This is a genomic window from Arthrobacter glacialis, from assembly GCF_002909415.1.
GTDB lineage: Bacteria > Actinomycetota > Actinomycetes > Actinomycetales > Micrococcaceae > Specibacter > Specibacter glacialis.
Map to the genome: position 1 here is coordinate 1 of NZ_PPXB01000017.1, position 109435 is coordinate 109435.

The window sequence follows — 109435 nt, forward strand, 5'->3', positions numbered from 1 at the left end:
TGTGACGTTCACACCCGAGGCTGGCTTCTCCGGTAACCCGACTGATGTGACCTACCAGGTCACTGATGTGCGTGGAAACAACACCGAGGCAGCCGTGACTGTCACTTATGTTCCGGGGGCTGTGAAGCCGGTCACCCCGGCCCCGTCACCTGGAGCTGTCAGTTCTCCGCCTCCTGCCCCGGAAGCTAGCAACGGTCCTCTTGCCTCCACAGGTGTTCAGGCATTCGGCATTGGCATTGCGGGCCTTGCGTTAGTTCTGCTTGGCGGTGCCTTGCTGGTCATCCGGCGCCGTCGAACGCAGAGCTAGAGAACTAATCGCGGGGCGACCACAAGTGCCCAGTAAGTTCTCAGATTGTCCTTGTGGTCTTTAAAACGAAGTGGCCAACTGCCCTCATGAACTGCTCCCCGGAAGTTGGACTGATTAATTCAGATCATTACTTTCGGGGAGTTCTTCATGCATCCACATAGTTCATTGACTGCCGAGCAGCGGCTAGCTGCCGTCGATCTGTTTGAGGAAGGGTTTGGGTATCGCGCGGTATCCCCAAGGCTGGGAGTCAGCATGTCGGCTATCTGCAAGTTGGAGAGTCGGTTCAAGATCTGGGGTAGAGCAGCATTGGACAAGAAACCAACCAAGCAGGTGCATTCCTTTGAGTTCAAGCTGGCGGTTGTTCGCCAATATCTCGACGGTGAGGGGACGCGGCAAGACCTTGCCCGGATGCATCAGCTCAGTTCCCTAGACCTCTTGCGAGCATGGATCCGCGCCTATCGTGACTATGGCGAGGAGGGCCTGCGCCCCAAGGCCAAGGTCCGACCCAAATCTGTGCCTGGGAGCCCATCGGTCGAAGTCNAAGCTACGCCGCGAGAACCAGCGACTGCAGGCAGAGAACGCCTATCTAAAAAAAGTACAGGCCTTGAGGAACCAACCACCGCGCTGAGAGTTAGTGCCGTGATTGCCCTCGGTTGCGTCCCGTGGAGTGGTGGAGTTTTCCTCAACACCGTGCGGGTCAGTGCTTTGATTATGCTGCAGTGAGTTCTGGGAGCAAAATTCCTTCCTCGACCGGGTCAGGTGTTGTGGTGTTCATGGTTTTGAGTTCGGTCATTGAGGCCTCGGAGAGGTAGCGGCGGTCCCCGGCTTCCCATTCGTCGTGTTGCTCGACGAGGACGGCGCCGGCGAGCCGGAGCAGGGCCGCAGGGTTGGGGAAGACCCCGACGACATCGGTTCGTCGTTTGATTTCCTTGTTGACCCGTTCCATGGGGTTGGTAGACCAGATCTGGCGCCAGTGCCTGGTCGGGAAACCGGCGAACGCGAGCACGTCTTCCCGGGCGTCGCCGAGCATTGCGGCGACTTTAGGATGGGACTTGTTCAGCATCCTGGTGACTTCATCGAACTGGGTATTCACGTGTTCGGCGTCGGGTTGGGCGAAGGCGGTGCGGATGATTGAGCCGACCATGTCCTGGGAACCCTTGGGCACGATCGAGAGCACGTTACGCATGAAATGCACCCGGCACCGCTGCCAGGAAGCGCCTTGGAAGACCGTGGCGATAGCCTTCTTCAAGCCTAGGTGGGCGTCGGAGATCGCCAGCTGCACTCCGTCGAGTCCACGGGTTTTCATGGAACGCAGGAACGCGGTCCAGAAACCTTCGTTCTCGCTGTCGCCAACATCGAAGCCAAGGACTTCCCGGCGCCCGTCCGCAGCCACCCCGAAAGCGACCACGACGGCTTGGGAGACGACCCGGTGCCCGACCCTGGCCTTGCAGTAGGTCGCATCGAGGAACACGTACGGGTAGTCCATGGCGGAGATGTCACGGTCACGGAAAGCACCGACTTCATGGTCCAGGTCCTCGCAGATCCGGGAGACTTCGGACTTGGAAATCCCGGTGTCGGCCCCGAGCGCCTTGACTAGATCGTCGACCTTGCGGGTGGAAACCCCGTGCAGATGGGCCTCCATCACCACGGCGTAGAGGGCCTGGTCAACGCGACGGCGCCGTTCGAGCAATGCAGGGAAGAACGATCCGTTCCGCAGCTTGGGGATCTTCAGGTTCAAATCCCCGGCTGTGGTCGTCAACGTCCTGGTTCGGGAGCCGTTTCGCTGGGTAGTGCGCGCCTCGGAGCGTTCGAAGGGGGCTACGTCTACTCTGCTGATCTATATCATCGGAGCAGGCAGCCAAGAAGCAGCCACCTCCCGTTCGCCCGAGGCGTCCCTTGGCAGAGCGAACTCGCTCGCCTCGATCAGCGCGCACTGGGCGGCGCTTGACCCTGAGGAGTGGATCTTCACCCGGAGTATGGCCTCACGCCTCCAAACCCACGATGATAGGTCAGAGTTCTTAGCGGGCGTCGACCTCATCCTCCATGGTCTCGCCGCCAAGTCACCTAGGTACATGGGCACCTCACATGGCCGCGAATAGGCAGTTTCAACTGGCCACCAGCAGCCTGGTGAGCTGATTCTTGTCAACGCACTATTGGCTGGCATCTTGGATGCGTGGCAGCCATCGATTCCGTTGAAGTAGCTGAGTGCGCATGCCATGGACGACGGCGGGATGGGAAGCCTTCGGGTCGATCCAACACGCACAGACCGCCATTTCGGGCGCCGTCCTGTACGCGAGTATTGCGTGCAAGTCTCCTATGGCTCCGAGGGAACGGGAGGATCACGATGCGCGGTTGGCCGTACCAGGGGCGAGGATTTCTTGGATTGCCGGGCCAACTAGTCTGATGACCGCCTCGGGGTCGGCCTCGGCTAGGAGGGGGACGCCGATGATGCGGCGGCTGGTGATGAGGCCCACGAGCATGGATGATGCGAGGCCGGCCCGCAACGCGCTTTCGGAGTCGTCGGCGATTCGCTCTCTCGCTCCATCGAGCAGCCGGGATTGGATGAAGTCCGCGAGCTGCTTGCTTGCGGTGTCGTTGACGATGGCTCCGCGCAGCATGACCATGAGGGGCTCCGACTCTTCCGGGGTTCCTTCCCAAGCCTGCAGATAAGCGCGGACCACACGCTCCCCAAGGCACACGTCAGGGCCTTCGAAGGCCGTGTCGAACAAGGCAAGAACCATCGGGGGAATGGACATGACGGCGGCGAAAAGTGCGTCCTTTGATCCGAAAAATTGCATGACTTGGGATGCGTCGACGTCGGCATCTGTGGCGATGCTTCGAATGGTTGTGGTGGTGAATCCCTCGGTGGCAAATTGTCGTCGGGCTGCTTCGAGGATGGTGTTCCGGGTGCTCCCGCTGCCTGGGGGGCGTCCGCGCCGTCGCCCAGTAGAAGTCGATTTCTGCTTAGTCATGGCATCAATCTACCTCAGAAAAAGATTTATATAAACAACTGTTGATTTATTCTTTGGTCCGCCATACGCTAGGACCGGCACAACGATTCGTGTCCCGAACTAGTGATTTGAGGAGCTCACCATGAGCGCTGACCAGAAGATGTTCGGACCGTCCCAACCGCTGCCCCCTGAGCGGACTGGGCTGCTGACTGCCTATGACCCGGGCACCCGCACTCTGGCTGCGGGATATCAGATTGCCCCACAGTTCCGCCCGTTGCCAGTGGACATCGTGTTTGAGAAGGATGTCCCGGTAACCTTGCGGGACGGGGTGAAGATCCATGTGGATGTGTTCCGGCCCGTCGGCGCCGAGAAGGTTCCGGTCATTGTTGCCTGGAGCCCATATGGCAAGGGCCAGGGCACGTCTGCCAGTGTCATGGGCGTCTTCGGGCTTGTTGGGCTCGGCAACGATGCGGTGTCGGGGTTGGAGAAGTTTGAGGCCCCGGACCCGGCCTACTGGTGCGCCCAGGGTTACGCCATCGCCAATCCGGATATTAGGGGAGTGGTGGATTCCGAGGGTGACAGCGTGCTGTGGGACCGGCAAGAGGGGCGTGACTGCTACGACTTGATTGAGTGGCTGGCAGAGCAGGACTGGTGCTCCGGCAAGGTCGGCATGAGCGGCACCTCATACCTGGCTGTGTCGCAGTGGTTCACTGCGGCGGAGCAGCCTCCCCACCTCGCGGCCATTAACCCCTGGGAAGGTGTCAGCGATGTCTACCGGGACTTGGTGTTACGCGGTGGCATGCCGGACACTGGCTTTGCTGCGATCCTGCAGAATGGGAGCTTCTGGGGAAAGAACCGGAAGGAGGACATCCTGGGGGAGGCTGAAGCCTTCCCTCTGATGACCGAGCTCTGGGAGAACAAGATACCGGACTTCGACCGGATCACCGTGCCAGCTTATGTTGTTGCCAGCTATTCAAATACCCTCCACACCGCCGGCACGTTCCGCGCCTGGCGACGGCTGGCCTCGGAGCAGAAATGGCTTCGCATCCACAACAGCCAGGAATGGCCCGACTACTATGACCCGGAAAACGTTGAGGATCTGCGCCGCTTCTTTGACCACTTTCTCAAGGGTGCAGACAACGGGTGGGAGCAGACACCGCCGGTGCGCTACTCCTTGCTTGACTTTGCCGGCGGTGACCAGGTTGCCGTCGCCGCCGACGCGTTCCCGCCGTCGGGGGTTACTTCAACTAAGTTCTACCTCGACGGCGGCTCCCGGGTGTTGACCCAGACACGGCCCGAACCGGATGCCGCGGCAATGTACGCCGTTGCTGGCAATCCGGATTTGGCATCCTTCGTGACCCGATTCGACCACGAGACCGTGATGGTGGGCTACCCGAAAGCGCATCTGTGGGTCGAGGCCCGCGGTGCTGATGACATGGACCTATTCGTTCTGGTGCAGAAACTCGATAAGTTTGGCACGCCTTTGCAGCAGTTCACCGCTCACAATCAAAGCGCGATGATTCACGACCTCACCGAACGCGGTGGCTCGATCCTGCGTTACAAGGGGTCCGACGGCCGACTCCGCGTCTCTCTGCGGAACTTGGATGCCGCCCAATCAACCTCCGACATCCCGGCGCATAGTTTCGACCGGGTTGAGAAGCTCACTCCGGAGCAGATCGTGGAGGTCGAGATTGACCTGCTTCCGATCGGGCTTGTTTTCCATCCGGGGGAGCAGCTCCGCTTTATTATCAGCGGTCGCAGCCTGCTGGGGCCGATGATGCCCGGAGCACGGGAGTATGTGCCCGCGAACAGTGGCATGCATGTCATTCACACAGGGGGAGACCATCCCTCCTATCTGCAGCTTCCCATCAAGGACAGCTGAAGCGCCCGGCTAAGCTGGTTGCATGACACCAGAGGACGATGCGCACTCCCGTTGGGAGCGCGCATCGTCCTCTCAAGACCGGGGCCATTTGCCCACACCCGATACCTGAATGAAGGCGAACATATGCCTCAGCGTTACAGCGACGAGTCCACCCGGCGCCGGGGCACACGATTCCAGCGACGGTCTGCCACCGAACTACCTCAGGCCGAGGTCTCCTCGTGCAGAACCCGATACATCGTCGACGGCCACCTTCGCCCCACACCGGAGCGCGTTGCCGTGGCCGAAGCCCTGCATTTTGCCGAAGCTGCCCCACACCGGATGGCGCTAACTCTTTTCCCCGCACCAACTCCGCAGGACATTAACGAACTTGCCGAGGCATGGGCCTTGCACCCGGTGCTTGTCGAAGACCTGCTGCACGCAGGCCAGCGTCCGAAGCTGGAACGCTACGGCGATGTCCTCTTCATGGTGGTGCGGTCTGCGCGATACGACGACGCTGCAGAGGATGTCGATTTTTCGGAGTTTCACGTTCTGGTTCGCCCCCACGCCATAGTTGTCCTTTGCCAGGACAAGCGGTGGATCGATGGGACCAGTGAGGCAACTATGTCCGGCGATCCGTCAGATCTTGCTGACCGCGACGGCCACACGCTCCTTGATGACGAATACTTGCTGAATTTGGGCCCTGAGGCGGTCGCTTACCGACTTTTGGACGCGATTGTTGACGGGTATACGCCGGTGCTGCGCGGTTTGGCCATTGACAAGGAACAAATTGAACGCCAGGTATTCAGCGGGGACGCCGCCGTTGCTGAACGCATTTACCGGCTGAGCCAGGAAGTCATCGACCTGCAGCACACAACTACCTCGATGGCAGATGTTCTCGCTGCACTTCGCCAAGGATTTGACCGCCACGAAGTTCCAGAACCACTGCAGGCCTACCTGCAAGACGTCGCGGACCACCTCACTCACGCCAGCACCCGCGTATCCGAACTTCGTGACGCCCTTTCGCAGATCCTCAGCGTGAACTCAACCCTCGTCGCCCAGCGGCAGAATGAGGACATGAAAAAGATCTCCGGCTGGGCGGCAATCCTCTTCGCACCCACCCTGATAGGGGCCATCTACGGCATGAATTTCGATGTCATGCCCGAGTTGCACTGGTCACTCGGCTACCCCTTGGCTGTGGGAGCGATGATCGCCTTGGCGGTCGGGCTGTACATTGTCTTCAAAACCAAAAAGTGGATGTAGGGGGTGTGAATCCCACCTTAATCCCCGGGTGGGGGTGTTGACAGTGTCAACACATTTCCTGTCGGACTGGTCCGGATTGGCTCGTACTGAGCCGTATTGCCGCGGTGTCCCGCCATTTCCCTTTGTTTGCAAGGGTTTAAAACACTTTCGAATCCCACCTTGGGCACGCTAAACCCCCTGTTTACAGGGGGTTTTCGTGTTTAAGTGTTGACACGGTGTTGACCCGCATGGGGTCTTGTTATGCAGAGTACTGGGTCTCCGACTCTGATTTAGCTGTTCGTCGTTGGCGGCTCCTTGCTGACTGCGTCGGGGACACTTTCCCCTTCACACAGTCATGGTGCGCTGGAGGGATAGCGACGTTAGTTGTGGCGGATTCTCTGGTCAATGGGCGGGTCCTTCTTGTGCTTGCACTTTTTTGCCGTGCCGCGGGCAGGGGAGTCCCGGAATCCAGTCCGTCGACTCACCGACGTGTGCGCGTACACTCGCCACGATCGATCAAGTTTCGATGTGTACGGGCAAACAGATTTTTTTGCTTGTGAAGTCGGCTCGATATGCGGTGGCGTCGCCAATAAGGTGGCGGCCCGATTCCCTCGACGGTTCACCAGTGAGTGCGGAATTGGGTCAATGTCTTTTGAGGAGCCATATCCGGATATTCCAAGTTTCTTTCCAGGTAGGTGGATCGGTCTAGCCGCTGGACTTCAGGTTCGGGCGCCTCATTCCTCATGGATCGCCCTGTGGCCGAACTACTCCTCGCCGCGGCCGGACCCTCGCTTAGACGCCTTAGATGGCATTCGCCGGCAAGTCGGTTTCAGGGTGTCGGTACCTGATCGTAGAATTGTCGATTGGGGATATGCGGTCGCCAACCAATGGCATTCAGCCAAGAAATCTAGGGGGAACAGATGACTCAAATCCTGGCATGGGTATCTCTGATAGTCGCTGTAACTGCCGTTGCCATTGCAGTATGGCAAGGTCGGTTGTCGAAGGAGCAACTTGATCTTGCCACGGAAACAACGGCGAAGACTGAGCAGTCGTTGGCGGAGATCAGGGATTTGGCGCGTGATAATGAAAAGTCTGTCAGCGAAATTAGGACCGCTCTTGATGAGCGGATTACCCGAATCTTGGGTCTACGTCTCGACGCTGAAAAGCAGGAGCTTGCGACCAAGGCGCGCCGGGACGATGAGGGTGCAGAAATGGCGATGTCAGCCATGAAGAGGATGGGTTCGATGTTCATGTCCGCAGTGCAAGAGTCTCAGACAAAGTCCAGAGATGGCGGGGACTCTACGCCACCCGAGTAACCAGTTGATTTTTTGGGCGAGCTGGTTGGTAGACGGTGAATGGGAGAGGGTATACAGAGTTTGCACACCCTCCCTTTCCGTTGCCTTGAGTCGTCGCACGTGTTGGGCCTGCGAAAGGCCACTTATTGGATGGGTGAAGTGGCCTGATTGTGCTGGCGGAACGTCTGGTAAGAACAATGCCCCTTGGTTGACTTAACGGATGACAATTCAAAAGACCAAGACCGTTAATCTGGCCCGTGATGCCATCAATGGAGGGGGAACCGTTGCAGCAATAAGTGGAGTCGTTCTTGCATTCGCCACTGCGGGGAGTGTCGGCGGACTAACTGTGACTCTGACGCTCAGGATTGGCGGCCTCCTCAAGGTGATCATCGGCTACCTGAAACGGATTGCCTTGGCGCTGACCAAACTCGTCGCCATCTCCAACGCCCATATTTTGGCCCTGTGAAAGTTTGGGTCACGGTATGGGATGAGCTCCGCCCGCAGATGGAGTCGACTCTGCATCATTTTTTCTGGGCGTGAAGAATGGCCGAGTGCCTCGTGCCGTTGTCGCCCGAAACATTAGACAAGCGGCGACTCTCAGGCTGGCCAACCAGCGGCCCCACGAACTCGCAGATGGTGCAGGTGATATCGCGGGCCCGACCTAGCCGCAGTGGTTGTTTACGGTCGCACGGCCAGGTCGCCGTGATCGGCTCCCCACTGCCAGCCACAAACGGCGTCATAGCTCTGGATCAGTTCACAGCGGTGCCCATCAACGAGAGGGGCCAGTTCATACTTCCGCACCCGGTGAGACCGGGAGATTGAGCAGCGGTAGTGGCCGCCTCAAATCTCCCAGAAACACGTTGAGATCACGCGGCGGTGGCCCTCTCTCTTGGGGCTGATCTGCCGCTGAGCGGTCGACATCTTCTGCGATCCTATTCCAGAGAGGTCATGGGTGACGTGTTCGGTGCAGTCATGTTGGGTGCTTCTGGCATGATGATTATATGAATAAGTCGCCTCAGGAGTACGAGTTCGATGTCGCAGTCAGCTTCGCAGGCGAGGACCGCGACTACGTCGCCGACATCGTCGAGGCCATTAGGAAAGACGGTATTCGCGTCTTCTACGACGAGGACTATGAAGTTGAGGCGTGGGGAGAAGACGGCATCGAATACTTCTCGAATGTCTACGAGAATCGCGCACGCTACGCGGTCATGTTCGTCTCAGAACACTACGCACGAAAAATGTGGACTCGGACCGAGCGACGGGCCGCGCTCGCTCGCGCCGCGACCCAGCGAAGCGCTTACGTTCTGCCGATTCGCTTGGACGATACTCAGCTGGACGGTCTTCTCCACACCACGATCTACCTCGACGCTCGACGACTCGGGATTGACAGGCTAATCCCAGCCATCAAGAAGAAGGTCGGAGAATTCGTCCCGACGCAACCAGCGAGCATTCTCGTGGACGGAAAAGTACCCCGCTCCCAAGAAGCAATCGAGGCAACGATGACCGAGCGCACGGGGATCTGGGAGCACCTGTTGTACGCTGGTCTGCTCAACGTCAACATGGGGAAACTGGAGCCGAAGTACCAAGACTTCAGTATGGGCTATGCAAGGCGCACTGGGCACTACGTTCCTCGCGACGGTCTGGTTGGACACGTCCAGCAAGCAATCGGCGCCATCCAGAGAATCGTGGACAACTTCAACTTGGTGCTTGACCCCGAGGTTCAAGAGCGAGCATTCGGCAAACCGGGCGAGCCCGGCGACGTAGACCGGATTGTCCATATGGCGGAGCGATTCATCTCGGTCTACGAAGATTTCATGGACTGGGCGGCGGAGTTGCGTGGGACGTCAGCCTCAGGTGACGGGGCGGAAGTATTCAAGATGCTCGCTCGATGGGCTGAGCAGCCGGTCGATGAGTGCCGACGCTTCGTGCGGGAGTTCGTTACCGAGATGGACATCGCCACCGAACGTCTGGCCCGAGGCGAGCGCATCAACCTCAACATGACTTTGACCTTGAAAATGGATAGTGCAATCTCCAACGAAATGAACGCAAAACTGCGGCAGGCTCTCAATGAGGAGTAGTCCATGCCATTAGCTCCGACTGGTTAACGCCGTCACGGAGTTCTAGATGTTGCGTATAGTCCTTTGGTCTCATGAGAACCACCGAACGCCAGGACATGGGAATTCAAATGCTGAGGGTCCCACAGCTCCTGGCTGCGGGACCTTCAGTAATCCGTAACAGGGAACCTGCCCCTGTCTTCTACTACAGTTTACTAGTATGAACATGCGCGAACAAATAAGTGTAGAAGCGGTTCTGTTGAGGCGGTTGAGCCCTCCGCGCCTGGCGCCCTACCTCGACGCTGCATGAAGTCTTCAGGGTGCGGTGCGGCTCTACCGGTGGAATGTGGAACTATCTGGTGCAGTGTATGAGGCGTTGCACATCTGTGAGGTGGTTCTACGGAACGCACTGGATGAGCAGTTATGTTTGTGGAACGTCGGGCAGACCGACCCGGCCACGGGGAAGCCGCACTCCAGCGATTGGCTTGTGGATCCCTCTGGTCTGTTGGAACGCATAGTTGGCCGGGGCATTCCCGACGCGAAGTACCGGGCCGGCCATTCGACTAGGGTCAGGCCCCGGCATCTTCGTGATCCGTTGCATGCGGACATACTCGCTGCTATGTCCATGGGGACTTGGCGTTTCCTCCTACTTGGGCGCAACGACCTTGGAAAGTTGCTGCTTTGGGAGGAAGCGCTTCACCTTGCCTTTCCTCACCTTCGGCCCCCTGTCCATGACCTTGAGCGGGCTGTAGACGGTGTCTATCGTCTGCGCAATCGGGTGGCCCACCTAGAACCGTTGATCAATAGCAGCATTGGCGCACAACTTGCCAACATGCGGACAGTGGTCGGCGCGATAGACCAAGACCTGCTCTCTTGGTTCGCATCCGTGGAAAAGGTTGGCGCGATTTTGAAAGAGCGCCCTAAAGCGTAAGGAGATAGTCAGGAACGAGGGATCCTACCCCACCTTAAACTCCAATTAGTGGGGTGTTGACAGTGTCAACACGTTTTCTTCTGGACTGGCCCGGACTGCGTCGTACTGGGCTGTACTGGCGAGGTGCCCCGCTACTTCCCTTTATTTAGGCGGGTTTGAGTCTGGTTCGAATCCCACCTGGGGCACGCTTAACGCCCTGTTGGCAGGGGGATTCAAGCACGAGGATGGCCTCCACCTTGGCTGATGGGCAGACTGCGCCCCAAGGTTGACAGGCGGGTCGATCCGATACAGCCTGTTGAGAACGATCCGTCACACCGGGTTGAGGCTTTGCAACAGAAGAAACCACAAGGAGATCAACCCATGAAGACCGCCATCCTCGGAACCGGCACTGTCGCGCGCACCATCGCTGCGCGGCTCGTCGAACTTGGGCACGATGTCACCATCGGCACTCGCGATGCCGAGGCCACACTGGCCCGCACCGAGGTCGACGCCATGGGCAACGCACCCTTCGCCGCTTGGTCTGCCGGGAATCCCGACGTGACCGTGGCCAGCTTCGCCAACGCCGCTTCCGGATCCGAACTCATCATCAATGCCACCAACGGCGGCGCCTCCCTGCATGTTCTGGCCCTTGTCGGTGCGGAGAATCTAAGCGGCAAGGTCATTCTCGACCTCGCCAACCCCCTCGATTTCAGCCACGGCATGCCCCCGACCCTGTTCGTCAAGGACACTGATTCCCTCGGTGAACAGATCCAGCGTGCCTTCCCCGCCGCCCGCGTCGTGAAGTCCCTCAACACCCTCAATGCGGACCTCATGGTCCACCCTGACCAACTTTCGGAGTCCAGCACGGTCTTCGTTTCCGGGAACGACGCCGATGCCAAGCACACCGTTACCGCGCTCCTAGAGGACTTCGGCCACCGGGATGTCATCGACCTCGGTGACATCACCACCGCCCGGGGTACCGAAATGCTCCTGCCCGTCTGGCTCCGCCTCTGGGGCGCACTCGGCACACCTGCCTTCAACTTCAAAATTGTCCGCTGACCCGTAACGGATCGCTGCGGCACGGAGCCGACGCATTCGACGCCCTCAATGACGGACACCAGGATGCCCGGCGGGGCGAGACTCTGGAACGGACCGGCGTCATGGCTCTCTTGCAAATCAGCGCGTGGGTTTGAGTCTTAAGGCAGGCCTGAGCGCCCCCATCGAAAAGCTCTACCCGCAGCCAGCCGCCACAACCGCATAGACCACGCCATGATGGCACCGTGGGCATGACACGACCCTGTCTGCACCGCGTGGACGTCTGCAGGCGTGACTGTGAGTGTCACAGCTCCGCAATGATGAGTTTCTTCATGTCGAGCATCCGGGCAAAGGCCCCCGGGTGCTGCATGAGCTCGCCCATATTCTGCGGCACGATTTGCCAGCTCACGCCGTAGCGGTCCACCACCCAGCCACATTGTTCGGCCTCGGGCACGCTGGATAGTGCTTCCCACAACCGGTCGATCTCGTCCTGATCTGCGCAGGAAATTTCCAGTGACAGCCCTGGTGTAAACGTGAAATCGTGATCGGTGCCGCCATCCATGCCGGAGAACCATTGCCCGGCAAGTTGGAATTCGGCGAACATGATGCCGTTTGCTTCGTCCGGGTGGGGCATGACCGTACCGGTGCCTGAATCCGGAATAAGCCCGGTATAGAGCTCGATTGCCTGCTGGGCCTGGGCGACGGGTCCGGTGAAGAGGAACTGTGGAATCACTAGCGGCCGCCGCTCTCCTGCGGGGTCGCTCAACATCAGCTGCCAGTTCACCCCGAAGCGGTCTTCGACCCAGCCATAGAGCTTGCTGAACGGATACTCGCCTAACTCCATGCGCACCTGCCCGCCTTCTGCGAAGACCTCCCAAATGCTCTGGATACGGGTGCGTGCCTCATCCTCGCCGCCGTCGAACAGGAGCGGATCCATGTTCAAAATGAACGAGATGGCAGGTGTTGGGCGGAACTCATGTCCGGCATTGATGAGGCGGATCTGGTAACCACTGACGGTCACATCCACGACGAGGGGCTGCCCTGCAAAATCGCGTTGGAAGTCCAGCAAGCCTTCTGTTGGATAGTTCATGGTTGTCTCGGCTGACGTTTGCGGAAGCACCGCAGAGTAGAACTCTCCAACCTCCACCGCGTTGCCTTGACACCATACGTTGGGCACAATCCGTTGCATGATTCCTCCTCGAAGTGACTCATTTCAGCATGTCACGGCCGTCCATGGCCTTCAATAGATTTGAAGGCGGTGATACCGCCTTCGTTAAGCGTTGACGGCTCTCGCAGCCTGCGGGGAAACGTGAGTCGAGATCTTGAGCAGGACAACCACGAGTATGCAGAGGCCCGCCAGGGTCGCGGCCGCGGCGATCACGGCCGTGCTCAGGGTTCCCGAGGTGGCAAGCGCACCGACTCCGATGGCCGTAGCTGCTTGGAAAACGTAAGCGATGAGGTAGAGCAACGAGAGCGTTGCCCCTCGGTGGCGTTCGGGTGCGACGCTGTTGATGAGGCCGAGCCCGCCGGTGAAGGCCAGGGAATAGGCGCTGCCACCCACAAGACACCAGCTCAAAAACAGGACGCTTGATCCAAACATGCTTGCGCCAACCATCAGGGCCAGGCTGATGACCGTCAGCACGGCCCCGGCCCACACTTGGGAGCGGGCCGAAACTCGCACCGCCAGCAGTGCTGTAAGGCAGATCGCCACAGACGAACTTGCCAGGAGCGAACCGATGATCGCCCGGTTGTCTGTCTGGGCGAACTGGGCGATCATGTGCGCTCCAAGGGAAAGGAAGATCGCGCCCATGGAAAAGGCAAGTGCCACCGACAGTGTGGCGATCAGGAAACTCATCCTGATTCCGTGCGGAACCTTGGGGGACTGGGGGCGCCACCGCTGCCGAACCTCGGGCCGGTCGCCCGGGGTCATGAGCAGGGCCGCCGTCGTTGCGATAGCCAGGACCAGCAGGACGATGTAGCTCAACACCAAGGGCAGCGGCGCATATTGTGCCATCAGTCCGCTGACCAAGAGGGCCATGGTGAGCCCTGTCGCTGTCGCAACTGTCGCCGTCGTACTGGCAAAGCGTGGGTTGATTCTGGGATTGTTCTCAATCAGCGACACTGTTGCTGCTCCCATGGCCAGCCCGGAACCAATGCCCTGCAGCGCCCTGCCGGCGAACAGGAAGCCGACGTTTGGTGCGACGGCGAACAGCAACGTGGAGAGCGCAATGAGCGTGACTCCGCCGATCATGACCATGCGACGTCCGTAGAGGTCAGAGAGGTTGCCGAAGAGCGGCAACACCACGATGAGGGTCAGGGGATAGGTGGCGAAAACGCTGGTCATCACCACCGGGGCCAGATCCCATTTTTCGGCGTAGGTGGGGTACAGCGTACTCGGGGCTCCGGAGGACCAAAGCACCAGAGCGAGCACGGATGCAGCGGCCAAGAATGCACCTTGCTGTCCTAGCTGTCCCCGCCTGCGCGCCGGTAGCTGATTCTCGCTGGGACCTTGGCGACTCACTGTGCAGGGCCTTTTTGGATGATGAGGCAGGTGCTTGATGCGGTGGCCAGCACACGGCCCTCGCTGTCGCGGATGTCGGCCTCTGCGAAGGATGCGCTCTTGCCGCGGCGGGTGACCCAGCCGTGGGCGGTGACGGTTCCCGTTTCAGCGGTGATGGGCCGGAGGAAGGACACCTTGATCTCCAGGCTGGTGTAGCCCACTCCTGCCGGGAGCGTGCTGTGCACGGCACAACCGCAGGCCGAATCAAGGACGGTGGCAAAGAATCCTCCGTGAATCGAGCCGATGGGGTTGTAGTGGGATTCATCCGGTTGCGCGGTCATCACCACGTGGCCCTCTGAGACCGAAATGAACTCCAGCCCGATGTGGCTGCTAATGGGTGGCGGCGACACTGTCCCGTCAACGAGTGCACGCAACTGCTCGAGTCCAGTCCGCTCAAACAGCGTCTTCTTGTCCGCTTCCGGGCTTTGGTAGTGGATGGTGCGCGAACGGTTCGTCGGCACCTCAGGCTGTGGAGTCACGGGCTATCCTTCGGTTTCTCGAAACAGGGAGTGGATGCCAAGGCGACAAGAGCCATTCACCTGGCCGGACGGGCTGGATCAACCATACCGAGGCTAAATTGGCTATGGCAACCCAGCTGTAACAATTCGGGTTGAAGAGTGGCAGGAATCCTGCCGATGAACTGATGCCGCAGCCGGGCAATCATTGCTGCTGGATTGGTTGTGCAGATTCAAGCTACGGTTGGAACATGCCTCGTAAGTCAGCAACTCTCATGAACGCACTCGACAGCCAGTGCGGTATTGCCAGATCGCTTGGCGTCCTTAGTGATTCCTGGAGCTTTCTCCTGCTCCGTGAGGCGCTCCTGGGGAAACGCACCTTTGCGCAGTTCCGGGATTCCCTGGGCATCGCCAGTGACGTGCTCAGTACGCGGCTAAACACACTCGTGGAACACGGCGTCTTGGAGAAGGTTCCCTATCAAGAGCAAGGCCAACGGACGCGTGATGCCTACGAGCTGACTGCGGCCGGCAATGAACTCAAGCTGGTGCTCGTGGCCATGCAGCAGTGGGGAGAAGCCAATGTTCCTCGCGGGCCAGGGGTGAGCATGCTTCCCGTGACGCGGGCCGGCCAAGAACTTGTGCGAGCGGTCCTGGTCGATGCCAGCGGCGTGAACGTGCGGCACGAGGATGTGGATTTTATTCGCGTCAGCGACACTGATGCGGCACAAGCACCGGCACCGTGCTGATCGCCGTTCGAACCCGGCGGCCCGGCCTTCGAGTTGGGATCGGGCAGTTCGACGGCGTCTGCGCGGCGGGTGGTGGCGGACTAATCGTGGTCGGGTCTGGACACGTCAACAGTGCCGACTTCATTCAGCACAGCCTTCAGGGCCGCGCTTGAATCGCTGCGGCGCCAAGCTGCCCGCAGATGGACGTCTGCGGTGGAGCCTTCGAGTGGAACAAACACCACATGCGGATCGGTCGCTTGGGCGGCCACGGAAGCAAGGGTCAAGTGGCACCCAACCTCGGCGCTAACCAGTGCGAGGGCCGTCTGCGTGTCCGGGGCCACCTGGACTATGTCGGCGAGGAATCCGGCGTCGTGTGCCATTCGCCGAAGCCGATCTGGCAGTACCGCCCCCTCGAAAGGGATGAGCGAGATGAAACTGTCGCCGGCGAGTTGGGCAATCGTCAGCCGGTCGGCACCGGCAAGCGGGTGGGTGTCCGGCATTGCAACGACCAACGAGTCCTGCAAGACCACTCGGCTGGCGACCTCGGCCGGGATGACATCCCACCGGCCCAGTGCGATGTCAGTTTCCCCCTGCAGCAATTTCTTCAAGGCAGGCAGGGCGAAGTTCTGGCTCGACAGCTCCAGCTGGATCCCTGGCCGGTTCGATTTCACCTGCCGGGCGAGCCGGGCAACCAGCTGATGGGTGGACACGCCCGCAAAAGCGATCCGGACCAGTCCCGCCTCACCGTTCTCGACCGAGCGGACGGCCTCTTCGGCCCGGCGGAGAGCCTCGACGACCTCTGTGGCCGGACCAATCAAGGCCTGTCCGCTGGGCGTGAGCTTCACTGAACGGGTGTTGCGATCCAGGAGGCGCGTCCCGAGCTCTGTCTCAAGTTGTTTGATGATGCGGCTCAATGGGGGCTGGGCAATGTGCAGCCGGAGGGCGGCACGGCCGAAGTGAAGCTCCTGTGCTACGGCCAAGAAGGCCTTCAACTGGCCAATGTCCATGTGTCTCCTTGTCCCGAAATTATTGATCCAACGGTATCACCGGGCTGCGTCATGTTCAGGGGACGGTAATAATCGTTGGTCATGGATAAGGATCAGGCGGTCATTTAGTTCCAGTCGTAGAAGCCCCGGCCGGTCTTGCGCCCCAGTTCCGCCGCGGCCACCTTGTCGCGGAGGATCTGGGGCGGAGCAAATCGATCGCCCAGGGTCTCCTGAAGGTATTCGGCGATATTGAGACGCACGTCGAGCCCAACAATATCCGTTGTGCGAAGCGGGCCGACCGGGTGTTTGTAGCCCAGCACCATGGCGTTGTCGATGTCTTCCGCGCTGGCCACACCCTCCTCCAGCATTCTCATCGCCTCCAGCGCAATAGCCACACCAAGGCGTGAGGAGGCGAAACCTGGCACGTCGCGCACGACGATGGCGGTCTTGCCCAGTCCGGAGACCCAGCGCCGGGCAGCGGCGACCGTTTCCTCGGAGGTCTTCTCAGCAACAACTACCTCGATGAGGGTTGACGCCGGCACAGGGTTGAAGAAATGTAGGCCAAGGAACTGTTCCGGTCTCGCCAGCGATGTGGCAAGCCCGCTGACCGACAGGGAAGAAGTGTTGGTCGCCAAATAGGCGTGCGGCGAAAGGTGTTTAGCCACGGCGGTGAGTGCTGCCGTCTTGAGCTTCTGATCCTCGGGCACGGCTTCAACGACAAGATCGCACTGTGCAAAATGGGCGTAGTCGAGGCTCACGCTAAACCTTGCGATGACCTCATGTTCCTCGCCATCCACGACGCCGCGGGCGAACGACGCCGCAACGGCCGCAGCTACACGGTCCTCAGCGCCCTGGGCGGCCTCGTCATTGCGCTCGACGACGATGACTTTCGAGCCCTTGAGGAGGAAAGCGTGGGCAATGCCGGCACCCATGCGGCCGCCGCCCAGCACGCCGACCGTTGCAGGAAAACTCAGGGATGGGCTGGGGGGTGTTGCTTCGACTGTATTCGTCACGTGTTGTTCTTCCTGTCGAGGAATTGTTGCATGCGATCAAACTTCGCGGGGGATTCGAAGAGGATGCCTTGGGCGAGCGTGTCGATGAGCGGATGGGATTCCCGCGGAGCATGGAACACGGCCTTGGTCAGGCGCACTGCGAGAGGGTCTTGCCGGGCGATGCGGTCGGCCAGCGCGTGCGCCGCGTCGAGGAGGCCGTCGGATTCAACGAGCTCAGTAATGAGCCCAGCCGCCAGACATTCGGCGCCGGTCAGGGTCCGCCCGGCCAGGAGCATTTCCTTGGCCAGGGGCTCCCCGACGAGCTCGCGAAGTCGCCACGTGGCACCTGCCGCGGCAAGAATACCGAGCCCGGCTTCGGGGTTGCCCATGCGGAGGTTCGCCGTGCCGATGCGGAAATCGGCCGCGTAGGCAAGCTCGCCGCCGCCGCCCAGGGCGAAGCCGTCGAGTGCGGCGATGACGGGCATGGGAAGTTTGGCAATCCTCTCGAACAACGAGGAATTGATCCCGGCCAACGCATCATCACGACGGCGGTCACGGAGTTGGGCGATATCGGCACCAGAGGCGAAAAATGCTTTGGTTCCAGTCTCCGGGTCCGCCGGTGTGCCCGTGAGAATCAGAATTCTGGGCGTCGCCTCCAGATCTGCGCACACGGCATGCAACTCTTGCACCATGGTGGCATCGATGGCGTTGCGCACCTCCGGCCGGTCCAGGCGAATCAGCACACGGTCCTGGCGCACGGTGATGATGAGCGTGGTGAAGTCTTGGACGCCGAGGTTACTTTGAGAGCTCATTACACGCCTTCCAGCAGGAGGGCGGTTCCCTGGCCCACGCCAACGCACATAGTTGCCAGTCCAATCTTGCGGCCGCGGGTGGCCAGCTCGCGCTCCATCCGCCCCAGCAGAGTCACGACCAGCCGGGACCCGGAGGAGCCGAGCGGGTGGCCGAGGGCGATAGCGCCGCCGTCGGCATTCACAATCTCCGCATCCAGCTTCAACTCCCGCATGACCGCCAGTGATTGTGAGGCGAAGGCCTCGTTAAGTTCGACGGCGCCCAGGTCACCGACATGCAACCCGGCGCGTTCCAAGACCTTCCGCGTTGCAGGCACCGGGCCGATCCCCATGAGCTCCGGGGCCACTCCGGCTGAGCCGCCCTCCAGAATCCGGGCCCGCGGCGTCAACCCATACTTCTTAATGGCGGCCTCGGAAGCGACGATGATTGCCGAGGCTCCGTCATTAAGCGTGGAGGCATTTCCGGCCGTCACCACGGAACCACCTTTGACCACGGGTCGTAGTCCGGCGAGGACCTCCAAGGTGGTCCCCGGCCGGGGACCCTCGTCGGTTTCCACCACGGTTACGGCTCCCTTGCGTCCTTGGACATTCACGGGAACGATCTCCTCCGCAAACCGCCCGGCAGCAATCGCCGCCAACGCGCGTTCGTGCGACCGGACGGCAAAGGCGTCGCAGTCAGCCCGCGAGGTTCCGAATACCCGTGCCACTTCCTCTGCCGTCTCGGGCATCGAGAACGCAGCCTTGCCGCCACGGCTGAGCTCGCCGTCGAGGAACGAGGGATTCGTAAAACGCCAGCCAATCGAGGTGTCGAAAACGGCACCGGGCTTGGCGAAAGCCTTGTCTGGCTTCTCCATGACCCAAGGGGCCCGGCTCATCGATTCCACCCCGCCGGCAACCACAATGTCCGCGGCCCCTGCCTTGATCATGTGGCTTGCCATGATGATGGCCGACAGGCCCGAGGCGCACAGCCGGTTGACAGTAATTCCAGGAACGCTGTCCGGATAGCCATTCAACAGCCACGCCATACGGGCAACGTTGCGGTTCTCCTCACCGGCACCATTGGCGTTGCCCAGGATCACCTCATCCACAGTGGCAGGATCAATGCCTGCACGTTCGACGGCGGCACGTACCGTGAGGGCCGCGAGGTCATCGGGGCGCACCGAAGATAGGGAACCGCCATAGCGGCCCACGGGCGTCCGCGCTCCGCCGATCAGGAAGGCCTCAGTCATGACATTTCCTTGTCTCTAGAACTTGTTGCTCGGGCCAGGGTTCGGGACGTGGGCCCATGGTTCACTTAAAGGCCGAGATTCCGGTGATGTCACGGCCCACTATAAGTGCCTGCATGGAATCGGTGCCTTCATACGTAGATACCACTTCCATGTCCGTCATGTGCCGTATGACGTGATTTTCCAGCAGCAACCCGTTGCCGCCCAGCAGATCGCGGGCTTCACTGCAGATCCACTTGCCCTTTTGGGCTGTGGCCATCTTGACCATTGAGGCCTGTGCGTTGGTGAGCTGGCCACGGTCCGCCAGTTCGGCCATCCGGGTGCACAACAACTGCATGACCGTGAGCTCGCTGAGCATGTTCGCCAGCCGTGATTGCACCAACTGGTAGGACCCGATGGGTTTGCCGAACTGGTGCCGCGTGCGGGCGTAGTCGGAGGCGATTTCGAAGGCCGCCATGCCGTGGCCCACGGCCTCCCAGGCAGCCCCGCCTCGGGTTGCCTGCAGGACCCGCGACACATCACGGAAGTCGTGGCAGCCATCGAGCCTGTTGGCCGCCGGCAATCGCATTTCATCGATAGTGATGTCCGCCTGAAGGATTGCGCGCTTGCCCACCTTGCCGGTGATGACGGTGGGGGAGTACCCGTCGGGGTACAGGCCCTTGGCATCCTTTTCGACGACGAACGCGTTGACGTTGCCGTCCTCGGTGTTCCGGGCAAACAGTACTGTGACATCTGCTGCGTGGCCGTTGCCTATCCAGCGCTTGTGACCGCTGATGACCCACTGCTCACCGTCGCGCCGCGCCTGTGTCTCCAGGGCGACAGAATCCGACCCGTGGTCAGGTTCGGTTAGGGCAAACGCCCCGGTGTTTTCTATCCTGGCCAAGGCCGGAAGCCAGCGTTGCCGCTGCTCCTCGCTGCCGAGAATATTGAGGGCACCCATGCACAGGTTGGAGTGGACTCCGAGGAAGGTGTTGAGGCTGCCGTCAGCCCGGGCCATTTCGCGGGCCACCATGCCGGCGGCCTTACGGCTCATTCCCGGGCATCCATAGCCTAGGATGGTGGTGCCGATGATGCCCAACGCTGCCAGCGGCTCCAGAAGTTCGGTGGGGAATTCGGCCTTTTCCCAGTACTCATTGATGATGGGCATGACTTGCTGTTCGGCGAAGTCGCGGACTTTGTTCCGGATCAAGACTTCGTCGGGGGTGAGGTCATCATCCAGACGGAAGTAGTCGGACATGGTTGTTTGTTGATCAGCTATAGAGGTCACTTTTGGATGGCTCCTTCTAGAGCTTGATTGAACTTTTGCGGTGGGTTGTGCTTTCTGCTCCGGGGGAGGTCCTGCGGAGCCAGGCGAGGATCGGCTCACGGTGTCCGTCATGATCTGGCGGAACCATGTCGTAGCTGACGGGTGTCTCCGAGAACGTGATGGGGTTGCGGATCCCCGGCAGCGCATCGGCGCCCTGACCTACTTCTACAACCGGATCCAGGCCGATGCGTTCGGCGAATTCAAGTCCCTGACGCACGTCGTTGATGGGTGCACAAGGGATTTGGGCTGCTGTGAGTACTGCGAACCATTCGGTGGAACTGCGGTTGCTCAGGGCCTCGAGTAACAAGGGCCTGAGGAGATGTCGGTTCAGGCTGCGCTGGGGGGCCGCTGCGAATCTGTCATCCTCGCCCAAAGCGGGCGTGCCCAGGGCCTGACACAGCCTGCGGAACTGGGGGTCGTTTCCGATGGCGATGACAATATCACCATCGCCGGTGGCCATTGGCTCATAGGGGTAGATGCTGGGGTGTTCGTTTCCGAGCCTCGTGGGTACTGTGCCGCTCAGCAGGTAGCCGGCCGTCTGGTTCACCATGCCTGACAGTGCCGATGACATCAGGTTAACCTCGATCCGTTGGCCTTTCCCGCTGCGCTGGCGTTCCTGGAGTGCGGCTAAGATTCCGATGGCAGTATGCAGGCCTGTCATCACGTCAAAGACGGCCACACCGGATCTATAGGCGGGGGTATCAGGTGAGCCCGTCACGCTCATCAGCCCGGACAAGGCTTGGACGAGGAGATCGTATCCGGGCAGCGAGGCGCCACCGGCCGTGCCGAAACCCGTGATGGAGGCATAGATTACTGCGGGATTTTTGGCGGCTACGGAATCGTAATCCAGCCCAAACGGGTTCAGCCCGTTGGGTTTGAAGTTCTCAACTACAACATCCGCCCGCTGGGCAATTGCTTGTGCAATGCCCCGATCCGCAGGATCCTTGAGATCCAAGGCGATCGATCCCTTGTTGCGGTTGACGGAGAGGTAATACGTTGACTCTCCGTTGCGTACGGGAGGCCGCCAGTCCCGGGTTTCGTCGCCGCCTGGACTTTCAATCTTCACCACGGTGGCACCCATATCGGCCAACAGCATGGTGCAGTAGGGTCCGGCCAGCACGCGTCCAAAGTCCGCCACGAGCAGCCCGGACAAGGGGCCGGTGCCGGTACGGCCGAACAGATCGGACTCGAGATGGACTCCGGGCGCGATGAAATCTGCGTCCGGCAGGGCCTTGTCGGTGGGGTGCGGATCAAGCGTCACGGTACTCCTCGGAATCTTCGTTGATGCCTTAACTTTCGCAGTTGAATTACTTTCAGTCCAATACTTATTGGGACATCCATTGATGTAAATAGAGGAATAATAAAAGTGTTTTCTTAACTCACTTTGCCGCCCAGAGCATGCTCTGGGCGGCAAGATTTGAAGGATGCCCGGGGTTGGTGTTTGCTACACCGCCGGAATGCGAATGAGCTTCTTGTTGGCGAATTCGTTGATGCCCAGATGTGCCAGTTCACGTCCAAAACCGGATCGTTTCACGCCACCAAAGGGCAGGTCGGCGGCACTGCGGCTGGTGCTGTTGATCCAAACCATTCCAGTTTCAAGCCGCTCGGCAAGTATTTTTGCGGACTCGATATTCCTCGTGAAGATGGAACTGGACAAGCCATAGGGGGAATCGTTGGCTAAGTCAATGGCTGCGTCTGTTGACTCCACACGGTAGACCACGGCTGCGGGGCCGAAGATCTCCTCCGAGTAGGCGCGCATGCCTGGAGTAACTCCTGTCAGGACCGTCGCGGGATAGTAGGCGCCGGGTCCTTCGGGCCCCTGCCCGCCAGCCACCGCGGTTGCGCCCTTGGATGTTGCATCGTGGACGATCTCTGCAATTTCATCGGCTGCGGACTTGGATGACAACGGTCCGTAGGCCGTCTTCGGGTCGGTGGGATCGCCCGGGGTGATCTCAGACATGGCCTGCGTGTAGCGGCGCAGGAACTCGTCATATATATCGCCAACAATGATGAATCGTTTGGAGGCTGTGCAGGCCTGGCCCCCGTTGTACATGCGGCCAGACACAGCGCCAGCCACGGCGATGTCCAGATCGGCATCCGGCAGAACAATGAACGGATCGGAGCCACCAAGCTCCAGCACCACCTTTTTCAGGTGGCGACCGGCAACTTCGGCAACGGCAGATCCGGCCTTCTCCGAGCCCGTCAGGGACACCCCCTGAATGCGCGGATCGGCGATCATGGTGGCGATTTGGCCGGATGTGGCGAAGGCATTGATGTAGACATCCGCCGGGAGCCCCGCCTCCCGGAAAATGGCTTCGATGGCCAAGGCAGACTGCGGACAATTGCTGGAGTGCTTCAAAATGACAGTATTGCCCAGGGCAATGTTGGGGGCGGCAAAACGAGCCACCTGATAATACGGGAAGTTCCACGGCATGATGCCAATGAGCGGGCCGATTGCTTCCGTACGGACCACTGCTGTGCCGGGACCTTTGATATCCAAGGGTTCTTCTCGGAGGAAACGTTCGGCATTGTCTGCGTAGTAGTCATAGATCGAGGCGACCAAAGCAACCTCACCCTGGGCTTCCGCCGTCGGCTTTCCAATTTCAAGAGTCAGGAGTGCAGCAAGTTCCGCGGAGCGTTCACGGTGAAGTGTTGCCACACGGCCTAGGATCGCGGCGCGGTCCGTGATACGGCGTGCCCGCCATTGTTGATACTGCGTGTAGGAGCGCTCGACGATACTCTCCACCTCCGGGTTGGTGAGGGTTGGAAATTCGGCCATGTGCTCGCCGGTCGCCGGATTGATGGTTGCGTACTTGCTCATGATTCAGGATTCCTTCTGCAGACAGGTTCTTCGGTCTCAGCACTCACGATCCCAGCTGAGCGGCCATACAGTCCAATACTAATTGGAGCTGGATTCATGATGATTTTGTACTAATGAGCGCGGCGAAGGCCCTGACGGCGTCTAGGCTGGCTAGCATATCGGAACAGGCTTGAGGCCTCCGCAACTGAACGCACGAACACTGTGGCGGAATTACTACAGAAGGTGGCGCATGGAACTCCGCAGTCTCAAAGGGTTTGTGATGGTTGCTGAGGAGCTGCATTTCGGCAGGGCTGCCGAGCGTCTCCACATGGCCCAACCCCAGCTCAGCCAACAGATCAAGGCTCTGGAAAAAGAACTCCACGTCAAGTTGTTTGAACGAAATACGAGGTCGGTCACCCTCACCGAAGCCGGTGAGGCGTTTCTGGATCCAGCGAGAACAGTGCTCATCGATGCCGAGCTTGCCATGCGGGCAGCCATCATGGGCCGGGCCGGCATTGTTGGCCGGATCAAAGTTGGCTATGCCGGTGCAAGCAGCAGGGAAGCACTGCCCATCTTGGCCCGCGCGGTCCGTGCGGAGCAGCCTGGAATTGAGCTCGTTTTGTTGGGGCAGATCTACGGTGGAGCCGCTGTGCGAAAGGTGGTCAGCGGAGAGCTCGATATTGGTTTTGCGAGGTTTCCCATCACAAATGAAGGCGTATCAACCCATATTTACGAATACGAACGCTTGGTAGTTGCTTTGCCTTCGGATCATCGGTTGGCCAATGAAGCCTCGATCGATCTCCGTGACCTGGCCGAGGATCGCTTCGTGTCGTTTCCGGGCACCCTGGGGTCCACCATCAGGGATGCGACGGTTCATTTGGCACTTCAGGCGGGGTTCGTTCCGAGAATCCTGCAAGAAGCGCCCGATTCCTACACGATCCTTGGCTTGGTTGCCGCTGGTGTGGGCGTAACAATCACGGCATCGTCGGTGCAGCACGTGAATTTTCCGGGCTTGGTTTACAAGGAGATCAGGGGCAAGGTGCCCCACCTTGCTGCTGCGTTGGTGTGGCGGCAAGGTGACAATGCGCGTGATCTGCAGGCGGTTCTGAACATTGTTCGCCGTACGATGCCGCAGCCTCTGGCTGTGCCGGACTACATCATCCACTAAGACGGAATTCTTATAACTGAAATAAGAACTAAGTATTGGACTTGACTAGTTCCCATCTGAGATCGTGGAGTTCCAGAAGGTCCAGTGGCCTACATCACGCTGATGTGATGGGGTTGTCCATGAAAGTATTCAGAACGAGGATTCAATGATGAATAAGTCAGGTTCATTCTTCCAGCCGTCCAGGCGCGCCTTTCTTGGCGCTGGTGTCCTAGCCGCCGCAATGTTGGCCACGGCCGCCTGCGGTGGTCCCGCCAAGGAATCCGGGGGCGTTGGAACAGCCGAGAAGCCTGTTGAGCTGAGAATTCTTGCCAACGACGGTTACGCCAAGCAGTGGCAAGAGCAGATGGTTCCGGAATTCAACAAGAAGTTTCCGAACATCAAAGTGACCATTGACGGTGTCCCTTACGGTGACCAGCTGGCCAAGACCATGCTTGAACTGACAGCGGCAGACCCGACCTACGACATCGTCATGGCCGACGATCCGTGGATCCCGCAGATGGCTTCAACCGGTGCACTGCTGGATCTGAAGAAAGATGCGGCCGAATGGACTGACGCCGCTTATGACTGGAACGACTTCAACTCAGCTCCTCTTGCCGCCGGAGAGTGGGAGGGCGTCCAGTACGGCGTCCCGCTGCGCTCCAACATGTTGATGATGTTCTACAACAAGGCCCTCTACAAGGATGCCGGCGTTCCGGAACCGACCCCGGAACTCACCTGGGACGACTACATGTCCCAGGCCCCAAAGCTGGTGCGGGATACCAATGGTGATGGCAAGGATGACACGTGGGCGGTAGGCACCTACTTCACCCGCGATCCGTTGACGCCAACCGTATGGCAGACCATTTTCAACGCCAATGGCGGCGAGCTCCTTGACGGGGACAACAAGCCAGCCTTCAACAATGCTGTCGGCGTGGCCGCGCTGCAGACGCACGTGGAGATGCTCAAGTACGCTCCTCCCGGAGCCTCAACGTGGCAGTTCACCGAACCATTGGAAGCATTCCGCCAGGGCAAGACCGCCACCATGTTCAACTGGGGGAGCGTCTACAAGGGCACGGCCATTGACCCGAAAACGACAACCTTGACAGCCGACCAGGTGGGCATTCAGGTCATGCCTGCCGGAACCAATAGTTCCGGTGCACACCGGGGTATCTGGAGCGGAGCCATCGCCAGCCGCGGCCAGAATACGGAAGCTGCTTGGAAGCTCGTCGAATGGCTGAGCTCCAGCGAAGGTGAAGTCTGGCAGTCAAACACCCTTGGTGTATTTCCTGCGCGAACCTCCACCCTTGACTCGACTCCGGAACAGGCTTGGCTTAGCCCGGTATTCGATGCACTGAAGATGGCCTACGCGGATGCTGAAACCGGCAAGATGTGGCGCCCCCGTTTGACCAACTCGGACGAGGTACAGCGGATTCTGGCCGATGAGACGGCCGTGGCCATGGCAAATACCAACGATGCTGCCAAGGCGCTAGACGACGCTGCGGCTGAAATTGAGAAAGCCCTGACCAAGTAATGCGCACTTCAAGTCTTCTCCCCAAAAAGCAGGAAGCCAGCGAAATCCCACCGCCTTCACGGCGAACGGTGAAAGGTGGCTATTCCCAGCCATCGCGTGCCAGATTGAAATTCAATGATCTGCTCAGCAAGTGGACCTTCCTTGGGCCAACAACCCTTCTGTTGTTGGCACTGCTGGCATACCCCATCTTCTACACGATCCAGATCAGCTTCTCCGAGCTGAATCTGGCAACGTTCGCACCCAAGGGGTGGGTCGGTTGGGAGAACTACAAGGACGCCATTACTGATCCGGGATTCCTGAATTCCCTCAAGGTCACCGGCATCTACCTGGTCCTGGCTCTTCCTTTGCAGATGGTGCTTGGCTTTGGCATCGCCTATCTGCTCAATGTGGAGTGGAAGTGGCGTGGATTGGTCCGCGCGCTGTTCCTCATTCCCATGGTGGTGGCACCGGTTGTGGCCGGTGGAGTGTGGAAAATGCTCCTCGACCCGCTCTGGGGAATCGTCAACTACATGTTGGGATTCGTAGGAATTGGCCCACTGAACTGGCTGGGCGATCCGAACCTTGCCATGATCAGCATTGTCTTGATCGACACGTGGCGCTGGACCCCCTTCATCGTCCTGATTGCCTCGGCCGCCATGCTGGCGTTGCCGCGTGATGTCTTCGAAGCTGCGGCCGTTGACGGTGCACGCTGGTGGCACACCCTGATTCACGTCAGCCTCCCGTTGCTGGCCAGCGCCATCGGTGCAGTCTTTGTGGTTCGCTGGCTCGGTGCCGTGAAGATGTTCGACATTGCGCTCGCTGCTACCAGGGGTGGGCCGGGCCAATCGACGAATGTCGTCAACCTCTACATCTATGAAGAAGCATTCCGTTCGCTCAAATTCGCCGAATCATCCGCGATGGCGGTGATCGTTCTTGTTCTCACCATGATCATGACGATGATCTTCCTCCGCACAACCAAGAAACTGGAGGACAGGTTTTGAGCGCCTCGACCCTAACAATTCGCAAAAGAAAAGTAGACGCGGGCCGGTGGTTCCGCATCATTGCCGGAGTGGCCATCTGCCTAGGCTTCCTGCTTCCGGTCCTCTGGATGATTTCCACGTCGTTCAAGTTGCCGACCGATATCTTTACAACTCCGCCGAAAATCTTCTCCACGTTCACCATGGACAACTACACCAGCTACATGCAGCAAGCCGACATTGGCCGGAGGATGATCAACACGGTCATCGTTGCTGTTGGGGCTGGTGTGCTGTCCCTGACTTTGGGGACCATGGCCGGCTACGCACTGTCACGCCTGAACATCAGGGGAGGGGCAACCATTGGCGTGCTGATTCTGGCATCGCGTGGAGTTCCGCCCATCGCCTTGGCTGTGCCGATGTTCCTCGTGGCACGAAACCTGGGCATCACGGATATGCACATCACGCTTATTCTCGCGTACTGCACGTTCCTGATTCCCTATGTCATGTGGCTGATGCGGTCCTTCTTCGCGGCCCTGCCGAAGGAGTTGGAGGAATCGGCCATGCTCGACGGCGCGTCCAGACTCACGACGTTCTTCCGGATCATTGTTCCGATCTCCATGCCCGGGATTGTCTCGACGTTGATCTTTAGCATCATCCTTGCGTGGGAAGAGCTGCTCTTTGCGCTCATCCTGACCAACCGAAATGCGGCAACGATTCCGGTAGCTATCGCCGGCATGGCGGCCGACACGGAAAATGGTGCCATGTGGGGGGCATTGACTGCCGTGGGCACGCTCACCGTGATCCCCGTGGTTATCTTTGCCCTGATGGTTCAAAAGCACCTCATCAACGGCCTGGCCGAGGGTGCAACCAAGGGCTGACCCCGCCCACCCGGAATGCTTCACCGTTTGATCACCCGGCCACATGGCCATAAGAGGAGAACTCGTATCCATGGAACGTGAAATTACCAGCCAGGTTCAGATGTGCCTGCCCAATGGTCGCCTGAATCCAGAAGCCGTTGGCTGGAGCCGGACACCCATGCATCGGGCGAACCTGCGTGGTTGGGGACGTAACAAGCGCTTTGAATACTGGTGCATTTCAACACCTAGCCACGTGGTGGCACTGAACGTTTCTGACACCGATTACAAGGTGACCAACGCCGGGTTCTTCTTGGACAAGAAGACGCTGAAGGCCATACCTCTGGCGGAAATTCAGTGGCTCAAGAACGGCACCAAGGCGCTCACGGGGATGGAGAACGAACCCATCATCGGCAAGGGTAAAGAGATCCAGATCAGCATGACTCCCTACGCTGGCGGCGTGAAGTTGCGCATGGATTCAGAGCGGTTGAAGGTCAACCTGGATGTGGTGGTTCCCCCGAATCACCAGTCCATGGGCGTGTTGGTGCCCTGGAGCGACAAGGTCTTTCAATACACGCGTAAGGACAACTGCCTGCCCGTGTCCGGGACGACAATCGCCGACGGCGTTGAATACCGGGTTGACGCCGAGGATTCCTATGCCACCTTGGATCATGGGCGGGGCCGTTGGCCCTACTCGATCGTCTGGAATTGGGCCTCCGGAAGCGGCCGGACCAACGGGCGTGAGATCGGCCTGCAATTCGGTGGCAAGTGGACCGAAGGGACGCCGTCCACCGAAAATTCGCTCCGCATCGATGGTGAAATTCAAAAAATCAGCGAAGAATTGACGTGGACCTACGACGTCAACGACTGGATGAAGCCGTGGCGCATCACCGGTAGCCGGGTGGACCTGACGTTCACACCTATCTACGACAGGTACTCGAATTTCAATAAAGTGATTGTGCTGAGCGAGGAGCACCAATGCTTTGGTTACTTCGATGGCGAGATCACCTCGGAATCAGGCGAGAAAATCAGTGTTAGCTCCGTCTTTGGGTGGGCAGAGGAAGTGAAACGCAAGTGGTAACGGGCCGGGGTATCACCTAAGCCAGCCGCGGCGCAGCGGGGGAGTTGTGCCCAACGCAAGCGGACGACGGCGGGAGGTTCCGGCGTCGTCCGCTTTGTTCCCAGAGAAACCTGACCATCACCTTGAAAGGCCCCAAGATGTCTGATCCCAGCGACCTTATTGATTTCGATTCACTACTGACCGTGGCAGAGCGCACGCTGCGTGATTCCGTGCGGTCATTTGTTGACAGCGAGATCAAGCCAAACATCGCCGGCTGGTATGAGAAGGCCGTTTTCCCGCTGGAGATCGTCCCCGAACTAGCCAAACTGGGCCTGCTCGGCATGCATCTGGACGGCTATGGATGCGCCGGCCGATCCGCAGTCGAGTATGGCCTCGCGGGTGCGGAGTTAGAAGCAGGGGATTCTGGGCTGCGGACGTTTGTCTCTGTACAAGGGTCACTTGCCATGAGTGCCATCCATAAGCACGGTTCGGAAGAGCAGAAGCATGAGTGGCTGCCGGCCATGGCCAAGGGTGAGGCCATCGGGTGCTTTGGATTGACCGAAGCCACCGCCGGTTCCGACCCAGGCAACATGACTACTTTTGCCCGACGCGACGGTGGCGATTGGGTGCTCAACGGTAGCAAACGCTGGATTGGGCTCGCTTCCGTGGCCCAAATTGCCATCATCTGGGCCCAAACTGAGGAGGGCGTGCGTGGTTTTGTTGTACCCACCGCAACGCCGGGATTTACGGCCACGCCCATAGAACCGAAACTGTCCATGCGCGCCTCCATCCAGTGCGATGTGGAGCTTAGCGATGTTCGGTTGCCAGCATCGGCAGTGTTGCCCAACGTTGTGGGGCTCAAAGGTCCTTTCGCCTGCCTGAACGAGGCCCGCTACGGGATCACTTGGGGTGCCATGGGTGCGGCTCGAGACGCTTTCGAAGCCGCCCTTGCCTACTCCGGCACTCGAATGCAGTTCGGCAAACCACTGGCCGGATATCAGCTCACGCAGCAGAAACTCGTGGACATGGCCTTGGAAATCAACAAAGGCTTCCTACTGGCCCTCCATCTGGGACGCAAGAAGGATGCCGGCACCTTGCATCCTGACCAAATTTCAGTAGGGAAGTTGAACAATTGCCGTGAGGCCATCGACATTTGCCGTGAAGCCCGGAGCATTCTCGGCGGCAACGGGATCACACTGGACTACTCACCCATGCGCCATGCGAACAACTTGGAGTCCGTGCGCACCTATGAGGGGACTGATGAGGTGCACACCCTCATTCTCGGTCGCAAACTCACCGGAATCCCGGCCTTCCGGTGAAACAACAAGGTGACGACGGGCCGGATCGTTTGGTTGAGGGGTGGGGATGGTTCAGCCGGTCCCCGCCGGGGTTGAGATGACCAACTAAGTCGGTATGGCCGCTCTACGAGACCCGCCTGGGTGACAACCACCATCACATGGTCTGCCAGCGCGTCGAACATGAGAAGTTTTGCCTGCAAGGTTACAGAGATAACGTTCTGGGGCGTTTTTGCTCCCGCAGTCAGGCGGCCCTCGCCACCGCACAAGTGGCCGGAATTCTCACTGCAGCGCACGCAAGCCACAGGAACTACACAGCAGCCCTGCACGCTGCTGCTCCAACCACCCACATGGCGCGATGACACGCGCCCGCACCCGACCAAAAGGGGTATTCATGAACAGCTTTTTGAACCAACAAGACCGAGCCCGGTCCCTCAATGACGACGAGGCAGGCGGCCAGGAATCTCCCGCGGCCCACCAGGAGGCCCTCGGCGGATCATACGTGACCACCGCCGCACCCCGCACCGGCCTCCCCGAAGGCTACGTGACCACCGCTGCACCCCGGATGAGCCCCCCTGGAGGCTACGTGACCACTAGTGCGCCCCGCACCGGCCACCCCGGCAGCTATGTGACCAGCATCCGGCGCACCCAACTAGGGTGTTGACTATGAGGTCGAACGTTAACACCTCCACCTTTATCTAGCCTGGGCAAACCTCCGAGTTGTTAACGCTGACTTTTGGCAGGTCAAAATGGCTTCTCAGCCTAAAGCGGGAGTTTGCGGTTCGAATTCCACCTTGGGCACGTTTGACCCCCTGCTAACAGGGGGTTTTCGTGTTTAAGTGCTCCCGCTGACCCAGAAGTTCCTGGATCGGAACGGTCAATCCTTCGGAAATGCCCAGCACGCTATGGAATCGTCCAAACGGCACGTCCCCACTAGGGCAGATCGCCGCTTGAGTTCTCGGCATACAGAAAAAGGCAAGAGCACCAAGACCATCCGCAACAACCACGACCTCGTCTTTTCCTCGATGGAACGAGCCGTGTTGTTGAAGAACAGGGCAGATAATATTCCTCACTCATGGCGAGTATGCGCTTCTGCTTCTCACATCAGTAGTACACCTCAGTAGACGCTCGCGGACATGGCCACAAAGGCCAGAACTCCCGGTGGCCAAGCCCCTAGACACAAGCCTTGGCTGTACTAGCGCTTGCCACCGCCGCTGCGCCGTGCGGTCCACGCCAAGTAGCCGCCCAATACCGTGACTGCGCCAGCACCGCCAGTAACCAGCGTGTTTTGCCAAGCCTTGAGCCGTCCCTGATCGGCTGCTGTAAGCTCCCCAATTCCTCGAACAAATGCTGCGATGATCACCCCTGCAACAAGACGATTTCCGATGCGTTCGGCGCGGGTAACCAGAGGCACCAATTCCTCTGAGCGCAGGTGAACCTCGACGCCGTCGTCCAGTAGATCAAGTAGCTTTCGCAGCTTTTCGGGCAGATTGGCGCCCAGGTCTGCTACATCCAAACCCATTTGGGAGAGATTGTGAAACAGAGTGCGTGGAGTGGCCCTGGCTAAGGCCAATCTTCTGGCATAGGGCTTAACCACCGTGCCGAGGTTGAAGCTCGGATTCAGCCGTGCTCCCAGTCCTTCTGTCATGAAGATCATTTTGGTCAGCATGGCTATTTCGCTGGGCAGCTGAAGATGGTGATTGCGCAGAAGAGCCAGCATTTGGGTGACCAGAGGCGAGATTTCGATTTGGCCCAACGGGCGTCCCTGATAGAGCCGCATGAAGCGCAGAATATCCTGCCGCAACCGGCCACGATCGGCGGTGGGTCGGTTGATCGAGAGTTCCAGCAGTGCCCTGGCGATGTGGTCGGGGTCGTCAACGCTGAACGCCAGCAATAGTTTCCCCAAGTGACCCTGGAGCTCGTTGTCGATTTCTCCCACCATGCCGAAATCTATCAACGCGATTCGTGAAGTTGATTCAACAAAGAGATTTCCTGGGTGGGGGTCGGCATGAAAGAAGCCGTCCTCAAAGATCATCTTGACAGCAGCTTTAGCTGCCAGATCTGCCAGGCGGGTTCGCTCGAGGTCAGGCATGGCAAGAACTTCGACGTCGTCGATCTTCAGGCCAAAGATTCTTTCGATGGTCAGCACTCGGGAGGTGGTGGTGGACCAGAAGATTCTGGGAATGTGGATGCTGGGGTCGTTAGCAAAGTTTCGCGCAAATCGTTCCGCGTTGCGCCCCTCTTGCAGGTAGTCAAGTTCGGCCCGAAGTGTGGCTGAGAACTCGGCGGCAATGGCCTCAAGGTTGTAGTCCGCCAGTGCCGTCCAGTTCCGGGCTGCCTGATGGGCCAGGTTTTGAAGGATCTCCAGGTCTTCCTGAACTTGGGCAACCACGCCAGGTCGCCTGACCTTGATAACCACGGCGGTGCCATCATGCAATGTTGCTGCATGGGCCTGACCAATTGAGGCACTGGCCAGTGGAGTAGTGCTAAATGTTTTGAAGAGTTCTTTGGTCGTTCCACCCAACTCCTGCTCGATGAGTGAGGTGATGATCTCCGCAGGAACTTCCGGCGCCCCGCTTTGAAGTTTGGACAGTGCGCCAAGGTAGTCCGGTGGGAGGATATCGGGCCTTGTGGAAAGCACCTGCCCGAGTTTGATGAAGGTTGGTCCCAGTTCCTCCAGTGCGCGCCTGAGCCGTTCGGGGTTGGAGAGATCATCAGGCAGCCACGGTCCTGAGCCCAGGTGTATCCGGCCAAGGCCCAACTTTGCCAGCAGGGAACCGAAACCATGCCGCGCCAAGATTTCCGCTACCTCGGCGTACCGCTCAAAATGGTTGCCCATGGATGCCCCCATCAGTGGTGGTCCGCCTTGACCGGCTCATCAGGGCCCTGATCCAGGCGGAAAGGCGGGTACTCATCCCGCAGCAGGAGGGCATAGCTGGCGACGCGGTAGATCCACCGGTTGATGCCCATGATGAGATCAAAGAGTGGTCGTTGGTATCGCCCTGTGAACAAGAGTCCGACGGCGGCAATGAGCACCAGAATGCCGAGCAGGGAGAACCCGACCCTATGGCCGTAGTCCGATTGCCAATCACCGCTCTGGCCCCACATGGACCACGCAGCACTGGTGAATATGGCTACGACCAGCAGGTGGGGGAGCACCAAGAGCCACCACTTGACCAGCACTAGTCCACGGGAGAGTTGACGGGGATAGTCAACCTCGAAATCGGCGGGATACTCGGTGGCGGCAAGGGTGAATGGTGGGTACTTGTCGGTGGCTAACGCCGAGTAGGCGTAGAACGTCACCCGCCAGCTCCATCTCAGGACTCCGACGTTGAAGTTGAAGAGAGCGCGGGGGTAGCGGCCGGTGAACAGGATGGCGAAGCCGGCAAAGATTGTGGTGATGACCACGGCGCACCACAGGAAAAACAAGACGATCATGTGCGGCAAAGCCAGAAGCCATTTGACTAGCCACAACCCCCGAGACAGCTGCGGGTCAAGTTGCCCGGTGAGTCTCGCCGGATATCCTTTCGCGTAGGCATGCTCGCTCGGGGACACGCCGTCGCCCGTGACCGGATTGTCAGGCACTGGCTGCCGGGATGACGGGTGCCGTCTGCCCAGGCCCACGGCACCCAAGGCGATCAAGCCAGCCCCGATGATCAAGGCTGCCACCCCGCCAGTCAACAACGCCGGTGTGATTGCTCCAAACAACTCGGAGTGGAACCCGGCCGCCATGTTGACGGTGACACCCGGGCTGGCATCGGCGTTCATGATCACCATGACCCAATCACCACTGCGCAGGTCCATGGTGACTTGCTGTGTACCGGTCCCGGATGCTTGCACTGCCCAAAAACTTTGCTCCCCGGGCAGCTCCGGTGCGGCTTGGCCGGGAACATCGCTGTAGCTCACCCGGAACGGCCGGGTTTCGACGCCGGTAATGACTGTTGTGTGCACACCGTTGAGATAGCTCTCCACTTCCGCCTTGGGGCCAATGCCAATGAATACCTGACCCCCGGGCGCAGCGGACTCGGCACTCAGCCGGATGCTGCCAAGGTCAAAGGGAATCGACTCGACGCCAAGCTGGGCCGGGGGAGAGGAGAGCGCATAGGAGGTGGTGGCGAATTCACGCGCCTCGGAAGTGAAGTAGCCCTCTGATCCCTGCTGTGAACTCACCACCGCCGAGGCCACGCCACCGATGACCCCGCCGGCACCAAACAATGCCAGCAACGTGCCAAGCACCAGGGCCACCACAAACCCAGCCGCTCCACCTTGAGTGTTGCCTGAAGGTCGCTTCGAGCCGTCAACCACTGAATTGCTCGTCATGCCATCGCACCTCTTTCGTCAACTACCACTGTGTGGCTCACGCTGCGGCATCACTAGAGGCTAAGGTCACTGCTGGCTGGGAAAGGGTAAGAGAGCCATCAATGGTGCATGTCGCCGTTGTGCAAAGGTGCCGCTGCGGGTTTCCCGTCGGTGAGGACGTACTGGGCCATCATGCCTTGATCTTCATGCCAGAGCATATGGCAGTGGTACATGTAAGGGGTCATTGGGTCGGCGTAGGCGCTGAACGGGACGGTCAGCTCGGCGCTGCTCCCCGGGGCAATGAAGATGGTGTCCTTCCACCCTCGATTCCAGGGCGCGGGGCTTTCACCATTCTCTGTGTTGACGATGAACTGAGTTCCGTGGATATGGAAATTATGGGCGCGCCTCGAGGTGTTCTCGATCATCCACGTCTCGGTTGAGCCGGCCGCGATCACCGTATCAATGCGGCCCATGTCCATGGACTTTCCGTTGATCGTCGTATTTTCGAGCATAAAATGACGGTCGACGGCGGCTGCTCGCGTAGGGTGTGCTGCGGCCGGGAGCGTTGCGGGGAGTTTGCTCGTGGAGTCACCGTTCGCTCGGGTGATGCGCAGAATTCCGTAGGTGTCCTCGGCGCCGGAGGTGACGTTGTCCCCACGGCTCATGCCAAGATCGTGTGGAACGGAGCGAAGCACCAGGTCGGCGTCTGGGGGCACCGTTATGACTACTTCGGCACGTTCGGCGGGGGAGAGCAGCAAATTGCTCAGCGGCACCGGCGCCGGAAGAAGGCCGCCATCGGTGCCCGCGAGATGAAACACGTCCCGTGTCGAGAGCTCAAGGTTGTAGCAGCGCGCTGCCGAGGCGTTGAGGATACGTAAGCGCACCAAACTGGTGGATGCCACAAAGTGCGGTTCGTAAGTGCCGTTGACGATCACCGTGTTACCTATCCGCCCGATGGGCGTAGTGGTGGGTGTCCCCGGACGTTGGCCTCCGGACTGGACCGTGACGTCCTGAATGATCAGGGGGACATCGTCCACGCCGTATTCCGCGGGCAGGCCAGGGGGTGCCTCGTCGTCGACAAGAAAGAGCCCTGCCATGCCTCGGCTGACCTGCAACTCGGTCTGCCCGTGTGGATGAGGGTGATACCAGAGGGTCGCCGCGGGTTGCTCGATCTGCCAGGCGGCTGTCCACGTTGCAGTTGGGTTGATGCTTTGATGTGCGGTGCCGTCCTGGCTGGCGGGCAGCACCATGCCATGCCAATGTGCGGTGGTCGGAACTGTGAGCTCATTGGTGACGTGGATGCGTACTTTTTCCCCGCGGGCAGCACGCAAGGTGGGGCCCAGGTGGGCGCCGTTGAACCCCATCGTCGCGAAGGAGACACCGGGTACGAGCTCGGTTGCTCCCGCCTGCGCGTTCAAGCGGAAGACCCGTTCGCCGTCGATCATCTCAGAGTCCAATAGTGGAGGGACCCGCAGGGGAGTGCCAAATGAAACCCCTGGGCTGTCCGGTTGCCGGGCCTTAATCCAATAACCAATCCCACCAGCGGCGCCGAGCGCGCCTATGCCCAGCAGGAACGTTCGTCGTTTGATCTGGATCGGCGGCGGGCCCTCTGCCGACGGCTCATGGGTATTGCTGGCGGCGGTGCTCATGCGCGGGCGCTCGCCGTTCGGCCGATGTGGGATCGGGCGTGGGCGATAGTGGGCTCCAGTTCGTCGAAGAGATGGTTGGGGTGGCGGAGCGAGTCGACGGCGCCGAGTCGCTCGAGGACTGGCAGATGTTCAGCCCTGATTCCCTTGATGAGAACCGTGACCCCGCGCCGCTCCAGGGCGTTCACGAGTTCGGTGAGGGTGTGAGCGCCGGTGGCATCGATGAGTTGGAGTTGGGAAAGGCGCAAAATAACCACCTCGATACCTTCGTGAGCGTTGATGCGCTCGAGGATTCGCTCGGCGGCTCCGAAGAACAAGGAGCCATCGATCCGGAACAGTGCAATCCGTTCGTCGCCGGTAGTAGGGGTACCGTCCAATTCCTCCCGGTGAACACCGCTGGCGGCGCTGAGGGCGCGCAGCGCGAAGAACGCGGCCACTGCGATGCCGATACCGACGGCGATGATGAGATCAAAACTCACCGTAATGATCGCCGTGATGACAAATACCATCGCGTCTGATCGGGTCGATCGCAGCACCTGTTTAATGATTGAGGGGGAGATCATCCTGGCTGCCGTGACCATGAGGACCCCTGAGAGTGCGGCCAACGGGATCACTGCGACCACGTTTGCTGCCACGTACACGACGGCGAGGAGAGCTAGCGAGTGCACGATCGCAGACGCCCGGGTTCGCCCACCGGAGCGGACATTGACGGCCGTTCGGGCAATGGCGCCAGTGGCGGGCATCCCGCCAAAGAACCCCGACGCGATCGAGGCGAGACCTTGCCCTACGAGTTCACGATCAGCGTTGTAGGGGCCCGTGTCCGTCATTGACGCAGCGACCCTGGCCGAGAGCAGCGATTCGATAGCGGCCAAGGCTGCCACTGCGAATGCAGGACCCAGCAGGGCGAGCAGACTTCCCGAGGTGATCGCCGGGAGTGCCGGCAACGGCAGCGAATGGGGCAGTTCCCCGATGGTGTCTAGCCGCCCGCCGAACAGTGAGGCGAGAAGAGTAACGGCGACGATCGCGATGAAAGATGCCGGGAGGCGGCCGCTTACACGGCTCAACAGCAGCATGATGACTGCGATAGCCGCTACGGTGGCCAAGGGGAAAAGCGCTGTTGGCCAGTCCGCGTCCAGAGCAGACTCGACAGCGGCAACCACAGCGTTGGTGCTGTGTCCGGCACCGCTCACACCGACAGCTGCGGGAACCTGTTGAAGGAAGATTATTGCCCCAATACCGACCGTGAACCCCTCAATGACCGGCCAGGGAATGTAGCTGACGGTGCGGCCCAGGCGCAGTACGCCGGCGAGCAGGACGATAATACCTGCAAGGACACTGATAACCATCACAGAAGCGACGCCGTGGCTGACCACAATGGGCGCGAGCACCACCACCATCGCTCCTGTAGGCCCCGACACCTGAACATTTGAACCGCCGAACACTGCGGCGACCAGCCCGGCCACAATTGCTGTGATGAGACCTGCTGCTGCACCTGCCCCGGAGCTCACACCGAAGGCCAGAGCCAGGGGGAGCGCCACGATACCCACTGTGACGCCAGCAACCAGGTCACCGCGCCAACTCCGACCAAGCTCGCGATAGTCCTGACGGTTTGGCAGCAACGATCGCAACGACCTCGATGGGGACGTCATCGAACGGAAGAAATCGCCGGCAACGCCAAGGCGGAACTCTGGTGACGCTGCGAATCTTGCAGCAATTCTGAAAGCAATGCCCGGGCAACCTGCAGTAAGTCAGCTACTTGAGGGAACGCCAGACGGTAGTAGACAACGCTAGCTCGCCGTTCGGACACCACCAGCCCGTAGCGGCGTAGCACCGAGAGATGTTGGGAGAGATGCGAGGCCTCAAGGCCAGTGGCACTAATCATCTCTGAGACAGGTGCCTCGCTAACGCCGGCAAGGATTTCCAAGACTCGAATTCGGTAGGGGTGGGCGAGCCCCTTGAAGAGGTTTGCCTTGATCTCGTACAGGGGTCTCTCATCATTCTCGAATGCCATAGCTCTGCTCCTGGATGTCACTGCAAGTGTATGAAATAGTGACTTTATAAAGTCATCATATCAGAATTTGTGGCGCCCAATCATTTCCCAGGGCTGTCACGGATCTGCCAGTACACATGAGTCACTGTCCGTAGGCATGTGCAAGGTCCTTCATCCCCGCTACTTCCCCTTGTTTGTGCGGGTTTGAATCTGATTCGAATCCGATTTTGGGCACGCTTGACCCCTGTTTGCAGGCGCATTCCGCCAAGAGCGTCCAAGCCCCGAATCGTTCGAGCAATCGTACATTGCTCGTGATTTCAGCCCATTTCCCGATGTGGCCGCCAACAAAACGGCGGCATTCAGTGGCTTTTGGCGACCAACGCGACTGATCGTGGGCGAGACCGCCAGCAGGACCGGCCGGCCGGATGCTGACGGTATCCATGGCGGTGCCTGGCGAATAGACGATCTACGTGGGGATCCACGCACCACCGTCGCAAACCTCGCCGTGTGGGTGATCACCACGAGCGCGGAAGCGTCCGGTGGAACACCGCTGTGCTCGGCTTCGAAGTCAAGAACGACGGCGGAGCAGTCACCATCCGTACCTCCTCGGAATCTTGCCTGCCCGCCAGCCCCGAACTCCTGGACATCGCCACCAACGTGATGTGCACGCAACGACCGGCCGGGACCTGGCGTCACGGTCGTCTCGGTTACTTCAGGTGTGGATATGACGTTGTCCTTTGGACTGGCTGAGCGGACACTCGCAGCATTTGAACCAGCCCTGCCTATGAAGATCTGACCGCCTGTTTTAGTCTGCGTTAGATTAGTCAGCGCTAGGGTGCTCGATGTCCAGACGCACGTGCTGGGCGGCGAAGCGAGTGACGAGGTGCTGCAGTGGAGTGCCGTCGGGCAGGCTGTCGAGTGCCTCGGTGACAAGCACGATCGCGCCGGGCCGTAAGGAAAGTAGTTCTGCCTCGGATGCCGTTGCGTGCCGGGCACTAACGACGGTGGAGGTTCGTACATAGTCCTCTATGCCGCAGGCACGCAGCGCCGCCGTGACCGATCCGGTGCGCCGTAGTGCTGTCGCGATGTCCGGTAGCCGCTCGACGTCGAACCAGTGCGTACCCACCGCGATGTGTAGCTCGCCCGTCGAGCGAGTGGTTTCGACGCGGATTGCCTTTCGGTGGGGGAGCCTGAGCCGACGCGCAATATCCTCCGGGGCGTCCTCGATGGTGCTGCTCAACACGCGGCTGCTCGCCGAAGCGCTGCCATCATCGCCGAGGCTTCTTGTCAGTCGAGTACGTAAGCCGATCTGGTGCAAGCGTGCAGGTTCGCTGGTCACGAAAGTGCCGCTGCCGCGCCGAGACTCGACTAGTCCGTCCTCGACCAGGGCTGCGATGGCTTGACGTGCGGTGTGTCGATTGACGCTGTACCGCTCGGCCAGCATGTTCTCAGTTGGCAGGTGATCTCCAGCTCGCAACCGGTTTTCGGCGATTTCGCCGCGCAACTCCTCGGTGATTAGGCGCCACGCTGAGTATCCGCTGTTTGATCGCGAGCCTAACTCAAATTCTGTCACGGTGCCGTCCCTCTATTCGGTTTACCCAAAGTTCATCCAGTGGTTTCCTTCCTGTTCCCCAGAAAGTCCACCTCCCTAGATTCTACGGGCATAAAATTGAAGTTGTCTAGATAAATAGATAACTTCGAGAAGGGTCAGCCATGAAGGACATTGCATTGTGACTGCGCAAGAGAGCACCGCATACGGGCTCGCACCAGATGAACGACGACGGGCCGCGCGAGTGCTCTCGGGAGCCAGGCAAGCCGATCTGGAAATGCTGTGGGCCGACTGGAAGGAACAGCCGGAGGTCACGTATCTGCGGGCGCCGGAAGCCGGACTCGTCATGGTGCAGGGACGGATTGGTGGCACCGGCGATCGCTTCAACTTGGGTGAGGCAACGGTAACGAGGGCCACCGTGTTGCTGAGCGGAATCGGGATCGAGGACGTGATTGGCACATCGTATGTGCTGGGAAGCCACCCCGAACACGCTGGGCTCGCCGCCATCTTTGATGCGCTGCTGCTTGCCCCCGAGCAACGTGCCCGGGTTCTCGCCGAAGTGATCGAGCCGCTTGAGCGCGGCCAGAAAGAGCGTGACGCTGGCGCCCAAGCCGACGCGCGCAGCACTGTCGTTGACTTCTTCACAGTTGCTAGGGAAAACGAATGAGAACACTGACAAGCCAGAACCACACACCCGGGTTCGCGAACCCCGTACACGATGCGCAACAGGTCTTCCGTGCAGTCCTGGAGGCACTCGCCCGCCCGGGTACTCGGCATTCCATCGAGGCGAACCTCAACCCTCCGGAACCGCTTGGCGCCAGCGCAGGCGCGGTCATTTTGGCATTATGTGATGAGCAAACGCCGATCTGGCTCGATCCTACGCTGCGCGCCTCTTCTGCGGTGGGCGGCTGGATCGCCTTTCACACAGGTGCGCGCATCGTTGAAAATGCCAGCGAGGCGCTGTTTGTCATCGCGTCGTCGCCCAATGCTGCACCAACCCTTGCCGACTTGATGCAGGGCACCGATGAGGAACCGCATCGGTCCGCAACTCTCATCATCGACGCTCAAGGATCCCGCAGTATCGGCAACTTGGTAGCGAGCGGCCCCGGTATCTCGGGAACCATCGGCTGGGATGGCGTGGGCCTGCCCAGCGGGTTCCTCCCGCAGTGGCGCGAGAACGGGATGCTTTTCCCTTGCGGTGTGGACATCGTCCTCGCGGCCGAAACCACGGTGCAGGGATTGCCACGCACCACAGCGCTGGTTAGCGCAGATCAGCAAAGTCACCAGCAGAGGAGCGCTTAATGTATGTTGCCGTCAAGGGAGGCGAAAAGGCGATCGCTAACGCGCATGCGTTGCTCGCCAAACGTGGGCGTGGTGAGGTCGATGCGCCACGCATCGACTACGCTCAGATGCGCGATCAAATGGGTGTGCTGGTCTCACGCGTTATGGCTGAAGGTTCGCTGTATGACCCCGACCTAGCAGCCAAGGCGCTGCTTCAGGCGCAGGGCGATGTTCTAGAGGCTGTCACGCTACTACGGTCCTACCGCACAACGCTGCCGCGGTTTGGTCTCACGGTTGCAGTGGACACCGCGGGCCTGCCGTCGGAACGGCGCGTGTCGGCGACGTTCAAAGACATCCCTGGCGGTCAGCAGCTCGGTGCAACGTTCGATTACACGCACCGCCTGCTCACCGACGAATTGGGCACCCCGGAGGTACCTAATTTGGAGATGCCTCCAAGTGCGGCGATGCCGCGAGTGACGGATCTGCTGGGCGTCGATGCTCTCATTGAGGCCGACAAACCCGCAGAGGGCTGGAATGATCCAGATCCGGGAGACCTAACCCGGGAACCCACCACCTTCCCGATGAGCCGGGCCGAGCGTCTGCAGGCCCTCAGTCGCGGAGACGAAGGCTTCCTGCTTTCGCTCGGCTACTCCACGCAGCGCGGCTTCGGCAACAACCATCCGTTCGTTGGCGAAGTCCGTGTCGGCGAGGTGGAAATCGAGTTTGACGCCCCGGAAATCGGACATGCTGTGCCGATCGGACGGATCGAAATGACCGAATGCCAGATGGTCAACCAGTTCGTCGGCAACACCGAGCAGGCGCCACAGTTCACCCGCGGTTATGGTCTGGTCTTCGGGCGAGGCGAGCGCAAGGCCATGTCGATGTCGCTCGTGGATCGCGCGTTGCGGAGCGAGGAGTTCGGTGAGCGCATCGTCTCGCCAGCGCAGGACGAAGAATTTGTGATCGCACACTCGGACAACGTACAGGCGACAGGTTTCGTTGAGCACCTCAAGCTGCCGCACTATGTCGACTTCCAAGCGGAGCTTGGGCTGATTCGCAGCCTTCGCCGCGAGTTCGAGACACGCCATGCCGCGGACGCACGCATGTCCGCCGGCAAAGACCAGAACGGAGAGAACTGATGAGTGCCCCGCGCATCGTCTACAACGAAGGTTATCTCGACGAGCAAACCAAGCGAGTCGTCCGCCGTGCGTTGCTCAAGGGCGTCGCTATTCCCGGCTTCCAGGTACCGTTCGCTTCGCGTGAGGTGCCGATGCCACGTGGCTGGGGGACCGGAGGAGTGCAAGTCACAGCATCGATAATTGGTCCATCCGACACATTGAAAGTGATTGATCAGGGTGCCGATGACACGACCAATGCGGTGTCGATCCGACACTTCTTCGAAAAGGTTGCCGGTGCCGCGAGCACTACGCTCACGGAGCAGGCGAGCATCATCCAGACCCGGCACCGGATTCCGGAGACGCCACTGCGTGAGCATCAGATCATGGTGTACCAGGTGCCGATCCCCGAGCCGCTGCGGTTCTTGGAACCGCGTGAAACGGAGACTCGGCGCTTGCACGCGCTCGAGGAGTACGGTCTGATGTACGTCAAGCTCTACGAAGACATCGCTAAGTATGGGCACATCGCCAAGACCTACGACTACCCGGTTCTCGTGAATGGACGGTACGTCATGGCGCCGTCGCCCATCCCTAGCTTTGACAACCCCAAGATGCACCAAAATGCAGCGCTGCAGCTCTTCGGCGCCGGCCGGGAGAAACGCATCTACGCGATCCCGCCGTACACCGACGTGGAGAGCCTTGGCTTTGAGGACTTCCCCTTCGAGCCTCAACGCTTTGACCGGCCCTGCGAGATCTGCGGGTCCTCCGGCGTCTACCTTGACGAGGTCTTTATCGATGACAAAGGCGGCGTGATGTTCGTCTGCTCCGACACTGACTATTGCGAACGCACTGCCACAGCAGGCGAGAGTCGCCAAACGATGGAGATAAGCGCATGAACAACGAAACCCCGTTACTGAGTGTGACTGGCGCAGGACACCGCTATGGCGACCGCTTCGGCTGCCGCGACGTAAATTTTGACCTGTGGCCCGGCGAAGTGCTGGCGGTTGTGGGAGAGTCAGGCTCCGGCAAGTCCACCCTGCTCGGCATGCTGTCACAACGGCTCACCTTGGACGAGGGATCCATCAGCTACCTTACGACTCGCGAGAGCAGCGTCGGACGCGAGGACGGCACTGAATTCGAGCTGCTCGATCTGGCGACACTGAGCGAACGGGAAGTACGCCGGCTGTGGCGCACCGAGTGGGGATTCGTGCACCAGAACGCTGCCGAGGGACTCCGGATGCATGTCAGCGCTGGTGGCAATGTCGGGGAACCTCTCATGGCGAACGGATGGCGTAACTACAGCAAGATCCGCAGCGAAGCCGAAATGTGGCTGCGCCGCGTAGAAATCCCGTCGGATCGAATTGACGATACTCCCGCGACCTTCTCGGGCGGAATGCGCCAGCGCGTACAGATCGCGCGCAACCTCGTATTCGGCCCACGCCTGGTCTTTATGGACGAGCCGACGAGCGGCCTGGACGTGTCCGTGCAGGCCCGCCTCCTGGACCTGATTCGCCAGCTCGTCGCTGAACTTGGACTTGCCGTCGTCATCGTCACCCACGATCTCGCCGTTGCACGCCTCATCTCACACCGCACCTTGGTGATGAAAGACGGCGCAGTCATCGAATCGGGCCTCACAGACCGCGTTCTCGATGATCCGCAGGCTCCCTACACCCAGCTACTCGTTTCTTCGATCCTTCAGGGCTGATTTCCATGAGCTACAACGTAAACAATGACTTGCCAGAAAATGCCGTGCTGTCCGTGCAGAACGTCGGCAAAACGTTCACCCTGCACCTACAGGAATCACAACGGTTACCTGTCCTGCACGGGCTAACCTTCGATGTACCGCGCGGGGCCTGTGTTGTGCTTGGTGGCGAATCGGGGGCAGGCAAGAGCACGGTAATGAAAATGATCTACGGCAGTTACGGCACAGACTCGGGCCGCATCCTGCTCAGGCACCAAGAAACCGTCATGGACCTTGTCACGGCGCAACCACGACAGGTGCTCGCAGCCCGGCGGGAGACCTTGGGGTACGTAAGCCAGTTCCTGCGTGCGGTTCCCCGCGTGCCCGCCCTCGACGTCGTCGCCGAACCACTGATCGAGCGTGGCATCAGTCGGGAAACGGCTCGCGAACGGGCAGGAGAGCTCCTCACACGGCTGAGTATCCCCACACGACTATGGAAGCTGCCGCCAGCGACCTTCTCTGGCGGTGAACAGCAACGCGTCAACATCGCGCGCGGATTCATCATCGAACGCCCGCTCCTGCTGCTCGACGAGCCCACAGCGTCACTCGATGCTCGAAATCGTGGCGTCGTGATCGAGCTGATCCGTGAGAGCCTCGGTCGGGGGACCGGGATGCTCGCAATCTTCCACGACGCCGATGTACGCGAGGCCGTAGCCGATATGACGGTCGACGTACAGTCGTTCACGCCGGCGCGCGAACGGGCCGCCGCATGAAACGATATGCAGTCTACGCAGTCCCCGGAATCAAAAAGGAAGAAACTGCCGAGGCGATTCGGCTACGCACCGCGGTCGATGACTGGTACAGCCGCCAGGAGTTCCAAGACCTCACAAAGGACGCTCGCCGATACGGATTCCACGCAACACTTAAAGCGCCCATCCACTTAGCCGCTGGACGAACGGAAGCACAACTGTGTGCTGCCGCAGACGCGTTCGCTGCCTGTCGCGGACCAGTGGTGATCCCCGATCTCCAACCCGCAGCGATTGGCGGGTTCCGCGCGTTGGTCCCCGGCAGAGACACTGAGGACCTGGATGTGCTCGCCGCCGATGCCCTGCGGGCGTTCGAGGACTTTCGTGCCCCGCTCACCCAAGGTGACATCCGCCGTCGTCGTCCTGAAAACATGGAGCGGCGAGAAAGGGAACTATTCGAGCGCTGGGGCTACCCCTACGTGCTCGAAAAGTACCTCTTCCACTTCACGCTCACCGACCACGTTCCCCTGGAGCGGACGGCCGAGATTGACGTCGCGATCAAGGACCATTTCGACGGCGTATCCGGCGTCGATGTGCCTCTCACCGCGATCGTGCTCAGCGTCGAGCCCGCGCCCGGCGCTGCCTTCGAGGTCCTGTCCGTTCACCCTTTCGCAGAACAAGCCGCTTTGGAGACCCCTGATGCCCCTCGTCCTTCATAATGCCCGCATCGTCCTGGAAAACGAGGTCATCCATGGATCCGTGCTCATCGAGAACGGCATGATCGCGGAGATCTCTCACGACCCGCAACTTTCCCTCGACGGTGTGCCGGGCGAGGATATGGGAGCGGATTACCTGCTGCCCGGTCTCGTTGAACTGCACACCGACCAGGTTGAGTCGCACTACCAGCCCCGGCCCAAGCGGTTCTGGGATCCGATCCAGGCAGTGATCGCGCACGACGCACAGATGGCAGCTTCGGGCATGACAACTGTGCTGGACGCGATGCGCATCGGCAGCGGCCCGGGTGAGAACCTGATCAGCGGTAACGCGCGCACACTCGTGAATGCGGTAATTAACGCGGCCGAGGCGGGTCTGTTGCGCGCGGACCACTACGTGCATCTGCGCTGCGAGGTGGCGACACCGGACGTCGTTGACGTGTTTGACGAGGTCGGCGGGCACGAACGGGTGCGGATGGTGTCGCTCATGGATCACACGCCGGGGCAGCGCCAGTATGCAGACATCGAGGCGTTCCGCACCTACATGGTTGGCAAACACAATATGACCGAGATGCAGTTCGGCGAACACGTCAGTGAGATGCGGCATCTTTCGGCGAAGTTCTCCGAGAACAATCGGCGCAGGATGGTGGGGCGCGCTCACGATCGAGGTATCACGATCGCCGCGCACGACGACGCTACCCAGGCGCACATTGATGAATCGACGGCAGCAGGCGTGCGAATCTCGGAATTTCCCACGACCATCCTGGCCGCTCACGCTGCCCGGGCGGCAGGACAACTTATCGTCATGGGTGCGCCAAATATTGTCCGCGGCGGTTCGCACTCCGGAAACGTAGCTGCCTCCGACTTGCTACGTCTGGGGCTGCTCGACATCCTCTCCAGCGATTATGTCCCGTCCAGTCCGCTCCACGCTGTTTTCCTGTTGTTCAGCCGCGGAGACATTACCTTGCCTCAGGGGGCCGCGCTGGTGAGCGGCAATCCTGCGCGTGCCGCCGGTCTTGACGATCGCGGCGTCATCGCGCCTGGCAAACGGGCCGACGTCGTTCGTGTCCAGACATACGAGGGGGTCGCGACGGCGCAGCACCCGCTCGGATCGTCCCTGCCGATCGTGCGCGGCGTGTGGTGTGAGGGAAAGAGGGTCGCGTGAGTGGCGCATTTGTGGCCATTGTAGGACCGAGCGGATCGGGGAAGGATTCGATTATTGATCACGCACGCCTTGCCATCGAAGGGCGCGAAATCGTCTTCCCGCAACGCCAGATCACCCGGCCTGTAGGTACAGGGGAAGATCACAAGCCTGTGAGCGAGAGCGAATTCGAGGTCGCCAAGGACCGCGGCGAGTTCGCGTTGACGTGGCGAGCTCACGGCCTGGCCTATGGCATTCCGGCCCACGTGTTCGACGCCGTCGGCGCGGGGAACCTGGTCGTGGCGAACCTCTCGCGCGGGGTGCTCAAGCACTTGCCTGGCCTGTTCGCGAACGTGCACGTTGTGCGCATCACGGTTTCGGAAGATGTACGCCTCGCGCGCATCATCGCACGCGGTCGAGAGGACGAAATTGCCGCAGCGTCACGCGTTGCTCGCCTCAACCCGGCGCCGGATCATCCGGCCGACCTGGAGATCGTCAACGACGGCACGCTTGAGGAAGCGAGCGGGAAACTCGTGGAGTTCCTGGTCAACGTCCAGGATACGGCGGGTAGAACCACGGAACTGCACCGACAACGTTCGTGAGCCTGAGGATTGCAACCGACTCGGCATAAACCCTCCAGAATCAATGGAAACTGGAGAGAGTTTAGTACCTTCTATTGTTCCGATTCATCGTCTAGAACAAAGGTCAAAATGGGGCCGTGGCAAGGGTTGATAGCCTTATGTCGCCAAAGTAGGCTTGATAACTGACAATGGGTCTTGAGTGCTCAACATGCTCTGACCTGCGGTGATAGTTTTCGTCACGAGGCCCATGCGGTTGCATTAAGGGCCGTTCAGCGCGGGCTACTTCGGTTGGAATTCCAGCCTTTGACTTCTAGCGGCCAGTTGATAATGAACGCTCGCGGTCAACGTTTTGTTGGCTTTGAACTTCATCAACAACGCAGGCGAAATGACGCCCAAGGAACTCTCCGCGCTGCTGGAAATCACCACCGGATCCATGACAGCAATGGTGGATAGACTCGAAGCCGCCGCCCTGGTCACCCGCAATCCCCAGCCCACGGACCGCCGGAGCCTGCTGCTTACCCTTGCATCTGCCGGGCGGCATGCCACACAGTGGGCGCAGGAAGTCTTTGAAAACGCCATTGCCAGCGTTTGCCAGCAAGAAAGCAACCGGGAGGCCGCAGCCGACGCGGCCTTCCTCGCCACCATTGCCGAAGCTCTCAACCAAGCCGCCCGGCTCCAGAAAGCAGCCTAGAACCTACAACGGTACCGGCACCGCACGCTTTTCCGGCACGAGCATCAAAACACAAGCAGGACAATAGACCTCAAGCGCAAAAAAGCAGGAGGGTCCGAGTACACCCGGGCCCTCCTGCTCTATATGTCCCTCTTAGCTTTGACGCACTCCACGACGGCTACGCACTGCCAGCAGCACGCCGCTTCCCAACAACAGGAAAGCCAACAGCCCTACCATCACGGACAACGAGGTGCCAGTATCGGCCAAGTCAATGCCATCCCCTTGGTGCCCTGGATCCGCAGGCTCCACTGGTGGACCCGACGGATTGACAGGAGCCGGTGGAATCACTGCGCCCACGGCATAAGTGATGGTCACGGTGCCCGGCAATGCCAGGTTACCGTCACCGTCTTCGGCGGTGTATTTGATGGGGGTTAGGTCCCCGCCGAAGCCGGCCTCGGGGGTGAAGGTGATGTCGCCTGCGTCGTTGACGGTCCAGGTCCCTTCGCCGGTGGCGATGACGGGGTCCTTGGTCGGGTTCCCTGTTGCCGGGTTGATCAACTGCACCGTGGCCGGGTCCATGCCCGGATCCAGTGCGGCAGGAACCGTCACGGGCTGACCCTGATCACCGGCACCGGCCGCATCGGACACGTTCGGGTAGAGGACTGTGACGGTGGCGTGAGTGACGTGTGCTCCTGTGCCATCGGTGGCGGTGTATCTAATCGGCGTTGGATTCGACTGGAAGCCTGCCTCCGGGTTAAACGTAAAGCTACCTGCACTGTTTACCGTCCAGGTCCCTTCACCGGCAACCACCAAAGGGCTGGTGGTCGGGGAGTTTGTTGCTGGATCAATGATCCTCGCACTGGCTGGATCAATGTCGCTGGTTTGTCCGGTGAGGGGCACAGTGACGGGCTGACCCTGATCACCTGCACCGGACAAGTCGATGATGTCGCCTCCGACAACGATTGTCGCAGTTGAGGTGACGAGGTTGTTGTTCGAATCCTGGTAGGTGTAGGGCATTGCCGGGGTTGTGCCCACGTAACCGCTTGCAGGGCTGAACATGATGAGCCCTGTGTCACTGTCATAGCTCCAAGCGCCTGCCGCTGTGGACATGCTGGTCTGGCCATTGCTGAACAGGAACGTGTTTCGGTTCGCCGTGGTGGGGGTGGCATCCGCTGGCACGGGTGCGAAGTTTGCAAACGGGTCGATGGTGACGGGGGTGTTGAACGGGGTGCTGGTTGATTCAGGCGCGTCGGCGGGAGCTGCAAATGTCGTGGTCGCCGGAGCGAACTGTCCCACGTTCAAGAAATTGGCAACCACGTTGCTGGGCCCATTGGTGTAGCTGCCTGGGGCGGTACCGCCTCGGACTTGGATGGAAACCGTGCAGCTGTCCGCACCATTGGGGATGCCGCCAGCGATGCGGATGGTGTTGCCGCCGGTCACTGCGGTGGTGGTCACAGCCGAGGGGGTTACGGCACCTCCCGCGGGACTGACACAGGCAACCGTCAGCGCGGGGTCGGCGACTGTCATCCCTGCTGGGAGTGTGTCCGTAAAGTCCCAACCGTCTTTGGCCAAAAGTTCTGTGGTGTTGTTGATCTTGAACACCACACCCACTCTGTCGCCCACCGTGTTGACGGGCGTGCTGAAGCTTTTCTCGAGAGTCGGGGTGACATCCACGATGCGCATGTTATCAACGGCGGCGTCATTGCCTGATCCGCTGCCGTTGAGGTTTTCAATCACGGCCCGCAGTGAGGACCCGGTGAATTTCGTGGCCAAGGCTGAATCAACGGTGGCGACCCGGGCTGTGCGGGCCGCGCCACCTTCCAGCCCGGGAGCTGTGATGTTGACGGCTCCCGGGTCGGTGCACAGCGCAGATGAGCCAAGAGGTGTTGCAACGTTGGTTGTGCCGTTGACAATGGAGAACTTGTAGTTGGGGCCGCTGGAGGCGCAATTCAATGCGGCACCATCGACTGACAGGGCAACGTACCTGTTTTCGCCGCCGATGTTGATGACGCTGCTGCGCAGCTGTTCCCCCATGCCGGGGTTTTCACCATCAGTGAACGCGGCGAGGACGTGGTTGGTTTCCGGTGCAGGGTTGCCCCTGTACTGGCCCAAAGCATTCGCCAACTGCCGCAGGGACTGGTAGGCCCTGGCGTTGAGTGCCGGGTCTGAGCGGAGATTGCAGTTGGTCAGAGCCAGATCGTCAGGGCTGGAGTTGCCTGCCAGAATGTTTCCGTTACATGCCCGCAGCCATCCCGGGTTGGCCGTGTAGGTGACATTCATGCCATTGGGGGCGATACTCGAGTAGTTCGTCAGGAGGACCGGCTGGGTGCCAGTGTTCTCAAACTTGGCTTCAAACAGCACCTCTTGAGGAACTGCGGCAGTCGCCGCCGGTGCCGCTAAAAGGGGGGTGAATGCCGCGGCAATAAGGGCGCCAGCAGTCACGAGTGTACGTCCGATCGGAGGACGCTTCGATATGGAAGTCATTCAATGCTTTCTGTTCAGCGGCGGACCGCGTATTGAAACTTTGCGCACCAACTTCCGCCTTTAAACAGCGCGCACGTCCGGTCTTGTAGATTCCCCCTAAGAATATGCCTAGGAATCACATGGGGAGCTTACCGGGCATGCCAAACAAGCTCAAAGGAATCTACCACTGGGCTGCCCCTGATTTGGTCCAAGCCACTCGGGTGTCTGGACCTAGTTTGTTGCTCAGACCCGCTAAGGTGCCGGGTTTTCCCGTCAGAGGTCAACTAAAGCTGAAATGAAACCGCGGTCTTGCAAGCCGTCACCAAGTGAAGGTGCTCCGGAAATGACCAACAACTGTCCTTCTGGAGCATTGACGAAAGTGATTCAACTCACTAAATTGATAGGACGTTCTACGTCTTTTCTGATGTCGATTGGCTTAGGCGTAGAGCCAACCTGTTCATACATTGCCGGCTGAATTGCCGCCGGAAACACCCGGCCCGGGCTCCTACACCCGGGTCTTGAAAGGATTGAAATGCCCTTCATTGACCATCAACGACGAGGTTTGGCGGGACGCGCGGGAATTGCGTCCCTTGGAGTGGCTGCACTGCTGGCAGGGACCTTCCTGGGTTCAATGCCCGCCTCGGCGGCGCCGAGCGACCCTCCCGGCACCTTTGCCGAACAGAACCTGGCTCCAACAGTGGTCAGCCCCTTCGCAGCCTACCGAATCCCGGCGCTGAGCTACCTGGGCAACGGAGTTGTGGTGGCTGCCTGGGACGGCCGGCCCACCAGTGCCGCCGATTCACCCAACCCCAACTCCATTGTGATGCGCCGCAGCACCGACAACGGCGAGACTTGGGATGCCCAGCGCACCATTCTGGCCGGAAACCTTGATGCAGCCAACGGCGGAGCCAACAAGACCGGCTACAGCGATCCGAGCTTCGTGTTTGACGCCGAAGTCAACAAGCTGTTCGTGTTCTCCGTCTACTCCAAAAGCACGGGCTTCAATGCCAGCGTCTTTGGCAATGACGACGCCAACCGCAACGTCATCAGCGCCCAGGTCTCTGAATCCAGCGACGGCGGGATCACTTGGGGAGCGCCGCGCCTGATCACCAATGTGGTCAAGCCCGGCAACAACGCCGCCAGCCCCCAGCCCGGTGACGTGCGTGGCATGTTTGCCAGCTCCGGCGAGGGCATCCAGCTCAAGTACGGCCAGTACGCAGGACGTCTGGTCCAGCAGTTTGCCGGCGATGTGCGCCAAGCTGACGGCAGCAACGCCATCCAGGCCTACAGCGTGTACTCCGACGATCATGGTGTCACCTGGAAAAAGGGCGACAACGTGGGCACACGCATGGATGAGAACAAGACAGTGGAGCTCTCCGACGGCCGGATCATGTTGAACTCACGCTCCAACAACGCTGCCGACAATGCCCGCAAGGTGGCCTACTCCAACGACGGCGGCCAGAGTTACGGACCCGTAACTTTGGACATAAACCTGGTTGACCCGGCCAACAACGCCGCCATAGCCCGCCTCTTCCCCGAAGCACCGGCAGGATCGGCCGATTCAAAGAAGCTGATCTTCACCAACACCAACGACGCCAATGTCCGACAGAACGTCTCAGCACGGGTTTCCTGCGATGACGGAAAGACCTGGGGAGTGCCGCGCACCATCCGCGCAGGTTCCTCGGCCTACTCCACCGTCGCCCGCCTGGAATCGGGCCAAATTGGTGTCTTGTATGAAAGCAATTTCGTCAACGGCATTTCCTTTGCCAAGTTCAACGACGCCTGGTTGAACAGCTGCACGCCTCCCGTGCCGGCTGAACCCACCACAATTGCCGGTGTCACCATTGCAGGTCTTGCCACGGACACTTCACGCGACCTTGCGGCCAACCCCTACAAGGCAGGTGACATGGTTCCCTACAGCTTCACCGTCACCAACAAAAACGCTGGAACTGTGGCCGTCACGCCGTCGGCCGGTAATTTTGCTCCCTTCCTGCCTCCCGCGGCAGGCAACTGCCGCTACACTGCATTGCCCGCAGGTTCCTCCTACAACTGCAGCGGTCAGAACCACACTGTGACAGCAGCGGAAGTGAACCAGGGCTACTTTGTCCCCGACACCAGCTGGTCCATCACCGGCGCGGCCACCGGAAGCGGAAAGGTGCTGGGCCGCCCCGTGCCGTTGAAGGGCGGAATCCAGACCCCCACAGCCAACTTCTCCGGCGTAACCATTGCCGGAACACGCACGGACACGGCCCGCAACGTGACCAGCCAGCCGTACGTCGCGGGGGAGAAGGTTGGCTACTCCTTCGCCGTCAAAAACACCACGGCTGCCACCCTTACGGTGACACCCACGGCTGGGAATTTTGCCCCGTTCGTGGCACCGGGAACAGGCAACTGCCGCTACACGGCGTTGAATGCGGCAGGCTCCTACAACTGCACCACACCGCAGTACACGGTGACGGCCGCAGACGTGGCCCGCGGCTACTTTGTTCCGGACACCTCATGGTCCATCGGCACCAGCGCTGCACAGCGGCTGCTCGGTGAAGTAGTAAAGATCAAGTAACCTATTTCCCAGAACATGGACGGCGCCCCTAGGGCGCGTTGCCTAATGGACATTTCCGGGCCTTTCATCATATTTTGATCTGGAAAAACCAAGGTGGAAACAACATCGTTGAAATGGCTTCGATAGCATTCGGAACTCATGGTGCTGAGACGGTGTTGTGATCGATTACAGGCAATTGGGATGAAGACCTCTTAGGTTGGCGGTTAATGCACCGTTACAAACCTAGGAGGTCTTCATGTCTCACTGTTAGGTCGATCCATCTCGTCATGTCTTGCCACGGGCGCAGGTGACGAAGGAAATACGCAGCATACGGAAATACAGCCCCAGAGAGTGGCCGATTCCGAGATGAGATTTGAGTCGGTTTGGAGAACCCTGCCTCCAAACCAAAGTCCTGGCCGGACTTTGCCGCCCGATCGCGGCGACTACGTGATGCCCTCAAAGAACAAGCTGGGACGAGGCAATTATCCGCCCCCTGATGTCAGGCCATGACCGGACGCCTTCACCTAGCCCCGGATGTTAGCGCATGTCTGCGTTGTTGGTGGGTAACCTCCCGAAGCCATGCATCACCACTTACGGACAACTTTTTGTCTTGTCGAGCAGGGGCATGGGGAACCGTTTTGCACAAGCCAATTAATTCGAGCGAACAATCAGTGTCTCAGTTGGGGGTGCGGCGGCGCAGAGAACGGAAAAAATCGTACGCTAAGGGCTAGTTGAGCCAGGTAGCCACTGGACTACAGCTTGCCAATGGAAGCCACTCAGAGCCCGTCCGCAGGGGAACGGTAAAAGGGACGATGAACCGGTCCGCTGGGGATGTACCTTCGTACAAGACGACGAACCGAAGCTCCAATCGAGGATTGCGACGGTGTCTCCATGGTTTTTCTGCCACCAGCCTTCGAAAAGCTCATGGTGCTTGACGATGAGCGCTTTGATTTTCTTGAGCTGCTTCTGGTTTGCCCAGGACTGAAGGGCGCCCTCGGATTCGCCAGTCTCGAGGTTGATCTTCACGTACTGACTGTCGGGCTCAGATTTCTTCAGAAAGTGGATATGTGGCGGCGGATGGTCATTCGGCTACACGTGAAAGCTGATGCCACCATCAAAACTCTTCCCCTCCGCAGCCAAAGCGGGGAAGAATCCCTCTTCGTCGAAAGCAGTCGGCCAGTCGTCTCTGTTCTCGCCGAATTCATACAACGCCATGCTGGCGAGTCGGTCCAGGACGTCCTGAGTCTCTAGGCGCCCCTCGGCCTCAGCCAACTGCCATCCAGCGGGTTCACCGAGGTTACGTCCCGCCCGCTCGTAGGGCGTGAGATCATCATCCTTCACTTGCACAGTCTACAAAAGGAGGGCTTGATCGCCCCTTTTATAGCGTGTTTCACGCCATCTACGATGTCCCGTAAGACGGTCCCGGATCGCGACGCATTCGAGGCGTCCTCTCACGCTGAATGACCCCAAATGTGCAGGAGGCCTTCGGAATCGCGTATACCCTGCCCGCGAAACTGTCTCACTTCGGTGGCTCAATCGCCACAGGTGCACCTGTGGCTTCGCACATTATCGGGAACGGCCGGGAATAGGCCAGGCGCTTGCTGCCGTCCGTGCCGGTGACACCCTCGGCGTCACCAAACTGGGCCGGCTCGCACGGCGCCTGCCTGATGCCAAGGACATCTTCGATGACTTCACCTTCCGCGAAGTGAAATTCAGCATCGGCGGATCCATCCACGATCCCGCCGTCCCCGTCGGTCGACTCCTCTTCAATGTCCTAGCCATGGTCGCCGAATTCGCATCTGATCTCATCCGCGCCCGTACCCGAGAGGGAATGCAGGTCGCTAAGGCCAAGGGCCGGCTTCGCGGCAAACAGCCCAAACTCTCCAAGACCAAGGAATCCCATCTCGTCTCCTTGTAACAGGGGGTGAGAACACGCCACCACTGAAATCGCTGAACTTTTCATACTTGCCCGGAATACCGTGTATCGCATCGTCCAACGAATTCAGTGATTGCCCCGCAGCACCCCATACCGCAGTTGATGTCTGGTCCTTCCGGTATTTCGATGGAGAGCTCGTAACCCATTCGATTGCGGATGTCCGGTAGCCGCACTTCAGCCGCTGCACGCAGCACAACCAGCACCGCGATCCCACCGATCTATGTAGCGACCGGAAGCAAAGCACCGGGGCTGGGCCGCATTTTTGGGAATGGGTAGCGCTGCCCATGTCAATGTGTCTTGGTCGTCCATAGACTCGGCAAGGAGCGCACCTTGAGCTTGCATACCTTCGCAGCATCAGTTAAGGAGTCAACATGAAAACTTCTCGTTCCCGCCAGCGCCTCTCAGCTATCACCTTGGCATGCGGTCTTTTGATGGGTCTAGGGGTGGCCGTCGCCCCGGCATCGTCCGCGACACCGGCCGGCTTTACGGCGTGGCCACGGGTTTCCTATGAAGCCTGCGCCTACTGGAAGAACCAGTATGCGCAGAAAGGGTATTTGACCACCGCCTGCCATTCGTTCGCAGGCAACACCTGGAGCTTTGACTACAAACGCCAGTTGAACTGATTGATCCGCTGAGTCCTAACCTGCGGGTAGCTCCAACATGTCTCGTAACTAGTGAGGACTGCACCAATTTAGTCAACAAGTTTCGAGACACAGTTTCGAGAATATCTACCAGGATAGGCCCTGCTGTAATTCCGCGGGATTTGGAGCGGACGCCAAGGGAGCTGGTCAATGGCAACGAGACGTCTCATATCCATAGGGACATGAGACGTCATCGTGTTGCAGTTGGAGTACAGGAGATTCTGTTGATCGACGGGACGAGGACGACTGCCCGGCCGCCACGGTGCTGTGAGGGGATCAGCGCCGCAATCCTCCCAGCGCGTGGGTAACTATGTTCGGAGTCCTATAGCCGCATCATCGTATTAGAACCGGGGATCTCAGCGTAGACGGGCGTAACGTCAAGGCCCCTGCGGCGGGGAACTGGAAGGCAAATCCCCGGTGGATCGTGGCAAGCTAGCCTCTGGTTGGCCCCTCGATTGCCTCGGTATCACGGCCGGTCCATATCTTGACGATGGCCCACGCGACGGCGGTTATGGGCACGGAGAGCACGGCGCCCACAAGACCGGCCAAAACTGTACCTATCGTCAGTGCAAGCAGGATGACCAAGGCATGCAGGTTCAGGGCCTGTGCCATCACGACTGGCTGCAGGAAGTTGCCCTCAAGCTGATTTACCAGGATCACTACACCGAGCACGATCAGTGCGACAACAGGTCCGTTGGCCACCAACGCCACGAGCGTGGCAAGGATGCCGGCGAACGTTGCGCCGACCATCGGGATGAACGAGGTAATAAAGACGATGACCGCCAGCGGTAGAGCTAGCGGTACCTGCAGGATCCATAGAGCGATGCCGATGCCCGCGGCGTCAACGAAGGCGATGATGGCCGTGCCGCGGATGTAACCTCCCAGCGTCTCAACGGTGCGCGTGCCGCTTGCCCGCCACTTGGCCTCGTGGCGGCGCGGTATCCAAGACAGGAAGAAGGCCCAGATCCGGTCACCGTCTTTGAGGAAGAAGAACAGGATCACGAGCAGCAGAACCAACCCGGTAAAGAAGCTTCCGGCGGCTGACAGCCCGGTCAGGGCGCCGGCACCAAATTGGCTGCTGGTAAGGAAGTCCGTCACAGCAGTCACGCCGTCGTCAATCTGTTGCTGGCTAATCTGCAGCGGCAGGTTTTTCACCATTCCCTGTAACTGTTTAAATCCTTCGACAGCTTGGTCCACTAGGCCGGGCCACTCGGCCCGGACGGCAAAGACGATACCCGCAACTACGCCACCGATGACCGCCAAAGAGCCTAGAAACACGGTCCAAGCGGCTAGCATGGCGGACATAGCCTTGCGAGCCAACCGCACCAGCGGCCACAGAGCGCTGGAGAGAATCAATGCGATCAAAAGTGGCAGCATAGCGAGGCTAACCTGAGACAGCCCTAGGACCGCCGCGCCGACCAGTGCCAAGACCAGCAGCACCTGAGCGGCTCGGATCGCGGCGCGCCCGAGCGGGTCGGACCAGAGCAACGCCACACGGTTGGCAGGTGCCGCCAATGTGTCGGGTGGATCGGGGAGGTTGTCATTTGCCTGTTGGGCGACGGCGCTCAATGGCGCAGCTGGTTCGGCACCGCGGGTGGCCCGTCGGCGGAAGGGACGAAAGCTCATGGTGTCCACTCTAAGGCCTCGATTAGCCGCAGAACGTTTCCCCTTCGGGCACGTACCGCAGGGAACCCGACTGCCGGAATTCCACCTATAGGGTTATGGACAACGATTTTTCGTCGCTAGGCCTGCTGCCGCCCGCGATTGACCAGAAACTACCGTCGACTGTCTCATAACCTATGCGTCTCGAAGCCCATGCGTTACAACACCCCTCAAGATGGTCTGTGTTGCCTTTTCGTCGTGAAAGGGTGGTGCTTCTGTGCTTGATAGCCCGGCTTTGCCGCAGTTTTTGAATGCGGATGGCTAGCCTTTCTTTCGAAGGAAAGGAATGCCTCCGCGGCTACTTTCGGTCGGCCTGAGGGGTGTCGGAGTGCGGTGAGGAGACGCGGGGTCTGTCTTTCCAAGCGCCGGTGGACCACAAGGTCACCGCGATGAGCGCTGGCTGGAAGAAGAGTCGCACCAGGCGCTTGGAGTCAGTGTCGAGCCCAAAGCCGTCGCGCGCATGCAGCCACTGGGCGATGTTCCCGGGGAAGACGGCGATAAAGAACAGTGCCACCACCCAACCCACAGGGACGCGCCGCCGCGCGAGCAACATCAGCGCGGCACCAAGGATGATCTCGGCAATGCCGGAGGCTACGACGACCAGGTCGGCATCAAGGGGCACGAACTTCGGGACCTGCGCTTGGAATTCCTCGCGGGCGACTGTCAGATGGCTGACGCCGGCGAACGCAAGCATTGCCCCCAGTACTAGACGAACGATCGTGCGTCCCGTGGAGGTGCGTCCCGACGGCGCGACGAGTCGTGCCAGGAATGTCTTGCCGTGATCAGTCATTGGACACCAGCGCGATGACGTCGGCGAGCTCTTGGGCCTGCTCATAGGGCAGGTCCGGGCTGGTGACCTCCAGTTCTACGGCCAGTTTGAAACCGCCCACGTTGTTATTCCCGATCTGCATCCGGCCGCCGACGGTCGAGTTCTCGATATTGATTTTCTTGCCGCGGGCCGCCGCATACAGGGCTGAATGGAAACAGGCCGCGAATCCTGCAGCAAAGAGCTGTTTGGGCTTGGTACCCCCGCCCAAACCACCCAATTCACGTGGAGGAGCTAGGGGGACGTTGAAGGTTCCATCCGAGGTGGAAGCCCTTCCTTCCCGCCCGAGGCCGGTGGAAAGCGCTTCGGCAGTGTATAGAGCGTTCATGATTAATACCTTTCGGATGCTTGCTTTTCTTGGCTGGCGGCGCCGTCGGATAACGAGCTGATTTCACGAGCATAGTAGGTTTGCTCATACTCTTCAGGGGCGTGCTGTCTCATAACCTAAGTGCCTCTAAACCTATGGGTTGTGAGGCCAACCGGGCAGCTCGGGTGAATCAAGAGCAAAAAGATAGGGGCAGCATTGGGGGCTGACTGGCTGTGCTCGCGGTCGTGGATCAGTCGGCAGGGAGTTCCTACCACGTCATACAGAACTCATACTTCTGAAGGGAGAACAACCTCTATTTAGTATCTTGCATTATTGCAACGATGCCATTCAGCAACAGGTCAAGACGGCCTATTGGCAGCTTTGTATTGACCCCTGAATCGCAAGCGGGGGTCATCAGTTCGAATCTGATAGGGGCCCAGCGTATTAGTAGGGCCAAAAAGCCCAGATTTACTGCGCGTCTAAATGCTTGTGCCAGGCGATTGCTGAGCGAATGAGGGAGTTGGGGTTGGTCCTGCATCCTGCCAAGGCTGGGAATGTGTACTGCAAGGACGATAAGCGTAAGAAACCGCATGAACGGACTTCGTTTACGTTTCTGGGCTACACGTTTCGGTCACGGGCCGCACGGTGATAACTTTCCTTGCGTTCATGCCGGTCATCAGTAGGCAGTCCTTGAAAAGGGTTGGCCGGGAAGTCCGTCATTGGCGGCTGCGCCGGCGGATCCATCACACCCTTGATGAATTGGCCCGGGCGATCAACACGATCGTCACCGGGTGGATGCAGTCCTGCGGGCGGTTCTATCGCACGCCACTGTAGCCCCTACTAGCGCGCATCAATGCCTACCTGGTCCGCTGGATCCGCAACAAGTATCGGCGGTACGACTCAACCTGGATGGGCTTGATGGGTCATGGAATTCTCCAGAGGGTTTCGAAGGCCTGGGCAGTCCCAAATATTCTGCACGGATCGGAATCAGCCGGTGCCCGGCATTGCCGGAGTACGGTGGTGGCACGACTGAACAACAGCCTTACCAAATGGTTCGAGAATACGATCAATTTGAGGTGCGCTGCTATCCCGAGCACTTACTTGCCGAGATCAATAGGGGGGAGCTTTGAAGACGCCGGCAATCGCGGGTTCCGCTACCTCTTCGCCTATATCAGCGGAGAGAATCAAGTCACCCAAAAAATCTCGATGACGGCGCCCGTGGTGCAGGACCTGTCCTCAGAATTGCTGGAGATGACCGCTCCGGTTCTGCAGCAGGAGTTTGCGACCCAAGACGATATTCAGAGGACATCAGAGTTCCGGATTGCGTTCGTTTTGCCGGAAGGTTTCACGCTGCAGCACGCGCCTTCACCCACCAACCCGAACGTTCACCTAAGACCGGTCCCCGCCAGCCTTGTTGCAGTTATCCGCTTCAGTGGAGGCTGGAGCACTCGGAACTTTCAGCAACACCTACAGATGCTGAGAATTGCACTGAAGGAAACCGGACTGATCTCCTTGGGAACACCTCGATTAGCCAGATATGATCCGCCGTTCAAGCCATGGTTTATGCGTCATAACGAGATCCTCCTCGATCCTGAAGAACCTAGCCCAAGTGGCAAGGACTAGCACCACAGAGGCACACGGATATTTTGGAAAGTGCTAAGTCTGTTGATGCCAGCGACCACCGATTGGAGTGCCGTGCATGGGCTCGGCTCACCCAAGGGGCTAGTCCCAGCGGCGGAGGCCAAGGATGTGAAGTACCAGCTGACAGGGAGGCCGATGCACGTGAGGCTCTCCTGGAGATCCTTGCTGTCACCTCAGTTATGAACCGGCTCCTCAGAGATGACCTGCACTAAATGCTCATTGGCGGCAAGAACTACTGCGATCGCGAACCTCGATCTGGTGCGCTGTTGGCGAGAGGAATTACCGGTAACTGATTCGTAGGCTTGAACTTTCCATTCTGAAGGGGTAGAGACTGCGCCGGTTTTCCAGCTTTCTATTGCTCGGCGTCAGGCCGCCGTGGAACTGATGGTGTTACTTGCTTAGCGATTCCACAAAGGCGAGGCTGGTACGTGAAATTTCGGTGCGGGCGTCATCGCTGGAAATGGTTGGTTTGCCATCGCCAGCTTGTGGTCCGTAGTCACCGAAGTTTGCGTGGACACCACCTTCTATCACCGTGAAGTTGGTGTCCTTGGGAAGGGTGTCCTTTGAGGCATTGATCTTTTCTGTGGTGGCCAATCCGTCGTTGGACGCGGAGATGGAGAGCACGGGTATGGGCAAAGTGCTCATGTCTGAGGCTGGGTAGGATGCGAAGAATATTACGCCAGCCACAGGATCAGCTAGATCTTTGGAGAACGCTTGGGCATCATTGGCAGCCACGACGCCACCGAGTGAATGGCCACCGAGTACCCACCGCGCTACGGGTGGGTACTGGGTTCGCGCCGAGGTGAATGTGCCGGTGGACAGAAAAGCGATACCTAAAGGCTGTTTTGGAATGACTACAATGTGCCCGTCCTCCGCTAATGGTCGTAAGACTGCGGCGTAGGCTCGGGCATCAACGAGGGCTCCTGGCTGGAAGAACACCCCTACCTCGCTTGGGGAGCTTGTTGGTGTCATCACTATCTGACTCGGGGTCTCGGTGACGGTGACGGTGTCATCTGAGGTCATGGCCGCGAGGGCAGGAGGTGCGGCACTGTAAGGAACCAGCCACCATATAAGGGCTAAGACCGCACACGACGCCACCAGGCCGATCCCTCTTATGACTTTAAACCTACGGCGGGTGGTTGCGCGACTAAGCAAGGAGCGCGCGGCAACCACCGCGCAGCTGATGAAAACAATTCCCAAGAGAATCGCATATGCGGGGTGGCCATGGACGAGCATTCCGCCGGTGGAGATGGCCGCCCAGACTGCAACAATAACGCCGAGGCTGGATATGCTGCGGACTGCCCAGAAAAAGACCGTATCGATGCGGGTTATGGCCCTGTTGCTCCCGGCAGCTAATTCTGCGGGTGTATTCGGTTCCTCAATGGTCATTTTTTCGCTCCAAACTGACGACTAATACTGGACTTCATTCTCCCTCTAAGAGGACCGCTAAGAGGCGCCTTGCCCACTCCTTGGAGGAGAAAAGTTTCGGCAAGGGCAGTTGGGAGTTCACAAGAACAGAGCGCTGGAAGTCACCGGACGGTGTTGCCGATGCTGAAGATTTTTAGAAAGAAATGACCCAATTAAAGATACTTCCATCATGGAACTATATTGGAGTAGTCTTGCACGCGTGGAAGCAAACAATGGCAGCAGATACGTAAAACTACGCTGGTTTGGACTTGGCGCCATCAGCTTGTCGGTGGCGCTGATCATCATGGACAGCACCATTGTTGCGGTTGCTGTGCCTGCGATCATCAAGGATCTGGGCCTGAGCACCACGGAGGTGCAATGGATCCAGGAAATCTACACCTTAGTGTTCGCGGCCTTGCTGTTGGTCTGGGGTAGGGTCGCAGACCGGGTGGGCAGACGTCGGATCCTTGTAGTGGGACTTCTGGTCTTCTTGGCTAGTTCGGCTTTGTGCGCTTTGGCGCCCTCGGGGATGTGGCTGATCTCGGCACGGGCACTGCAGGGGATCGGCGGCTCGATGATTCTTCCCACCACGCTCTCGTTGCTCAACGCCAACTTCCGTGGCAAAGAACGCACCATCGCCTTCGCCGTTTGGGGTTCCACTATCGGCGGCATGGCTGCTCTTGGTCCCATCGTTGGAGGATGGCTCACCTCCTCTTTCTCTTGGAACTGGGCCTTCTTAATCAACGTTCCACTGGGTCTGGTGGCCGTCGGCGGTGTAATGTACTTCGTTGCTGAGTCCAGTGAGGTAGCTACGGGGAAGCTTAACGACTATTTTGGTGCACTCCTGTCTGTGGTGGGTTTTGGCTCGCTGGTCTTTGGTCTGATCGAGGGCCGGCAGTATGGATGGTGGAGCGCTAACGCCGGTGCACCTTTCAACCTCTTCGGGCTCTCCCTCGTCCCGGCGGCTTTTGTCCTTGCCATTGCGGCACTGGCGGGATTCCTGCTCTGGGAACGATCGAGGCAGCGCTCCAATCGAAGTGTTTTATTGGACCTGTCCTTATTCAACATTTCCTCATTTTCCCGTGGCAACCTCACGGCATTGACGGTGAGCCTGGGTGAGTTCGGGTTGATTCTCACTTTGCCGTTGTGGTTCCAAAACGTGTTGGGGCTCAATGCCCTACAAGCCGGGTTGTCGCTGGTTCCGTTGGCAGTGGGGTCATTTGTGGCTTCCGGGACCGTCTCTGCACTGTCTAAGTCTTTTTCCGCTGTGCGGATGGTGCAACTGGGTGTTGGTTTGGAAATCATTTCCGTTGCAGCCCTGGCCCTCTTATTGAAGACTGATTCTTCCACATGGATGACATCGGGAATTTTGTTTGTCTACGGCATTGGGGTGGGCTTTGCCACTGCCCAATTGACCCAAGTGGTGCTGGCTGATGTCCCGGTCCAGCAATCTGGCCAAGCCGCATCGACGCAGTCCACGGCCCGTCAAGTGGGTTCTGCATTGGGCATCGCCATTCTGGGCACAGCATTGTTTAGCACCCTCAAGAACTCGACGGAAAACCAGGTTGCCGAGCTCATCTCCCAGTTTCCGCAATTGCAGGGCGCGGTGGACTCAGTAACCAGTAGTTCCGGGGGAACGATCGCGGCACTGGCGGGCAATCCACAGACCGCGGCTATAGCGGAGGCAGCCCGAAATGCGCTGACCCAAGGGGTATCAGTGGCGGCATGGATCGCTGCGGCAGTCTTGACCTTGGGATTCTTGACAAGTCTAAGACTCAAACCCTCGCTTCCCTCGAGCGCGAAGCCAGCGCAGACTGCTGAACCCAGCGAAGAGACCGCTCAGTAACTCCACAACCTAAGACTCAGATGTACTACTGAGGCGGGACAGTTCCTGAACGGATTGTTCCCATGCCTTCTCGACCAACGTATTCTGATGAGTTCAAAGCCGAGGCTGTCGCACTAGTTGATTCCTCGGGTCGCCCAGTAGCTCTCGTGGGTTGCGTCCCGGGGAGCGGCGGTCCCCGGCTTCCCGGGCGTCGCCGAGCATTGCCGCGACTTGAGGATGGGGCTTGTTCAGGATCCTGGTGACTTCATCGATCTTGGTTTTCACGTGTTCGTCGTCGGAGATCCCCAGCTTCACCCCGTCCAGTTAGGCCTCCATCGCCACGGCGTAGAGGGCATGGTCAACACGACGGAGCCGTTCGAGCAACGCAGGGAAGAACGAGCCATTTCCGCACCTTGGGGATCGTCAGGTTCAGATCCCCGGCCGTGGTCTCTCAGCTCCCGGGGGTGTCTCGCTGAGCTGCCGTGGTCCGCCACGATCATCAACCCTTTTGAGTCAACGGCGGCTGGCGCAAAGCTCGTCAGCAATTGATGACCAAGCCGCCAGAAAGGTCGGCGGGGGCTTTTAGATACTGCATGTGTGTTCCTTGCCAGGGACTAGGAACACACGCATTCAGTAGTTGATCCTCGTTACAGCACGGGTTGCCGCTTGCGGCGTTTCCGAAGCGCCCTAGACACCATGAGTGTTAGCCACACCACCACGGCGGAGGCTCCAGTGCCCCAGAGGATGTCGGTGATAGCAACACTGAGTGGAAAGTCCTTCAGGATTGAAAATGCCGTCATGGCCCAGGTTGCGTAGCTGAAGAAGCCAAAGAGCGCCCCCGCGGCCAAACGTTGGCGCAGCGGTGCTTTCAGCTCGAGTGGGCGGACGCCGTAGTGCACTATTCCTGCCACAAAGATCAAGTAAAAGAATCCAGCTCCGGCCAGTTGGGGCACAGTGGCCATCAGGTCGGGGATGTTCCTCTGGTACTGCGGCAGCGCAACCGTAAGAATCCACACCACATCGATGACGGCGAAAATCACGGCCGCGAGAACATAGTGCAGGAGCCATGATTTGCTGCGGGAAGTCATACTTGGGTCCCTGTCTCTGCGTAAATTTTGTCAATGAAGTTCATTGAACGGTCGGTAAAGATGTTGCGCTTGAGCTTCATGGTGGGGGTCACTAGCCCGTTTGCTTCACTGAGGTCAGCTACCAGCAACACGATCTTCCGCACCTGTTCCGAGCGGGCAATCTTGGAGTTGGCCGCGCCCACCACTTTGCTGATGGCTTTGCGTAGGCGAGCGTCGTCGATTTCCACGCACCCGCCGTCGTCGGGGGTTCTCAGGCTTTGAAGATCAGTGAAACCCTTACTTTGCGCCCATTCTGAGACGGAGCCGGAATCCAAGAGGACCAGTCCTCCCAAAAAGGGTTTGCCCTCGCCTACCATGACCGCGTGGGCTATCAGGGGGTCACTTTCCACATAGCCCTCCCAGATAGTGGGGGACACGGTCTTTCCTCCGGCGGTAACAATGACGTCCTTGATGCGGCCGGTTAGCGTTAGCCGTCCTTGATCATCTAGAACGCCGGTATCTCCGGTGCGGAAGAAACCGTCCTGGAACGCGTGAGTGTTATCCGCAGGCCTGTTGTATCCGGCAAAAACTCCAACGCCACGGGCTAGCACCTCGCCGTTCTCCGAGATACGTATGGTGGTTCCAGGCATAGGCACGCCAACGGATCCTGACTTGATGGAGCCCGGCAGATTTCCCGTCAACGGCGCCGTGGTCTCCGTTAGTCCATAACCCTCAATGACCGGCAAGCCCAGCCCCCGGAAGAACAGCGAAAGTTCGGCATCCAGCGCGGCTGCTCCGGAGAGAAGGTATTCTAGGCGCCCGCCCACGAGTTTGCGGATGCGGGAGTAGAACAAACGGTCAAAGAATGCATGCCGAACCCGGAGTGAGAGCCCAGCTTTGCGGCTGGGATCGCTCTCGCGCTCCTGCGCCAGAAGCCCCCAGTCCACAGCGGTTGCCTGCGCCACTGACCACAGGCCCCCAAGGTTCTTCTTCGCGGCGGCACCGGCAGCGGACGCCTGAATCTTCTGCAGTACTCGTGGCACCACCACCAAAAATGTTGGCTTCAGAACCCCCAACGCCGGCACTACTTCTTTGGTCTCGCTGAGATGGGCAATGCGCATGCCGTTGGCCAGGCAAATAAGCTGCAGGCCGCGGGCCAGCACATGGGCCATGGGGAGAAAAATGATGGTGTTCCCGGATTCCTTGACCACCTCGGTGTAGGCGCCAGCAACACTCAGCACCTGGCCCACAAAATTTCCGTGTGTGATGAGTGCGCCCTTGGGGGCTGCGGTGGTTCCGGAGGTGTACACAATGGTGGCCACCGAATCCAGGGTGGCCAGCAGGCGCCGAGCCTCTAGGGCTTCTGGGGTGATATCCACGCCGCCATGGACCAGCTCCGTCAGTGTTGGCCCCGCACCTGCGTCCATGGACCAGAGCTGCCAGCCGGACACGCCGGCCTGCTCAAATCCTTGCTCCAGTAGCTGAGCGTGTTCGGCAGTGCCAGCCACGGCGAAGCGCACGGAGGCGTCTTGCAGGATAACCGACACCTGGTTTAGTGCTGATGTCTCATAGATAGGTACCACCACGGCAGAAGCAAACCAGGCGGCCATATCCATGAGGGCCCACTCATACCGGGTGGGTGACATGATGGCCAGGGTTTCACCGGGCTCCAACCCAGCGGCTATCAATCCCTTGGCCAAAGCCCGGACTTCAGTGACAAACTCGCGGGTGCTTACCCGCCGCCACGGATCGGTGATGGAACTACGGCTGGAACGCACCTCAAAGGCGATGTGATCTGGCGCGATGCGGAACCTCTGCATGAGCAGTTCAGTCGCATTGGGGTAATCGGAAGCTCCGGACAACGCTGGTGTAGTGATCTCTTTCATATGGCGTCCTTGCTGGAGAGTATCTGCAGATGTGTGCGCATGAGATCTTGTGTTACATCAAGAAAAGCAACAACCGTGGTGATTTGATCAGCCGGGAGGGCTTGGAGTTGTTCGGAGAGGACCGATACCAAGGGGAACGTCAGGTTCAAGATGCGCTGGGACGCTTCCGGGCTTGCCGACAAGGTCACCAAGCGCCTATCTGGTTCGCTGCGCTCACGGGTCACATAGCCGTGTAGTTCCAAGCGGTTGGTGATGGCTGTGGTGGTGGCGGCGGTACAGCCCAATTCCTCGGCCAGCCGCCCGGAGGTGAGCGGCCCTGACTCCGCTAGCGCACACAAGGCCCTGTAATCCGTGAGATTTAGACCTAGTCTCAGCGCCATCTCCCGCTCGCTTTCCCGGACCAGGGCAACCAGGGCCCGGAGGGTTCCAGCAATGGGCTCGCACGACGATTCACTCACAGCTTTCCTCACATTCTTAGGCTTCAACCATACTCAATGATCTTTGATCATCAAACCAATTTGAAGAAGCTAGAGTGTATGCATGGGGATTTTCGCCACCAGTGGAGTCTCCGACTACAGCCCGCAGTCAAGAGAGGTCACCTCCCATGAAACAGTCCGATCGTCAGGCGCTCGCTATCTTTGCCGTGGTTTTGTTGATCGGAGCGCTACTTGCACTGGCTGGCAGCAGTGGCGGTAGCTTCATCGGAGCTATCCCCACCTTCACGCTCGCGGTAGGAGCTGCCATCGCGATCCAGTGGATCGTCTTCATTCCCTCCTTCATGAAGCAAACCGAGAAGTTCTATGACATCACCGGAACATTGACCTATGTTTCCATCACCGTGATGATCCTCCTGGCGACCCCCGAGCTCGACGCGCGATCCCTGGTCTTGGGTGCCCTGGTTTTGGTGTGGACCTTACGGCTAGGCATCTTCTTGTTCCGGCGTATCAGCAAGGCCGGTAAGGATGATCGCTTTGATGCACTCAAACCCTCTTTTGTCCGGTTCTTGAATGTCTGGACTATTCAAGGACTATGGGTCACGTTCACGGCAGCGGCGGCGTGGGTCGCCATGACTTCCGGAAAATCAGTACCGCTTGATGGCTTCGCACTCGTCGGATTTGTCCTGTGGGTGCTGGGATTCGGCATGGAAATCATCGCTGACCAGCAAAAATCACGCTTCAATGCCGACCCCGCAAATAGGGGCAAATTCATTTCCACAGGTCTGTGGTCCGTCTCTCGCCACCCCAACTATTTTGGCGAGATTCTCTTGTGGATCGGCGTGGCCATCATTGCCTTCCCCGCACTGGAAGGCTGGCAGAACATTGCGCTCATCTCACCGGTCTTTGTCATCTTGCTGCTGACCAAGGTGAGCGGCGTGCCGTTGCTGGAAAAGAAGTCGGAATCCAAGTGGGGCGGACAGACCGACTACGAGCACTACAAGGGGAAGACACCAGTGCTGATCCCGAAGTTCTTCTAGATCCACCGGCGAACATTTCCTTGACGCTGCGGCGGGGCCTGAGCGCCCTGGGGGCAAAACGTGATGCTGGCGATGCCTGGGTGGACGGTGCGGCTGGGAAGTTTTGGGGTACCTTTGGCTCCACTGGCCTCTAAGTGTTCGACGCGGACCGCGGAGTTTTGCTCCAATACCGGCCTATCTGGTCTCACCACGGCCGGCACCTGGAGCTTGCCAGGAGGAGCCGCTCCACCAAAGCGAACGCGCCGCGCACGGGCATTGCGTGGGGCGTGGGAAGTGGCAGGAGTTGCACCTGAGAACGTGGAACGGCGCTTCACCTCGGTCTTCGATGTGGACTACGGGCGCTACACCACCGTGGTGGTCAACGCAATGGTTCCCTTCGAAGCCGTCATCAGTGACCCGAAAAGCCTAGCCCTTGAATCTGTGTCGCTTCCGGAAGTTGCCCAACGCCCGCTGCACCCCGCATTCGCTGCTGCGTGACCGGAGTTCCGGCGTAGCCTCCTTTCAGGCTGAGAGTGATCAGTAGCGAGGATTCCCCACCGTCGGTACTGGGTATGCTGCTCGCTGAAATTTCTTGGGTGAGGTCGTTCGGGCCGTTCACGGGGCTGAAAGTGCACGGCCGTTACTCGCTTCCGAAATTGAAGAGGTCGTCCTAGATTTCCTGCCGGCGGATCTTGCGTTGTCACCTAGGGCCAGTACTCCTGAACGTATTGAAGAGCGGACGTTGGTCGGAAGAGAATTTGAACTTCTTGGAGAGAATCCGGGGCAGACCCGATCAGGGGTGCCTTGTACCGATCCCGGCTAGCAGTGACCTGTAGCCCTCGATGTAGCTAGGGAACGCGAACTGGAATCCGCTGTCTTTCAAACGAGTGTTCGAACAGTGTTTGTCGCCGCCGCGGGCGTTGGACACCGACCCTGTTGGTGGTTCGTCATAGGTCATTTCGTGAGCAAGGAAGCGCAAGACTTCTCCCAGATCTACGGGGTGTTCGTCGACGCCGAGATAGAGGTCACTGGGGTGGGGAACCGTTAGTAGGTGAACTGCTGCGGCTGCGGCGTCGTCGCGATGAATGCGATTTGTCATGCGAGGACTGTCAGGGATGACGGCTGTCTGGTTTCTCACGAGGTCGATGAGTCGAGTCCGGCCCGGACCGTAGATGCCGGCCAGGCGCAAGACAATACTGTTCGTTGAAGTATCCCCGTATCGGGCGTGAAGAATTGCCTCTGATTCCAGAGTAATTTTGCCGCTGAAAGAATTAGGTGTGGCAAGCGTGGTTTCATCGACATGGCCAGTTGTGTTTCCGTAGACAGTCGTAGACGAGATCAGGAGCACCTTTTCTGGCTTAATCTGATCCCGCTCGAGGGCATTCAGAACATTTGTCAGCCCTGACTTATACGCCAGATGATAGGCCTCTTCGGTGTAACTATCAGCGGCGACGGCCACGATAACGGTACGGACGCTCTTAGGGATAGTTGGGAGATGGTTAGCCAAATCTACGGATACACGTTCAAATTCTTGGGGGAGCACATCGGCCCTACGGCGCCATGCAACAACGTCTTGCCCAGACGCGACGAGTCGAAGCCCTATTTCCGTTCCAAGGTCTCCGCAACCCACAATCAAGATAGTCATGGGACTATCGTGCCAGAACACCTCCCCGCCGCAGTCATCGAAATCAACCTGACATCCGGCCGTCTAACCGACCGGGTCTCTGCCCGGCGCAGAGGTCAATACAAACCGGTTTGTGTACGCAGCGGAGCCCGCTGGAAGGCGGAGGCGTCGTGACAGCCGTGATTCCATGCGTTGATCTCAATCACATTCAGATCCAGTTCACGACCCGGAGCCAACGACCACACCCAAGCATCCGTGTATCGAACTCGCTACGGGACGTTGCGAGGACCCATGTATCCCGTCGTCAGCTTGCTTGTCAAGGGTCATGTGTATCTATCCACCAGCGGTCAGGTTTTTTGCCCGCTGGCAGTGGGCAGTTTCGTGGCCGCCTATGGGCAGTTTTTCATGGCAGCAGACACTTGTTACCTTTAGCCATGAATGGAGATAAATTGCGGCAGTCATCAACTGTTCAGGGGCGGTCGTTTGGGAAGAAAACAGTCCAGCAAGACAAGAGAACACCACGAAGGAACCGTGAGGAAATAGCCAGCGAAGTGTCCAGTAAGCCGGTCAGATTTCGAGACGCCAGGCCGTAGGACCTAGACGAAGAATGTCAGTGATTCCATGTCGTGCAGGGGAACCTTGGCCGGACGCGTTGGGGAGTCATTCAAGCTCGATTTTGCATCCTGTCCCATTGGTTCCCCACCATGCGTGAATTTTGTGTGAGGACTTGAGCGCCCTTGGGGGACTCGGCAGATACACCCAGGATCCGTCCCGCTCTGTGCCGCCGTCGCGGATATGCGGGTATTCGTTCTGCTGTATCGGTAATAATTCTCTATCGACGGGCCGATTTGTCGCTTCAGATGTGACAGGACCGTTGGGCTCACTGGGCATCGGTGTAATTGCTCATTCGGGACCGCTTGGTGGCATCCATTGTTACGCGGCAAGGCCCAGTGCTTTCACCACTTCGGCAACGCGGGTTCGCTGGTTCGGGTTCAGGCCTTGGATTGGCAACGGCAGGCTGTTGTTCTGCACCAGGCTGAGGTGCTCTGCTATGGCAGCAATGACACGCAGACTTCCACCGAACTCTGTGAACAAACTCCACAGCGGTGCGAGCCGTTCTGATTCGGCGGTCGCTTCATCCGCGTGCCCTTCTTGTGCCAGGCGGGTCATTCGCAGGGCGAGGCGGGGCAGTGTGCCGCCGACGACTGAGTACCACGCCTCACATCCTGCATTGAGTCCGGGTGCGGCGAAGGCATCGCCTGACACGCCAATCGTGACATGGCTGGGAACCATGGCTCGGATGGCCTGAAGGTGTTTTCTGGCTTGGGCGGGGCATGTCGGGACGCCGGCGATCTTGATCGAAGCGATACCAGGAAGCTGGGCGATGCGCCCATACAGCTCACGGGTGAAGGTGAAATGAGTGGTGTTGGGATTGTCGTAGACGATGATGGGAAGATCAGTGTCCCCTGATACCGCCTTGTAGAGCCCAAATACGTCATCTGCAGTGAGTGGCTGGTAGGTCATGGGGGCCAGCAACAGGGCTGCCGCGCCAGCTCGTTGGGCTTCATTGACGTTTGTCAGCACCTGAGAGGTACGTAGCGCACTGACGCCGATGAACACCGGTATGCCGCCGGCGTGCTCCACTGTCAGGTGCGTTACCTTCGCCCGTTCAGCATTGGTGAGGTATGCGTAAGAGCCAGTTGATCCGAGTGCTGTGATCGAGTCGGTGCCCGATGCCGCGAGCCGTTCGATGATTCGAATGAACGATGGGAAATCCACTTCATCGTTTGCCAATGGGGTGAGGGGAAAGGCGCTGAGTCCTGTAAACATGTTGGCTACTCCTTCAGTGCTGCATGCTCGAGGCTGAGGCATGGATTTCCGTGTCCAGGCGCTTGGCCTCAACGATGAACGTGGAACTGAACCTTGGATTGGTTGTCATGATGCTGGCCCCACCGCAGGCGGCACAGGATCATATTTGGGTGTGCGGGTGCCCCTGCGTTGTGCGGCGGCACCGGCAAGGACAACGAGCACAATGCCCACTCCCTGAATTGCCGAGGGAACCTGATGGAGCACCACCAGGCCCAGCAGCACGCCGATGGCAGGTTCAAGGGCCATCAACGTTCCGAAGGCTGTGTGCGTCATCCGGCGAAGTGCCTGCATTTCCAAGCCGAACGGCAGCACGGGGGCGAGCAAGGCCAACCCGACTGCGACCAGCAGCACGCGCCAGTCGAAATGAGCGATGACCTGGGGTGCACCGACGAATGCTGCCATCACAGCGGCGATGGGGATGGTCATCGACAGGGCACTGATCCCGGAGAAGCGGTCTCCAACATGTTGAGTGAGCATGATGTAACTTCCCCACCCAACACCTGCCAAGAGGGCGAAGCCGATTCCGAGGAGATTGACTTCCCCGTGCCATGGCTCCGTCAGAAGCACGACGCCGACGAGGGCTAGCGCCGGCCAGGTGAGCATCCGTGCGCTTCCGCTGCGAATGGCGGCAACGGTGAGTGGCCCCAGGAACTCAATCGCGACGGCGGTACCGAGTGGGATGTGTTCAATCGCTGAAAGAAAAGCGACGGACATCAGCCCGCTTGCGGCTCCTAACCCGAGGAGCGAGGGTACATCTTGCCGGCGTATGCGCTTGAGGGGTGGCCTGGCGATCAGCAAGAAGATCACCCCGCCCATGGCCAGCCGCAGCCAGGCGGTCCCCGCCGCCCCAACTTGCTCAATGAGGCCTACCGAGAGCGCGGAGCTGAGTTGAATCAGGAACATGGCCGCCACGGCCATTGACCACGGCGGTAGTGGCGTTTTCGTTTGACCGGTCATTGTGCGGACATCAATCGCTGGGACACGGTCACGCCGGGACTCGCGAGGGTAAGGGCGGTGGTGAGGTCCGCAGCCGCGGCGCGTAGAGCCTCATTGGTCATTGGGTCTAGGGCGTCGAAGATGAAGAGGGCTGTTTCGGTTTGGTCAGAGAGTCCTGTTCGGGGTCCTTGTCGCCAGTTCCATCGACGGCACGTCACGCCGAGGTCATCGCGCCAGATAACTTCTCCCGGGCTCGGGTGCTCGGTTACTGGTGCGTGGTTGGCGAACGCTTCGAAGTGCTCGTCGCCAGTGGCTCGTACGAGACGGGCCGGGCCCTGGTATAAGTCGAGGTCTTCCCCGCCAATCGGTACCTGGTGCAGAAGGGAGATCGCGTTGTAAATGTCGGTGAGCGCATTCACCCGGGGAAGTTTCTCACGGGCTCGTCGGGTGAGTGCTTCCAGACTGTTGCGTGTGCGCTGCGGCTTCGCGCCAAACGCGCGGTACGCTTCACGCCAGGCAGCGACGTGCGGCAATTCCTCCACCGCGCATTCACCCAGGAGTGTGCGTGCGTGGGCCTCGGCGAGGTCGAGAAGTTCCTCGCTGGCAGGATTGCTGGGGGCGGCCTGTAATCCATCAACGACCAGCAGCAGTGCTCGATAGTCGGGACGCAGCGCAAACACTGCCGGCTCGACGCTTGCAGCGTCCAAGAAGTGTTCATGCGAATCTGCTCTAGACATCGAGGTTTTCCGTTCTGTGCGCCGTGCCGACACCAGGTTCAAAGACCGTGAGGGTGAAACGAGCCGGATGGGCAGCCGCATTGATGTACGCATGGGATTCATCGCCGGGGAATGACATGGCGTCTCCCTGAGTGAGTACGAAGGTTTGGGAGCCAACCTTGATGGTGACTTCACCGGCGAGGATTTGAAGTAGCTCTTGCGTACCTTCGGTATGCGGATCACTTGAATGCTGTTCTCCCGGCATCAGCGTCCAATCCCACAACTCAACAACATCAGGGGATGAGGTTCCCGCCACTAGCAGGCCACGTCCACCCAAATCACCCGTCCACAATGCGGCGCCCTCTCCATTGCGCGTGAGTTTAACCTGCTTCGGTGTCGGGGGCTCAACGAGCGCCGGAAGGCCCAAGCCGAGAGCGTCACTCAACCTCAAGAGCGTCCCCACGCTCGGATTGGCGGTACCCTGCTCGACATTCACCACCATTCGCCGACTCACCCCTGCATGGCCTGCAAGTTGATCAAGGGTCCACTTTCGTGACTGTCGCTCCTGCTTCACCCGCGCACCAATGGTGCGCGCCAGCAATTCTGTCGATGACTCCATGAGTGCAGCATACTGCACTATGAGTGCAGTGCGCTACGTTTGCGACCTTAAGTTGGATGGCACCCAGGCCGTTCTGATTCAGGGGCGATACCAGCGGGGAGTACGGCTGACGGTGGAGATCCCTTGAGGCGACTTCGGAGGCCGGTTCTGGCCCTGATCGACGCTGGTCTCGTTGTGCTCATGGATCTAAGAAACAGCGGGGCGGAATGTTGCCCCGCCGTCGGTGGAGACTTGTACGCCGGTGGTCGTGGCTGCCCAGATCGTTAGCTCTCCCGTCTCACTTTCAGCGGCGGTGAGGGCCTCAACCTGTCCAGTGATCGTGCCGGACGTGGTCCAGGTCAGTCCTGTGTCGTCGGAGACGAAGACGCTGCCGTCCGGGGCGATGCCGACGGCGTCAGTGGGGGCCTTGTTCGTAGATCTGACCAGGGCTGCATATTGGATGATGGGACTTTTCGGCACAGCTTGCCATGTTGTGCCACTATCGGTGGAGCGCTGCACCCCATTCTCCGTCGTCGCCAACACGACCGTTGAGGCCGGGCTGCCGGTCAGCACAGCCGGGGTAAAAGTCGCTGGTGAGGTGTTCCAAGTGGTTCCGTCTGTGCTGGTGCGCAAATGACCGTCGAAGGCCACTATTGTGTGGCCGCTGACGGTGAGTGCGTGGAAGTCGGACTCGCCGGCCCTGGAGACCGACTCCCAGGTCTTTCCTGCATCGTCGGACCGTATGAGCCCAACTGGGTTCGGTAGCGAGGACCCGGGCCCGGGATGACCGGAAGCGTAGAACACGTCAGGTTCGGCGGTGGCAGCGAACCCCATCAGGTCGATGTTGGAATCGCCGACTTTGACGGCGGGGTCCCCGGTGGCGTCGTATAAGCCGTCGTGGGTGGCAAGCAGGATTCTCGTGGATGCCGGGTCAACACTGATGCCATGCACATGGCTCAGTGCTTCGGCATTCGGGGTCGGTTCAGCAGCCGGGGACCGGGCGCTGGTGCATCCCGCCAGGAGCAGTGGGATTGCCAACAATGACACCACGGCGGATCGGCGGGCACAAAAAAGGGATGTACGGGGTTGCAAAGGGGACTCCAAAGAAACAGGGGAAGAGAGGATGGAGGATGGTGGATCTAAAGAATTTCAGATCCACCACCGAAAAATGTACTGAGCGGGGTCCTATAGGGTGGCGAGCAGGTCTTCCATGACATTGATCTCGGCTTCCTGGGAGGAAACGATGCTCTTTGCCAAGGCCACCGCGTCAGCATTTTTCCCGTCCGTGACCTCGTTTTTGGCCATCTCCACGGCCCCTTCATGATGGGCGATCATCTGGGTCAGGAACAGCTGGCTGGCCTCCGCGCCCTCAGCGGCCTTGAGCTTGTTCATGTCGGCCGAGGTCATCATGCCGTTCATGGAGTGGCTGCCGGCCATGGCGGTCGGTTCGGACCACCCGGTCAGCCAGGTGGTCATCTTCGTGATTTCCGGATCCTGGGCAGCCTTGATTTCTTCGGCCAGCGCCTTGATCTTGGCGTCGAGGTCTTTCTTGGCGAGCATGATGTCGCTCATTTCCACGGCTTGGACGTGGTGGGGGATCATCATTTGGGCGAACATCGTGTCCGCGGCATTGTGTTCGGTGCCGGAGACCGACGGTTGCGTTGATGTCGTCGAGGTGCCGTGGTTCATGCCGGGCATGGATCCTCCGTCTGTCCCTGTGGAACAACCGGCTAGTGCAATCATGGCGGCAACAACGGTTGCGGAAATAATCAGTGGTTTTTTCATGACAATACAGTCCTTCACTTACAGCTCTTCGATTTTTTGGCAGTCACACCCGTTTGAGGGCGCGTCAATGAGGACCCGTGACAAAGACACGGGTCGATTCATCGGTTTACGTTCTGCTGATCGAGAGTTTGGTAAGTGATGGAGGATCGGGACTGCGATCCGACGACTTGTGCCCGGGAACGCCAGCGAACGCTGTTCCGGTGGCATGGGTGCTGAGTGTTCCCGGCAGAGGAACATGTAGCACAAGGGAGCTGATTGTCGGGGTGCAGTCTCCGTGCATTGCCATGGCGGCGGCGCAGCCAGCGGGGGAGCAGTCGCATTCGGGCACGGCATTGACTTGTCCCAGTGCGGAGGCACTGGTCGAGTGGCCGGATTCTGCAGCGAGGTGGACTGGAGTGCTTGATTGCTCGGTTAGGGCGTGTGTCATCATGGCGGCAGTCATGCTTGATGGTGCAGCGGAGACGGCCGGCGGACCATTGACCACATGCATTCCCATGATGCCGCCGATGATGGCTAGCACGACGGCGAGCAACCCGGCCCAGCGCACGATGGGCCCCGCAGTTGGCCAGTCATAAGGCATGCGCACGGTGGGGTCCTTTCGGTTGTTCCGCTGGAAGCTATCTAGTGGTTGTGAATTGTACGGGCCCAAGCTGGGTGAGAGCTTCAAGCGTTCCTAGTGGATGTCTGCCGGGCTGAGCTTGAGGCGGCGGAGCAGTTGGGCGTTGAGCGCCACCCCTGCCGATTCCATGGCGCCATCGGTGCCGGCGCCGGTGGCGCCGGTGGCGATGCCAACCTCGGCCCGTGTCGGCTGGAACCTGGCTGACCTAGGCGCCTTCGAACTCAACGAATCCTTTGCCAGCCAATCGCTGGCAGTGATGCGCCAGCTGGGCCTGGATAACGGCATTGTCAATAACGACGGCGGCGCCATCGCCCTAGGAGACCCGCTGGAAAAGCAGTCCCCGATGGCAGTGGAATGGTAGTAAAGAGGTACCGTGCACGCCCGAATTTGGGGCACACCGGCTCGCGTTGAAGGCACCAATAGACGAAGCTTGCGACTGCGGCTGTCGTCCAATTAGCAGTTTAGTTTCATTGCTTGAGCTCGTACGCCATGAGTTGAACGTCTGGGCCGCAAGCCTGTCGGCGAGTTCACGAGGTAGGGCCAGGATTTAGTTTGTTGCTGGCAGGTCGCATTCGGGCTGGATCACATGTGGTCGATCAGGCTGAGCGCTGGAGACACTTGCCCCTCCCGGTGGTTGGACTCGTGTCCCAGCCATCGCTTGGTGATACGGAAATCACCTGTCTGAGGTACGGTCAGGATGCCAGTAGGTAGCCAACGCCGGTGCACGCCGGGAACACCGGCGCCGTCATGGCCGTACGCGCTGCCCGATTCGCCACTTTGTCGGTGGTCCATCGATCACCTCCATGATCGCGAGGTTTTGCGATGATCAGTTCAATCCGTCTGCCGAGGAGGCAGGTTTACGTTGCCTCGGCGGGGTCACCCCTGCAGCAGGACCCGGATTTGTATTTTGAGTTCTTGTAGGAGCTCATTGACGGTCTTGGTGGCGTTAATGCTGATGGCCATGCTCAGGAACATAACCGCGGAGATGATGTGCGCGAGCGTGCCCGCATTTGCGGATTGAATGTGCTTGTCTCGCCCCAACACCTCGGCGATGGCTTCTTCGGTCTGGGCCGAGAGCAGCAGTGCGTCGTGGTGGTGCGGTTCCTCATGGTCACCAAAAACCATTTCTCGCAGATAGGTTCGACCGTTTTCGACCTGGGCGCGGTTGCATTCCACCACCGGACGGATGATCGCCATGACCGCCTCAAGGGTGTCCGATATTGATTTGGCGGCAGCCTGGCCCTTGTTGAGTGCTGCCGCGTAGCTGGCGTTTTGGACGAGCAGTAGCAGCTCGCCTTTTGATTTGGCATAAAGGAAGAGGGTTCCGGCGCCAATGTCTGCCTTGTCGGCGATTTGCTGCGTGGTGACCTCATCAACGCCATGATCGGCAAAGAGCTCGCGGGCGGCAGCCACTATCCGGTCGAGTTTGGCCTGTTTGTTGCGCTCGCGCCGGCCGATTGGTTGGGAGGCGACAGCCATAGGGGTCCTTCCGGGAATAAAGAATGATTATGCTCAGTTATGAGTGTAGTCGGTACCGCGTGCTCGGATATGTGTTCAATCATTCTCCCATGAGGGAACTGATAACCCATCTGGGTGGCCCGGGGTGCCGACGTCCATGATCGACTCGAACATAAGGACTTTCACCATGGTTTTGTCTTCCCTCTGGCAACCGTTCACACTAGGCCGTTTGGAGCTTCCGCACAGATTGGCGCTGGCACCCATGACCCGCAACCGTGCCCATCCCGATGGCACCCCGGGTGGCCTTGCCGCCATGTACTACGGACAGCGTGCTTCCCTTGGCCTTGTCATTAGCGAAGGCGTCCAGCCTTCGGAGGATGGGCAGGGATATTTGAACACCCCCGGCATCTACACACCCGAGCACATCACCGGTTGGGCCAAGATCGCGGATGCGGTGCATGAAGGCGGCGGATCACTGTTCATCCAGTTGATGCATGCCGGCCGGATCTCGCACCCGGACAACACTCCCCACCACCGTGCGCCGGTGGCGCCGTCGGCGGTATCCGCCGATCAGGACATGGTGACAGCAACGGGGCTGCAGAAAACTCCGCTTCCGCGTGAACTCAGCTCCGACGACATCCACACCGTGATTGCCGAATTCCGCCACGCGGCCGCCTCGGCGATCGCAGCAGGCGCCGATGGAGTTGAAATCCACGGAGCCAACGGGTATCTGCTGCACCAGTTCCTCTCCCCGAACGCCAATCACCGCACCGACTCCTACGGCGGTTCGGTGGAGAACCGGTCCAGGTTCGTCGTCGAGATTGCCCGGGCCATCGCCGAGGAGATCGGGGCCGACCGCGTCGGCATTCGACTCTCCCCGGCCATGCCCCTAGGTGGACTCAACGAGGGTGACACCGATAGCGTCCGTGCACAGTACCGGCACCTGGTCGGTGAGCTGGCGAACCTGAACCTTGCCTACCTGCACCTGCACCACGTTGGCGATGATGAATTGCTGCGCTCCCTCAGGGATGCTTGGCCCACTGCGGTGCTGGTGGTCCGCTACGGTCGCACCCGCGAGCAGATTGCCGATGACATCGACGCGGGCCTTGCCGACATTGCCCCGCTGGGTCGATTTGCGCTGGCCAATCCGGACGTCGTCGAACGCCTGCGCATTGATGCCCCGCTCAATGAGCTAGACCCGGCAACCATCTATGGGGGCGGCGAAGCCGGATACGTGGACTATCCCACCCTGGCGCACGCCTAACCTGGCGCACCCAGTCATCGGGCATTCCCCGCGCAGGAAGCGCGAATCGCAGCCCATGCTTGACAGGCCACCCCGATCGGTGCGGCCACCCAACCAGAAGAAAGCTCAACAACATGTCTTCACTTGAAGGTGCAGTTGTCCTTGTCACCGGCGCGAACGGTGGCATCGGAACCCATTTCGTGCATGAAGCCTTGGCCCGCGGCGCCAGCAAGGTCTATGCCACAGCCCGTACGCCCCAGGACTGGGATGACGAGCGGATAGTTCCGCTTGCCCTCGACGTCACAGACCATGCATCCATTCAGGCCGCAGTTGATGCTGCCGGGGACGTGACGGTGTTGATCAACAACGCGGGCGCCTCGGTGGCCGGCGCCGGAATCCTCTCCCACACAGACGAAGAAATCCGGGCCAACGTGGAAGTAAACTTCCTCGGACCCTTGTTCGTTGCCAGGGCGTTTGCCCCTGTCCTGTCTGCACATGACAATTCGGTGCTTATCGACATGCACTCCGCACTGAGTTGGTATGCCGTCGCTGGCATCTACAGCGCCACCAAAGCGGCCCTGTGGTCGGCAACGAACTCGTTGCGTCTGGAACTGGCCCCCGCCGGCGTGCATGTCGTAGGGGTGCATGTTGCCTACGTCGACACACCTATGGCTGTGCACTCCACTGATCCGAAGACAGCCCCGGCGGATCTAGTGAAGATTGTCCTTGATGCCGTCGCGGCCGGCGAACTTGAGGTTCTTGCCGATGCAATATCGGCCCAGCTGAAGGCTGGGCTCAGCGCCCCGCTCGAAGCAATGTACCCCCAATTGGGTCGCACAGCAGCTTAATCGGAACTCTCGGGCGCACTGCCCGCCACCAATAAAACAGCAGTCAACCCCGCGACCGTTGGGTTGACTGCTGTTCTATTGTTGCTGCGAGGTTCGAACCACCTCATGGGGGGTGCGGGCTAGTGATCTCCGTTGGCAGGTTTTTTGGTGGCAGTGGGCCGGTCGAGGAATTCGATGGCGACGGGAGTGAAATGTTCGTGGAACTGGAAAATGCTGCCGTGTCCCGCACCTGGGTAGATGATCAGCTCGGAGCCCTTGATGCGGCGGCTCAAATCTAGGGAGAATCGTGTCGGCACCATGCGGTCGTTATCACCGTTGACGATCAGGGTGGGCTGGGTAATCCGGGCCAAGTCCATGGGTGTTGCGCGTCCCCAGTTTTTAACGGCCTTCAATTGTGTTTGAAACGCCCTGAACGAGATGGGTGTATCACGGTCCTCCGTGCGCTCCTTGAGGCGTTTCACAAACGCCTTCGCAGCCCGCTTTCCCTCGGTGTCTCGGTTGAAGAAAAGGAACTCCTTGGGATCGAGCTGCTCAGGGCCGCTCGGGCCACGTCGAAATAGGTGGTTGCCGCAACCTTGTCCGTGCTGTTGCCGCCCCTGGGGCCGGTTCCCATGAGGATCAGTTTGCGGACCAACTGAGGGTGGATGGTCGCCAAGCTTTGGGCCACCATTCCGCCCAGGGACAGTCCAAGGATGTCGACGGAATCGAATCCGAGAGCTCCAATGAAGGCGAGCGCATCTTCGGCCATTTCCTCGATACTGCCGGGCACCTGACCCGTGGATGCGCCCACGCCGCGGTTATTGAAAGTGATGACATGGTGGTCCTGAGCGATGGGGTCAACAATTCGAGGGTCCCAGTTGTCTAGGGTTGCGGCGAGGTGGACAAAGAAGATGACAGGGACGCCACCTTGGGGCCCTAACTCGCGGTAGGCGTACGTAACGCCGTTAGCGGCGATGGTGCGTCCTGGGGCCTTCGCGTATGCTGCTTCAGCGCCATTTGGGGCGGGACTTGGCGTATGGGCGCGGTCAGTGTGCACTGATCACGGTCTTGCCGCGGATTCCGCCCTTTTCGAGTTCCTTCAGGGCCTGGACAGTCCGGTCAAAGGGGAGGACCCGCCCAACGATCGGACGCACTGCGCCTCCATCAACGAGAGCGGTAATCTGGCCTAGCTGCTCGCCGCTGGCGCGCATGAACAAGAACCCATAGCTCACTCCAAGCTTCTTGGCTTGGCGCCTCATGCCGGCACTGAGCCCAGTGATCGCCAGGCGCAGCACAGGGTTGAGGCCAGCCGCCTTGGCAAAGGCCGGATCCGGCGGCCCGGAGATGCCGATTGCCTTCCCACCCGGCCTCAGAACACGCAAGGACTTCTTCAGGTTTTCCCCGCCCAGGCTGTCCAGCACAAAGTCATAACCTGAGAGGCGCTGTTCAAAGTCCTCGTTTTGGTAGTCAATGACAATGTCCGCACCGAGCTCACGAACGAAGTCCGCGTTCGAGGCGCTGGCCGTGGTCGCAACGGTCGCCCCGAGATGCTTGGCAAGCTGGATGGCAATCGAGCCCACCCCACCGGCGCCGGCGTGAATGAGGACCTTTTGCCCGGGTTGTACATTGCCGCGCTCGACAAGAGCTTGCCATGCGGTCAAGGCCACCAGCGGCAATGAGCCCGCCTCCTCGAAGCTGATCGACTCCGGTTTCAGCGCCAGGTCCTCCTCAGGCACAGCAATACGCTCGGCAAAGGTCCCAATGCTGTCCTTGCGAGGCCTCCCGTAGACCTCATCGCCGGGGGTGAAGGCCTGCACCTTCACACCAGCTTGGAGCACGACACCAGCAACGTCATGACCAAGGACAAGTGGGAATTTATAGGGAAGGATCTGCTTAAACTCGCCCGTCCTGATCTTTTCATCCAGCTGGTTGAGTCCGGCGGCGCGCACTTGGATAAGGACGTCGTGCTCGCCAACCACGGGCTCGGGTACGTCCATTGCTTCCAATGGTCCCTTGTACCGATTAATAGCGAAAGCCTTCATGGCAGGTCTCCTTTACGTACTGTCATGTCGGCATATCCAGCTTGCTTGCAGTCGCGTTCTGGTTCTTCTCGTCCGCCAATCGGTTCCTAAAGCAATAGGTTCCAAGTTGACTCATAAATGATTATACTCATAAATTGATTGATGTGAGATGCTGAGCCTGCGCTGATTGGAGGGCCTCTGACGCTCAGGACAATCGTAGATTGCGGGCTATCATCCTGACCATACGCCATCGTCTGTATCGCCTGGGATGGAATGAAATTCCGGCCAGGGACGGTGCGCGTCCCTGCAGTTCGTTCGGCTCCGAAGTTCATCCAGCTGTGCCATGGCGGCGTCGAGCCCCAGGGCGGCGGTTGCCTCGGCCAGCGAACAGGCCGAGGCTAGTTTTACCATCGATGGCGCCCATGAGGTTTTCAGTGGCCCAGATCCCCATCTCGTAGTGGGGGAGTGGAGCGGTGGTGAGCAGGGGAAGGGGTTCCCGGCGATGATTTCCCGATTGTCGAAGCCGAGCTTTTTCGATCAGCGTTGTCACCGCGGCGGTGGCGCTGCCGAACCCATTGGGTATGACAGAAGTGCCGGAATGCTCCATTTCGCCTGAGTCCACGAGCATTGCCGGAATGCTGTTGAGAATCGCGGGCACTTCCAGCTGGCGGTGATACATGGTGGCGTACAAGGAGCCGTCCACCTGGCGTTCCAGAAGGGCCTTAATCAAGGTGCTGGAGTCAGGAGCTTGACGAGCTACGTGATATCCATTACAGTTTTCCTAGTTCGGTTATACGCATAACTCAAAGGCGAGGCAAGGAAATTATGGCACGGAAACAGTCCACTACGGGGCCCACAATGCATGACGTGGCCCGCGAAGCTGGCGTCTCGCAAGCCACAGTCTCCCTTGTTCTCAATGATGTGAGCGGATCGCGGTTCTCCGACGCCACCAAAGACCGCGTCCAAAAGGCCGTCGAGTCATTGGGGTACCGAACCAACGCCCACGCAAAAGTGTTGCGCGAGGGCGTGGCCGGCATGATTGGTTTTGTTGGTGATGCCGTTGCGACGTCACCATTCGCAGGAAAGATCATTGAAGGTGCGCAAGAGCGGGCCTGGGAATCGGGCCTGCTCTTGATCACGGTCAATACCGGTGGTGACAAGGAACTTGAACGGGCGTCACTGGAGACCATGCTTTCTTACAAGGTTGCCGGTGTTGTCTACGCATCCATGTACCACCAAAGGGTTGACGTGCCGAAAGTTCTCCGTGAGGTGCCGACGGTGGTGCTGAACTCCGAGGACAAGGCGGGATATTTTCCCAGCGTAGCCCCGGATGAAGAGGCTGGGGGATTCGAAGCAACTGCCCATCTCCTCGATGCTGGGCACCGCCGCGTTGCGATGATCAACATTGAAACTCTTGAAAGCCAATTGCCCGGTGCCGTGGGACGTTTCGAAGGATACAGCAGGGCACTGCAAAGTGCCGGGCTGACGCCAGATCCGTCGCTTGTGAGGTTTGGTACGGGTGGCGAGCCTGCTGGATTCACGTACGCCCTCGAGCTCATGCAGCTTCCGGAGCCGCCAACTGCGATCTTCTGTGCGAATGACAGAACCGCATGGGGTGCCTACCAAGCAATGGCAGAACTGGGCAAGAGAATTCCCCAAGATGTATCCATTATTGGATTCGACAACCAGGAGACCTTGGCGCCTCATCTCAGGCCCGGGTTAACCACCTTGGACCTCCCTTTTGAGCAGATGGGGCGGCGCGCAGTTGACCTCATCCTCGAGGGAATTAAACCTCAAGGGCAACTCGAACTTGTGACTTGCTCTCTCATCGAAAGAAACTCAGTGGAAAAGATCAAGGAGTCCCAATGAGTCAGACCCTAAGAAAGCAGAGGGGTGAACGACCCCTTCAGCGGCACATTCCATTCTCTCTGCGCCTCAAGCGCGTGCTGAGAGCATGGCAGTTATACGTATTACTAACTCCCGCACTCATCTATGTTGCCGTCTTCAAATACTGGCCCATGTACGGTGTGCAAATCGCATTCCGCAACTACAACCCCATTGACGGCTTCAGTGGCAGCCCCTGGGTGGGGTTGGACAACTTCGTCAGGTTTGTCCAGTCGTATCAATTCACCCAGGTCATCGGGAACACGCTGTGGATCGCCGTCTTGGGACTCCTGATCGCTTTCCCCGTACCAATCATTCTGGCCCTGATGGTCAATCAGCTGCAAAGTGAGCGGTTCAAGAAATTCACCCAAACAGTTCTGTATTCCCCGGCGTTCATCTCAACCGTCGTGGTGGTTGGCATCATGTTTGTATTGCTCTCGCCCCGGTCTGGAATGGTCAACAACGTCATCAAGCTGACTGGGGGAGAGCCCATCTTCTTCATGGGCGCCCCGGAATGGTTCCGCCCCGTTTACGTGATTTCAGATATTTGGCAGACTGCCGGATTCTCCATGATCGTGTATCTGGCAGCCCTGGCGAGCATCGACCCTTCACTGCACGAGGCAGCCAAAGTTGACGGTGCATCAAAGTTCCAGAGGGTCCGGCACATCGACCTTCCAGGCATCACCCCGGTGATCACCATTCTGTTCATCTTGGCCATCGGAAACCTGCTCAACGTTGGATTCGAGAAGGCGCTTTTGATGCAGACCGACCTGAACCTGTCGGCATCGGAAATCATTCAGACCTACGTTTACCACGCAGGCCTGCAGCAGGCACAATTCAGCTACTCAGCCGCAATTGGGCTCTTCAACTCCGTCCTCAATCTGGCCCTCCTGCTGACTTTCAACTGGATCGCGCGCCGGACCCAACAAGCAAGTCTGTGGTGATGCCGCTGTGACTACCGAAATCAAAAAACGAGCCAATAAGGTGACGGAACCGGTCTCTCCGGGAACTCGAGATCGACGGCGTCGTCGGTTGCGGGACAAACTGTCCGACCCGGTCTTCAACACCCTGGCCATCACCGTCCTATTGGTTGCCATCGCAGCAGTGGTGTACCCCTTGTACTTTGTGGTCATTGCCTCCATCAGTGATCCCAACCAGATCTATGAAGGAAACGTGTGGTTCTTCCCCCGGGGAATCACCTTTGAAGGCTACGAGCGCATCTTCGCAGACGTTCGAATCTGGCAAGGACTCGGCAACACGTTCCTCTACACCATTGTTGGCACGGTGATCAGCGTGACGGCGATTCTGTTCGCCGCCTACGCCCTGTCACGGAAAGATCTGCCGGGCCGGAAGTTCTTGATGTTGATCTTCATCATCACCATGTTCTTTGACGGTGGCCTGATCACCAAGTACCTGGTGGTTCGAGACCTAGGCATGCTCGACACGATGTGGGCAGTGGTGCTCCCTGGTGCGATTGGAGTTTGGAACCTGATCATCGCCAGATCATTCTTTGAACAATCCGTCCCTGAGGAACTGCGCGAGGCCGCGCAACTTGACGGAGCCAATGACTTCACCTTCTTTCTGAAGATCGTGCTGCCACTGTCAAAGTCGCTCATCATGCTGATGATCATGATCCATGTGGTTGCCAACTGGAATTCCTTCTTTGATGCGTTGATCTTCCTCAACGATGACTCGAAGTACCCGCTCCAGCTGGTTCTGCGCAACATTCTGATCCAATCCGACATTTCCTCCACTGGCACCACGGGCGGCGATGTTGCCTCCTACGCCGCGGCGCAGCGAATCGCGGAACTGACCAAGTACGCCATGATCGTCGTTTCAAGCGTGCCGCTGATGATCGCACTTCCCTTTATGCAAAAGCACTTCACCAAGGGCGCCCTCATCGGCGCCGTCAAATAGCTAAAACCACTACAAGTTGGGAATGAACCAATGTTGATTTCACGCCGTAACTTCACCTCTCTCAGCGTTCTTGCTGTTGGCACGCTCATGCTGAACGCCTGCTCGGGCAACTCAAAGGCACCTATCAAGGATGCTTCCGCCGATTTCGGGTTGCAGAGCAGCGGGTATCCCGTAGTCACCAAGCCCTTGACGCTGGTCTTCTCCGGAACCAAGTCGGCGCTGGCGCCCGACTACAAGTCCATGGCTCTGGTCCAGGAATGGCAGAAGACCACCAACATCACCGTTGACTGGCAGAACCTTCCGGACAACGTCTACCAGGAGAAGAAGAACCTGATCCTGGCCAGTGGCGACCTGCCTGACGCCTTTTTCAACACCGGTCTGAGTGACTCCGAAGTGGCCACCTACGGCACCAATGGAACCTTGTTGGCGCTGGAAACCCTGGTTGACGCCCATGCGCCCAATCTGAAGAAGATCCTTGACGCCCGCCCGGACATCAAGGCGGCCATCACCTCTTCCGACGGCCACATCTACACACTGCCTTCCGTGGAGGAACTCGGCTTGGTTCAGTTCCCCCACATGATCGCCATCAACAAGTCATGGTTGGACAAGCTGGGGCTCCCCGTTCCGACCACGATTGACGAGTATCACGACGCCCTGCTGGCCTTCAAGGAAAAGGACCTAGCCGGGGGAGGCAAGACCATTCCCTCAGCTACGAGCCAGGAACTTTTTGCGGCGACATCGTTGACCTGATCGCCGCTTTGGGAGGACTCCCGGACAACGCCGATCACCGAATTGTTCAGGACGGCAAGGTCATCTTTACGGCGACCCAACCCCAGTACAAGAAGGCCATTACGGCATTGAACTCGTGGTACGCGGAAGGCCTCATTGATCCTGAATCGTTCTCCCAGGATGACAAGTCGTACCTGGCCAAGGGCAAGACCACCACGCCGTCCCTTGGATCATTCGTTTGGTGGGAAATCAAGGAAATGGTGGGTGAGGAGCGGGCGAACGACTACGTTCTGGTACCAATCCTGACCGGTGTTGATGGCAAGCAGCGTGCCAGCGTAGCCAACAACCAGGAGATCAACCGCGGCGCATTCGCCATCACCCGTTCCAACAAATACCCGACAGCCACCATGCGCTGGGTTGACCACCTCTACGATCCGATCCAGTCGGCACAGGCGAACTGGGGACCCATCGGCGTAACCCTGGAGAAGGACGCCAACGGAATCCTGGTGCAGATCCCGGCGGATGCCTCCACCAGCGAGGGTGAGCGCCGGCAGAAGGTTGCCCCGGGCGGGCCCAAGGTCATCACCAAGGAGGACTTCCTCACCGTTGTTGCGCCAGAGCCCCGCGCGGCGGAACGGGCCAAGATTGTCCAAGACATGTACCTGCCCCATGCCGCCAACAAGTCCTACCCGCCCGTACCACTGTCCAATGAAGAACTGCAGCAAATTTCCAGCATCCAGACCGACGTGACCTCGCTGACCAAGCAGAAGCTGGCCCAGTGGATCGTCCAAGGCGGTATCGATTCCGAATGGGACGGGTATGTTGCCCAGCTCAAGACCATCGGTTTGGACAGAATGATGGAGACCTACCAGCAGGCCTACGACAGGTTCCAAAAGAACTCCTAGTCCCTCAGCAGCGGGGCGGGCAGGTGCAACAAGTACCGGCCCGCCCGCTGCCAGCCACCGCGCAACACCGACGCCCACATTTTCTTACCAGCACAGAAACGAGAACAGCCCCTCATGACTGCCTCGACCGCCACTACCGCCGACACCTTCCGTCCTGCCTTGCACTACGCAGCCAGAAACACGTGGCTCAATGACCCCAACGGCCTGATCCACCACGGAGGTGTTTACCATCTCTATTACCAGAACAATCCGATGGACAATGTGTGGGGCAACATGTCCTGGGGTCACGCCACCTCGCCGGACCTGCTGAACTGGACCGAGCACCCAGTCGCCATTGCGTGCGACGAGAAGGAAGACATCTTCTCCGGAAGCATTGTCTTTGACCGGAACAACAGCAGTGGATTCGGTACCGCAACCCAGGGTCCGCTGGTCGCCGTGTACACCAGCGCCTTCAAGCCCAGCTCCGTCCACCACGGCATCCAAGCCCAGTCACTGGCCTACAGCCTGGACGGCGGCTACACCTGGACCAAACACACCAACAACCCGGTGCTGAGCCGCGGATCCGCCGAATTCCGGGACCCGAAGGTGTTCCACTACGATGGTGCCGCCGGAAGCTATTGGGTCATGGTTGCCGTGGAAGCCACGGACTTCCAAGTCGTTCTCTACAAGTCCGAGAACCTCAAGGACTGGGAACTGCTCAGCAGCTTCGGGCCGGCCAACGCGACCGGCGGCGTCTGGGAATGCCCCGACCTCTTTCCCCTTCCCGTAGACGGCGACCCGGAGAACATCAAATGGGTTCTGGTCGTGAACTTGAACCCGGGAGGACCCAACGGCGGCTCTGCCGGGCAGTATTTCGTCGGCGACTTCGACGGGACAACGTTCACTTCCTTCACCACTGTCACAGAAGGCACGCAGGATCCTGCCCGGCTAGCTGAATACCAGTGGCTGGACTGGGGCCGGGACTACTATGCCGCCGTATCTTTCAGCGATGCACCCGACAACCGCCGACTCATGATCGCCTGGATGAACAACTGGCAGTACGCCAATGAGATCCCCACAGCCCCGTGGCGAAGCCCCATGTCACTGGCCCGTGAAATCTCCCTGCACGCCATCGACGGCACGCTGCGTTTGGCACAACACCTTGCGCTGGACCTCGCCGCAGTGTCCGGTCGGGGTCCTGTGTTCGAGCTTGAAGAGGCCAGCATTACCAGCGAGACACTCGTCCACGACGGCGCTGCCGGCAGCGTTCAGCACATCGAGCTGACTTTCACGCCGGGAACAGCGGAGGAATTCGGGCTCCTTGTCCGCAGTGACGGAACGCAGGGGACCCGCATCGGCATCCGCCCCGCTGACGGACGCATCTTTGTTGACCGCCGAGATTCAGGGTTGGCCGACTTTCACGAATCGTTTGCGTCAATCGACTCGGCTCCGCTTCAGCCCATCGACGGTTCCTACCAACTGAGCGTCTATGTGGATCACTGCTCCGTGGAAATTTTCGCTCAGGGCGGGCTCGTCACCTTGACGGAGTTGATTTTCCCCTTGGCCACCAGCACTGATGTGGCCCTCTACGCTACTGAGGGCACGGCAACTGTGTGTGGACTCAACCTCACGCGCTGGGCCTGATAGCGGAACCCCAAAGAGAGAACACATGAACCTCCCCAAGCATGCTTTCCCGTCCCGTGACGTCCTGGACGTGGTGGTCGTTGGCGAAGCCCTCATCGACGTCGTTATTTCGCCTGACCGAACGAGTGAACACCCCGGCGGATCACCCGCCAACGTGGCCTACGGGCTAGGCCGCCTAGGCGTCGCCGCTGGCCTGATGACCGCCCTGGGCAACGACGACCGCGGTGCCGCCATTGAGACGCACGTGCGCAGCGTCGGCGTGACGCTGCTGCCAGGCTCCTACTCCCAAGACAGAACTTCCTCGGCCACGGCAACACTGGCTGAGGACGGATCAGCCAGTTACGACTTCGACGTCATCTGGGACTTGGGAACGGTTGCCCCGGCATCCACTCCCAAGGTGCTCCACACCGGCTCGATAGCCACATTCCTTTCACCAGGTGCCGGCGCTGTCAAAACACTCCTGCAGAAGTACCGTCACGCCTGCACCATCACCTACGACCCCAATATTCGGCCCACACTGCTAGGAAGCCACGCCGAGGCCCTGTCGATTTTTGAGGAGCTCATCGACCTCACGGACGTCGTTAAGTTGAGCGATGAGGATGCCAAATGGCTCTATCCCCGCAAGAACCTGGAGGACATAAGCAAACACCTTCTGGGCTTGGGTGCGGGGCTGGCAGTCATTACGCAAGGATCACGAGGATCACTGCTCGCCACACCCGGGACCCGACTGGCCATCCCTTCAGTGAAATCCACCGTCGCGGACACTATTGGCGCCGGCGACTCCTATATGGCAGCCCTGATCATGGGACTGCTGACCCGTGGGACCGACGGCCGGTCACCGGCCGTGCTGGACCAGCTGGGCCGGACTGCCACCATGGCCGCAGCCATTACGGTGCGGCGTCCGGGAGCAAATCCTCCCACCAAAGAGGAACTGCGCTCCCACCTGGAAGCATCGGCAGCCAAGTAGCCAGCCCACCTGATCCCGGGGTGTTCTGCAGCGGAGGACGCCCCCGGGCGGCCACGAGCACTCCGGGAATCCTGCAAGCATGAGGCGGTAGGTTTTTTCGCTGTCTACTCGCGAGGAGTGGTCAGTGTTGGGAAACGTCTTCTTCCAACTCCGTTTCCCGTACGGAGACGTCCATGGCCCGTGCATGGATTGGCAACGGTTTGGGAATGCACAACGCAAGGACTCCGGCAGTCACTGTTGCGCCGAGTGCTATGGCAAACCCCAGCTGGAACCCGGCCGCGGTGGGTGCTGAATTGCCCGCGCTGGATCCTGCGAGAATGGCGCCCATGACGGCTGCGGCGCTCCCCGTGCCCAAAGCCCTCATCAGGGAATTCAAACCATTCGCCGCCCCAGTCTCCGTTGAATGCACGGCTCCCATAATCAGCATGGGCATGGACGCGTAGCCGATGCCGATGCCAGCCCCAACAAGGGCGTTGGCGAGAAGGATCTGCCAGATTTCGGTGGCTGCCAGCAGAGCCAACACATAGGCGAAGGAGATGACGACGGCGCTGGTCACCAAAGTGGCCCGGCCGCCAACATTGCGGTTCAGTCGCGCGGCCACGGGTGCCATCGCAATCTGAACCAGACCCGCAGGGGCAAGAATGAACCCGATTGACATCAGGGACATGCCCAGCCCGATTTCGGTGCTGGTGGGCAATTGCAGAATTTGAGGAAACAGCACGGCTGATGAAAAGAAGGCGAATCCTAGGGCGACCGATGCCAGATTGGTCATGAGAACGGTGGGGCGTGCTGCCACCCGCAGGTCAACCACCGGATTCTTCAGGCGCATTTCAAAGGCGCCCCAGGTCAGGAGCACCACGACACCGCCACCCCCGAAGGCCAGGGTGGCTGGCGATGCCCAGCCCCACGCGTTGCCTTGCGCGATCGCCACGAGAATTCCGGTCAAGCCAGCCGACAAGCCAATGGCGCCGATGTAATCAAAGCCGCCCGTGGCAAACACCGTGTCCCTCGGGACAATCCAAGCCACCAGTGCCAGCAGGGCCAGCCCGAGTACCGCAGCGGTCCAGAACAGGGCGTGCCAGTCCATGGTTTCGGCGATGAAGGAGCTGATGGGCAGGCCCAGTGCGGCCCCAAACCCGAACGAACCGCTAATCAGTGCCACCGCACCGCCAATGCGCTTCGGCGGCAATTGGTCGCGGAGGACGGCAATGCCCAGCGGAATGACGCCGGTCATCAGTCCCTGCAGCCCCCTGCCCACCAGCAGCACAGTCAAATTGGTGGAGGCTGCTGCCAGAATGTTGCCGATGATCAAGGCGATCAGAAGCAACATGATGACCTTGCGCTTGCCAAAGAGGTCGCCCAGTCGCCCGGAAATAGGCGTTGCCACAGCCGAGGTCAGAAGTGTGATGGTCACGACCCAGGCTGTTGCTTCCCGAGGCGACTTCAACAGCTCCGGCAGTTGAGCCTGGATTGGCACCACCAAGGTGAACATGAATGACGCGGACGCGCCAGCTACTGCCAAGACGGCAATGAGCGGCCATGCCCGCTGAACTATAGCGTGGTTGAGAGTTTGGCGCATTGCTTCTTTCGTGGGAGCAGGTGGGACCGCTAACCGTCCAGTGGTGATGATGGCTGAACAACGATGTCCTATAGTTGGCAATCGGTTGCTGCCCCAATCTATTCCCGCCCAGGCCTGTTGTCCACGGGCTGGAATTGTTCAGTGGCCAGGGAGTGGCGCGCCAGCCACATTAAAGCCTGTGCATCAGAGATGTTATTCCAAATTCTCGGCCGTGTTAGCCTCCAGTTCACCCGGACGGTGGTTGGATAGAGCTATATGAGGGGAATGGGGCAGTCGCCGCATCCAACCGACCATTAAGGCAGTCATGGACTTCATCGAGGCCGAACATCCCAGGCCGCGCCACTTCCTGCTTCACTTGAGCGACACCCACCTGCTGGGCGGCCCGGATCCCCTGTACGGGGCCGTGGACAGTGAGGAGCGGTTGCGCCAAATCTTCGCCGAAATCACGGCGTCGGGTGCCCGGCCGGAAGCGGTCATTTTTACCGGCGACCTCACCGACAAGGGGGAGCCCGAGGCCTACGCAAAGCTGCGCCGGATCGTGGAGCCCGCCTGCAAGGCCATGGGGGCTGAGGTGATTTGGGCCATGGGGAACCACGACCATCGCGAAAACTTCCGTGCCGGCTTGCTGGGGGAGCCTGCAGACAGCGCTCCCATAGACCGCAGCTATTTCCTGAACGGGCTGCGGGTCATCACCTTGGACACGTCGGTGCCGGGGTTCCACCACGGCGAGCTGGGTGCGGACCAGTTGGAGTGGTTGGCCGGGGAACTTGCCACTCCCGCTCCGGATGGCACGATCCTGGCACTCCACCACCCGCCGGTCCCCAGCGTGTTGGACCTGGCCGTGCTGGTCGAGCTGCGCCGGCAGTCCGAGCTGGCGGCCGTGTTGCGCGGATCCGATGTACGTACCATTTTGGCCGGCCACCTGCACTACTCGACCACCGCCATGTTTGCCGGGATCCCAGTGTCCGTCGCGTCGGCCACGTGCTACACCCAGGACCTGAACGTGCCGGTCGGCGGCACTCGCGGCCGAGACGGCGGACAGGCGTTCAACCTGGTCCACGTGTATGAGCACACCATTGTCCACTCAACCGTGCCGCTCGGCGCCGGCTCGACCGTTGGAGAGCACGTCAGCGCCGAGGAAACACGCCTGCGCCTCAGTGCGGCCGGCGTGCGCATCCCCGACCATGCGCCGCGCACCACGGGTATCCCAATCCAAGTACGACGGCGAGGGCTGGCGCAGCGCTAAACCCCAAGAGCTGTGTCGGTCGGCAGGGGCGGGCTACTTTTCCCAGGGCGCCGTGATCGGGAAGTACTTCTGCAGGAAATCGGTGACCAATTCGGCGCGTTCGGCGGCAGGGACCTCCGGGAAGCTGCCGTCGTTGAGGCAGAAGAAGTCCATGTTGCGTTTGGCGAGCAATTTGGGCAGGTAGTTCAAACCGGACCGCGCGGTCGTGTCGATGTACCGCACCTTGGCACCGGTTTGAACCGCGGCACGGCCCGTGAGCAACCCGTAGTAGTGGTACAGCGAATTGGTGACGGAAATGTTCTCCGCCGCACGGAAGGTACTGGCCGCCGTCGCACTGAATTCCGCGGGGAATTCTCGTTCCATCTGCGCCATGACGCTCCTGCGCAGGGGCGCGGCAGCGTGTTCCAGGTGACGGGTGGTGATCCTCCCGAAACGTTCCCACAACAACTTCCGGTTCACCCGGGCGGCGTTTTCGAAGCCGCTGCGTTCGGCGTCGTTCTCGCCGAGGCCGATCCTCGTCTCCGCTTCGATGAACTTCGTGATGCCGCCGGGCGTGAAGAACATGTCCGGGCTGACGGGACGGCCGAAGAACATGTCGTCATTGGAGTAGAGGAAGTGCTCCGACAGGCCCTCGATATGGTGCAGCTGGCACTCCACAGCCTGTGAATTGTGCGTGGGCAGTACCGACGGGTCGGCGAAGAATTCTTCACTGCGAACGACCGTCACAGAGGGGTGGTCGGCCAGCCAAGACGGGGTGGGGGAGTCGGTGGCGATGAAGATGCGACGGATCCATGGCGCAAAAGTGTAGACAGAACGCAGGGCGTACTTGAGCTCGTCGATCTGCCGGAACCGGGCCTCATGGTCGTCGCCTTCGCCCACCACCACACCCTTCATCCGGGCGCGCCGGGCGGCAATGTATTCAGGTGAGCTGCCATCAACCCAGGAGAAGACCAGGTCGATGTCGAAGTCGATGTCGGAGGCATGGTCGGCGAACATGTTCTCAATGGTCGGCCAAACGTGCCCGTACCTTTCCACCGTGCCGCGCACAGCGTCCTGAGCCAGCAAAGTACGCCGGGTCAGCGAGTTTTCCACCGGCAGAATCAATTGCTCACCCTCAAAGCTCCACAGCTCTATCTGCACCCCCAGCGATGCGCCGTAGCCCAGGCCGCCGTCGGGCTCCCAGCGCGGACGGTACAGCCGCAGAATCCGGGATTTACGGTTCTTGGCCAGTGTTCCGTCAGCCACCAGCAACGCCGACTTCTTGCGCGCGTCCACGGTCATTGCATAGAACGGTTCGTTGGCGCAGGCGCCCACGAGTGCTTTGCGCAGCTCGGCCCGGTCCTTCCAATCAACGGAAATTACGGGACGCTCGTCGTTGCCGCGCACCAGCAGGTAGTCCAGTTGTGCGGCCTCCAAGGCGGAGCGGATGAACAGCAGATCATCCACCATGGCCTCGTTGGGCGTGCGGTCGCGGTTGATCAGGACGTACCTGCCGCGGTGACGGACGACGTCGGGCCTGTCCTTGAAGCGGGCGACAGCGGACCGCGGGGTTTCCTCCACGAGGTCAATGTCATCGTCAGTTGCCGGATTGCCGTAGAAGACATCATGTGCGGCGGTCACATCTGTAATGGGGCGCTCCAATTGCTGTGTTGAAAAAGTGGGGTCTCCTTGAATAATAGACCTTGCGAGCCAGGGGGCGGACCAAAAAGACAGGCGCAGCCGAACCGTGCCGGCCGCTACGGTCGCGGTGGATGAACCGTCCCGGAAATGATGCCGTTGTTTTGCCAGCAGATGTTTCGCACATTCTGTGTCGTGCGCCCATGGAATGTGGTGAGTCGTCACCGGATCAATTCCGGGGTCGTCCACCGCGCCTTACGAGCGCAGCCACTCGCGGCTGGCGGTGACCAGTGCCGCGACCCCGCGGTCAAGCGTCGGGTGGATCTCTGGAGCGAAATGGGACGAATGATTTGAGGGAATGTCGCGGTCGATGGTCCCCGCGTTCGCAGCTGTCAGGTACGCTTCCGTGTTTGCGCCACCGAGTATCCAATAGACCAAAGGAACGCCCACAGCTGTCGCGAGCAGACCCACGTCTTCGCTGCCGGAGACCGGGCCCGGGTCGATAACCGCCTCTTCGCCGAACACCGACCGGAACGCGTCCATCGTGCGCTCGGTGGCAACCCGGTCGTTAACGGTCACCGGAAATGATTCGGCGAATTCAACTATCGGCTCAGGCGCTCCCGACGCCGCGGACTCGGCGCGAGCGATCCGCTTGATCGCGGCGATCATGCGCAGCCGCACTTCCTCGCTGTAGGCGCGCATGCTCAGCCCGAGCTCGGCGCTCTCCGGGATGATGTTGTTCTTCGTGCCAGCGTTAATCCGCCCGACGGTCACAACGGAGGTCTCCTGTGGTGCGATCTCCCGGGAGACGATCGACTGCAGCCGGCCCACGACGGCCGCCGCGATCACGATCGGATCAATGGTGGTCTCGGGCCGCGAACCGTGGCCGCCCCGCCCACGCACGGTGATGTCGATGCTGTCGGCCGAAGCAAAGGCCGCGCCGGGGTGGGCGCCGAGCGTCCCGGCAGGTGCGGGACCGACATGCTGGCCAAGCACCACATCCGGCACCGGCACTTTCTCATACAAGCCGTCGTCGAGCATCGCCTGAGCGCCGCCGCCAACCTCCTCAGCGGGCTGGAACACGGCAACGACTGTGCCGCTCCATTCCGCTCGCGTGGCGGCCAGCTCGCGGGCTGCGCCGATCAGACACGCGACATGCACGTCGTGCCCGCACGCGTGCATGACACCGGTGACGGTACTGGCATAAGCAAGGCCGGTGTCCTCCAGGACGGGCAACGCATCCATGTCAGCTCGCAAGAGGACTGTCGGTCCATCACCATTGCGAAGCACCCCAGCAACCCCGGTGATCCCAATGCCCTCGATGACCTCGAACCCCGCGGCACGTAGTTCCGCGGCAGCGATCGCGGCCGTACGCATCTCCTCGAAGGAGAGTTCCGGATGGGCGTGCAGGTCACGATACAGTTCCTCGATTGTCATGGACTCATCCTGCCGCGTCCGCCTCTCCAAACACAACACAGTATCGAAACGCAGACTTCTCGCATGCGGTTAGCTGCTACGCGGCACCGGCGACGGCGCGATACTGCCCAAGGATCTCGGGCCGATAGTCTGCCGGGGGAGCTGCAATGGTCTCCAGTGCCCAGTCCGGCCTGGTGCCAGTCAGCAGCCAGGCCGCCTGAGCAGCCGCGCCGCGGGCCACATATTCTCCTGGCGTGGGCACCACCACGAGTGCGTCAAACACCTGCCCGGCCACTATCTGGACGGCAGTATTTTGTACGGCCCCACCGATCAACAGCACCCGCTCGACTGCCGTGCCTGAGGCCTTGATGGCGTCCAGCCCGCCGGCAAGCCCGCACAGCATGCCCTCGATGGATGCCCGCGCAATGTTTTCGCGGGTGGTCGAGGTGATGCTCAGACCATGGAAACTGGCTGTCGCGTCGGGCAGGTTCGGAGTCCGTTCGCCCTCAAAATAAGGTACAAGTACGACGCCGGCACTGCCGGGTTGCGCTGCAAGGGCCAGTGTCGCAAACTCCTCGAAGTCAACGCCGAGCAATCCCGCCGTCGTGCTGAGAATGCGGGCGGCATTCAACGTCACCGCGATGGGGAGGTAGGCGCCGGAGGCGTCGGCGAATCCGGCAATGGTCCCGGTAGCATCCGCGGAAGGATGGGCGCTGACGGCAAAGACAGTGCCGCTGGTGCCTACCGAGATCACCACATCGCCTGGCGCGGCCCCAAGTCCGAGGGCGCCGGCGGCGTTGTCTCCGGCCCCCGCACCGACCTTGACGGTCACCGCCGCAGCTCCCACAAAGAGGTCGGAGTGCACGGTGCCAGTGATGTCCGACGGCGCTGCCACCTTGGGCAGGACAATGTGCGTCCCAGCGTGCTCAGCGGAGCCGGCCACGCGGGCGGTCCGACCAAAAGCGGCCCGGAACAAGTCCAGATCGTAGGATCCTGTGTGGGGTGACCAATAGCCGGTGCCGCTGGCGTCGGAACGGTCTGTTGTTAGTTGTTCCAGATCCGGCCCCAAGGGGCTTTGGTCCGCCGGTCCGTAGCCGCGCAGCCGCCACGAGAGCCAGTCATGGGGTAGCGCAACAGCAGCAACGCGTGCGGCGATTGCGGGTTCGTGATCCCGCACCCACCGCACCTTGGTAATGGTGAGGGAGGCGACGGGTACCGAACCGCAGCGCTGAGCCAGTTCGGCTGCCCCGATTTCGGTGATCAGGTCAGCTGCGGCCCCGGCGGAGCGGGTGTCGTTCCACAGTAGGGCGTCGCGCAGGACCCTGCCTTCGGTATCCAAGAGCACCATGCCGTGCTGTTGGCCCGCCACCGAGACGGCGGCAACATCGGCCAAGCCGCCGGCGTCGTGGATGGCGTCCTGCAAGGCAGACCACCAGTGGGCGGGAGCTATTTCACTGCCATCAGGATGCGCTGCCTTGCCCACACGGACTATGTGCCCGGTGCCGGCGTCGACTATCAGGACCTTGCAGCTTTGGGTCGAAGAGTCGACGCCGGCAACGAGTGTCATCGATCTCTACCGTGCGCCGAGCAGGTGCTCGATGAAGAGCTGCTGGAGCTTGACGAAGCCGAAGCCCTTGCCGCCAAAGTAGGCGTCGGTGTCGAAGTCCTCGTAGGAGGCCTTGTCGGCGCGGAGGGCTTCCCAGCCTTCGCCCGGGTTAAGAGTGGGTTCGTTAATCTCCTCCACGCGGGAGGCCAGGAGGGCGGCCTGTACTTCGGGATCGGCACGGAAGGCGGTGGCGCGTTCTTTGAGCAGGAGGTAGGTCTGCATGTTGGCGGCGGCCGAATCCCACACACCATCCATGTCCTCGGTGCGTGAGGGCTTGTAGTCAAAGTGGCGGGGGCCGGTGTAGGACGGGCCGCCATTGGGGCCGCCGTTTTCCAGCAGGTCCACCAAGGAGAAAGCATTTTGCAGATCGCCATGGCCAAAGACCAGGTCCTGGTCAAACTTGATGGAGCGCTGGCCGTTGAGGTCAATGTGGAACAGCTTGCCCTGGTAGAGGGCCTGGGCGATGCCGTGGGTGAAGTTCAGACCCGCCATCTGCTCGTGGCCAGTCTCCGGGTTGATGCCCACCATTTCGGGGCGTTCGAGCGTCTCGATGAACGCCATGGCGTGGCCCAGGGTGGGCAGCAAGATGTCGCCGCGGGGTTCGTTGGGCTTGGGCTCAATGGCGAAGCGGATGTTGTAGCCCTTGTCGGTGACGTAATCGCCGAGCAGGTTTACGGCTTCGCGGTAGCGTTCCAGCGCGCCGCGGATGTCCTTGGCCGAATCGTATTCGCTGCCTTCACGCCCGCCCCACATCACAAAAGTTTCGGCGCCAAGCTCGGCGGCCAAATCAATGTTCTCAATGACCTTGCGCAAGGCAAAGCGACGCACACCGCGGTCGTTGGAGGTGAAGCCCCCGTCCTTAAAGACGGGGTGGCTGAACAGGTTGGTGGTGACCATCGGCACGATCAAACCGGTGGAATCCAGCGCACCCTTGAGCCGGTCGATCTCATGCTGGCGCTCAGCGGCCGTGGCATCGAAAGGGAACAAATCATTGTCGTGGAACGTCAAACCATAGGCGCCGAGGTCGCTGAGGCGGTTAATTGCCTCAACAGTGTCCAGCTTGGGGCGAGTAGCTGAACCGAACTGGTCCTGGGCTTCCCATCCCACTGTCCAGAGGCCGAAGGAAAATTTGTCGTCGCGTGTTGGCTGCAGTGCCATGTGGTTACTCCGATGGTGTGGTGGGGATCACTCAGTAATAAGTTCTGTACTCAAACATATTAGATTTTCCGACGATGTCAACCCCCACTACAGTGGAAATTGCAGTGGCCCTCCTGCGGCAGTTCTGTTGCTCAATGCTCTGGAATCAAGCCACATAAGCTGTTATGTTGTGATTCACATCAAATTAGCGTGGTTGGATACCCGAAGGGGCGACTCATGGCAGTGCAAGCGGACACGATCGAATGGAACTGGGCTGGCAACTACAGCTACGGGGCCACCACGATTCACCAGCCGACAACGCTCGAGGAACTCCGCACCTTGGTGGCCGGGGCCGCCAAGGTGCGTGCACTTGGCTCCCGACACTCCTTTAATTCCCTCGCTGATACCGACGGGGTGCTGGTCAACCTGTCAGCGCTGGCGCCTGACATTCGCGTTGATGCAGCACAAAGCACGGTCACGGTGAGTGCCGGAACCACGTATGGAATCCTTGCTGCTGAGCTCAAGCGCCAAGGCTATGCACTGCACAACCTGGCCTCCCTGCCCCACATTTCCATTGCCGGTGCAATAGCCACGGCAACCCACGGGTCAGGGGACGGCAATGGAAACCTTGCCACCGCCGTCGTTGCTCTGCAGTTCATGGACGCTGCCGGTGAGTTGCACAACGTCACCCGCCAGCGGACCCCCGACTTTGCTGCCTACGTGGTGGGTCTGGGCTTGCTGGGGATTGTTACGGAGGTGACCTTGCAGATCGAGGCCGACTTCAAGGTGGCCCAGCATGTGTACACGGAGCTGCCTTGGGATGCTGTCTTGGCCAATTTTGACGAGGTGACCTCACGCGCCTATTCCGTGAGTCTGTTCACCGACTGGCGTGGGGATACTGTGGGGCAGGTCTGGTTCAAGCAGCGCTTGGAGGACGGCCGCACCGGTGACTACCCGGCGTCGTTCCTGGGAGGTACGGCCGCAACCGTCGAAATGCATCCGTTGCCGGGAGTCTCCGCCGTGAACTGCACCCCGCAACTGGGGATAGCCGGGCAGGGCTCGGACCGGCTCTCACACTTCCGCATGGACTTTTTGCCCAGCAGCGGCAATGAGATCCAAAGCGAATATTTGTTGCCCCGCGAACACGCCGTTGCCGCCATCAACGCCATGCGCGAGCTGTCCGCCACCATCTCGCCGTTGTTGCTGGTCGCCGAGATTCGCACCATCGCTGCCGATGATCTGTGGCTGAGCCCCAACTATGGCCGCGACGGCATTGGCTTGCACTTCACCTGGAAGTTGGACCCAGAAGGCGTCCAAGCGGTGTTGCCGCTCATCGAGGAGGCGTTGGCACCCTTTGCCGCGCGCCCGCACTGGGGGAAGGTCTTTGCCGCTGACGCCGTCACCGTAGTTCCGCTGTACCCCAAGTTGGCCGACTTCTTGGCGCTCGCAGTTTCTCTTGACCCGGGTGGCAAATTCCGCAACGACTTCTTGGACCGGACCATCTTTGGCGGCTCAGCAGGCACCCATGAGAGAAAATAGGGTCATGTCTTCTACGGAACCTTCCCACGTGTTCGAACCGGGGGCCGAGCTTGCCCGCTCCAGTAGTCCGGCCAGAATCCTGACCTTGGTCCACCGCCATGGCTCCCTGAGTCGTGCCCAATTGACGAAGCTGACGGGGTTGAACAGATCAACTGTGGGCGTGCTGATAGCGGCACTGGTAGCCCACGGCCTGGTCTTCGAAGCGGCGCCAGCGGGTGAGGCCCAGGTGGGCCGGCCCAGTCCGGAGGTCCACCCGAATCCTGCCGTGGCGGCCCTGGCTGTCAACCCTGAAGTGGACGCGGTCACCATCGGTTTGGTGGGGTTGGGTGGACGGGTATTGAGAAAGGTTCGCTACCCCACCCAGCGGATTCCCACTGCGGCCGAGGCTGTCAACATTGCCGCGGCCGTGATTGCCGGGATGCGCGGAGAACTCGATGCGCAGTACCGCGTGGTGGGGATCGGTGTGGCAGTGCCCGGCCTGGTCACAGTGGCCGACGGCGTCGTGCGGCACGCCCCGCACCTGGACTGGAACAACGAACCGGTGGCACAGATGATGGCCGAGGCCACCGGATATCGCGTCAGGGTGGCCAACGATGCCTCCCTAGCGGCTGAGGCCGAGATGACTTTCGGGGCGGCCACCGGGATTGCGAATCTCATCTACCTCAACGGTGGCGCCAGCGGGATCGGCGGCGGCATTGTTGCCGACGGCAGGTTGCTAACGGGGGTGTGTGGATATGCGGGGGAGATCGGCCACACGCTGGTGCGCAGCGACGGCACGAGCTGCCATTGTGGTGCTTTTGGCTGTTTGGAGACCGAGGTGCGCCAGGCGCCACTGTTGGCCGCTCTTAAGCTCGACGCCGGTGATCCCGCAGCGCTGGCACGCGCCCTGAGTGGCACGAATGATCCGGCGGTGACATCTGAGGTGCACCGCCAGGTGGCCTACCTTGCCACCGCTTTGCGGAATGTGGTGAACGTCTTTAACCCGGAAGCTGTGGTGCTGGACGGGTTCCTAGCCGCCCTGTACGCGGCCGCGCCGGAACAGCTATTGGCGGCAGTGACCGCGCAGTCCATGCGGGAGCCGGGCGCTCAGGTGACCATCCATCCGGCAGCGTTGGGTGCAGACCTCATGATGGTGGGCGCGGCGGAACTTGCCTTTGCGCGACTCCTGACCGACCCCGCCGGATTCATGGAGGCGCACTGAGCCGGCCAGCTCCACCAGAGGGACACGGAAAGAGCAAAGCCAACCCGTTGTGCGTCAGCATCGCACAACGGGTTGGTCCTCTTTTATTGCCAGAAAAACTACGCGCGGGCGGGGCTTGACAGGGCCTCGCGGGTGAGCGTCGTCTGCGTTAGCGGCACGGCGTCCGGGCGGGGGCAGGTGCGCTCGATTTGGACCAGCTGGCCTGTGTGGGCAGAGCGCAGGACCGATTCCATCACCTCCAGCGCGTGGAAGGCTAGGGCGCCTCCTGCCCTCGGCTCACGGCCTGGGGCAGTGGTGGCGAGATCGTGCAGGCCAATGCCACGGGAAGCATCCACGTAACCACCGGAAACAGGCAGCGTCTCCCACTCAGAATCGCCGAGGCGGCGCAGCTTGACCTCGCCGTCAAAGATATTCGGGTCGGGAACTATCAAGGAACCCGTTTCGCCATGGACTTCAATGTTGGCGGCCTGCGTGGCCACAGCATCGAAACTCATGACCAGTGTGGAGAGCGCACCGGATTCGTGGATCAGCACGCCACTGACGTGGGTATCTGTTGACACCGGAATCTGCTCCCCGGCCCGGGGCCCGGTGGCGATGGTGCGGGAGTCCCGAGTGTGACTGGCTGCACCAATAGCGGATTGAACCGGACCCAGCAGCGTCACCAGCGACGAGACGTAATACGGTCCCATGTCCAGCAGCGGGCCACCGCCGGGCACATAGTAAAAGTCCGGATTGGGGTGCCAGCGCTCATGCCCGGGGCACATCATGGTGGCCGTTGCAGAGATGGGGCGGCCAATCAGGCCGTCGTCAATGGCTCGGCGTGCCGTCTGTGTCCCGGTCCCCAAAACGGTGTCCGGGGCGCAACCGAGCGTGACGCCGGCGGCAGTAGCGGCAGCCAGCACCTCGGCGGCCTCAGCCGAGGTGGCTGCCAGAGGTTTCTCACCGTAAACATGCTTACCGGCGGCGATGGCCGCCAGGGCGACCTGCGCATGCGCGGCAGGAATGGTGAGGTTCAAGACCAGCTCCACCTCGCCGTCGTCCAGCAACTCCTGCACGGACAGTGCCCGGACGCCGGGAAGCTCCGCAGCCACGGCCTCGGCACGGGCCAGATCCAGATCAGCCACGGCAACCAGCTTAAGGGTTTCCAGCGAGGGGAGGGTGGCCAAATATTGGGCGATGATGTTTCCGCAGCCCACAATGCCAATGTTCAGTACGTTTAGCGGCTGGCCCACAGCATGCCTCTTTCAATGATGGTTTTAACGTTGGGATTTTCCAGAATGTCCACATGGTGGCCGGGAGTGGCGACGAAGATTTTGCCGTTGCCCCACCGGCGGGTCCAGATGGCGGGGGAGGTGACCTCACGGTGCCAGGGGTCCCACTCCCGAACTTTTTGTGTGGTGGTGGCGAGGACGTCGATGTAGCTGTCCGCCAGCACCCAGTATTGTTCGGTGACCAGCTCGAAGTCGCCGATTCCTTCGGTGATGGGGTGGCCGGCGGCCTCCGGGGTCATCGTGACAGTGTAGGGAACATAATTATCGGACTGTTCGCCGACGCGTTCATCGGCGTGCTTGCCCGGATGGCAGGCGAACTGGCCCCCGATGAGGTGCAGGTAGTCGGAGTTGTTGCGGTACGAATCGGCGATGCCGCCGTGCCATCCGGCCAAGCCAGTGCCGGCCTCGACGGCGTCGCGCAGGCCCTCAAATTCCTCCGGTTCGATGGTGGTCATGGTGTTGCATTGGACGATGAGATCCACGCCGGCCATGTAATCGGCGTCGGCATAGATGGCGGGGCTTTCCTCGACACGGACTTCGAAGCCGTTGGCGCGCAGGTAGGGGATGAATAGCTCGGTGGCCTCAACGGGCTGGTGGCCGTCCCAGCCGCCGCGAACCACAAGTGCGTTTTTTGATGGTGTCATGGGGTGTCCTCTTGGTTAATAGTGGTCCAGTGGCTGTTGTTGGTGGCGCTTTCTTCTACGGCGGCCAGCACGCGCTGGACGCCCAGGGCTTCAGCGAATGAGGGCGTGGGTTGGGTTTTGTTGCCCAGCGCGGTCACCAGATCCACCACTTGGTGTGTGAAGCCGTGCTCATAGCCAAGACCGTGACCTGTGGGCCACCAATTGCCCACATAAGGATGTTCGGGTTCGGTGACCATGATGCGGTGGAAGCCGCGAACACCTGCCTCATCCCGTCCGTCATAGAACTGCAGGAAGTTCATGTCCTCGAAGTCGAAGGCCAGCGAACCTGCAGAGCCGTTGACCTCCAGCCGCATCGCGTTTTTCCTGCCCAAGGCGGCACGGGTCGCTTCAAACACGCCGATGGGGCCGCCGTCGAACCTGGCGCTGAAGATGACAGCGTCATCGACTGTGACGGGGCCCATTTCGGTGTTTTCGTCGACAGTTCCCGTGCCCCCGAGACCAACGAAGTCCCCGCCTGTGGGGCGTTGGGTGGTGAAGGTTTCCATGAGGGCTGAGACGCCGGTGATGTGTTGTCCGGTGACGAATTGGGCGGCGTCGATGCTGTGCGCACCAATGTCGCCCAGTGCCCCCGAACCGGACTTGGACTTGTCCATCCGCCAGGTCAGCGGCGCGTTTTCATCCGAGAGCCAGTCCTGGAGGTACTGAGCCCGGACGTGGCGGATGGTGCCAAGTTTGCCGTCGTCGATCATGGATTTCATGAGTGCCAGGGCCGGGGTGCGCCGGTAGGAATAACCGCACATGGCAAATACCCCGTTGTTGGCAGCTTCGGCGGCGACGGCCGTCATCTCCTGGGCTTCGGCAACGCTGTTGGCGAGCGGCTTTTCACACAGCACGTGCTTGCCGGCCTTGAGTGCGGCGATGGCAATTTCAGCATGCGTGTTTCCGGGGGTGCAGATGTCGATCAGGTCGATGTCGTCGCGTTCAATGAGCGCCCGCCAATCGGTTTCCGTGGAAGCCCACCCCATTTTTTCGGCGGCATGTTCGACGGCGGATTGGTTCCGTCCAGCGATCGCCGTCAATTCAGGGGTCAGTGGCAGGTCAAAGAAGCGGTGGGCGTTGCGCCAAGCGTGGGAGTGGGCGGCGCCCATGAAGGCATAGCCAGCCATCCCTACCCGGAGGTCAGGTTTTTGTTGCCTCGGCATGGAGTGAGAGTCCTTTCGGTGGTTATTTGCTAAAGCCGGCGGTGAGCCCGCTGAGCAGTTGCCGGCGGCCGATCACGTACAGCACCAAGATGGGCAGCGTAGTCAGCACCACCGAGGCGAGCACGGCCGGGATGTTGACGGAGTATTGGCCCTGGAAGGTCCACAACGCCAGGGGGAGTACCCGCAGCTCCGGGCTCTGGGTGAGTATCAACGGCAACAGGAAACCGTTCCAAACCCCCAGCCCGTTGTAAATAGCGACGGTGACGATGGCCGGTTTGGTCAATGGCAGCGCCAGCCGCCACATGGTCTGCCATTCGCTGCACCCGTCAAGGCGCATGGATTCGAACAGTTCATTGGGGACATCCCGGATGAAATTGGACAGGATCAGCACCGTTAGCGGGATGGCGAACGCGATGGAGGGCAGTACCAGGGCCAACAGCGAGTCATAGAGGTTGAGCTTGATGATCAACAGATACACCGGGATGATGGTGGCCTGCAGCGGAATGGCAAGGCCCATCAGGAATAGGCCATTGACAGTTTTTAGGAAACGTCCCCTGCCGCGTACGATCGCGAACGCCGCCATGAAGGAGAAGCCGACGGCCGGCACGGTGGCACCGAGTGTGACGATGACGCTGTTGAGAAAGTACCGCCCAAAGTCATTGGCGAGCACCATCTTGTAGTTGTCCAAGGTGGGTTCTGCGGGTAGGGCCAGCGGGTTTTGGCTGAAGTAGCCGGCCTGGCTCTTGAAGGACGTGACAACAATGTAGTAGATGGGGATGATGATGACGGCCAGCCAGATCCACCCGGCAGCTCCCGCCGGCAGGTTGAGCTTGCGAATTCGGGCACCCGCCACGGTGGCCGGCCGGCGTGACCGCTGAGCAGGGGATGTTGGTGAGGGCAAAGTTGTTGCCATGGTTACATGCCTTCCAATTGGCTGCCGTTTTTGTCTTTGCCGCCCAGTCGTTGCAGCCACAGGGCGATGCCAAGGCCCAACAGCACCAGAATCACAGCTGTGACGCTGGCCTGGCCCATTTGGTTGGCCTTGAATCCTGTCAGATACATGTCCAGTGCCAGATTTCGGGTGGCATTGCCTGGCCCGCCACCGGTGATCACAAAGATCAAGTCGAAGTAGGTCACAGCACCCACGACCATCAGGGTTGACGAGGTGATGATGGTGTATTTCAGCTGAGGCACCGTGATGTAAAAGAACTGCTTGACCCGCCCGGCCCCATCAATGGAGGCAGCCTCATACAGGGATTTGGGGATTTGGCGCACGCCGCCTTGGTAGATCAGCGTGTGGAAGGGGATGAATTGCCAGGACACCACGAAGATCACCACGCCCAAGGCCAGCTGGGGGTGTCCGAGCCAGTCCTGTGCCAAAAACGGCATGTTCAAACCAGCGGCAAGACCGAAGTTTGGGTCCAGCAGCGACTTGTAGGCGATGGCGATCGCCGCCGAGGACAGTAAGAGGGGAAGGAAGTACAGGACTGCCAGCAGGGCCCGGTATTTTTGTGAGCCCGCCGTGAAAGTTCCCAGGAGCAGACTGATGGGCGTCTGGATGATCCAGGACAGGGCCATGATCACCAACGTGAGCCACAGTGCGTGGTACATGGTGGGATCGGCAAAGGCACGCATCCAGTTCTCTACACCGGCGAAAGTTATGGAGCCAATGCCGTCCCAGTCGGTGAAGCTCAGCAGAAACACCCCGGCCAACGGCAAGATGGCGAACGCCAAGAATATGATGAGCGCCGGCACAACAAGCCAATTCAAGCGCCCCGTCACGGTGGAGTTTCGTTGCGGGCCATCTGCCGGGTTTCCCGTGCCTTTACTGTTGCGGCGTCGGGCCCGTTTGGCTCCCTGTCCGGCGCCAGCGCTCCTGTCGGCAACGGTCATGGTGGAGCTCATTGGCCAAGAGTCGCATTCATGTTGCTGGCAAACTGCTCAGGCGTGATGGATTTAATGAACAACTGGTCGATATTGTTGAGCAAGGCCTCGGCGGCGGTGGGGCTCAGTGCCTGGTCCCAGGACTGTTGGAAGTTGGGCGCGTCCTTGGCCGTGGTGTACACGTACGTCAAGAATTCCTTGGCATCGGTGGCCGCCAGCTGATCTTCGATGCCCGTGACAATCGGCACGGCGCCGGATTCGATCCAGGAAGTGACCTCGGCGGGGGTCAGCAGGCCCTCGGCGAAGTACTTCTTGGCAGTTGCCTGCTCCTCGGCGCTTGCCTTGGCCGAGATGGACATGTACTGGCCGGGGTTGCCTACGGTGTTCTTCAGGTCGCCCTTTCCGCCGTCAACGGTGGGGAAGTCAAACCAGCCCAGGTTTCCGTTCGGAACGAAGTCGCCGCCGTCGTTCTTCATGCTGCCGTAGGTCCAGGCGCCGTGCAGCATCATGGCCGCCTTGCCCGTGTAGAGCAACGCCTGATCGGCGTTGGAATCGGCGGTGATCGAGGAGAAGCCCTTAATGAAGCCGTTGGCGGCGACCAGCTCCTGGATCTTGGTCAGTGCCTCGAGCGCTGATGGATCCGACCACGCGTTGTCCTTGCCGGCAAAGATGTTGTTGAAAAGCTCTGGGCCCCCAACCCGGTCAAACACGAATTCCAGCCACATCATGGAGGTCCAGCGAGACTGGCCTGCGAGCGAAATGGGTGCAATGCCGAGATCGTTGAATGTCTTGGTCAAGGCCATCAGCTCATCCCACGTTTTGGGAGGCTGGGCGCCGGCCTTGGCGAAGAGTTCCTTGTTGTAGAAGAAAATGATCGGGGCAACCGTCTCGTTGGGCAGCGCATAGATCTTGCCGTCCACAGTTGCGGCACCAAATGCGGACGGGAACAGCCGGTCCTTGACTTGGGGATTTTCCTCGAGCCACGCGGTCAGATCCACCACCTGGCCGGCTTCGACGTAGGTCTTCAATCCTCCGCCTCCCCACCCGTAAATCATGGTGGGAGCTTCGCCAGCGCCGATGGCCGTCTTGATCTTGGTTTTGAAGGCATCGTTCTGGAACAAGGTGAGCTTGATCTGATTGTCCGGATTGGACTTGTTGAATGCGTCAACAGTGGCCGTGCGGATAGTCTCACCGGGAGCTCCGGTCAGCGACCAGATACTGGCGGATCCGGCGCCGCCGGAGTTACCGCCGGGGCCAGAGGTGCCGCAGGCGGTGAGGCCCCACACGGCGAGAGGGGCCAGTCCTGCAAGTGTCAAAAATGATCGGCGAGAGGCGGTGCTGTGTTCCATTCTTATCTCCATTGAAAAGAGCCACTGGGTGGCTGATGTGTGACAATGCTTGCAAACACTTTCGAAATATTTCGCAACTAATTCTGTAGCTGTGTAGAATCTAATCGTGACTAGGCTCACACGTCAAGGGTTTCATGTGACCATTTGACTGCCAGCTCTACATTCCGGCACACTGGCGAGAACAGAAACATTTCGAAAGGACTGGTGGGTCAATGCGCGAAGCGCGTTCGAAGACGAAACCCGTGCTTGCCACGGTTGCGGCGCTGGCAGGAGTGTCAGCGCCCACGGTGTCCAAGGTAATCAACGGCCGCGACGATGTTGCAGAATCCACCCGGGCTCGCGTTCAGGCTGCCCTGGCGGAACTGGGTTACGAATCTCCCATGCAGCGCAGAGCCAGGTCCACCGGGCCGGCCATGGTGGATCTGGTGATTGACGGTTCCGCCACCCAGTACTCCATGGAAATCCTCACCGGTATCCTTGATTACGCGGCCACCGAGGATGTCGATGTGGTGGTCGGCAGCGTCACGCCCGCGAAATTGCACCGGGCGAACCATGAAGAATGGGCGCAACGGATGGTTGAGTCCGGGCGCAAGGGCCTGATCTTGGTGACCTCGGAGATGACGACTCAGCAGCTCGACTCTTTCGCGAACAGGAATATTCCGGTGGTCGTGATTGATCCCTTGAATCCGCCGCGCCATGGCTACACCAGCGTAGGGGCCACGAACTGGGCCGGTGGCAAGGCCGCCACTGAGCACTTGATCTCTTTGGGTCATCAGCGTATAGCGTTTCTGGGTGGGCCTCGAGCTGCCGAATGCAGTGTTGCCCGGCTGCACGGGTATCTGGCCGGGCTGATGGGACACGGAATTTCGTCGCGGCCGGAATATGTGCTGGTCGGCGAGTTCAGCAAAGCGTTCGGCTTGGCCGGCGCGCGAGAGCTTCTGGACCTGGCTGAACCGCCCACGGCCATCTTTGCCGGCTGTGACGCAACAGCGTTGGGTGTCTTGGAGGAGGTTCGGCACCGGGGTTTGCGTGTCCCTGATGACTTGAGTCTTGTGGGCTTTGACGGCACGCCCCTGACGGAACAAACCCTGCCCCGGTTGACCTCAGTGGCCCAGCCGCTGCAGGAGATGGGCCGAGCTGCGCTCCGTGCGGTTTTGCGCCTGGCTCAGGGGGAGATGCTTGATTCCTCGCACATGGAATTGGCCACCGAACTTGTCATCCGGGATTCCACGGCCCCGCCGCGCACAAACCACGTGCCCGCTGGTTCGGATTTATGATTGCACTGGGCCCCGGCGTAACGCCCACGGTATTGGACAAGCGAAGGTGACAGGCGGCAGTGGGAGGCTGACTCCTGCCGAACGCGAGGAGCCTGACCAGACGCGAAAAATGGCGTCCGGAGAGAGTCCAGGGTGCCATTGCTTGTCACGGGTCGCCACAAAGGGCCGCCGATGCTCCAATTCTGGTGTAGTTCGCCTCAGACCCACCCGTAGCAGCTGTAGTTTCAATCGTGGATTCCGCATGAGCTGCTGTTTGTAACCCGAAAAGCCCACAACGCTGAGATGAACTCTGGGCTTTGGCCCTGCAGAAACACCATGAGAGCTGGATGCTCCATCGCTAAAGTCCTCGTTGGGAGCAATCATGGTGGCATCATCGACGTCTCAAAGATCGGCGTCTCAAAGATCGGGGACGCGTGATCGAACTGCGGCAACCCGTGGGGCAAAAAGGTCATCCTGGACGGGGCAACGGTCATTAACGCAGCACGCGGGATGCTGGTGGATCATCAAGCGCTGCGGGTCGAAACCGTATCGGGGCGCATCAGTGCCGTTCTTGATGTGATTGAGCCGTAATCGCTGCCGCTGGACTACTCCTACCCGCTCGGTGCCGGTGAGGTCCTTGTGCGCGGCGGACTGGACTTAGAGGGGTTCTGTGACGAACGCTATTCAAGGCGGAGCATGGGCCTCAACCAAGTGGCCTGGTTTGAAGGCGCCACTGCCGGGCGTTCCACCACGCACGAATTGAGCACGGATGAATTGATCTCGCGCGAAGGAGTAAACGCGTGAGGCCCCCACTCATCGGGCTGCTGCACTACGGGCGGCTTTGGAGGATCCGGGCAAGACGGTGATTGTGTTGGGGGAGAATACCGTTGAGCAATGGTTACCGCAGTTGTGCTTCACCTTCCGGCCCACCGTCTTTTGGGCATGGCGTACCGGCGCCCACACTGGCACTCGTTTGCGTCTACCGAAGGACCCGATGTGGGATTACTTCACCAAGCGGGCCGCGGACTGGCACCACCACGGTTCTGACTTCATGCCCGGAGCCACACAGCTGCTGTACTCGCTGCTTCGCTGGGCCACGGCAAGCCCGTTGCTAGCGATCGTGCGGGTGCAGATTCTGTTGGGGCGGCGGCCACGCTCCAGCGCAGGTTCTTGTGGGGATTAAAGTAAAAGGCTCCCATCACCGGACAAACATTCCGGGGATGAACTGCTCCCCGGAAGTTGGACTGATTAATTCAGATCTTTACTTCCGGGGAGTTTTTCATGCGTCCGCATAGTTCATTGACCGCCGAGCAGCGGCTAACTGCCGTCGATCTGTTTGAGGAAGGGT

General features: G+C 59.9%; 99 protein-coding genes and 4 pseudogenes. 50 read left to right on the top strand and 53 right to left on the bottom strand.

Annotated features, from left to right (window positions below):
- Together CVS28_RS17015 and CVS28_RS20485 are read left to right on the top strand one after the other, a co-directional pair.
- Positions 1 to 307, top strand: a 307-nt coding sequence (locus CVS28_RS17015; protein ID WP_165788192.1) for an LPXTG cell wall anchor domain-containing protein, incomplete at its 5' end; no start/stop codon positions are given.
- Positions 308 to 559: 252 nt separating this feature from the next.
- A complete protein-coding gene (locus CVS28_RS20485; protein ID WP_423716424.1) occupies positions 560 to 1030 on the top strand; it encodes a helix-turn-helix domain-containing protein in 471 nt (156 codons plus the stop codon).
- On the opposite strand, the pseudogene CVS28_RS17025 reads toward CVS28_RS20485, so the two are convergent.
- Together CVS28_RS17025 and CVS28_RS17030 are read right to left on the bottom strand one after the other, a co-directional pair.
- Positions 1017 to 2120: pseudogene (locus CVS28_RS17025) on the bottom strand (IS256 family transposase); the annotation flags it as partial. The gene CVS28_RS20485 and the pseudogene CVS28_RS17025 sit on opposite strands and share 14 nt — an antisense overlap.
- Positions 2121 to 2646: 526 nt before the next feature.
- The gene (locus tag CVS28_RS17030; RefSeq protein ID WP_103482251.1) at positions 2647 to 3279 is read right to left on the bottom strand and encodes a TetR/AcrR family transcriptional regulator; all 633 of its coding nucleotides are present in this window, start codon (positions 3277 to 3279) and stop codon (positions 2647 to 2649) included.
- A 121-nt stretch (positions 3280 to 3400) separates the two neighbouring features.
- Here CVS28_RS17030 and CVS28_RS17035 point away from each other — a divergent pair, with 121 nt between their 5' ends.
- The 6 genes from CVS28_RS17035 to CVS28_RS17065 all read left to right on the top strand — a co-directional run bounded on the left by CVS28_RS17035 (position 3401) and on the right by CVS28_RS17065 (position 11676).
- Positions 3401 to 5140 (top strand): CocE/NonD family hydrolase, encoded by a 1740-nt coding sequence (locus CVS28_RS17035; protein WP_103482252.1) that lies wholly within the window; start codon positions 3401 to 3403, stop codon positions 5138 to 5140.
- A gap of 123 nt (positions 5141 to 5263) precedes the next feature.
- Entirely contained in the window at positions 5264 to 6379 is a 1116-nt protein-coding gene (locus tag CVS28_RS17040; RefSeq protein WP_103465902.1) for a magnesium and cobalt transport protein CorA, read from the top strand.
- Between the two features lie 899 nt (positions 6380 to 7278).
- Positions 7279 to 7674 (top strand): hypothetical protein, encoded by a 396-nt coding sequence (locus CVS28_RS17045; protein WP_103482253.1) that lies wholly within the window; start codon positions 7279 to 7281, stop codon positions 7672 to 7674.
- Positions 7675 to 7873: 199 nt separating this feature from the next.
- The gene (locus tag CVS28_RS17050; protein WP_103482254.1) at positions 7874 to 8119 is read left to right on the top strand and encodes a hypothetical protein; all 246 of its coding nucleotides are present in this window, start codon (positions 7874 to 7876) and stop codon (positions 8117 to 8119) included.
- Between the two features lie 535 nt (positions 8120 to 8654).
- Positions 8655 to 9731 carry a TIR domain-containing protein gene (locus CVS28_RS17055; protein WP_103482255.1) on the top strand — a complete coding sequence of 359 codons (1077 nt, stop codon included), beginning with the start codon at positions 8655 to 8657 and terminating at the stop codon, positions 9729 to 9731.
- 1267 nt (positions 9732 to 10998) lie between these two features.
- Positions 10999 to 11676, top strand: coding sequence for an NADPH-dependent F420 reductase (locus CVS28_RS17065; RefSeq protein ID WP_103465901.1), 678 nt, complete (start codon positions 10999 to 11001; stop codon positions 11674 to 11676).
- Between the two features lie 280 nt (positions 11677 to 11956).
- Here CVS28_RS17065 and CVS28_RS17070 read toward each other — a convergent pair whose 3' ends face one another.
- From CVS28_RS17070 to CVS28_RS17080, 3 genes are all read right to left on the bottom strand, one after another.
- The gene (locus tag CVS28_RS17070) at positions 11957 to 12841 is read right to left on the bottom strand and encodes a VOC family protein (protein ID WP_103482257.1); all 885 of its coding nucleotides are present in this window, start codon (positions 12839 to 12841) and stop codon (positions 11957 to 11959) included.
- Positions 12842 to 12925: 84 nt separating this feature from the next.
- Positions 12926 to 14098, bottom strand: a complete 1173-nt coding sequence (locus tag CVS28_RS17075) for an MFS transporter (RefSeq protein ID WP_243399948.1) — start codon at positions 14096 to 14098, stop codon at positions 12926 to 12928.
- A gap of 71 nt (positions 14099 to 14169) precedes the next feature.
- Positions 14170 to 14691, bottom strand: a complete 522-nt coding sequence (locus CVS28_RS17080) for a PaaI family thioesterase (protein ID WP_243399949.1) — start codon at positions 14689 to 14691, stop codon at positions 14170 to 14172.
- A 227-nt stretch (positions 14692 to 14918) separates the two neighbouring features.
- On the opposite strand from CVS28_RS17080, the gene CVS28_RS17085 reads away from it, so the two are divergent.
- Positions 14919 to 15413: a winged helix-turn-helix transcriptional regulator gene (locus tag CVS28_RS17085; RefSeq protein WP_207767514.1), complete on the top strand. Its 495-nt coding sequence runs from the start codon at positions 14919 to 14921 to the stop codon at positions 15411 to 15413.
- Between the two features lie 80 nt (positions 15414 to 15493).
- Here the strand turns inward: CVS28_RS17085 and CVS28_RS17090 are convergent, their stop codons facing one another.
- The 7 genes from CVS28_RS17090 to CVS28_RS17120 form a co-directional block, all read right to left on the bottom strand.
- On the bottom strand, positions 15494 to 16399 hold the full coding sequence (locus CVS28_RS17090) for a LysR substrate-binding domain-containing protein (protein ID WP_103465898.1): 906 nt from the start codon (positions 16397 to 16399) through the stop codon (positions 15494 to 15496).
- Positions 16400 to 16503: 104 nt separating this feature from the next.
- Positions 16504 to 17391: a 3-hydroxyacyl-CoA dehydrogenase family protein gene (locus CVS28_RS17095; protein WP_103482258.1), complete on the bottom strand. Its 888-nt coding sequence runs from the start codon at positions 17389 to 17391 to the stop codon at positions 16504 to 16506.
- A complete protein-coding gene (locus CVS28_RS17100; protein ID WP_103482259.1) occupies positions 17388 to 18182 on the bottom strand; it encodes an enoyl-CoA hydratase/isomerase family protein in 795 nt (264 codons plus the stop codon). Before CVS28_RS17100 ends, CVS28_RS17095 begins: the two co-directional genes overlap by 4 nt.
- Complete coding sequence (locus tag CVS28_RS17105; RefSeq protein ID WP_103482260.1) at positions 18182 to 19408, bottom strand: acetyl-CoA C-acyltransferase; 1227 nt, start codon at positions 19406 to 19408, stop codon at positions 18182 to 18184. Before CVS28_RS17105 ends, CVS28_RS17100 begins: the two co-directional genes overlap by 1 nt.
- A 61-nt stretch (positions 19409 to 19469) precedes the next feature.
- Positions 19470 to 20672: an acyl-CoA dehydrogenase family protein gene (locus tag CVS28_RS17110; RefSeq protein WP_341476422.1), complete on the bottom strand. Its 1203-nt coding sequence runs from the start codon at positions 20670 to 20672 to the stop codon at positions 19470 to 19472.
- Positions 20673 to 20688: 16 nt separating this feature from the next.
- Positions 20689 to 21972, bottom strand: a complete 1284-nt coding sequence (locus CVS28_RS17115; RefSeq protein WP_341476423.1) for a CaiB/BaiF CoA transferase family protein — start codon at positions 21970 to 21972, stop codon at positions 20689 to 20691.
- 183 nt (positions 21973 to 22155) lie between these two features.
- On the bottom strand, positions 22156 to 23532 hold the full coding sequence (locus CVS28_RS17120; RefSeq protein ID WP_103482261.1) for an NAD-dependent succinate-semialdehyde dehydrogenase: 1377 nt from the start codon (positions 23530 to 23532) through the stop codon (positions 22156 to 22158).
- A 229-nt stretch (positions 23533 to 23761) separates the two neighbouring features.
- Between CVS28_RS17120 and CVS28_RS17125 the strand changes: the two genes are divergently transcribed.
- The 7 genes from CVS28_RS17125 to CVS28_RS17155 all read left to right on the top strand — a co-directional run bounded on the left by CVS28_RS17125 (position 23762) and on the right by CVS28_RS17155 (position 31018).
- Positions 23762 to 24679 carry a LysR family transcriptional regulator gene (locus CVS28_RS17125; RefSeq protein ID WP_103465893.1) on the top strand — a complete coding sequence of 306 codons (918 nt, stop codon included), beginning with the start codon at positions 23762 to 23764 and terminating at the stop codon, positions 24677 to 24679.
- A gap of 145 nt (positions 24680 to 24824) precedes the next feature.
- A complete protein-coding gene (locus CVS28_RS17130; RefSeq protein WP_207797247.1) occupies positions 24825 to 26189 on the top strand; it encodes an ABC transporter substrate-binding protein in 1365 nt (454 codons plus the stop codon).
- Between the two features lie 104 nt (positions 26190 to 26293).
- Positions 26294 to 27169, top strand: a complete 876-nt coding sequence (locus CVS28_RS17135; protein WP_207767512.1) for a carbohydrate ABC transporter permease — start codon at positions 26294 to 26296, stop codon at positions 27167 to 27169.
- The gene (locus CVS28_RS17140; protein ID WP_207767511.1) at positions 27166 to 28023 is read left to right on the top strand and encodes a carbohydrate ABC transporter permease; all 858 of its coding nucleotides are present in this window, start codon (positions 27166 to 27168) and stop codon (positions 28021 to 28023) included. Before CVS28_RS17135 ends, CVS28_RS17140 begins: the two co-directional genes overlap by 4 nt.
- A gap of 70 nt (positions 28024 to 28093) precedes the next feature.
- Positions 28094 to 29080: a DUF2804 domain-containing protein gene (locus CVS28_RS17145; protein ID WP_165788193.1), complete on the top strand. Its 987-nt coding sequence runs from the start codon at positions 28094 to 28096 to the stop codon at positions 29078 to 29080.
- Between the two features lie 137 nt (positions 29081 to 29217).
- Entirely contained in the window at positions 29218 to 30378 is a 1161-nt protein-coding gene (locus CVS28_RS17150; RefSeq protein ID WP_103482262.1) for an acyl-CoA dehydrogenase family protein, read from the top strand.
- 370 nt (positions 30379 to 30748) lie between these two features.
- On the top strand, positions 30749 to 31018 hold the full coding sequence (locus CVS28_RS17155; protein WP_103482263.1) for a hypothetical protein: 270 nt from the start codon (positions 30749 to 30751) through the stop codon (positions 31016 to 31018).
- A gap of 531 nt (positions 31019 to 31549) precedes the next feature.
- Here the strand turns inward: CVS28_RS17155 and CVS28_RS17160 are convergent.
- From CVS28_RS17160 to CVS28_RS17180, 5 genes are all read right to left on the bottom strand, one after another.
- On the bottom strand, positions 31550 to 33193 hold the full coding sequence (locus CVS28_RS17160; protein WP_243399950.1) for an ABC1 kinase family protein: 1644 nt from the start codon (positions 33191 to 33193) through the stop codon (positions 31550 to 31552).
- 11 nt (positions 33194 to 33204) lie between these two features.
- The gene (locus tag CVS28_RS17165; protein WP_103465887.1) at positions 33205 to 34674 is read right to left on the bottom strand and encodes a DUF4389 domain-containing protein; all 1470 of its coding nucleotides are present in this window, start codon (positions 34672 to 34674) and stop codon (positions 33205 to 33207) included.
- A 98-nt stretch (positions 34675 to 34772) separates the two neighbouring features.
- On the bottom strand, positions 34773 to 36302 hold the full coding sequence (locus tag CVS28_RS17170) for a multicopper oxidase family protein (protein WP_103482265.1): 1530 nt from the start codon (positions 36300 to 36302) through the stop codon (positions 34773 to 34775).
- Complete coding sequence (locus CVS28_RS17175; RefSeq protein ID WP_103482266.1) at positions 36299 to 37948, bottom strand: SulP family inorganic anion transporter; 1650 nt, start codon at positions 37946 to 37948, stop codon at positions 36299 to 36301. Before CVS28_RS17175 ends, CVS28_RS17170 begins: the two co-directional genes overlap by 4 nt.
- Positions 37945 to 38310 carry an ArsR/SmtB family transcription factor gene (locus tag CVS28_RS17180; RefSeq protein WP_103482267.1) on the bottom strand — a complete coding sequence of 122 codons (366 nt, stop codon included), beginning with the start codon at positions 38308 to 38310 and terminating at the stop codon, positions 37945 to 37947. The genes CVS28_RS17175 and CVS28_RS17180 overlap by 4 nt, the downstream gene beginning before the upstream one ends.
- Positions 38311 to 38796: 486 nt before the next feature.
- On the opposite strand from CVS28_RS17180, the gene CVS28_RS19530 reads away from it, so the two are divergent.
- Positions 38797 to 39039 (top strand): hypothetical protein, encoded by a 243-nt coding sequence (locus CVS28_RS19530; protein WP_133159184.1) that lies wholly within the window; start codon positions 38797 to 38799, stop codon positions 39037 to 39039.
- 70 nt (positions 39040 to 39109) lie between these two features.
- On the opposite strand, the gene phnF is transcribed toward CVS28_RS19530, so the two are convergent.
- Complete coding sequence (phnF, locus tag CVS28_RS17185; protein ID WP_103482268.1) at positions 39110 to 39862, bottom strand: phosphonate metabolism transcriptional regulator PhnF; 753 nt, start codon at positions 39860 to 39862, stop codon at positions 39110 to 39112.
- A 157-nt stretch (positions 39863 to 40019) separates the two neighbouring features.
- Between phnF and phnG the strand changes: the two genes are divergently transcribed.
- From phnG to CVS28_RS17235, 10 genes are all read left to right on the top strand, one after another.
- Positions 40020 to 40505 (top strand): phosphonate C-P lyase system protein PhnG, encoded by a 486-nt coding sequence (phnG, locus tag CVS28_RS17190; RefSeq protein ID WP_243399951.1) that lies wholly within the window; start codon positions 40020 to 40022, stop codon positions 40503 to 40505.
- A complete protein-coding gene (phnH, locus tag CVS28_RS17195) occupies positions 40502 to 41140 on the top strand; it encodes a phosphonate C-P lyase system protein PhnH (RefSeq protein ID WP_103482270.1) in 639 nt (212 codons plus the stop codon). Before phnG ends, phnH begins: the two co-directional genes overlap by 4 nt.
- Positions 41140 to 42258: a carbon-phosphorus lyase complex subunit gene (locus CVS28_RS17200; RefSeq protein WP_103482271.1), complete on the top strand. Its 1119-nt coding sequence runs from the start codon at positions 41140 to 41142 to the stop codon at positions 42256 to 42258. The genes phnH and CVS28_RS17200 overlap by 1 nt, the downstream gene beginning before the upstream one ends.
- A complete protein-coding gene (locus CVS28_RS17205; RefSeq protein ID WP_103482272.1) occupies positions 42258 to 43130 on the top strand; it encodes an alpha-D-ribose 1-methylphosphonate 5-phosphate C-P-lyase PhnJ in 873 nt (290 codons plus the stop codon). The genes CVS28_RS17200 and CVS28_RS17205 overlap by 1 nt, the downstream gene beginning before the upstream one ends.
- Positions 43127 to 43939, top strand: coding sequence for a phosphonate C-P lyase system protein PhnK (phnK, locus tag CVS28_RS17210; protein WP_103482273.1), 813 nt, complete (start codon positions 43127 to 43129; stop codon positions 43937 to 43939). The genes CVS28_RS17205 and phnK overlap by 4 nt, the downstream gene beginning before the upstream one ends.
- 5 nt (positions 43940 to 43944) lie before the next feature.
- Positions 43945 to 44688 (top strand): phosphonate C-P lyase system protein PhnL, encoded by a 744-nt coding sequence (gene phnL / locus CVS28_RS17215; RefSeq protein WP_103482274.1) that lies wholly within the window; start codon positions 43945 to 43947, stop codon positions 44686 to 44688.
- A complete protein-coding gene (locus CVS28_RS17220) occupies positions 44685 to 45380 on the top strand; it encodes a DUF1045 domain-containing protein (protein WP_103482275.1) in 696 nt (231 codons plus the stop codon). The genes phnL and CVS28_RS17220 overlap by 4 nt, the downstream gene beginning before the upstream one ends.
- Positions 45361 to 46539: an alpha-D-ribose 1-methylphosphonate 5-triphosphate diphosphatase gene (locus CVS28_RS17225; protein ID WP_103482276.1), complete on the top strand. Its 1179-nt coding sequence runs from the start codon at positions 45361 to 45363 to the stop codon at positions 46537 to 46539. Before CVS28_RS17220 ends, CVS28_RS17225 begins: the two co-directional genes overlap by 20 nt.
- On the top strand, positions 46536 to 47117 hold the full coding sequence (phnN, locus tag CVS28_RS17230) for a phosphonate metabolism protein/1,5-bisphosphokinase (PRPP-forming) PhnN (RefSeq protein WP_103482277.1): 582 nt from the start codon (positions 46536 to 46538) through the stop codon (positions 47115 to 47117). The genes CVS28_RS17225 and phnN overlap by 4 nt, the downstream gene beginning before the upstream one ends.
- 337 nt (positions 47118 to 47454) lie before the next feature.
- Positions 47455 to 47787 (top strand): MarR family transcriptional regulator, encoded by a 333-nt coding sequence (locus CVS28_RS17235; RefSeq protein ID WP_279325082.1) that lies wholly within the window; start codon positions 47455 to 47457, stop codon positions 47785 to 47787.
- Positions 47788 to 47919: 132 nt separating this feature from the next.
- Here CVS28_RS17235 and CVS28_RS17240 read toward each other — a convergent pair whose 3' ends face one another.
- On the bottom strand, positions 47920 to 50250 hold the full coding sequence (locus CVS28_RS17240; protein ID WP_103482279.1) for a DUF7933 domain-containing protein: 2331 nt from the start codon (positions 50248 to 50250) through the stop codon (positions 47920 to 47922).
- Between the two features lie 511 nt (positions 50251 to 50761).
- Here CVS28_RS17240 and CVS28_RS17245 point away from each other — a divergent pair.
- Positions 50762 to 52789 carry a sialidase family protein gene (locus tag CVS28_RS17245; RefSeq protein ID WP_103482280.1) on the top strand — a complete coding sequence of 676 codons (2028 nt, stop codon included), beginning with the start codon at positions 50762 to 50764 and terminating at the stop codon, positions 52787 to 52789.
- 699 nt (positions 52790 to 53488) lie between these two features.
- Here CVS28_RS17245 and CVS28_RS20490 read toward each other — a convergent pair.
- Both CVS28_RS20490 and CVS28_RS17255 read right to left on the bottom strand, forming a co-directional pair.
- A pseudogene (locus CVS28_RS20490) lies at positions 53489 to 53842 on the bottom strand (hypothetical protein); the annotation flags it as partial.
- A gap of 15 nt (positions 53843 to 53857) precedes the next feature.
- A complete protein-coding gene (locus tag CVS28_RS17255) occupies positions 53858 to 54109 on the bottom strand; it encodes a hypothetical protein (RefSeq protein WP_133159186.1) in 252 nt (83 codons plus the stop codon).
- Between the two features lie 244 nt (positions 54110 to 54353).
- Between CVS28_RS17255 and CVS28_RS20495 the strand changes: the two genes are divergently transcribed.
- Positions 54354 to 54686, top strand: a complete 333-nt coding sequence (locus tag CVS28_RS20495; protein ID WP_423716425.1) for a recombinase family protein — start codon at positions 54354 to 54356, stop codon at positions 54684 to 54686.
- A gap of 389 nt (positions 54687 to 55075) precedes the next feature.
- Complete coding sequence (locus CVS28_RS17265) at positions 55076 to 55327, top strand: hypothetical protein (protein ID WP_103482283.1); 252 nt, start codon at positions 55076 to 55078, stop codon at positions 55325 to 55327.
- Between the two features lie 450 nt (positions 55328 to 55777).
- Here CVS28_RS17265 and CVS28_RS17270 read toward each other — a convergent pair whose 3' ends face one another.
- The 3 genes from CVS28_RS17270 to CVS28_RS17280 form a co-directional block, all read right to left on the bottom strand.
- The gene (locus CVS28_RS17270; RefSeq protein ID WP_103482322.1) at positions 55778 to 56971 is read right to left on the bottom strand and encodes an AI-2E family transporter; all 1194 of its coding nucleotides are present in this window, start codon (positions 56969 to 56971) and stop codon (positions 55778 to 55780) included.
- 334 nt (positions 56972 to 57305) lie between these two features.
- On the bottom strand, positions 57306 to 57797 hold the full coding sequence (locus CVS28_RS17275) for a DoxX family protein (protein WP_103482284.1): 492 nt from the start codon (positions 57795 to 57797) through the stop codon (positions 57306 to 57308).
- Positions 57790 to 58161: an Ohr family peroxiredoxin gene (locus CVS28_RS17280; RefSeq protein ID WP_103482285.1), complete on the bottom strand. Its 372-nt coding sequence runs from the start codon at positions 58159 to 58161 to the stop codon at positions 57790 to 57792. The genes CVS28_RS17275 and CVS28_RS17280 overlap by 8 nt, the downstream gene beginning before the upstream one ends.
- Before the next feature lie 645 nt (positions 58162 to 58806).
- Here CVS28_RS17280 and CVS28_RS20500 point away from each other — a divergent pair.
- Together CVS28_RS20500 and CVS28_RS17290 are read left to right on the top strand one after the other, a co-directional pair.
- Positions 58807 to 58974, top strand: a complete 168-nt coding sequence (locus CVS28_RS20500; RefSeq protein ID WP_207797248.1) for a group II intron maturase-specific domain-containing protein — start codon at positions 58807 to 58809, stop codon at positions 58972 to 58974.
- A gap of 186 nt (positions 58975 to 59160) precedes the next feature.
- The gene (locus CVS28_RS17290) at positions 59161 to 59763 is read left to right on the top strand and encodes an SOUL family heme-binding protein (protein ID WP_341476424.1); all 603 of its coding nucleotides are present in this window, start codon (positions 59161 to 59163) and stop codon (positions 59761 to 59763) included.
- 408 nt (positions 59764 to 60171) lie between these two features.
- On the opposite strand, the gene CVS28_RS17295 is transcribed toward CVS28_RS17290, so the two are convergent.
- Positions 60172 to 61170 (bottom strand): alpha/beta hydrolase, encoded by a 999-nt coding sequence (locus CVS28_RS17295; RefSeq protein ID WP_103482286.1) that lies wholly within the window; start codon positions 61168 to 61170, stop codon positions 60172 to 60174.
- Positions 61171 to 61408: 238 nt separating this feature from the next.
- Here CVS28_RS17295 and CVS28_RS17300 point away from each other — a divergent pair, with 238 nt between their 5' ends.
- Positions 61409 to 63034, top strand: coding sequence for a DHA2 family efflux MFS transporter permease subunit (locus CVS28_RS17300; RefSeq protein WP_341476425.1), 1626 nt, complete (start codon positions 61409 to 61411; stop codon positions 63032 to 63034).
- A gap of 306 nt (positions 63035 to 63340) precedes the next feature.
- Here CVS28_RS17300 and CVS28_RS17310 read toward each other — a convergent pair.
- The 4 genes and pseudogenes from CVS28_RS17310 to CVS28_RS17325 form a co-directional block, all read right to left on the bottom strand.
- Positions 63341 to 63461, bottom strand: a pseudogene (locus CVS28_RS17310) (transposase); the annotation flags it as partial.
- Between the two features lie 199 nt (positions 63462 to 63660).
- Positions 63661 to 64101, bottom strand: a complete 441-nt coding sequence (locus tag CVS28_RS17315; protein WP_103482289.1) for a DUF2177 family protein — start codon at positions 64099 to 64101, stop codon at positions 63661 to 63663.
- Positions 64098 to 65966 (bottom strand): AMP-dependent synthetase/ligase, encoded by a 1869-nt coding sequence (locus CVS28_RS17320; protein ID WP_103482290.1) that lies wholly within the window; start codon positions 65964 to 65966, stop codon positions 64098 to 64100. The genes CVS28_RS17315 and CVS28_RS17320 overlap by 4 nt, the downstream gene beginning before the upstream one ends.
- Positions 65963 to 66424 carry a MarR family winged helix-turn-helix transcriptional regulator gene (locus tag CVS28_RS17325; RefSeq protein ID WP_103467370.1) on the bottom strand — a complete coding sequence of 154 codons (462 nt, stop codon included), beginning with the start codon at positions 66422 to 66424 and terminating at the stop codon, positions 65963 to 65965. Before CVS28_RS17325 ends, CVS28_RS17320 begins: the two co-directional genes overlap by 4 nt.
- 146 nt (positions 66425 to 66570) lie before the next feature.
- On the opposite strand from CVS28_RS17325, the gene CVS28_RS17330 reads away from it, so the two are divergent.
- Both CVS28_RS17330 and CVS28_RS20225 read left to right on the top strand, forming a co-directional pair.
- Positions 66571 to 67440 carry a DUF1295 domain-containing protein gene (locus CVS28_RS17330; RefSeq protein WP_103482291.1) on the top strand — a complete coding sequence of 290 codons (870 nt, stop codon included), beginning with the start codon at positions 66571 to 66573 and terminating at the stop codon, positions 67438 to 67440.
- 273 nt (positions 67441 to 67713) lie between these two features.
- On the top strand, positions 67714 to 67917 hold the full coding sequence (locus CVS28_RS20225) for an NUDIX hydrolase (RefSeq protein WP_243399952.1): 204 nt from the start codon (positions 67714 to 67716) through the stop codon (positions 67915 to 67917).
- Between the two features lie 295 nt (positions 67918 to 68212).
- Here the strand turns inward: CVS28_RS20225 and CVS28_RS17340 are convergent, their stop codons facing one another.
- The 8 genes from CVS28_RS17340 to CVS28_RS17375 all read right to left on the bottom strand — a co-directional run bounded on the left by CVS28_RS17340 (position 68213) and on the right by CVS28_RS17375 (position 75533).
- Positions 68213 to 69064 carry an NAD-dependent epimerase/dehydratase family protein gene (locus tag CVS28_RS17340; protein WP_103482292.1) on the bottom strand — a complete coding sequence of 284 codons (852 nt, stop codon included), beginning with the start codon at positions 69062 to 69064 and terminating at the stop codon, positions 68213 to 68215.
- Positions 69065 to 69976: 912 nt separating this feature from the next.
- Positions 69977 to 70873 carry a dihydrodipicolinate synthase family protein gene (locus CVS28_RS17345; protein WP_103482293.1) on the bottom strand — a complete coding sequence of 299 codons (897 nt, stop codon included), beginning with the start codon at positions 70871 to 70873 and terminating at the stop codon, positions 69977 to 69979.
- A gap of 105 nt (positions 70874 to 70978) precedes the next feature.
- Positions 70979 to 71869 carry an EamA family transporter gene (locus CVS28_RS17350; protein WP_103482294.1) on the bottom strand — a complete coding sequence of 297 codons (891 nt, stop codon included), beginning with the start codon at positions 71867 to 71869 and terminating at the stop codon, positions 70979 to 70981.
- A complete protein-coding gene (locus tag CVS28_RS17355; RefSeq protein WP_103482295.1) occupies positions 71866 to 72585 on the bottom strand; it encodes a B3/B4 domain-containing protein in 720 nt (239 codons plus the stop codon). Before CVS28_RS17355 ends, CVS28_RS17350 begins: the two co-directional genes overlap by 4 nt.
- Positions 72578 to 73201 (bottom strand): helix-turn-helix domain-containing protein, encoded by a 624-nt coding sequence (locus CVS28_RS17360; RefSeq protein ID WP_341476426.1) that lies wholly within the window; start codon positions 73199 to 73201, stop codon positions 72578 to 72580. The genes CVS28_RS17355 and CVS28_RS17360 overlap by 8 nt, the downstream gene beginning before the upstream one ends.
- A 168-nt stretch (positions 73202 to 73369) precedes the next feature.
- Positions 73370 to 74209, bottom strand: coding sequence for a F510_1955 family glycosylhydrolase (locus CVS28_RS17365; RefSeq protein WP_341476427.1), 840 nt, complete (start codon positions 74207 to 74209; stop codon positions 73370 to 73372).
- Positions 74210 to 74347: 138 nt separating this feature from the next.
- The gene (locus CVS28_RS17370; protein WP_103467377.1) at positions 74348 to 74947 is read right to left on the bottom strand and encodes a DUF305 domain-containing protein; all 600 of its coding nucleotides are present in this window, start codon (positions 74945 to 74947) and stop codon (positions 74348 to 74350) included.
- A 106-nt stretch (positions 74948 to 75053) separates the two neighbouring features.
- The gene (locus CVS28_RS17375; protein WP_103482297.1) at positions 75054 to 75533 is read right to left on the bottom strand and encodes a DUF6153 family protein; all 480 of its coding nucleotides are present in this window, start codon (positions 75531 to 75533) and stop codon (positions 75054 to 75056) included.
- A 136-nt stretch (positions 75534 to 75669) separates the two neighbouring features.
- On the opposite strand from CVS28_RS17375, the gene CVS28_RS17380 reads away from it, so the two are divergent.
- Complete coding sequence (locus tag CVS28_RS17380; RefSeq protein WP_423716423.1) at positions 75670 to 75927, top strand: hypothetical protein; 258 nt, start codon at positions 75670 to 75672, stop codon at positions 75925 to 75927.
- 221 nt (positions 75928 to 76148) lie between these two features.
- Here the strand turns inward: CVS28_RS17380 and CVS28_RS17385 are convergent, their stop codons facing one another.
- On the bottom strand, positions 76149 to 76358 hold the full coding sequence (locus CVS28_RS17385) for a hypothetical protein (protein ID WP_103482299.1): 210 nt from the start codon (positions 76356 to 76358) through the stop codon (positions 76149 to 76151).
- Between the two features lie 84 nt (positions 76359 to 76442).
- Positions 76443 to 77045: a TetR/AcrR family transcriptional regulator gene (locus CVS28_RS17390; protein ID WP_103482300.1), complete on the bottom strand. Its 603-nt coding sequence runs from the start codon at positions 77043 to 77045 to the stop codon at positions 76443 to 76445.
- 166 nt (positions 77046 to 77211) lie between these two features.
- Between CVS28_RS17390 and CVS28_RS17395 the strand changes: the two genes are divergently transcribed.
- Positions 77212 to 78288, top strand: coding sequence for an alkene reductase (locus CVS28_RS17395; protein WP_103482301.1), 1077 nt, complete (start codon positions 77212 to 77214; stop codon positions 78286 to 78288).
- A gap of 113 nt (positions 78289 to 78401) precedes the next feature.
- Positions 78402 to 79115, top strand: a complete 714-nt coding sequence (locus CVS28_RS17400) for an SDR family oxidoreductase (RefSeq protein ID WP_103482302.1) — start codon at positions 78402 to 78404, stop codon at positions 79113 to 79115.
- Positions 79116 to 79234: 119 nt separating this feature from the next.
- Here the strand turns inward: CVS28_RS17400 and CVS28_RS17405 are convergent.
- The 3 genes and pseudogenes from CVS28_RS17405 to CVS28_RS17415 form a co-directional block, all read right to left on the bottom strand.
- A pseudogene (locus CVS28_RS17405) lies at positions 79235 to 80151 on the bottom strand (alpha/beta fold hydrolase).
- Positions 80141 to 81136 (bottom strand): NADP-dependent oxidoreductase, encoded by a 996-nt coding sequence (locus CVS28_RS17410; protein ID WP_103482303.1) that lies wholly within the window; start codon positions 81134 to 81136, stop codon positions 80141 to 80143. Before CVS28_RS17410 ends, CVS28_RS17405 begins: the two are co-directional and overlap by 11 nt.
- 307 nt (positions 81137 to 81443) lie before the next feature.
- On the bottom strand, positions 81444 to 81845 hold the full coding sequence (locus CVS28_RS17415) for a type 1 periplasmic-binding domain-containing protein (protein WP_133159187.1): 402 nt from the start codon (positions 81843 to 81845) through the stop codon (positions 81444 to 81446).
- Positions 81846 to 81940: 95 nt separating this feature from the next.
- On the opposite strand from CVS28_RS17415, the gene CVS28_RS17420 reads away from it, so the two are divergent.
- From CVS28_RS17420 to CVS28_RS17445, 7 genes are all read left to right on the top strand, one after another.
- Positions 81941 to 82984 carry a LacI family DNA-binding transcriptional regulator gene (locus CVS28_RS17420; protein ID WP_243399954.1) on the top strand — a complete coding sequence of 348 codons (1044 nt, stop codon included), beginning with the start codon at positions 81941 to 81943 and terminating at the stop codon, positions 82982 to 82984.
- Positions 82985 to 83133: 149 nt separating this feature from the next.
- Positions 83134 to 83943, top strand: a complete 810-nt coding sequence (locus tag CVS28_RS17425; protein WP_243399955.1) for an ABC transporter permease — start codon at positions 83134 to 83136, stop codon at positions 83941 to 83943.
- A gap of 7 nt (positions 83944 to 83950) precedes the next feature.
- Complete coding sequence (locus CVS28_RS17430; protein ID WP_207797250.1) at positions 83951 to 84916, top strand: carbohydrate ABC transporter permease; 966 nt, start codon at positions 83951 to 83953, stop codon at positions 84914 to 84916.
- Positions 84917 to 84946: 30 nt separating this feature from the next.
- A complete protein-coding gene (locus CVS28_RS20230) occupies positions 84947 to 85666 on the top strand; it encodes an extracellular solute-binding protein (protein WP_243399956.1) in 720 nt (239 codons plus the stop codon).
- An 8-nt stretch (positions 85667 to 85674) separates the two neighbouring features.
- Complete coding sequence (locus CVS28_RS20235; protein WP_243399957.1) at positions 85675 to 86550, top strand: type 2 periplasmic-binding domain-containing protein; 876 nt, start codon at positions 85675 to 85677, stop codon at positions 86548 to 86550.
- A gap of 114 nt (positions 86551 to 86664) precedes the next feature.
- Positions 86665 to 88173 carry a glycoside hydrolase family 32 protein gene (locus tag CVS28_RS17440; RefSeq protein WP_103482306.1) on the top strand — a complete coding sequence of 503 codons (1509 nt, stop codon included), beginning with the start codon at positions 86665 to 86667 and terminating at the stop codon, positions 88171 to 88173.
- 25 nt (positions 88174 to 88198) lie between these two features.
- The gene (locus tag CVS28_RS17445) at positions 88199 to 89140 is read left to right on the top strand and encodes a carbohydrate kinase family protein (protein ID WP_103482307.1); all 942 of its coding nucleotides are present in this window, start codon (positions 88199 to 88201) and stop codon (positions 89138 to 89140) included.
- Between the two features lie 121 nt (positions 89141 to 89261).
- Here the strand turns inward: CVS28_RS17445 and CVS28_RS17450 are convergent, their stop codons facing one another.
- The gene (locus CVS28_RS17450; RefSeq protein WP_103482308.1) at positions 89262 to 90719 is read right to left on the bottom strand and encodes an MFS transporter; all 1458 of its coding nucleotides are present in this window, start codon (positions 90717 to 90719) and stop codon (positions 89262 to 89264) included.
- Positions 90720 to 91023: 304 nt separating this feature from the next.
- Here CVS28_RS17450 and CVS28_RS17455 point away from each other — a divergent pair, with 304 nt between their 5' ends.
- Positions 91024 to 91965, top strand: a complete 942-nt coding sequence (locus CVS28_RS17455) for a phosphodiesterase (protein WP_103467383.1) — start codon at positions 91024 to 91026, stop codon at positions 91963 to 91965.
- A 33-nt stretch (positions 91966 to 91998) separates the two neighbouring features.
- On the opposite strand, the gene CVS28_RS17460 is transcribed toward CVS28_RS17455, so the two are convergent.
- From CVS28_RS17460 to xylA, 4 genes are all read right to left on the bottom strand, one after another.
- The gene (locus CVS28_RS17460; protein ID WP_370739535.1) at positions 91999 to 93525 is read right to left on the bottom strand and encodes a stealth family protein; all 1527 of its coding nucleotides are present in this window, start codon (positions 93523 to 93525) and stop codon (positions 91999 to 92001) included.
- 312 nt (positions 93526 to 93837) lie between these two features.
- The gene (locus tag CVS28_RS17465) at positions 93838 to 95019 is read right to left on the bottom strand and encodes an amidohydrolase (RefSeq protein WP_103482309.1); all 1182 of its coding nucleotides are present in this window, start codon (positions 95017 to 95019) and stop codon (positions 93838 to 93840) included.
- A 76-nt stretch (positions 95020 to 95095) separates the two neighbouring features.
- Complete coding sequence (gene xylB / locus CVS28_RS17470; RefSeq protein ID WP_103482310.1) at positions 95096 to 96565, bottom strand: xylulokinase; 1470 nt, start codon at positions 96563 to 96565, stop codon at positions 95096 to 95098.
- A gap of 6 nt (positions 96566 to 96571) precedes the next feature.
- Positions 96572 to 97762 (bottom strand): xylose isomerase, encoded by a 1191-nt coding sequence (gene xylA, locus CVS28_RS17475; protein ID WP_103482311.1) that lies wholly within the window; start codon positions 97760 to 97762, stop codon positions 96572 to 96574.
- A gap of 216 nt (positions 97763 to 97978) precedes the next feature.
- Between xylA and CVS28_RS17480 the strand changes: the two genes are divergently transcribed.
- Positions 97979 to 99280 (top strand): FAD-binding protein, encoded by a 1302-nt coding sequence (locus tag CVS28_RS17480; RefSeq protein ID WP_103482312.1) that lies wholly within the window; start codon positions 97979 to 97981, stop codon positions 99278 to 99280.
- A gap of 4 nt (positions 99281 to 99284) precedes the next feature.
- Positions 99285 to 100481 carry an ROK family transcriptional regulator gene (locus CVS28_RS17485; protein WP_103482313.1) on the top strand — a complete coding sequence of 399 codons (1197 nt, stop codon included), beginning with the start codon at positions 99285 to 99287 and terminating at the stop codon, positions 100479 to 100481.
- A gap of 98 nt (positions 100482 to 100579) precedes the next feature.
- On the opposite strand, the gene CVS28_RS17490 is transcribed toward CVS28_RS17485, so the two are convergent.
- Genes CVS28_RS17490 through CVS28_RS17515 form a run of 6 tightly spaced genes read right to left on the bottom strand, consistent with a single transcriptional unit; the run spans position 100580 to position 106831 of the window.
- Complete coding sequence (locus CVS28_RS17490) at positions 100580 to 101713, bottom strand: Gfo/Idh/MocA family protein (RefSeq protein ID WP_103482314.1); 1134 nt, start codon at positions 101711 to 101713, stop codon at positions 100580 to 100582.
- Positions 101698 to 102396 (bottom strand): ThuA domain-containing protein, encoded by a 699-nt coding sequence (locus CVS28_RS17495; RefSeq protein WP_103467390.1) that lies wholly within the window; start codon positions 102394 to 102396, stop codon positions 101698 to 101700. The genes CVS28_RS17490 and CVS28_RS17495 overlap by 16 nt, the downstream gene beginning before the upstream one ends.
- Positions 102393 to 103598 carry a Gfo/Idh/MocA family protein gene (locus CVS28_RS17500; RefSeq protein ID WP_103482315.1) on the bottom strand — a complete coding sequence of 402 codons (1206 nt, stop codon included), beginning with the start codon at positions 103596 to 103598 and terminating at the stop codon, positions 102393 to 102395. Before CVS28_RS17500 ends, CVS28_RS17495 begins: the two co-directional genes overlap by 4 nt.
- Before the next feature lie 22 nt (positions 103599 to 103620).
- The gene (locus tag CVS28_RS17505; protein ID WP_103467392.1) at positions 103621 to 104511 is read right to left on the bottom strand and encodes a carbohydrate ABC transporter permease; all 891 of its coding nucleotides are present in this window, start codon (positions 104509 to 104511) and stop codon (positions 103621 to 103623) included.
- Between the two features lie 2 nt (positions 104512 to 104513).
- Positions 104514 to 105503 (bottom strand): carbohydrate ABC transporter permease, encoded by a 990-nt coding sequence (locus CVS28_RS17510; protein WP_243399958.1) that lies wholly within the window; start codon positions 105501 to 105503, stop codon positions 104514 to 104516.
- Positions 105500 to 106831, bottom strand: a complete 1332-nt coding sequence (locus CVS28_RS17515; protein ID WP_103482316.1) for an extracellular solute-binding protein — start codon at positions 106829 to 106831, stop codon at positions 105500 to 105502. The genes CVS28_RS17510 and CVS28_RS17515 overlap by 4 nt, the downstream gene beginning before the upstream one ends.
- Positions 106832 to 107043: 212 nt before the next feature.
- On the opposite strand from CVS28_RS17515, the gene CVS28_RS17520 reads away from it, so the two are divergent.
- Entirely contained in the window at positions 107044 to 108108 is a 1065-nt protein-coding gene (locus CVS28_RS17520) for a LacI family DNA-binding transcriptional regulator (protein WP_103467394.1), read from the top strand.
- 453 nt (positions 108109 to 108561) lie between these two features.
- Entirely contained in the window at positions 108562 to 108678 is a 117-nt protein-coding gene (locus tag CVS28_RS17525) for an NAD(P)-dependent oxidoreductase (protein ID WP_279325083.1), read from the top strand.
- The last annotated feature ends 757 nt before the right edge of the window (positions 108679 to 109435 follow it).

Coding starts and splice junctions, on each gene's coding strand:
- CVS28_RS17045 (WP_103482253.1), top strand. CDS start 7,279: ATGACTCAAATCCTGGCATGGGTATCTCTGATAGTCGCTGTAACTGCC.
- CVS28_RS17445 (WP_103482307.1), top strand. CDS start 88,199: ATGAACCTCCCCAAGCATGCTTTCCCGTCCCGTGACGTCCTGGACGTG.
- CVS28_RS17505 (WP_103467392.1), bottom strand. CDS start 104,511: ATGGCAACAACTTTGCCCTCACCAACATCCCCTGCTCAGCGGTCACGC.
- CVS28_RS17425 (WP_243399955.1), top strand. CDS start 83,134: ATGTACGGTGTGCAAATCGCATTCCGCAACTACAACCCCATTGACGGC.
- CVS28_RS17385 (WP_103482299.1), bottom strand. CDS start 76,358: ATGGACCACCGACAAAGTGGCGAATCGGGCAGCGCGTACGGCCATGAC.
- phnL (WP_103482274.1), top strand. CDS start 43,945: ATGAGCTACAACGTAAACAATGACTTGCCAGAAAATGCCGTGCTGTCC.
- xylB (WP_103482310.1), bottom strand. CDS start 96,565: ATGACACTCGTTGCCGGCGTCGACTCTTCGACCCAAAGCTGCAAGGTC.
- CVS28_RS17245 (WP_103482280.1), top strand. CDS start 50,762: ATGCCCTTCATTGACCATCAACGACGAGGTTTGGCGGGACGCGCGGGA.
- CVS28_RS17275 (WP_103482284.1), bottom strand. CDS start 57,797: ATGACTGATCACGGCAAGACATTCCTGGCACGACTCGTCGCGCCGTCG.
- CVS28_RS17510 (WP_243399958.1), bottom strand. CDS start 105,503: ATGAGCTCCACCATGACCGTTGCCGACAGGAGCGCTGGCGCCGGACAG.
- CVS28_RS17130 (WP_207797247.1), top strand. CDS start 24,825: ATGATGAATAAGTCAGGTTCATTCTTCCAGCCGTCCAGGCGCGCCTTT.
- CVS28_RS17070 (WP_103482257.1), bottom strand. CDS start 12,841: ATGCAACGGATTGTGCCCAACGTATGGTGTCAAGGCAACGCGGTGGAG.
- CVS28_RS17145 (WP_165788193.1), top strand. CDS start 28,094: ATGGAACGTGAAATTACCAGCCAGGTTCAGATGTGCCTGCCCAATGGT.
- CVS28_RS17270 (WP_103482322.1), bottom strand. CDS start 56,971: ATGAGCTTTCGTCCCTTCCGCCGACGGGCCACCCGCGGTGCCGAACCA.
- CVS28_RS17085 (WP_207767514.1), top strand. CDS start 14,919: ATGCCTCGTAAGTCAGCAACTCTCATGAACGCACTCGACAGCCAGTGC.
- CVS28_RS17465 (WP_103482309.1), bottom strand. CDS start 95,019: ATGACAATCGAGGAACTGTATCGTGACCTGCACGCCCATCCGGAACTC.
- phnH (WP_103482270.1), top strand. CDS start 40,502: ATGAGAACACTGACAAGCCAGAACCACACACCCGGGTTCGCGAACCCC.
- CVS28_RS17170 (WP_103482265.1), bottom strand. CDS start 36,302: ATGAGCACCGCCGCCAGCAATACCCATGAGCCGTCGGCAGAGGGCCCG.
- CVS28_RS17040 (WP_103465902.1), top strand. CDS start 5,264: ATGCCTCAGCGTTACAGCGACGAGTCCACCCGGCGCCGGGGCACACGA.
- CVS28_RS17155 (WP_103482263.1), top strand. CDS start 30,749: ATGAACAGCTTTTTGAACCAACAAGACCGAGCCCGGTCCCTCAATGAC.
- CVS28_RS17320 (WP_103482290.1), bottom strand. CDS start 65,966: ATGAAAGAGATCACTACACCAGCGTTGTCCGGAGCTTCCGATTACCCC.
- CVS28_RS17280 (WP_103482285.1), bottom strand. CDS start 58,161: ATGAACGCTCTATACACTGCCGAAGCGCTTTCCACCGGCCTCGGGCGG.
- CVS28_RS17150 (WP_103482262.1), top strand. CDS start 29,218: ATGTCTGATCCCAGCGACCTTATTGATTTCGATTCACTACTGACCGTG.
- CVS28_RS17295 (WP_103482286.1), bottom strand. CDS start 61,170: ATGACCATTGAGGAACCGAATACACCCGCAGAATTAGCTGCCGGGAGC.
- CVS28_RS17440 (WP_103482306.1), top strand. CDS start 86,665: ATGACTGCCTCGACCGCCACTACCGCCGACACCTTCCGTCCTGCCTTG.
- CVS28_RS17485 (WP_103482313.1), top strand. CDS start 99,285: ATGTCTTCTACGGAACCTTCCCACGTGTTCGAACCGGGGGCCGAGCTT.
- CVS28_RS17265 (WP_103482283.1), top strand. CDS start 55,076: ATGAAAACTTCTCGTTCCCGCCAGCGCCTCTCAGCTATCACCTTGGCA.
- CVS28_RS17500 (WP_103482315.1), bottom strand. CDS start 103,598: ATGCCGAGGCAACAAAAACCTGACCTCCGGGTAGGGATGGCTGGCTAT.
- CVS28_RS17395 (WP_103482301.1), top strand. CDS start 77,212: ATGGTTTTGTCTTCCCTCTGGCAACCGTTCACACTAGGCCGTTTGGAG.
- CVS28_RS17180 (WP_103482267.1), bottom strand. CDS start 38,310: ATGGCATTCGAGAATGATGAGAGACCCCTGTACGAGATCAAGGCAAAC.
- xylA (WP_103482311.1), bottom strand. CDS start 97,762: ATGGCACTGCAGCCAACACGCGACGACAAATTTTCCTTCGGCCTCTGG.
- CVS28_RS20500 (WP_207797248.1), top strand. CDS start 58,807: ATGCCGGTCATCAGTAGGCAGTCCTTGAAAAGGGTTGGCCGGGAAGTC.
- CVS28_RS17225 (WP_103482276.1), top strand. CDS start 45,361: ATGCCCCTCGTCCTTCATAATGCCCGCATCGTCCTGGAAAACGAGGTC.
- CVS28_RS17030 (WP_103482251.1), bottom strand. CDS start 3,279: ATGACTAAGCAGAAATCGACTTCTACTGGGCGACGGCGCGGACGCCCC.
- CVS28_RS17120 (WP_103482261.1), bottom strand. CDS start 23,532: ATGAGCAAGTACGCAACCATCAATCCGGCGACCGGCGAGCACATGGCC.
- CVS28_RS17390 (WP_103482300.1), bottom strand. CDS start 77,045: ATGGCTGTCGCCTCCCAACCAATCGGCCGGCGCGAGCGCAACAAACAG.
- CVS28_RS17165 (WP_103465887.1), bottom strand. CDS start 34,674: ATGACGAGCAATTCAGTGGTTGACGGCTCGAAGCGACCTTCAGGCAAC.
- CVS28_RS17105 (WP_103482260.1), bottom strand. CDS start 19,408: ATGACTGAGGCCTTCCTGATCGGCGGAGCGCGGACGCCCGTGGGCCGC.
- CVS28_RS17345 (WP_103482293.1), bottom strand. CDS start 70,873: ATGTTTACAGGACTCAGCGCCTTTCCCCTCACCCCATTGGCAAACGAT.
- CVS28_RS17420 (WP_243399954.1), top strand. CDS start 81,941: ATGGCACGGAAACAGTCCACTACGGGGCCCACAATGCATGACGTGGCC.
- CVS28_RS17100 (WP_103482259.1), bottom strand. CDS start 18,182: ATGAGCTCTCAAAGTAACCTCGGCGTCCAAGACTTCACCACGCTCATC.
- CVS28_RS17495 (WP_103467390.1), bottom strand. CDS start 102,396: ATGACACCATCAAAAAACGCACTTGTGGTTCGCGGCGGCTGGGACGGC.
- CVS28_RS17175 (WP_103482266.1), bottom strand. CDS start 37,948: ATGACGTCCCCATCGAGGTCGTTGCGATCGTTGCTGCCAAACCGTCAG.
- CVS28_RS17350 (WP_103482294.1), bottom strand. CDS start 71,869: ATGACCGGTCAAACGAAAACGCCACTACCGCCGTGGTCAATGGCCGTG.
- phnK (WP_103482273.1), top strand. CDS start 43,127: ATGAACAACGAAACCCCGTTACTGAGTGTGACTGGCGCAGGACACCGC.
- CVS28_RS17515 (WP_103482316.1), bottom strand. CDS start 106,831: ATGGAACACAGCACCGCCTCTCGCCGATCATTTTTGACACTTGCAGGA.
- CVS28_RS17205 (WP_103482272.1), top strand. CDS start 42,258: ATGAGTGCCCCGCGCATCGTCTACAACGAAGGTTATCTCGACGAGCAA.
- CVS28_RS17520 (WP_103467394.1), top strand. CDS start 107,044: ATGCGCGAAGCGCGTTCGAAGACGAAACCCGTGCTTGCCACGGTTGCG.
- CVS28_RS17410 (WP_103482303.1), bottom strand. CDS start 81,136: ATGAAGGCTTTCGCTATTAATCGGTACAAGGGACCATTGGAAGCAATG.
- CVS28_RS17220 (WP_103482275.1), top strand. CDS start 44,685: ATGAAACGATATGCAGTCTACGCAGTCCCCGGAATCAAAAAGGAAGAA.
- CVS28_RS17090 (WP_103465898.1), bottom strand. CDS start 16,399: ATGGACATTGGCCAGTTGAAGGCCTTCTTGGCCGTAGCACAGGAGCTT.
- CVS28_RS17315 (WP_103482289.1), bottom strand. CDS start 64,101: ATGACTTCCCGCAGCAAATCATGGCTCCTGCACTATGTTCTCGCGGCC.
- CVS28_RS17055 (WP_103482255.1), top strand. CDS start 8,655: ATGAATAAGTCGCCTCAGGAGTACGAGTTCGATGTCGCAGTCAGCTTC.
- CVS28_RS17050 (WP_103482254.1), top strand. CDS start 7,874: ATGACAATTCAAAAGACCAAGACCGTTAATCTGGCCCGTGATGCCATC.
- CVS28_RS17400 (WP_103482302.1), top strand. CDS start 78,402: ATGTCTTCACTTGAAGGTGCAGTTGTCCTTGTCACCGGCGCGAACGGT.
- CVS28_RS17330 (WP_103482291.1), top strand. CDS start 66,571: ATGAAACAGTCCGATCGTCAGGCGCTCGCTATCTTTGCCGTGGTTTTG.
- CVS28_RS17480 (WP_103482312.1), top strand. CDS start 97,979: ATGGCAGTGCAAGCGGACACGATCGAATGGAACTGGGCTGGCAACTAC.
- CVS28_RS17355 (WP_103482295.1), bottom strand. CDS start 72,585: ATGTCTAGAGCAGATTCGCATGAACACTTCTTGGACGCTGCAAGCGTC.
- CVS28_RS17035 (WP_103482252.1), top strand. CDS start 3,401: ATGAGCGCTGACCAGAAGATGTTCGGACCGTCCCAACCGCTGCCCCCT.
- CVS28_RS17160 (WP_243399950.1), bottom strand. CDS start 33,193: ATGGGCAACCATTTTGAGCGGTACGCCGAGGTAGCGGAAATCTTGGCG.
- CVS28_RS17455 (WP_103467383.1), top strand. CDS start 91,024: ATGGACTTCATCGAGGCCGAACATCCCAGGCCGCGCCACTTCCTGCTT.
- CVS28_RS20230 (WP_243399956.1), top strand. CDS start 84,947: ATGTTGATTTCACGCCGTAACTTCACCTCTCTCAGCGTTCTTGCTGTT.
- CVS28_RS17450 (WP_103482308.1), bottom strand. CDS start 90,719: ATGCGCCAAACTCTCAACCACGCTATAGTTCAGCGGGCATGGCCGCTC.
- CVS28_RS17125 (WP_103465893.1), top strand. CDS start 23,762: ATGGAACTCCGCAGTCTCAAAGGGTTTGTGATGGTTGCTGAGGAGCTG.
- CVS28_RS17240 (WP_103482279.1), bottom strand. CDS start 50,250: ATGACTTCCATATCGAAGCGTCCTCCGATCGGACGTACACTCGTGACT.
- CVS28_RS17340 (WP_103482292.1), bottom strand. CDS start 69,064: ATGACTATCTTGATTGTGGGTTGCGGAGACCTTGGAACGGAAATAGGG.
- CVS28_RS17065 (WP_103465901.1), top strand. CDS start 10,999: ATGAAGACCGCCATCCTCGGAACCGGCACTGTCGCGCGCACCATCGCT.
- CVS28_RS17370 (WP_103467377.1), bottom strand. CDS start 74,947: ATGAAAAAACCACTGATTATTTCCGCAACCGTTGTTGCCGCCATGATT.
- CVS28_RS17200 (WP_103482271.1), top strand. CDS start 41,140: ATGTATGTTGCCGTCAAGGGAGGCGAAAAGGCGATCGCTAACGCGCAT.